The organism is Streptomyces sp. NPDC001222, assembly GCF_042896945.1.
Lineage (GTDB): Bacteria > Actinomycetota > Actinomycetes > Streptomycetales > Streptomycetaceae > Streptomyces > Streptomyces gibsoniae.
In genome coordinates, this window is sequence record NZ_JBIAXT010000005.1 from 1 (window position 1) to 114,320 (window position 114,320).

Consider the following 114,320-nt stretch of genomic DNA (forward strand, 5'->3'; position numbering starts at 1 on the left):
CGCTTACGGCCTTGGGCCACCGTCCGCACCTTGCGGATCTGGAACTCCATCGCACCCCTTGGGCTGGGGTGTTGCGACGACTCCTAGAACTCAAGGTCACCGCCGGCCAGGGGCCTCTTCTCGTCCTCGGGCCGGGCCCTCACCAGGAACCGGAGCGGTGGTTTCCGATGGTCGGCATCCCTGCCGTCGACGCGTCGCCGAGTGGCGGCGGCACACACCGCGTCCGACGATGCAGCCAGCGGGCTGTCTGCTCGCAACGGCCTTCGGGGCTGGCCCGCCGGGCTTGTGCGGGTCACCGCCGGGAAGGTTCACGGTTGAACTAACATGCCGAGCCGCAGTGTCGACCGTATGGATCAGGAAGTTGAGGTCATGACCGACAAGCTCACCGTGAGTGTCCTGGGCACCGGGATCATGGGGGCCGCGATGGCCCGCAACATCGCCCGCGCCGGACACACCGTCCGCGCCTGGAACCGGACCCGCGCCAAGGCCGAACCGCTGGCCGCCGACGGCACGCAGGTCGTCGACACGCCCGCCGAGGCCGTGCAGGGCGCGGATGTCGTCCTGACCATGCTCTACGACGGCCCCGCGGTCCTTCAGGTGATGCGCGAGGCCGCCCCCGCCCTGCGCCCCGGCGCCGTCTGGGCCCAGTCGACGACGGTGGGCCTCGACTCCGTCGGCGAGCTGGCCGGCTTCGCCCGGGAGCACGGACTGGTGTTCTACGACGCCCCGGTGCTCGGCACCCGCCAGCCCGCGGAGGCCGGACAGCTGACCGTGCTGGCCGCGGGCCCCGCCGAGGGCCGGGACACGGTCGCGCCCGTCTTCGAGGCGGTCGGCGCCCGCACGATGTGGATCGGCGAGAACGGTGCCGAGGCCGGTGCCACCCGTCTGAAGCTGGTGACCAACAGCTGGGTGCTCGCGGTGACCGCGGCGGGCGGTGAGGTGCTGGCGCTGGCCCGGGCCCTGGACGTGGACCCGGGGAACTTCTTCGATCTCGTCGGCGGCGGCCCGCTCGACATGGGCTATCTCCGCGCCAAGGCCGAGATGATCCTCGGTGGCAAGCTCACCCCGGCCAGTTTCGCGGTGACGACCGCGGAGAAGGACGCCCGCCTGATCGTGCGGGCCGGGGAGAGCAACGGCGTCCGCCTCGACGTGGCCGCCGCGACCGCCGAGCGGATGCGGCGCGCGGCCGAGCAGGGGCACGCGGACGAGGACATGGCCGCCGCCTACTTCGCCAGTTTCGACGACGCCCCCCGTTCCTGACCGCGGCCCCCTCCCCCGACCTCAGCCCCGTCCCTGTCCCCGAAGCCGAGGAGTCCCCATGTCCAAGCCGCCCCTTCCCGCCGAGGCCGTCGAACTGCTGCGACGCCCCAACCCCGGCGTCATCGCCACCCTGCGCTCGGACGGCGCGCCCGTCTCCACCCCCACCTGGTATCTGTGGGACGACGGCCGCGTGCTCGTCAACATGGACGAGGGGCGGGTCCGGCTGAGGCATCTGCGCCGGGACCCGCGCGTCAGCCTCACCGTCCTCGCCGAGCGCGACTGGTACACGCACGTCACCCTCGTCGGCCGGGTCACGGAGATGTACGACGACGAGGGCCTCACCGACATCGACCGCGTCTCCCGGCACTACATCGGCAAGCCCTACCCGAGGCGGGACCGAGGCCGCGTCAGTGCCTGGATCGAGGTCGACCGGTGGCACGGCTGGGGCGAGTTGAAGGACAACGATCAGGCGTGAGCCGGTGCCGGCGCGGTGCCGGACCCGCTCAGACCGTGCGTCCGAGGGCGAGGAGGAGCACTCTGGAATCAGCGGTTCCGGAGGTGATCGTCATGATGCACACCGCAGTCGGATGGCATGTGGAGCTGGAATTCGAGGAAGATGACGAGCGGACGCGGGCGGCGGCACTCGTGCGGCTTCCCGACGGGAACGAGGTACGGTCCCGCGGGTACGCCAGCCGCCACCACACCGACTCCAATCAGCCCCGGGTCGGGGAGGAGATCGCGGGGGCACGCGCGCTGAACGAGCTGGCGATGCAGCTTCTCACCAAGGCGCACGAGGAGATCGACGAGGCGTCGGGCAGGACCTCCCGCCCACTGACGCACTGAATCCCCGGGCGATGCCCGTACGCGACCACGCGTCCGGGCATCGCCGCACTCGGTCCCGCGCCCGCCCCGGCCCGCCGTCTACGCCGTCTGGGCCATCTACGCCAGCGACGTGCGCACCGCGCGGACCAGCGCCTGGGCCCTCGGGTCCGCCGTGACGCTCTTGCGGAAGCCGTTGGTGACGTAGCCGAAGGCGATGCCCGACTCCGGATCCGCGAAGCCGAGCGCCCCGCCGCGGCCCGGGTGGCCGAAGGAACCGGGTCCGAGCAACGGGGACGCGCTGCCGTGCAGCATGTAGCCGAGGCCGAAGCGGGTGGTGACCACCAGCACCCGGTCGGGGCCCGCCGACGCCTCCGCGCGGGCCCGTTCCCTCGTCTCGGGTGCGAACAACCGTGTCCCGTCGACCCCGCCGTTCAGCGCCGCGTAGAAGCGCGCGAGAGCGTCCGCCGTCGCCACGCCGTTCGACGCGGGCAGGACCGCCGCGCGATAGGCGGGGTCGTTCTCGTCGGGCTGCGGGGTGATGGCGGCGAAGGCACGGCAGGTGAGGCTGCCGGGGTCGGCGTACGCCTCGGCGACCGCGCGCTTGGGGCGGGCGCGCAGCGCGCCGTCCTGCGCCGGTGCCTCCACGGGACCCACCCGCCCCACCCGGTGCGCCTGCGCCTCGGGCAGGCCCACCCACAGGTCCAGGCCCAACGGCCCGGCGATCTCGGCGGCGATCCACTCGCCGATCGAACGGCCGGTGGTCCGCCGCACCAGCTCACCCGTCAGCCAGCTGTACGTCTGCGCGTGGTAGCCGTGGTCCGTGCCGGGCTCCCAGGCGGGCGCCTGCGCGGCCAGTACGGCGGCGGCGAGATCGGGGTCGGCGGCCTCGGCGGGCGTGAGCGTCCGGTCGAGCGCCGGTACCCCGGCGCGGTGCGCCAGCACATGCCGCACCAGCGCATGCTCCTTGCCCCGGGCCTTGAACTCCGGCCAGTAGGCGCCGATCGGCGCGTCCAGGTCCAGTTCCCCGCGTTCGGCCAGCATCAGCAGGACGGCCGCGGCGACGCCCTTGGTGGCCGAGCGCACGATCTGCGCGGTGCCCCGCTCCCAGGGCCGCGTCCCGTCGACGTCCCGGGTGCCGCCCCACAGGTCCACGACCTTGCGCCCGTCGCGGTACACGGCCACGGCCGCCCCGCGCTCCCCCAGCGTCTCGAAGTTCCGTACGAACGCGTCCCTGACCGGCTCGAAGCCCTCGGCCACCACGCCGTTCACGTCCACGCCCACGTCCGCACGCCCTTCACTGGTTCACTCGCCTGCGACAGTCAGTGAAACAAGGGCGTGCGGCCTTCGATTCCTCGCCCCCAGTTGTCAGCCCAGCACAATCGAGACGTCGATGTTGCCGCGGGTGGCGTTCGAGTACGGGCAGACCTCATGGGCCTCGTCCACGAGCCGCGCGGCGACCTCCTGGTCGAGTACGGGCAGCGAGACGCTGAGCGCGACCGCGAGCCCGTAGCCGCGCCGCTTGTTGGGGCCGATGCCGACCTTGGCGGCGACCGTCGAGCCGGACAGGTCGTAGCCCGCGCGGTTGCCGACGAGGATCAGCGCGTTGTGGAAGCAGGCGCTGTAGCCCGCCGCGAACAGCTGCTCGGGATTGGTGCCGTTGCCGTCGCCGCCCAGCTGCGGCGGCATCGCGACCCTCAGCTCGATCTGCCCGTCCTGGCTGGTGACATAGCCGTCCCGGCCGCCGTGCGCGGTGGCCTCCGCGACGTACATGATCTTCGTAGGGCGGGTGTCGACGGCGGCACCTTCGATCACGGCAGGACCTCCCCCAGAGCGGGAACAGCGATGGGCAACACAAGTGTGTGCAAGTACATCGTGCACAAGGTAACTCGTCGGTAGGCAGCCCGCGTACGCAGGGGGCGGGATACGTCACACGCCGCGGAACCGGGCGCGCCGAGGCCCGGGGCAGCCCGCGGGGAAAGCCCTGGCGAAAGCCCAGAACGCCGGGTCAGCGGGCGCGGCCCGCGGCGTTCTCCGCCCTCTCCGCCAGCCGCCACAGCTCCTCACGCAGCCGGACCACGTCACGGTCGCCGAGTCCGGACGCCCTCTGAAGCGCGCCGGGCACGGGCTGGGCGCGCTCCTTGAGCTGTTCGCCGCGCCCGGTGAGGGCGACGAGCACCGAGCGCTCGTCGCGTGCCGAGCGCTCACGCCGTACCAGACCCGCCGCCTGAAGCCGCTTGAGCAGCGGGGACACGGTGCCGTAGTCGAGCCGCAGGGCCCCGGCCAGCTCCTTGATCGTGGTCTGGCCGCGCTCCCAGAGCACCAGCAGCACCAGGTACTGGGGGTAGGTGAGTCCGAGTTCGTCGAGGAGCGGACGGTACGCGGCCGTGACCGCGCGCTGTGCCGCGTACAGCGCGAAGCACAGCTGTTCGTCCAGCAGCAACGAGCCCTCGCTCCGATCGCCCTCGTTCGTCATCCGCCCATTGTCACGGACGGCCCGCGCCCGTCGGGACGGTTCGGGGATCGAAACCGAAGGGCAGCTCCAGCCGGTGGGCGGCCATGAGCGCGTCGTCGGCGAGCAGCTCGCCCGTCCGGCCGTCCGCCGCGATCACGCCCTCGCTGAGGATCAGGGAGCGCGGGCACAGCTCCAGCGCGTACGGCAGGTCGTGCGTGACCATGAGGACCGTGACGTCCAACGCCCGCAGGATGTCGGCGAGTTCGCGCCGCGAGGCGGGGTCGAGGTTCGACGACGGCTCGTCCAGGACGAGGATCTCCGGCTCCATGGCGAGGACCGTCGCCACCGCCACCCGGCGGCGCTGGCCGAAGGAGAGGTGGTGCGGCGGGCGGTCCTTGAAGTCCGCCATGCCGACCCGCGCGAGGGCCCGGTCGACACGGGCGTCGAGCTCCGCGCCCTTCAGCCCGGCCGTCGCGGGCCCGAAGGCCACGTCCTCGCGGACCGTGGGCATGAAGAGCTGGTCGTCCGGGTCCTGGAAGACGATGCCGACCTTGCGGCGGATCTCGGCCATGTGCCGCTTGCCGACGGACAGCCCGGCGACCGTCACCGAGCCCGCGCCGGCGGTCAGGATGCCGTTGAGGTGCAGGACGAGCGTGGTCTTCCCGGCGCCGTTCGGCCCGAGCAGCGCGACCCGCTCGCCGCGCGCGATCGAGAAGTCGACGCCGAAGAGGGCCTGGTGCCCGTCGGGGTACGCGAAGGCCAGTCCGGCCACTTCCAGTGAAGGCGTCACAGGGTCCATCCCAGCAGGCAGACGACGAGGGCGGCGGAGGGCAGGGCGAGGGCGCGGGACCACTGGGCGCGGGACGCGGTCACCTCGTCGATGACCGGCATGGACCCGGCGTAGCCACGGCTGACCATCGCCAGATGCACACGTTCACCGCGCTCGTAGGAGCGGATGAACAGCGCCCCCGCGGACTTGGCGAGCACTCCCCAGTGCCGCACGCCCCTCGCCTCGAAGCCGCGCGACTCCCGGGCGATCCGCATCCGCCGCATCTCGTCGGTGATCACATCGCCGTAGCGGATCATGAAGGACGCGATCTGCACGAGGAGCGGCGGGAGTCTGAGCCGCTGCAGCCCGAGGAGCAGTTCGCGCAGTTCGGTGGTGGCGGCGAGCAGCACGGAGGCCGCGACGCCGAGGGTGCCCTTGGCCAGCACGTTCCAGGCGCCCCACAGACCGCTGACGCTCAGCGAGAGACCGAGGACATGCACGCGCTCACCCTCGGCCACGAACGGCATGAGCACGGCGAAGGCGACGAACGGGATCTCGATCAGCAGCCGCCGCAGCAGGAACCCGGCGGGGACCCGGGCCGCCCGGGCGACCAGGCCGAGCAGCACGGCGTACAGCGCGAACGCCCAGCCGGCCTCGCACGGCGTGGACACCACGACCACCACGAACGCGAAGACGGCGGCGAGCTTGGTGTGCGGCGGCAGCGCGTGCACGGGCGAGTGCGCGCGCAGGTAGAGCCGGTGAGTTCCCCCATCGGCCCCCATGTCAGCCGGCCTCGGCGGGTTCGCCGCGGCGGCGCCTGCGGACCACCCGGAAGACCGCGCTGCCCGCGACGGCGGTGACCCCGACACCGATCACGCCTGCGAGGCCGCCGGAGAGCCGGGCGTCGCCGACGTCCTTGACGGAGTAGTCGGCGAGCGGGGAGTCGGCGCTCGCGTGCCGCTCGGCCTTCTGGTCGATGCCGTGGTCGGCGGCCACCTTCTCCAGGCCGTCGGGGCTGGCGGAGGCGTAGAAGCTGACGAAGCCGGCGAGGACGAGGGAGACCACCAGACCGGAGATCCACAGGCCGCGGTGGCGGGGGTACCGCCAGGTCCGAGCGGAGCCGAGAGCCTGGGGGACGGCGGGTGCGGCGGCGGGCGCGTCGACCAGTTCGCCGCCGACCCGCAGCTTGAGGCGCCGCCCCAGGCCCCGGGCCCCGTGCACGAGGTCGGGCCGTACGGCGATTACCGCGCCGACCGTGAGGGCGGTGATGACGGCCTCGCCGATGCCGATGAGGACGTGGACCCCGATCATCGCGGTGGCGACCTTGCCGATCGAGACATCGGTGGAGCCGCCGACCGCGTAGATCAGCGTGAAGGCCACGGAGGCGGCCGGGACGGAGACGAGGGCCGCGACGAAGGAGGCGACGGTGACCGAGCGGCGGGTGCCGGGCAGGATCCGGACCAGCCCGCGGAAGACGGCGTAGGCGACCACCGTCGTCACGAGGGCCATGTCGGTGATGTTGACGCCCAGGGCGGTGAGGCCGCCGTCGGCGAACAGGACGCCCTGCATGAGCAGGACGACGGAGACACACAGGATGCCGGTGAACGGCCCCACCAGGATGGCCGCGAGCGCCCCGCCGAGCAGATGACCGCTGGTGCCGGCGGCGACCGGGAAGTTCAGCATCTGCACGGCGAAGATGAAGGCGGCCACCAGGCCGGCCAGGGGAGCGGTCCGTTCGTCGAGTTCGCGCCGGGCGCCCCTGAGGCTCACCGCGAGGGCACCTGCGGCGAGGACGCCGGTCGCGGCGGAAGTGGGCGCGTTGATGAATCCGTCGGGCACATGCACGCTCGGAGGATACCCACTTATTGCGAATATATTGCAAGAGCTTGGGTAGGGCTGAAGCCATTGACAGGCGACAAGTGCCGCTTTTGTCCCGTTATGCAACATTGGAGAGGAAGCGGATGCGCAGATTCTGCTCAGGTGACTCAGCGTGAGGAGCGGTCCGATGTCCGTGGTGGAACAGTACGCACGAGCCCATGTGGTCACCGACTCCCCGGAAGCGCCGGACGCGGTCCCCGTGATCCTCCGCTACGACCCGGACCAGGACCCCCGCTCCGTCCATGTCGGTCTCCCCGGCCCCCATGAGTGGGCCTTCTCCCGCGACCTCCTGGAGAAGGGCCTGCGCGCCCCGGCGGGCCGCGGCGACGTCCGCATCTGGCCGTGCGGCCGCGTCCAGGCGGTGATGGAGCTGCACTCGGCGCGAGGGGTCGAGGTGGTCCAGTTCGAGTCCAAGGAACTGGTGCACTTCCTGCAACGGACCTATCTGGCGGGCACCACCTCGGTCCGCTGAACAGACCCGTCACCGGCAGGGCTGAAGAGACCGGCGCCGAACGCCGCTTCGGCGTACGCGACAGGGCACCCCACCCGGCGGTGGGGCGCCCTGTTCGTGTCCGGAGGCCGGTGGCCCCTTCAGGATCGGATGCTCAGACCCGCACCAGCTCGCGGTCCTGGTCCGTGTCCGGGTCCCGGCGGTCGGCGTCGGCCCGGGTGCGCAGTCCCTCGCCCTCGACGTCCACGTTGGGCAGAACACGGTCCAGCCACTTCGGCAGCCACCAGGCCCTGCGGCCGAGGAGCGCCAGGACCGCCGGGACGAGCGCCATCCGGACCACGAACGCGTCGAAGAAGACCGCGATCGCGAGGCCGAAGCCGATCATCTTGATCATCGACTCGCTGGAGCCGATGAAACCGGAGAAGACGGCGATCATGATGACCGCGGCCGCGGTGACGACCCGGGCGCCGTACTTGAAGCCGGTCACGATCGCCTGCCCGGGAGTCTCCCCGTGGACGTAGGCCTCCCGCATCCGGGTCACCAGGAAGACCTCGTAGTCCATCGCCAGACCGAAGACCACGCCCACCATGAAGATCGGCATCATCGACATGATCGGGCCGGTCTCCTCGACGCCCATCAGGCTGGACAGCCAGCCCCACTGGAAGACCGCGACCACCGCGCCGACCGCCGCCGTCACCGAGAGCAGGAAGCCGAGCGCCGCCTTCAGCGGGACCAGGATCGAGCGGAAGACCACGATCAGGAGGAGGAAGGCGAGACCCACCACCAGCGCCAGATACGGCAGCAGGGCGTCGTTCAGCCTCTGCGAGACGTCGATGTTCATCGCCGTCGTGCCCGTGACCAGCAGCTTCGCGTCGGTGTCCGCCTTGATGCCGGCGCCCGCGTCCCGGATGCCGTGCACCAGGTCCTCCGTGGTGGTGGAGGACGGCTTCGAGCCGGGGATCACGGTGATCATCGCGGTGTCACCGGACTTGTTGAACGTCGCCGGCGCCACCGTGACGACGTCCTTCATGGCCTTGATGTCGTCGGTCACCTGGGTGACAGCCGACTTGGGGTGGTCGCTCGCCTTCGCGTCGACCACGACCATCAGCGGCCCGTTGAAGCCGGGGCCGAATCCCTCGGAGAGCAGGTCGTACGCCCGGCGCTGCGTGGTGGACGTCGGCTGCGAACCGTCGTCCGGCAGCCCCAGCTGGAGCTTGGACGCGGGCACGGCCGCGGCGCCGAGCGCCACGACACCCAGCAGCAGGACGGCGAGCGGACGGCGGACGACGAAGCTCGCCCAGCGTGTGCCCATGTTCGGGCGGTCCTGGCGGGCGGCGGCCCGGCCCCCGCCCAGCAGCTTGCTCTTCTCGCCCGCCGGCTTGACCTTGCGGCCCGCGTAGCCCAGCAGCGCCGGGATCATCGTCAGCGCGATCAGGACCGCGATGGCGACCGTGCCCGCCGCGGCGACACCCATCTTCGTCAGCATCGGGATGTTGACGACGGCCAGACCCACCAGGGCGATCACCACCGTCAGACCCGCGAAGACCACCGCCGAACCCGCCGTGCCGACCGCGCGGCCCGCCGCCTCCTCGCGCTCGCGGCCCTCGGCCAGCTCCGCGCGATAGCGGGAGACGATGAACAGCGCGTAGTCGATGCCGACCGCGAGGCCGATCATCATTGCCAGCGTGGAGGTCGTCGAACCCAGGTTCAGGGCGCTCGCCAGGGCGGTGATCGTGGAGACGCCGATGCCGACGCCGATCAGGGCGGTCAGCAGGGGCAGTCCGGCCGCGACCAGCGAGCCGAAGGTGATGACGAGGACGACCGCGGCGACCGCGATGCCGATGACCTCTGTCGCACCGGTCTCCGGTGCGGCCTGCAGCGCGTCACCGCCGACCTCGACGGTCAGGCCGCCGTTCCGCGCGCCCTGCGCGGCCTGCTTCAGGGCGTCCTTGGAGGCGTCCTTCAGCTCCATGCCGGAGACGTTGTACTTCACCTGGGCGTAGGCGATGGTGCCGTCCTTGCTGACGGCGTGTGCGACGAACGGGTCGGCTACGGAGACGACCTCGGAACCGTCGCGCAGGTCCCTGACGGCCTTCTCGACGACCGCCTTGTTGGCCTTCGCCGTCACCTTCTCGCCGCCCGGCGCCTTGAAGACGACGCGTGCGGTCGCCCCGTCGGCGCTCATCCCGGGGAAGCGCTGCTCCAGCAGGTCGAAGGCCTTCTGGGCCTCGGTGCCGGGGATGGAGAAGGAGGAGGAGCCCGCTACGGGGGCGCTGGCGGCGCCGACACCCGCCAGCGTCAGCAGCGCCACCCAGATCAGGGCGACGAAATGCCGACGCCGGAAGGCGAGTCGGCCTAGTCGATAGAGAAACGTGGCCACGAGGACGTACTCCCGGTCAGGTCGTGGGGTGTTCAGGGCAGGGGTGATCAGCCCGACGACGTGAGCGGTGACGTCAGTTGGGGGCTAACTGGGGGGACTGGTCAGGTGAGGTCCGGTCAGGTGGTGGGCACACCGAGGGCGGGGAGGACCACGGCGTCGAGGTACGACGTGAGGAAGGCCTTGGTCGGCGGCTGATTCTCGATCAGCGCGCGGGTGACGAAGCCACCGACGAGCATGTGCACCAGGAAGTCCAGCGCGGGGCAGTCCGGACGGATCTCACCCCGGTCGACGGCACGCCGCAGCACCTGCTGGAACGCCGTCATCTCGGGTTCGATCAACTGCTCCCGGAACGCCTGGCGCAGATCGTCGTTGTGGTGCATCGCCATGGCGACGCCCCGCATCAGGGCCGAGTTCTGCTCCATCGTGCAGTCGTCCTCCAGCGCCACCAGGGCGTGCAGGTCGCCGCGGAGCGAACCGGTGTCGATCTCGCCGAGGCGGCTCGGCTTGCCGTGCCGGAGGGCCTTGACGACCAGTTCGGCCTTTCCGCCCCACTGGCGGTAGAGAGTGGCCTTGCTGGACCGGGTGCGGGTGGCCACGGCGTCCATGGTCAGGGCGTCGTAGCCGACTTCCCGGAGCAGTTCGAGCACGGCCTCGTACAGCTCGGCCTCGCGCTCGGGGGTGATCCGACTGCGCCGCGCCGTCGCGATCTCAGTCATGCGGCTCACCTTCCTGCTCCGCGTCCGAAGCGGCAGCGCTTCGAACGACACGGTTTCGTACCACCACGAAGATACCCCGCCTCGCGAACGAAACGAAACCGTTTCGTACGTGTCCTGTATCACGGGCCCGCCGCTCAACCGATGCGCCGTCGGGGCGCGCGGTCAGGGGCGCGCGAGGAATCCGTGAGCGCTCGGCGTGAGAGGCGCGCAGGGGCCGTGGGCACTCGCAGGGCGCACGCCCGGGCATCGTCAGGGCGCGCGCCGCGACCACCTGAACGGCCCACAAGTTGCCGCAGCCCGTCGGCAGGAAAAACATGAGTAGGTGAGCGACACGAGCGACGTGCACGAGAACGCCCCCGGCTACCTGCGCTTCCCGCACCTGCACGGCGACCGGCTCTGCTTCGTCGCCGAGGACGACCTGTGGGTGGCCCCGCTGGAGGGGGCGGGCCGGGCCTGGCGGCTGACCGTCGACCGCACGAAGATCGGTCATCCCCGCTTCTCGCCCGACGGCCACCGCATCGCGTACACGAGCTGGCGCAGTCTGGTCCCGGAGATCCACCTGGCCCCGGTGGACGGCGGTCCCAGCCGCCGGCTCACCTACTGGGGCAACTCCGACACCCGGGTCTGCGGCTGGACACCCCCCGAGCCGGACGGCCACTCCGACATCCTCGCCGTCGCCTCGCACGGCGAGCCCTTCGCCCATTTCAGCTGGGCCTACAAGGTCCCCACCGACGGCGACCCGGGCGGCAAGCTCCCCTGGGGCCCGGTCTCCGACATCGCCGTCGCCGATGTGGCGGGCGAACACATGACCCTGCTGCTCACCGGCGCCGCACCCCATGAACCGGTGTCCTGGAAGCGCTACCGGGGCGGCGCGACGGGCCGGCTCTGGCTGCACGGGCGGCGGCTGCTCGCCGATCTCGACGGCCATCTCGACTCCCCGATGTTCGTGGGCGGACGGATCGCGTTCCTCTCCGACCACGAGGGCATCGGAAACCTGTACTCGTGTGCCTACGACGGCTCGGACCTGCGCCGCCACACCGACCACGACGCGTTCTACGCCCGGCACGCGTCCAGCGACGGTACGCGGGTGGTGTACCAGTGCGCGGGCGACCTGTGGATCGTCGACGACCTGTCCCCCGACTCGGTCCCCCACCGCCTGGAGATACGTCTGGGCGGGCCGCGCGCGGGGCGCCGCAAGTACCAGGTGCCGGCCACCCAGCACGTGGACGGCATCGCGGTCGACGAGACCGGGCGGGCCAGCGCGGTCGTCGTCCGCGGCAGCCTGTACTGGCTCACCCACCGCGACGGCCCCGCCCGTACGATCACGGACACCCCCGGCGTCCGGGTACGGCTGCCGGAGATGCTGGGCGACTCCGGGCAGGTCGCCTATGTCACCGACGCGGAGGGCGACGACGCGATCGAGATCGTGTATCTGCCGCGGGCCTCCGGCGACCGCGCACCGCGCCGGCTGGCCTGCGGACAACTGGGCCGGGTCCACGAGATGGTGGCGGACCCGCAGGGCGAGCGGCTCGCGATCTCCTCCAACGACGGCCGGCTGCTGCTCGTCGACACGGCGGATCCGGAGGCGGAGGCCGGCGGGACGACGGACGCCTCGGAAGCCCCGGAAGCCGGAAACACCGAAGACGCCGAAGACGCCGAGCAGACAGACGAGGCCCAGGGTGCCGAAGAGGCCGGGAAAGCCGAAGCAGCACAGGAAGCCGAAGAGGACGCCGCGCCGCAAGAGCCCGTAGCAGTCACGGGCGGCACGGTCACCGAGCTGGTCCGGTCGGTCAACGGCCCGGTGCGGGACCTGGCGTTCTCCCCGGACGGGGCCTGGCTGACCTGGTCGCACCCGTGGATCGGCCGGTCGCTGAGGCAGATCAAGCTGGCGCGGATCCAAGACCGGCTGGTCGTCGACGTCACCAACGGCCGCTTCGAGGACGAGAATCCGGTCTTCACCCGCGACGGCCGCTATCTGGCGTTCCTGTCCTGGCGCGGCTTCGACCCGGTGTACGACGTGCACACCGGGGACCTGTCGTTCCCGCTCGGCTGCCGCCCGTATCTGGTTCCGCTGTCCTCGGCGATCCCCTCCCCCTTCGCGCTGAACCCGGAGGGGCGTCCCGCGGCCGGCGGACTCGACCCGCTGGAGGAAGAGGAGGGCGACGGGGTGGTGACCGTCGAGGTCGAGGGCCTGGCGAGCCGGGTGACGCCGTTCCCGGTCCCGGCGTCGAAGTACTCCTCGCTGTACCCGGTCGCGGGCGGGGGCCTGGTCTGGATGCGCTGGCCGATCTCGGGCGCGCTCGGCGAGACGTTCCTGAACCCGGACGACACCTCCGGCCGACCCACCCTGGAGCACTTCACCATCAGCAAGGCGAAGAAGTCCGAACTCGTCGGACATCTGGACTGGTACGCGGTGAGCGGGGACGGGACGCGGCTGGTGGTCGTCGACGAGGGCGAACTGCGTGCGGTCCCCTCCACCGAGCCCGGCGACAGCGACACGACGGTCTGGATCGACGCACGCCGGATCATGCACGAGGTGGACCCCGGGGCGGAGTGGCGGCAGGCGTACGCGGAGGCGGGCCGGATCATCCGGGCGTACTTCTGGGAGCCGGACATGTGCGGGATCGACTGGGACGCGATCCTGCAGCAGTACCGTCCGCTGGTCGAAAGGGTCGCCTCCCCCGACGACTTCGCGGATCTGCTGCGCGAGGTACTGGGCGAGCTGGGCACGTCCCACGCCTATGTGTCACCGGCCCGGCGCAACGAGGGTCCGGCGCACTACCAGCGCTTCCAGGGGCTGCTCGGCGCCAACTTCGTGCGCCGTGACGGCCATTGGGTGGTGAAGAGGATCCTGCCGGGCGAGTCCTCGGACTCCAAGGCGCGCTCGCCGCTGGCGGGCATGGGGATCCGGGAGGGGGCCGTGCTGACCCATGTGGACGGGCGGCCGGTGGATCCGCTGACGGGACCGTATCCGCTGCTGGCGGGCGCGGGCGGCACGACGGTCGAGCTGACTTTCCGGCCGGCCGAGGGCGCGGGACGGCCGCGCAGGGTCGCCGTGATCCCGCTGATCGACGAACGGCCGTTGCGCTATCAGGACTGGGTGGCCAAACGCCGCAAGGTGGTGCGCGAGTTGAGCGGCGGCCGCTGCGGCTATCTGCACATCCCCGACATGGGCGGATCGGGCTGGGCGCAGTTCAACCGGGATCTGCGGATGGAGGTCTCGCTGCCGGCGCTGATCGTGGACGTACGGGGCAACGCGGGCGGCCACATCAGCGAACTGGTCATCGAGAAGCTGACGCGCAAGATCCTGGGGTGGGACCTGACCCGCAACGCCCAGCCGGTGTCGTACACCTCGAACGCGCCGCGCGGGCCGATCGTGGCGCTGGCCGACGAGGCCACGGCTTCCGACGGCGACATGATCACGGCCGCGATCAAGCAGCTGAAACTCGGCCCGGTCGTGGGCCAGCGCACCTGGGGCGGGGTGGTGGGCATGACGGGCCGCCACCGCCTGGGCGACGGCACGGTGATCACGGTCCCGATGAACGCGGCCTGGTTCAACGCGTACGGCTGGTCGGTCGAGAACCACGGTGTCGCCCCCGACCTGGAGATCCTGCGCACCCCGCTGGACTGGGCGGAGGGCCGGCACAGGCAGCTGAGCGACGCGGTGGAACTGGCCCTGGAGCTGCTGCACACCCAACCGGCGGCCGAACCGCCGGACTACAGCGACGTCCCGGACCGGACGCGCCCGAAACTGCCGCCACGGACGAAGGGTTAGCAGCGCGCCGACGTGGGGCGCCCTCCGGAGGGGACGCCCCACGTCGGTGCCAAGGCCGGGCGGCCGGCTACATGTCGTAGTCCTGGTTGAAGCGGTCCTCCGCCTCGTCCTGGAGCCGTCGCGTGTCCTCTTCGCGCTGCCGGCCGCGCTCCTGAGCCTGCTGGCCACGCTCCCGCGCCTGCTGGCCGCGCTCCTGAGCCTGCTGGCCACGCTGCTGCGCCTGCTGCTTGCCCTGCTGCGCCTTCTGCTTGGCCTGCTGCTTCATCTGCTCGGCCTTGTCCTGGAACTGGTCCTTCATGCCCATGAGGGTTCACTCCCGTGGTGGGTGAGGGGATCGGGCTCGACCAGACTGACACGCACCGACAACACACGCATTTCGATCAGTTACGCAGCGTACGGCGCTGCTGCTCATCGGCCTCCCCACCGGCCCCCACCAGCCCTGTGCGCACCGCCCTGAGCCGGGGCTCGAAGCGCCGCATCTCCCGCTGTCCCACCGTGGCGATGAGCCCCGGCAGATAACCGCGCACCGCCTGCATCCCGCGCAGCCAGGCCTGTCCGTAGACATGGCTGGAGCGCCGTTCGATCCCGGCCACGATCCGTTCCACCGCCGGGCCGAGCGGATAGGTCTTGCCGGCCGGCCACGGCAGCCGCTGCCGCAACTCCCGCATCGCGTCGTCCCGGTCGGCGCCCCGGACCATGTCCGTGTCGGTCCAGGACAGATACCCGACACCGACGCCCACACCGTGGTGCGCGACCTCGGCGCGCAGACTGTGTGCGTACGCCTCCACGCCCGACTTGGACGCGCAGTAGGCCGTCATCATCGGCGCGGGCGTGATCGCCGCGAGCGAGGCGATCTGGAGCAGATAGCCCCGGCTCTCGACCAGCGCCGGGAGAAACGCCCGGGCCGTCACCGCCGAGCCGATGAGATTGACCTCGATCACGCGCCGCCAGGACTCGGGGTCGGAGGCGGTGAACGGCCCGCCGTTCGCCACACCGGCGTTGGCCACCACGATGTCGATCTTCCCGAACCGCTCCTTGACCTCCCCCGCCACCCGTGTCATCGCCTCGTGGTCGGTGACATCGGCGTACCAGTGGTCGCTGTCCCCGTACAGCCGCTCCGAGACCTGCTTGAGCGCGTCCGCCTCAAGACCGACGAGCGCGACCCGCACCCCGCGGACCGACAGCTTCCGGGCCAGCAGCTCCCCGACGCCCCGCGCGGCGCCGGTGACGACGGCCACCCGGCCCTCCAGGCTCACCCTGCTCATGCGCCCTCCTTGACCTGTGCGTTGCCCGTGTACGTCGTGACGAGTGCTCGGATCTTCCCGGTCACCAGCTCCGGCGCCTCGACCGGAGTCATATGGCCGAGCCCCGGCAGTTCCGTGCTGCCCACGCAGTGGGGCAGGGCGGCGACCAGCGCCCGCGTGTGCACCGGCGGGGTGAGCCGGTCGGCGGTGCCGACCAGGACCTCCGTCGGGACGGTCAACTCCCCTGTGGCGCTTTCCAGGTTCAGCGCCGCAAGCACACGCGACCAGGCGTGGCGCGGCGCACTGGAGCAGCCGTGCACCACCCGTGCGCACGCCTCCACCATGGCGGGCGTCGAACCGGCGCCCATGGTGGCGTACTTGAGGATGCGCAGGGACACCGGCGTGACCGGTCCCAGCGGAGCGCGGGATCCCAGGACGCGCCCCGTGAGCCAGGTGCGCACACGCCCGGCACGCATCGGGAGCACCAGAGCCTCGGCGACCAGGCGCGTGCTCCCGGTGCTGCACAGCAGAACGGCCGCCGTGTGTGCCCGGAAGCGGGGGCGCGCGGCCGTGGCGAGCACTGTCATCCCGCCCATGGAGTGCCCCACGACCACGGCCTTCTCGTCCGGCGCGAGGGTGGCGGCGAGCACCGCCTCCAGATCGTCGGCGAGCGCCTCGGTGGTGCATACGGGGCTCGCGGGACTGCGCCCGTGCCCCCGCTGGTCGTAGGCGACCACCCGGTGGTCGGCGGACAGGTCCCGGATCTGTGCCGCCCAGAAGGCGGTCGAGCAGGTCCAGCCGTGGGCGAGGACCACGACGGGCGCGCCCTCGGGTCCATGGACCTCGACATGCAGCCGGGCGCCGTCGGCGGAGTGGACGGTGAGTTCCTGCGCGGGGGCGGGCGGCGCGTACGGCCCGCTCGTGACATACGCCGGCCGGCTCATGCGCGCGCCTCCGTCCGCGTCCCGATGGTGCTCTCGCCCGGTCCCGCCGTCGTCCCGGGGGCGCGGACCACCTCGTACTCCGCCAGGTCGACCCGCCGGGTCGCGGTGCGGAACTCCGTCGTCGTGCCGGGCCAGATGGTGGTGTTGCGGCCGCTCGCGTCGAGGTACCAGCTGGTGCAGCCGCCGGTGTTCCACACGGTGCGTTTCATGCGCTCCTGCACCTTGTGGTTCCAGGCGTCGACGGCACCCGGCCGGGCGTCGAGCGCGACCCGGCCGCCGAGCACGTCCAACTGCCGCAGATAGTCGGCCATGTAGTTCAGCTGGGACTCGATCATGAGGATCATCGAGGAGTTCCCGAGGCCGGTGTTGGGCCCGATGATCGACATCCAGTTGGGGAATCCGGCGGCGGTCGCGCCGCGCAGCGCCTTCATGCCGCCGCCCCAGGCCCGGGCGAGCGTCCGTCCCCCGGCACCGACAACCCGGTCGGCGATCGGCATGTCCGTGACGTGGAAGCCGGTACCGAAGACGATCACATCGGCCTCGGTCTCGGTGCCGTCCGCCGCGACCAGGGTCGAGCCGCGAACCTCGGTCAGACCGGAGGCGACGACCTCCACATTGGGGCGGGTGAGCGCCGGGTAGTACGTGTTGGAGAGCAGGATCCGCTTGCAGCCGATGCGGTAGTCCGGGGTCAGCCTGGCCCGCAGCGCCGGATCCTTGACCGCCCGCGCCATGTTGCGCCGGGCCATCCGCTCGACCAGGCCCAGTTCGTCGGGGTGCTTGGTGAACGCCTGCACCTGCAGCTCGCGGATGCCCCACAGGAATCCGCGGCGCAGCTGCGTGGTGAACGGCAGCGCACGGTGCAGCCGGCGTTCCAGAGGGCTGATCTCCCGGTCGACCCGGGGCATCACCCAGGGCGCGGTGCGCTGGAAGAGGGTGAGCCTGCCGACGACCGGCTGGATCTCGGGCACGATCTGGATCGCGGAGGCGCCCGTGCCGATCACGGCGACGCGCTTGCCGCGCAGGTCGTGGTCGTGGTCCCAGCGGGCGGAGTGGAAGACCCTGCCGGGGAAGCCGTCGAGGCCCGGGACTTCCGGGATCTTCGGGTCGGACAGCGGCCCGGTGGCGGAGACGACGACATCGGCGGTGAGCGGCCCGCTGCTGGTCTCGATCGCCCAGTGCAGCTTCGCGGGGTCCCAGGTCATCATCTTCACCTCGGAGTCGAGGCGGAGGTGGGGCCGCAGCCCGAAGACGTCCGTCACATGCTCCAGATAGGCGCGGATGTGCTCCTGTCCGGAGAAGGTGCGCGGCCATTCGGGGTTGGGCGCGAACGAGAACGAGTACAGGTGCGACGGAACGTCACAGGCACAGCCGGGGTAGCTGTTGTCGCGCCAGGTGCCGCCGACGCCGCTCGCCCGCTCCAGCACGACGAAGTCGGTGACGCCTTCCCGGCGCAGCCGCACGGCGGCCCCGAGCCCGCCGAACCCGGACCCGATCACCGCCACTCGCACATGAGGCACATGCTCGTTCTCGGCCATCCCGAAGCCTCCCGGTCCTTGCGGCCGGCTCGGCTGACATCTGGTCAGCGAGCCGGTGAGACTCTGCCAGTGAACACTGGCGCAATGGGGAGGGTAGGGCAGCGGCGTACCGATGGGTAGGGGTCGGCACGAGGAAAGTTACCGGTGGTACGACGTAGGGTTCGGGCGTGGCAGAGGACGGGGAGCGGCGCGAGTACCGCATGGAGGAGCTGGCCGAGGCGGCCGGCATCACGGTGCGCACCCTGCGCTTCTACCGCGAGCGCAAGCTGATCCAGCCACCGCGCCGCGAGGGCCGTATCGCCTGGTACGACGACACCCACCTGGCCCGGCTGCGCACGATCTCGGCGCTTCTGGAACGTGGCCACACCCTCAGCGGCATCGCGGAACTGGCCGAGGCGTTCGACCATGGTCGCGACGTCGGCGAGCTGCTGGGGCTCGGCGGCCCCACGGAGGAGACCCCGGTCCGCCTCACCCCGGAGGACCTGGCCGATGTGTTCGGCGCCGAGACGACCCCGGAGAACCTCGCCGCGGCCCTCGACCTCGGCTATCTCGGCACGGACGGCGGCGAGATCGTCCACATCAGCCGCCGGCTTCTCGACGTCTCGGCGGCCCTGGTGCGCGAGGGCATCCCGCTCGCGGACGTCCTGGCCGCCGCCCGCCGCGTCCGCGACCACGCGGAGGCCCTGGCGGACGTCTTCACGGATCTGATGTCCGCCCACCACCGCTCCCCCGAGGACGCCCGACGGCTGCGCCCGCTGGCCCAGAGCGTGGTGCAGGCGGAACTGTCCCTGGTCCTGGACCGCCGTCTGCGCGAGCCGTAGGTGCCGTGCGGGACTCAGATCACTCGAAGACCACCGTCACGGGAGCATGGTCGGACCAGCGCTCACCATGGGTGGCGGCCCGCTCCACCACGGCCTTGACGGCCCGACCCGCGAGCCCGGGGGTCGCCATCGCCAGATCGATGCGCCATCCCGAGTCGTTGTCGAAGGCGCGGCCCCGATAGGACCACCAGGTGTAGGGCCCCTCGACGTCCGGGTGCAGCGCCCGCACCACGTCGACGTACCCGCCGTCCTCGGGGTCGAGGACCCGGCCCAGCCACTGGCGCTCCTCGGGCAGGAAGCCGGAGTTCTTCTGGTTGCCGCGCCAGTTCTTCAGGTCGGCCTCGCGGTGGGCGATGTTCCAGTCGCCGCACACAAGGACCTCGCGTCCGCCGGCGGCAGCCCGCTCCCGCAGTTCCGTCAGATGACCGAGGAACTCGTCCATGAACCGGACCTTCTCGTCCTGCCGCTCGGTGCCGACCTCCCCGGAGGGCAGATAGAGGCTGGCGACGGTGACACCGGGCAGGTCGACCTCCACATACCGCCCACTGCCGTCGAACTCGGCCGACCCGAACCCGACGCGTACCCGGTCGGGCTCGCGGCGGGTGTAGAGCGACACCCCGGCGCGACCCTTCGCGGCGGCGGGCGCGTGCACGACATGCCAGCCGTCGGGTGTCCGCACATCCACGGGAATCTGTCCGGTCTCCGCCCGGACCTCCTGCAGACACAGCACATCGGCGGAGGTTCCGGCCAGCCACTGAACGAAGCCCTTCTTCGCGGCGGCGCGGATCCCGTTCACGTTCACGGAGGTCACAGTCAGCACCCGGGAACCCTACCGGCACACTGGACAGGACCCCGTTCACCATGATGCACAGTTATACGATTGGTAGCATGAATATTCGCCGTGTGTCCTTCGACCACCCCGACGCCGTCAAGCTCAGCGATGAGGTCCAGGCGGAGTACCACCTGCGCTACGGCGACGGCGGCGACGCCACCCATCTGGACCCGGCGATGTTCGTACCGCCCTCCGGTCTGTATCTGGTCGCCTACGACGAGCACGAGCGTCCCGTCGCCACGGGCGGCTGGCGCGGCCAGGAGCAGAACGACGAGGGGTATCTCGACGGGGACGCCGAGCTCAAGAGAATGTTCGTCATAGCGGAGATGCGGGGCCGCGGTCTGGCCCGCCGCATCCTGGCCGCACTGGAGGAGGACGCCCGCGCGGCCGGCCGCACCCGCATGGTCCTGGAGACGGGCAGCAAGCAGCCGGAGGCCGTGGCCCTCTACGCCTCCAGCGGCTACGAGCCGTGCGCCAAGTTCGGCTACTACCGCCACCACGAACTCAGCCTCTGCTTCGCGAAGCCGCTGTAGGGCCCCGGGGGCCCGTGCACCCGCGGGCCCCTTCTGTGGGCCCCCTCACATAGCACACCGGCGCCCGAACTCCGCGGCGCGCCGCTCGCGTTCGGAAGCACCGGAGCGAACTCGGAACAGGTCGACACAGCAAAAATCCCGCCCGATCTTCCGATCGGACGGGATTTCCCCAACTTCCTGAGCTTCAGGGAGTTGTTGCGGTGGACCTGAGGGGATTTGAACCCCTGGCCCCCTCGATGCGAACGAGGTGCGCTACCGGACTGCGCCACAGGCCCTTGCAACGAGTGAAACTCTAGCATCCTCATCGGCCGGTCTGGAAATCCGTTCCGCCCAGGTCAACCGGCGGAGTCCGACCGGGCCGCCGCCGGCACCTACTCGTTGGCGGCCCGCGGACGTTCCCCGTCCTCGTACTGGTCGAACAGCGGGGTGCGCCCCCGCTCCCGGGACCGTCGCGCCGAGGCCGCCCTGCGGGCGTCGCTCCGGCCGCCGTCGCCGGCTTCGGACGGCTCCTGGGCCCCGGCGCCGGGCTCCTCCTCCGGATCCGGCTCACCGCGGTCGGCCGCAGAGGCCCCGGGCACGGGCGCCGTCGCCTCCGCCGCGCTCGATCGGGCGGAACTCCAGGCGTCCGCAGCGCCGAGGTCCACGTTCGGCGTCGCCCGCGGCGCGACCGGCGCGGTCACATACGTCGGCAGCGGCACCGGTACGGGATCCCAGCTGTCCCCGTGGCCGGGCCTGCGCTGCCGCTCACGCTGCTGATCCACCCACTCGGCGTGGTCGGTCTGCTCGACCAGGGCCCGGCGGTCGGCGGCGAGCGCGGACAGTCCGGGGTCGGTCGCGGGTTCGGGTCCGTCCTCCGATTGCTGCTCGTCCGCCTCGGGGGCGACCGGAGGACGCCGCCGGGGCTGCCGCTCCCTCAGCCGCTGCGCCGCCACCTCGGCCTGGCGCCGGTCCATCGTGTAGATGAACCGCTTGCGCTCCTGCGACCGCAGATAGGCGATGTACGCGCTCAGCAGCACCGCGGGCACGCCGGGCGCCCACAGGAAGGCCAGCCCCCCGACGGCGGCGACGATCGCACCGAGCGTGAACGCGAGGAAGAGCATCACGGTCGTGCGTCTGCGCCGTGCGAGCACCTTCGAGCGCCGGGCGCGTGCCCTGGCCTCCGCCGAGGGCACCTTCCGGGCCCGGGCCGCGTCCTTGCCCGTCCGGGCGAGCTCCGGTCCGGGGCCGGCCTGGGGCTGTGCGCCGGACCTGGCCGCCTCCGGGGCCGCCGACTCCCGCGGAGCCGGGACCTCCGGCTCCACGCGCACCCGCTCCTGCCGTCCACTCGGTGGCATGGCGAAGGCCCGGACGTCCACCGAGCCGGTGACGCCGTCCGGGTGACCACTGGGCTCCCCCTCCTCGGCGGAGCGCGCCCGCAGGTCCTTGGCGTATCGACGCTCCATGCCCGCCCGTCCGGACAGCAGCCGGATGGCGGTGCTGAAGCGTTCCGTCGGACGAGACTCGTTCAGCTCGTCCTGCCTACGGAGCCACATCGGCACCAAGTAGGCGGCCCAGGCCCCGACAATGACTGCGTAGATGAGGCCGCTGCTGCTCACGCCTCACACGGTAGAGGGGTTTGCGTGAGGCCATCTGCCAATTGGGCCGGTGTGTCGCACGATCTGGCTGATATTTCGAACTTTTTTTGGGACCGATGCGATCAGCAGGCCGACGGGACCGCTATTGCATTGGCCTGAGCTGATCGCCACCCGATCAATTTCGAACACATTTCTTATTTTCCGGGGTGGGTCTGCTGAGCGCGTGACCGGCGCCAGCGTGCGAGCAGCCCCTCGGGCACCTCTTCGGCGGTGAGCGCGAAGACGAGGTGGTCCCGCCAGGCCCCGTCGATGTGCAGATAACGCGGCCGGAGCCCCTCCTCACGGAATCCGAGTTTCTCCACGACCCGGCGGCTCGGCCCGTTCTCGGGGCGAATGCAGACTTCGATGCGGTGGAGCCCCACGGTCCGGAAGCAGTGGTCGACGACGAGCGCCACGGCCGTCGGCATCACCCCGCGGCCCGCCACCGCCTGGTCCACCCAGTAGCCCACATGCCCGGAGCACATCGAGCCCCAGGTGATCCCGGCGACCGTCAACTGGCCCACGAGCCGCCCCTGGTACTCGATGACGAAGGGCAGCATCCGGCCCGCGCCCGCCTCCCTGCGCAGATGGCGGACCATCTGGCGGTAGGTCGGCCGGTGCGCTATGGGGCCGCTCGGGGTGGGCGGCGGAATGGTCGCCTCCCACGGCCGCAGCCAGTCCCGGTTGCGCCGGTTGACCTCGCGCCATACCCGCTGGTCGCGCAGCCTTATCGGCCGGAGGACGACATCGCCGTCCACCAGCTCGACGGGCCAGGATGGGCTGTTCAGCTCGCACCCCCACTCGGTCTGGGGCGGTCCGCGCCGGCCGCCGCGCCCGCGTCGGCCCTCGGGTGGTCACCACCGCGGATCTGGTCGACGGCGTGCATCACCAGGGGTTCCAGGACGGCCAGCCCGTCCCTGACCCCGCCGGTGGATCCCGGCAGATTGACGATCAGCGTCTGCTCGGCGACCCCGGCGGTTCCCCGGGAGAGGGCCGCCGTCGGCACCTTCTCCCTTCCGAACGCCCTGATGGCCTCGGGAATGCCCGGCACCTCGAAGTCGATCACCGCGCGGGTCGCCTCGGGGGTGCGGTCGGTGGGCGAGACGCCGGTGCCGCCGGTCGTCACGATCACGTCGTAGCCGGCCCGGACCCCGGTCCGCAGCGCCTGCTTCACCGGATGGCCGTCCGGGACGACCCACGGTCCGTCGACGGCGAAGCCGAACCGGGTCAGCGCCTCGACGATCAGCGGGCCGCCCTTGTCCTCGTACACGCCCGCGGCCGCGCGGTTCGACGCGGTCACCACCAGGGCCGCGTACGGCGCCCGCAGGGCGAAGCCGGACGGCTGCTCGGCCGGCGCCGTCATGCCCGGCTCCAGTCGCCCGACTTCCCGCCGGTCTTCTCCTCCACGCGCACGTCCGTGATCACCGCTCCCTTGTCGACGGCCTTGACCATGTCGATCACGGTCAGCGCCGCGACGCTGACCGCGGTGAGCGCCTCCATCTCGACACCCGTGCGGTCGGTGGTCCTCACGGTCGCCGTGATCTCCACCGCGTCGTCCGCGACCGACAGATCCAGCTTCACACCCGACACCGACAACGGGTGGCACAGCGGGATCAGGTCCGGGGTGCGCTTGGCGCCCATGATGCCCGCGATGCGCGCGGTGGCGAGCGCGTCGCCCTTGGGCACGCCCTCACCGCGCAGAAGCTCCACCACACGGGGCGAGACCAGCACACGGCCGCTGGCGCGGGCGGTGCGCTCGGTCACGTCCTTCCCGGAGACGTCGACCATACGGGCTGCCCCCGCGTCGTCGATGTGGGTCAGTCGGTCTGGCGTACTCATCTGTTGCGGCGCTCCATGTCCGGGCCCGGCGGTGCGGCGCACGGGCCTGTTGTGCGCGACACGGTACCTCCAAGCACGCGCGCCGGGCCGGGCAAGGTCCACTGACCGGACGCGGCGGTGGACACGCCCCTCCCGACGCCCGGACGAAGGCTCCCGACCCGGGCACCGCCCAGCGCCCTGAACAGGGTCGCCGGTCGTCGGATCACCGTTCATGAGGTCGTGAGGTCGCCGTTCACGGGGTCGCCGGTCGTCAGGTCATCCGTCGTCGTGGGGTCAGCCGAGGAGGACGACCTCGACCTCGGCGCCCGGCTCGACGGACGTGTCGTCCTCGGGGACCACGATCAGCGCGTCGGCCTGCGCGAGGGCCGCGATCAGATGGGATCCCGCCCCGCCGACCGGGGTCACAGTGCCGTCGGCGTATCTCCCGCGCAGGAACTGCCGGCGGCCCGCGGGGGAGGTCAGCGCCTTGTCCGCCTGGAGAACGGCCCTGGTCCTGGGCCGGTGCACGTCCTCCAGGCCCATCATGGTGCGGATCACGGGCCGTACGAACAGCTCGAAGGAGACGTACGACGACACCGGGTTGCCGGGGAGCGCGAGCAGCGGCGTGTGCGCGGGGCCGACGGAACCGAACCCCTGGGGCTTGCCGGGCTGCATGGCGAGTTTGCGGAACTCGACGCCGCCGCCCCCCTCGTCCGTGTCACTCACGGCGGTGAGAGCCTCCTTGACGACGTCGTACGCCCCCACGCTCACCCCTCCGGTGGTGACCATGAGGTCGGCGCGGACGAGTTGGTCCTCGATGGTGGAGCGGAGCGTGTCCGCGTCGTCGGCGACCGCGCCCACCCGGTAGCCGATCGCCCCGGCGTCCCGGGCGGCGGCGGTCAGGGCGAAGCTGTTGGAGTCGTAGATCTGGCCGTCCGCCAGCTCCTCGTCGGGCTGGACGAGTTCGCTGCCCGTGGACAGGACGACCACGCGCGGGCGCGGGCGTACCCGGACCGCGCCGCGGCCGATCGCGGCGAGCAGCGCGATCTGCGGCGGACCGAGGACGGTGCCCGCCGCGAGGGCGAGCTCGCCGGCCTGCACATCGCTGCCCTTCGCGCGCACATGGGCGCCCGCCTCGGCCGGGCGGTGCACCCGCACCTCCCCGGAGGCACCCTCGGGCGCGAGACTGCGGGCGCGCATCCCTGAGACCGGGCCGCCGCCCAGTCCGCCGTCGGTCCACTCCACGGGGACGACGGCCTCGGCGCCGGGCGGCAGCGGAGCACCGGTCATGATGCGCGCCGCCTGGCCGGGTCCCACCCGGAGCGGGTCGGCCGCCCCGGCCGCGACATCACCGATCACCGTGAGAACGGCCGGGAACTCCTCGCTCGCGCCCGCGACATCCGCGACCCGCACCGCATAGCCGTCCATCGAGCTGTTGTCGAAGGGCGGCAGGGAGACGGGCACCGTGACATCGTCGACCAGCACACAGCCCAGGGCGTCGAGCAGTTGCAGCTCGATCGGGTCCAGCGGGCGGACGGCGGCGAGGATGTCCTGAAGGTGCTCGTCCACCGACCAGAGGCGGTCCTGGCCGGTGGCGGGGGTCGCGGCGGCGCTCAAATCGCTACATCTCCTCGGATACGTAACTGCGAAGCCAGGCCCGGAAGTCCGGCCCCAGGTCTTCACGTTCGCACGCGAGTCTGACAATGGCACGCAGGTAGTCGCCACGGTCGCCGGTGTCATAGCGGCGGCCCGTGAAGACGACACCGTGCACCGGGCCGCCGACCTTCTCGTCCTCGGCGAGTTGCTGAAGGGCGTCGGTGAGCTGGATCTCGCCGCCCCGGCCCGGCTCGGTCTTGCGCAGTATGTCGAAGATGTGCGGGTCGAGGACATAGCGGCCGATGACCGCGTAGTTCGACGGCGCGTCCGCCGGATCCGGCTTCTCGACCAGCCCGGTCACCCGGACCACGTCGCCGTCCTCGGTGGCCTCTACGGCCGCACAGCCGTAGAGGTGGATCTGCTCCGGCGCGACCTCCATGAGCGCGATGACGCTGCCGCCGCGCCGCTCCTGAACCTCGACCATGCGGGCCAGCAGGGGGTCGCGCGGGTCGATGAGGTCGTCGCCGAGGAGGACGGCGAAGGGCTCGTGGCCGACGTGCGGGGCCGCGCACAGCACGGCGTGGCCGAGGCCCCGGGGGTCGCCCTGGCGGACGTAGTGCATGGTGGCGAGGTCGCTGGACTCCTGGACCTTCGCGAGCCGCTGGGCGTCGCCCTTCTTCTGCAGGGCCGACTCGAGCTCGTAGTTGCGGTCGAAGTGGTCCTCGAGGGGACGCTTGTTGCGGCCTGTGATCATGAGGACGTCGTCGAGCCCCGCGGCGACCGCTTCCTCGACCACGTACTGGATCGCCGGCTTGTCGACGACCGGCAGCATTTCCTTGGGGGTGGCCTTGGTGGCCGGGAGGAACCGGGTACCGAGGCCTGCCGCGGGAATGACAGCCTTGGTGATCCTGGGGGTGGACTCAGTCATGCCCGCCACCTTATCGGGTGGCTTTGTGCGCATCTGTGGCGCCGATTAATTTGCTCTCATATGAGCAGATCAAGGAAGGCAGGGCGGTGACCAGTGGTTCCCAGGGAACACGAGGCGGAGCCTGACAAACGAATGTTGCGGCGAGGGTTCCTCTCGATGAGAAGCAGGTTGACGGCGGGTGACGTCGGCCTGGCCGCGGACGCGCTCGCCGAGCGGGCCCTGGAGCTTCCCGAACTCGCGCACGCGCGCACGGTCGCGGCGTATGTCTCCGTGGGGGAGGAACCCGGCACCCTCGCCCTCCTGGACGCCCTGCGCGCGCGGGGCGTCCGCGTCCTGCTGCCGGTGCTCCTGCCGGACAACGACCTGGACTGGGGCGCGTACACAGGACCGGACTCCCTCGTTCCTGTCCGGCGCGGCTCCCGGATGGCCCTTCTGGAGCCCGTGGGCGAGCGTCTGGGCCCGGAGGCCGTGCGCCAGGCCGACGCGGTGCTGCTGCCCGGCCTGGCCGTGGACGCGCGCGGCATGCGCCTGGGGCGCGGCGGGGGCTCCTACGACCGTGTGCTGGCCCGTCTGGAGCGCGCGGGAGCCGACCCGGCTCTGGTGGTGCTCCTGTACGACACGGAGGTCGTCGAACGCGTCCCCGAAGAGCCCCACGACCGTCCCGTGCACGCGGTGGTGACGCCCTCGGGTGTGCGCCGCTTCCGCTGACCGCCGACGGGCCGCGGACGGCCGCTCCACAGGAAACAGGCCCTCCACGCACGCGTGGAGGGCCGTTCTCTCACCGGGTCTCACCCGGCACCCGGGATCAGGGCTTGAGCACCAGGGTGTCGGTCGTGGTCTTGTCGACCGCGTCCTTGGTGAAGTGCCACGGCAGCAGTTCGCCCTGGGCCCACTTGTCCGTCTGGTCGGTGTAGTGGGCGCTGTAGGCGTGGCCCGAGGCACCGGACAGGTTGATCCACTTGGACTTGTCGAGGTCGGCCAGGTTGACCACCATGCGCATCGACGGCACCCAGACCGCGCCGTAGCCACCCGCCGCGTTCCAGCCGGTGGCGTTCACGGTCGCCTCGCCCCCGTCGAGCTTCCAGGGCCCGCGGTTGAGCATGTACTGGAGGAGACCGGGGCCGTCGGTGCCCAGCGTCTGGTTCTTCAGGAACAGCCGGTGCAGCCGGCCCCAGCTCCAGGTGTCCAGGTCGTTCCCGAGCTTGGCGGTCAGCTCCCAGCGGGCGTCCTTCATGGCCCGTGCGAACAGCTGGTCACGCGTCGTGGCGGCCGGGTCGGTGCGCGTCTTGGGCGTCTGCCACCAGTCGTTCTTCTCGTCGTCGATGATGGTGCGCACCACCTCGAACCAGCGGTCGCCGCCGTCGGGCTGCGCCTGGTCCGCTTCGCGCTGGCCGCACTCGCGCACCTTCTGGTCCGCGTCCGCGGGGCCGGTGGAGTCGGCCGGCTCGACCCACAGGCACTGGCCCTTGACCCGCAGCTCCTTGGGCAGCTTGTTGCCGAACGCGAGCTTGAGGATGTTGCGCCAGACGGCGTTGAAGTAGGCGGCCGCCGCCGAGTCGGCGTCCTGGGTGTAGTCCCAGCCCTCCAGCAGCTTCTGCGTCTCACGGACATGCTTGTCCGCGACGTCGATCTTGAGCAGCTTGGGCACCAGGAGCTTGGCGATCTCGCTGCTGTTGTCGAGCTGCATCTGCCGCATGTCGTCGGTCGAGATCTTGCCGTTGCCCTTGATCTTCGACTCGATCAGGTCGGTGATCCGCTGACTGCGGGTGCCGTAGCCCCAGTCCGTGGTGAGGGTGTAGGGGTACTTGCCCTTGTCGATCACGGCCTGGTTGGCGGTGACGATGTAGCCGCGCTTCGGGTTGTACTCGTACGGCAGGGCGGCCTGCGGGATGTAGCCGGTCCACTGGTACTTGGCGTCCCAGCCGGGCGCCGGGACCGAACCGTCGTCGCCCGACGCGCGCGTGGGGATCTTGCCCGGCAGCTGATAGCCGATGTTGCCCTTGATGTCGGCGTAGATCAGGTTCTGCGAGGGCACGTCGAAGGAGCGGGCCGCCGCGCGGAACTCGTCCCAGTTCGACGCCTTGTCGAGCGCGAAGACGGCGTCCATGGAGGTGCCGGGGTCCAGGGCGGTCCAGCGCAGCGCGACCCCGTAGCCGTCGCCGCGGTCGGGCGCCGCGGTGTTCACGGTGGCCTTCTTGCCGACGTTGACCAACTCGTCGTCGCGGTCGGACAACAACGGCATGTTGTTCGCCTCGCGGACGACGATCTTCTTGGAGTCCCCTCCGGCGACCTTGATCGTCTCGGTGCGGCTGGTGAACGGCTTCACCTTGCCGTCGTAGAGGTAGCCGTCTCCGGACAGCTTCTCCAGGTAGAGGTCGGTGACGTCGACACCGGAGTTGGTCATGCCCCAGGCGATGTTCTCGTTGTGGCCGATGACCACCCCGGGCATACCGGCGAAGGTGTACCCGCTCACGTCGAAGTGGCAGGAACTGGAGAGCCGCGTGCAGTGCAGGCCCATCTGGTACCAGACCGAGGGCAGCGAGGCCGTCAGATGCGGGTCGTTGGCCAGCAGCGGCTTGCCGGTGATGGTGTGGCTGCCGGCGACGACCCAGGAGTTGGAGCCGATGCCGTTGCCGTTCACGCCCACGGCCGTCGGGAGGCTGTCGAGGGACGTGGACAGCCGCGCCAGCTGACCCTGCAGGCCGGTGCCGGCGGAGGTCGTACCTCCGGACTTCGTCGATCCGGCCGTGGACGTACCGGTCGAGGTCGTCCCTCCGGTCGAGGAAGTACCGGACGTGGACGTACCGGTCACGGAGGTCCCGGTCGTCGACTGACCGCCCGAGTTGCTGTCCTCGAAAGCCTTGGTGACGGCGTCGTACTGGCCGGTCTGGACGATCGGCTTGTTGCGGTCGTAGGGGTACTCCGGGTACAGATCCGCGATCTGCTTCGGACCGAGCCGGCTGGTCATCAGCGAGCGGTCGATCTCGTCCTTCATGTTGCCGCGCAGGTCCCAGGCCATCGCCTTGAGCCAGGAGACCGAGTCGACCGGCGTCCACGCCCGGGGACGGTAGTCGTTGGTCAGGGACAGCGCCGCGTACTCCAGGGAGATGGCCTTGCCGTCCTTGCCCTGCAGATAGGCGTTGACTCCCTTGGCGTACGCCTGGAGGTACTTCTTGGTGGCGGACGACAGCTTGGTGTCGTACTCCTGCTGCGCCACCCGGTCCCAGCCCAGGGTGCGCAGGAACTCGTCGTTATTGACCTGGCTCTTGCCGAACATCTCGGACAGCCGCCCGGATGTCATGTGGCGGCGCACGTCCATCTCGTAGAACCGGTCCTGCGCCTGGACGAATCCCTGCGCCATGAACAGGTCCTCGTCCGAGGAGGCGTAGATCTGCGGGATCCCGTAGCCGTCACGCTCGACCTGAACCGGACCCGACAGGCCCTGGAGCGTGATCGAACCCTTGGTCTGCGGGAACGAGGCACGGACGGTACTGACGGACCAGTAACCGCCGTAGCTGAAACCGCCCACAAGGGCCACAACCAGGACGATCATGAGCAGACGGGCTCTGCGCCCCTTCTTCCTGCCGGACTTGCCGGGCTTCTGGCCGGAAGAGGCGGTGGTGTTGGGGGGCATCGCTGTCCTTGCTGTCCTAACACGAGCGGCAGGGCGGGCTGTGCTTTCTACTGAGCGCTGGGAGCAACCATAGGCGCAGGGCCCGCACCGCCTTGACGCGGAGTCGGGAACGCGCCCCGGGCGGGAGTTCGATCATGCGCCTCGAAGCGTCAAGAAAGCGTCAAGACTTAGGTAAGGTAATGAAGTACCTGTCCTGAACATCCCGGCGGAACCCGATTCCTGCCGGGCCCGAGGCGCCCCCACGACGGCGCCGCGGATTGGCGAGAAGGGAACGGCCGCTGACTGTCCACCACCTCAACCAGCTCCTGCTCGTCTGTTCGCTCGTCCTGCTCATCGCGGTGGCGGCCGTCCGTGTCTCGTCGCGCAGCGGGCTCCCCAGCCTGCTCGTCTACCTGGGTATCGGCATCGCCATGGGGCAGGACGGGGTGGGCGGCATCCACTTCGACAACGCCGAGCTCACCCAGGTCATCGGCTACGCGGCCCTGGTCGTGATCCTGGCCGAGGGCGGCCTCGGCACGAAGTGGAAGGAGATCAGGCCGGCTCTCCCCGCGGCCTCTTCCATGGCCCTCCTCGGCGTCGCGGTGAGCGTCGGCGTCACGGCGGCCGGCGCTCACTACGCGAGCGGCCTGGAATGGCGGCAGGCGCTCATCATCGGAGCGGTGGTGTCGTCGACCGACGCGGCGGCGGTCTTCTCGGTCCTGCGGAAGATCCCGCTCCCCGCGCGCGTGACGGGCGTTCTGGAGGCCGAGTCCGGCTTCAACGACGCCCCGGTGGTCATCCTCGTCGTCGCCTTCTCCAGCGCGGGCCCGGTGGAGCACTGGTACCGGCTGGTGCTGGAGATATGCGCGGAGCTGGCCGTCGGCGCCGCCATCGGCCTCGCGGTGGGCTGGCTCGGCTCCTGGGGCCTGCGGCATGTGGCACTGCCCGCCTCCGGCCTCTACCCGATCGCCGTCATGGCCATCGCGGTCATGGCCTACGCGGGCGGCGCGCTCGCCCACGGCAGCGGCTTCCTCGCCGTGTACCTGACGTCGATGATGCTCGGCAACGCCAAACTGCCGCACTGGCCCGCGACGCGCGGCTTCGCGGAGGGGCTCGGCTGGATCGCCCAGATCGGCATGTTCGTCCTGCTCGGTCTGCTGGTCACCCCGCACGAGCTGGGCGCCGACGTGCTGCCCGCCCTCGTCATCGGGCTGGTGCTGACGATGGTGGCGCGCCCGCTGAGCGTGGTGCTGAGCCTGCTGCCGTTCCGGGTGCCGTGGCAGGAGCAGACACTGCTGTCATGGGCCGGGCTGCGCGGTGCGGTCCCCATCATCCTGGCGACGATCCCGATGGTGAACGGTGTCGCGGGCAGCCGCCGCATCTTCAACATCGTCTTCGTCCTCGTCGTCGTCTACACCCTGGTCCAGGGCCCGACCCTGCCGTGGCTGGCCCGCGTCCTGCGTCTGGGCCAGGGCCCCGAGGCCGCCGACCTCGGCATCGAGTCGGCGCCCCTGGAGCGGCTGCGCGGGCATCTGCTGTCCGTCGCGATCCCCGAGGGCTCCCGGATGCACGGCGTGGAGATCAGCGAGCTACGGCTGCCGCCGGGGGCCGCGGTCACCCTCGTGGTGCGGGACGGCACCTCGTTCGTGCCGCTGCCCTCGACGGTGCTGCGACGCGGGGACGAACTCCTCGTGGTCGCCACGGACGAGGTCCGTGACGCGGCGGAGCGGCGCCTGAGGGCTGTGGGCCAGGGCGGCAAGCTGGCCGGCTGGCTGGGGCTGGGGAACGGGGCGGCCGGGTCCTGACGGCGTCGGCGCACCGTCGGCAATCGCAGGTGAAGGGCCCGATGGTGCGCCTTTTCACAGGTGCACTCACCCCCCACCTCTGTACAATCAAGGCGACCTTGATCGAACCAACTCTGCCTGACGCAGAGCTGGCGCGACCGTATGGCGGCCGGACCCCCTGAGCAGTGGGCGCCGGTATCTACCGCAGTCCGCGCAAGAGGACAGCTCTCGGCGCGCCCTCGCACGGCGAACGGGCCCACAGAAGGGGCCGCGCTACCAGGCGGCAGAAAGGCACGGGCCGTGGTGTCCACGGTCACCTCGAAGTCGTCCCGTCCGGGCTACGGACAGCTGCTGCGCACCCGCGGCGCCTGGACGTTCCTGCTCCCCGGTTTCGCGGCGCGACAGCCGTTCGCGATGCTCACCCTGTCCATCGTGCTGCTGGTCCAGCACACGACCGGCTCCTACGGGGCCGCGGGCGCCGTCGCGGCGGCCACCGGCGTCTCCATGGCGCTCTTCGCGCCCTACAGCGGGCGGCTCGCCGACCGCCACGGCCAGCGGGCGGTGCTGCTTCCCGGCGTCCTGGCGCACGCCCTCGCGGCCACGTCCCTGACGGCGCTCGCGCTGGCCCACGCACCCCTGTGGGCGCTGTTCGCGGCGGCCGTCCCGACCGGTGCCTCGGTGCCCCAGGTCGGCCCCATGGTGCGGGCCCGCTGGGGCGTGAAGCTCAAGGACTCGCCCCTGATGCCGACGGCGGCGGCCTTCGAGTCCGTCACCGACGAGCTGACCTTCGTGCTCGGACCGCTGCTGGCGACGGCCCTGTGCACCGCCGTGGCCCCGGCCGCGGGCCTGCTGGCCGAGGCATCGCTCACGCTGGTCGGCGGCGTGCTGTTCGCCACGCAGAAGGGCACACAGCCGCCCGTCGCCGCCGAGACGCACGCGCGTGTGCAGCACGACTCCGCGCTGAGCGTCCCCGGGGTGCGGGTGCTGATCGTGACCTTCCTGGGCATCGGTTCCGTCTTCGGCGGCATGCAGGTCTCGCTCGCCGCGTTCAGCGAGTCGATCGGCTCCCCGGGGCTGAACGGCGTCCTGTACGGCGTCTTCGCCGCCGGCAACATGCTCTCCGGCGTCGTCTGCGGCGCCCTCGCCTGGAAGGTGTCACCGCGGCGCCGTCTCGTCGTCGGCTACACGGCCCTGGCGCTGGCCGCCTCCTCCCTGTGGACCGCGCACTCCGTGGTCCTCCTGGCGGGCCTCGGCCTGCTCGTGGGCATGTGCATCGCCCCCGCCCTGATCACCGGCTACACGCTCGTCGAGGGACTGGTCCCGACGGGCGCCCGCACCGAGGCCTTCACCTGGCTGACCGGGGCGGTCGCGCTCGGCCAGGCGGCCGCCGTCACCGTCGCCGGACAGCTGGAGGACCGTCTGTGGGGCGGCGCCGGATTCCTCGTCCCGATGGGGGGCACGGTGCTGGCTCTGGTGACCCTGGTGTCCCTGCGGTCACGCCTCGCGGGACGGCCGCGCGGACGCACCGTGGCACGTGGCGTGGGTCACCGCTCCCCTGCCACGGTGGACTGATCGCAAGGAATGCGTCACTATGGATGGTCGTTAGCACTCATCGAGTCAGAGTGCCAGGAGGAAGACTAGTGCCGACCTACCAGTACCAGTGCACCGAGTGCGGCGAGGGCCTCGAGGCGGTGCAGAAGTTCACCGACGACGCGCTGACCGAGTGCCCGAACTGCGGTGGCCGCCTGAAGAAGGTGTTCTCCGCCGTCGGCATCGTCTTCAAGGGCTCCGGCTTCTACCGCAACGACAGCCGCGGCTCGTCCTCGAGCAGCAGCCCGGCGTCGTCGTCGAAGTCGTCGAGTTCCTCCTCGACGTCGACCGGCTCCGGCTCGTCGTCGGGCAGTACGACGTCCAGCTCCGCCGCGTAAGGCACGTTCTGAGGCCCCGCTGTCGCACGACGGCGGGGCAGGCAGGCTTCCCCCCACTCCCCCCTTCCGTCCTGATCTCGTAAGGCGACGGGGGGATTCGTGCTGTCCGGGGCCCGCTACTGTGCTCGCCATGGCGAACGCAGAAAACGGGGTCAGGGCGGAGATCGGGGTCATCGGCGGTTCGGGTTTCTACTCGTTCCTCGACGACGTGACCGAGATACAGGTCGACACCCCCTACGGAGCACCCAGCGACTCCCTCTTCCTCGGTGAGATCGCCGGCCGAAAGGTCGCCTTCCTCCCCCGTCACGGTCGCGGCCACCACCTCCCGCCGCACCGGATCAACTACCGCGCCAATCTCTGGGCGCTGCGCTCCGTCGGCGTACGGCAGGTGCTCGGACCCTGCGCCGTGGGCGGGCTCCGCCCCGAGTACGGCCCCGGGACGCTGCTCGTCCCCGACCAGATGGTGGACCGTACGAAGGCCCGGACGCAGACGTACTTCGACGGGCTCCCGCTGCCCGACGGCACCGTCCCGAACGTGGTGCACGTCTCGCTCGCCGACCCCTACTGCCCCGTCGGACGGAAGGCCGCGCTGGAGGCGGCGCGCGGACGGGACTGGGAGCCGGTGGACGGCGGCACGCTGGTCGTGGTCGAGGGCCCGCGCTTCTCCACCCGTGCCGAATCGTTGTGGCACCAGGCGCAGGGCTGGTCCGTGGTCGGCATGACCGGCCACCCCGAGGCCGCGCTCGCCCGTGAACTGGAGCTGTGCTACACGTCGCTGACCCTCGTCACGGATCTGGACGCGGGGGCCGAGACCGGTGAGGGCGTCTCGCACGACGAGGTGCTGAAGGTGTTCGCGGCCAACGTGGACCGGCTGCGGGGCGTGCTGTTCGACGCGGTCGCGGGGCTGCCGGCGGCCGAGACGCGCGACTGCCTGTGCACGACCGCGCTGGGTGGGATGGATCCGGGTTTCGAGCTGCCGTGATGCCGTGACGTCGTGATGCTGTGCCGTCGGAATGTCGCGCGGGCGCCCGGAACGCCCCGTTCGGGTGGGCGAGTTGTCCACAATCGGCCGGTGGTCCACGGGGCTCGGCGAGCGGCGCCGCGAAGCCTCATCGTGGACGGCGTCCCGCTCCCACGACACAGGTGGTGATCACCATGGCTCGGCTCTCTCCGCCCTACCCCCACGCTCCCGTACGCCCGCCCCACCCCGGCACCGTCCACCCGCCCCACTCCAACACCGTCCACCCGCCGGACCTCGGCGGTCTCGGAGACCACTCGGGCGCGCCCCCGACCTGCGCGGTGCCGCACTTCGCGCCCCTGCGTGTGCGCGGCGGGCGGCATGGCCTGCACCGTCTGCTGCGGCACCGGAGGCGGGCCGTGGCCGTCGGCCTCGCGGTCACCGCGGCCGCGCTGGTCGCGGCGGGGCCCGGCGGCTCCGAGGGGGCGCGGGGACATCCGGGCACCGGCAGACACCCCAGGGCGGCCGAAGGGCCGGCGGGGGCACCACGCCCCGTGGAGATGGTCACGGCCCCCGTACGGATCGCGGACGGGGCGACGGTACGACTGTTACGGCCGGGCGACCGGGTCGATGTGATCGCGGCCGACGGCGCGGGCAGCGCGGCGGTGGTCGCGCCCGGGGCCCGGGTGATGCGGGTGCCTGACGTCGAGCCCACGGAGAGCGGCGCGCTGGTGGTGCTCTCCGTGCCGCGCGCCACGGCCGCGCGCCTGGCCGGTGCCGGCGCGACCTCACGGCTGGCGGTGACGCTGTGCTGAGCACGCCGTGGACACCCGTCGGCCGGGCGCCGAGCCCGGTTTACCGGCCCTCGGGCTGGACAGATGCGGGAGGGCCTGACGTAGGTTGCGGAGCTGTTTGTTCCGCAACATGTGCAGTCGAGGAGGGGCTCACCGGTGAGCGAGAAGAAGGCGCCGAGCGTCTTGCAGGGGTTCAAGGCGTTCCTGATGCGCGGGAACGTCGTCGATCTGGCGGTCGCGGTGGTCATCGGCGCCGCCTTCACCGGCATCGTGAACTCCGTGGTGAAAGGCGTCATCAACCCGGTCGTGGGTGCGCTCGGCACCCAGAGCCTGGACAACTACAGCTCCTGCCTCAAGGCACCCTGCACGGGTACCGGGGCGAACGCGACGGGGGTCCGGATCCTGTGGGGCTCGGTCCTCGGCTCCACGCTCAACTTCCTGATCACCGCGGCCGTCGTCTACTTCCTGATGGTCCTGCCCATGTCCAGGTTCCTGGCCCGGCAGGAGGCTCGGCGCAAGGCGAAGGAGGGCACGGACGAGGTGATGGAGGTCACCGAGCTGCAGGTGCTCAAGGAGATACGCGACGCTCTCGTGGCCCAGCACAGCTCGGGACGTACCGGGTCATAGCGGACCGAGGTGGAAGGGGCATCGCCCGGCCGACCGCCCCCTGCCCGGGAGCACTCACAGGTGGTGTGGCGGCTTCTCGTCGAGGAAACGCGCCAGGTCGGCCGCGCTGTCACCGCTCGTGGCGGGCCGCTCGCCCCACCCCTGGTCGGTGTCGTCCGAGGACGGCCGGCTCAGCGGGTCGTCGAAGACAAGGGCGTCCTTGGGGTCGGGCTTGGCGTCGCGCGGCGCACGGGCGGGGGTGGTGCTCATGCCCCCAGCGTACGTCCGCGACGCCGGGCCCCGGGGCCGGTCCTTCCGCCAGGCAGCGCCCCGGCGCTGATACCGACCGGCCGGCTGACAGGCACGGGCACCGGTACCGACCGGCCGGCCGACAGGCGCAGTCACCAGCCGGCCGGCGGCAATGGCCGATGACCGGCGCCGACGGGTCACCGGACACCCGGCATCGACGGATCATGGAGGCATGACAGTTGACGCTCTGACAGATGTCGCGGGCCTCCGGGTGGGCCATGCCACACGGACCGGGGAGGGCTGGCTGACCGGGACCACCGTCGTCCTGGCCCCGGAAGGCGGGGCCGTCGCGGCCGTGGACGTGCGCGGCGGCGGGCCCGGCACCAAGGAGACCGACGCGCTCGACCCCCGCAACCTGGTGCAGAAGGTCGAGGCGGTCGTCCTGACGGGAGGCAGCGCATACGGACTCGACTCGGCGTCGGGCGTGATGGCCTGGCTGGAGGAGCGCGGGCGCGGGGTGCGCGTCGGCCCCGATCCCGCGCACGTGGTGCCGGTCGTGCCCGCCGCCTGTGTCTTCGACCTGGGGCGCGGCGGCGACTTCAAGGCGCGTCCGGACGCGGCCGTCGGCCGGGCGGCGGTCGAGGCGGCCGCGGCGAGCGAGCCGGGCGCGCCGGTGGTGGAGGGCTGCGTCGGGGCCGGCACGGGTGCGACGGTCGGGCCCTTCAAGGGCGGGATCGGCACCGCGAGCACCGTGCTGGACTCGGGGATCACCGTGGGCGCACTGGTCGTGTGCAACGCGGTGGGCTCGGTGTCGGAGCCGTCGACGGGTGCCCTGTACGGGGAGTTGGCCCAGGGCCGGGTCGATCTGCCCGCGCCGGAGGTGCACGAGGCCGCTCGGCGCCGGCTCGCCGAGGCTGCGGCGAGGGGCGGCCGCCCTCCGCTGAACACGACGCTCGCGATCGTGGCGACCGACGCCGACCTCACCAAGGCACAGGCGCAGAAGCTCGCCGGGACGGCGCACGACGGCATCGCGCGTGCCGTACGGCCCGTGCATCTGCTCAACGACGGGGACACGGTGTTCGCGCTGGCCACCGGCGCGCGGCCGCTCGCCCCGGCGGGCCCCCTCGCGCTCAACGGGGTGCTCGCGGCGGGCGCGGACCTGGTGACGCGCGCCATCGTGCGGGCCGTGCGCGCCGCTGTGCCGGTCGACGGGCCGGGCGGATCGTGGCCGTCGTACGAGGAGTTGTACGGGGGGCGATAGGGGACACGGCGGGCGATTGTCCCGGTTCTGTCACGCGGCGGTCTTCACCCGGCATCCACGGGAACTCCGCACCGGGGCCTCGGCTCTTTCTCCACGTACTCAAGCGGATCACGCACATCAAGAGACCTGGAGAAGCCCGTGACAACGCCGAACATGCGAGCGCGGCGCGTACTGGGGGCCAGTGCCGCCCTGATGGTCGGCGCCCTGACCCTCACCGCCTGTGGTGGCAGCGCCAACGCGGACAACGCCAAGGGCGGAAAGGACTCGAAGGACTCCGCCAAGACCTCCACCGCGACGATCGCCATCAGCGCCAAGGACGGTTCCACCGACGCGTCGATCAACGCGACCGGGGTGAGGGTCAGCGACGGGAAGCTGACCGAGGTGAAGATGACGGTGGCGGGGACGGGCACCGCCGTCGCCGGGGAGATCTCCGCGGACGGGGCGTCCTGGAAGCCGAAGGAGCAGCTGGAGCGCGGGACGAAGTACGAGATCTCGGCGACCGCCAAGGACGCGAACAACCGGATCGCCGCCGCCAACTCCATCTTCACGACGGTCTCTTCGGCGAACAGCTTCATCGGCACGTACACGCCCGACGACGGCACGACGGTCGGTGTCGGGATGCCGGTGTCCTTCGACTTCAACAAGGCGATCACCGACAAGAAGGCCGTGCAGTCGCACATCACGGTGACCTCCAGCAGCGGGCAGCAGGTCGTGGGGCACTGGTTCGGCACCCAGCGGCTGGACTTCCGGCCCGAGGACTACTGGAAGGCCGGCTCCAAGGTCACGATGAAGATCGACCTGGACGGGGTCCAGGGCGCGAACGGCATCTACGGCGTGCAGAAGAAGACCGTGACGTTCACCATCGGCCGCTCCCAGGTCTCCACGGTGGACGCCCGGACGCAGACCATGACGGTGGTGCGGGACGGCCAGACCGTCAAGACGGTCCCGGTCTCGACCGGCAGTCCGCAACACACGACGTACAACGGGCAGATGGTGATCTCGGAGAAGTTCACCCAGACCCGTATGAACAGCCAGACGGTCGGGCTGGGCGGCGAGTACGACATAGCGGATGTGCCGCACGCCATGCGACTGACCACGTCCGGGACCTTCATCCACGGCAACTACTGGTACAACCAGGGCAACCCGCCGTTCGGCCGCGAGGGCACCAGCCACGGCTGCGTCGGAATGGCCGATGTGCAGGGCGCGCAGGGGGACACGACCGCGAAGTGGTTCTACGACAACTCGCTGGTCGGGGACGTCGTGGTCGTCAAGAACTCCCCGGACGCAACGGTCGCTCCGGACAACGGCCTCAACGGCTGGAACATGGCGTGGAGCGCATGGACCGCCGGGAGTGCCGTCTGACCAGGACGTTCTGACACCCTCTCGGGCCGCGCGGGAACCAGTCGCGCGGCCCGGGCGTTTTCCCACCGTACGTTTTCTCGGTTCCCGGACATGATGTCCGACCGAGGGGCTACGGTATGCACCCACAAGGTGACATGCAGCAACGCCGGGAGAAGCCTTGAGCGTTCCGTACCAGACGGCGGCGCACGAGCCAGCCGAGTCGCCCGAGTCTCCGGAGGAGCACCTCGCGCGGCTGCTGGGCCGCGCCCTGAACTCCTTCGAGCTCCCTGACGAGACGATAGCGACGCTCGACTGCGCGCTGGCCGACGACAGTTCGCTGCACTCGGCGCACCACAGCGCGGGCCTGCACCGGGAGACGTACCGGCACACCTGGCTGCTGGCGGACGGCTCGGCGGTCACCCTGTGGGAACTGGTCCACAACACAGGACCCGGCGGCCATCTGGAACACGAGGTGTACGTGGACGAGGAGGAACTGCGCACCGCCACGGCCCGGCTTCCACTGACGCCGGACGCCCCCGAGTTCGAGCTGCCGGTGCCGGTCCAGCTGTCCCCCGTCCCCGAGCCCCGTCACGCGTACCGGCCCGACGACTCGGCGGACCACGCCCGCCGGCTGCTGCGCCGCGCCGAGAACCCGGACCGCCCGGACACGGATCTGGAGTCGTTACTGCTGCGCTCGGCGTTCGCGCACGAGATCACACAGTCCTTCGGACGGCCGGGCCGGGCCGCCCGCGCGGGGCTGAGCTTCTCGCTCTACGAGCACGCGTTCCTGCTGCGCGACGGCCGGGAGCTGTCCTTGTGGGAGGTCGAGCACACGGCGACGCCGGACGGACGCCACATGTGCGAGGTGTACTCGACGGAGGAGAAGGCGCGGGAGGCGATGGACCGCCGGGCGGAGACACTCGACCGCTCCCGCTGACCGAAACCGCCGAGGCCCGTCAGGACCGCCCGTCGCGAAGCTGCCGCATCAGGCCGGCGAAGGCGTCCTGTTCGGCGGGTGTGAGTTCGACGCTCTCCAGCTCCGGGCCCGACTGCGGCTGGCGAGGCAGGCCTCGGAGCACCTCGTGGTGATACCGGGCTGCGTCCTCGGCGCGGACACGCCACCGGGCCGCCTCCTCGACGTCGCGGCGGCGCAGCGCGCGGCCCACGTAGACGATCCAGACGGCCGTCACCAGGGCGAGGGCGGGCACACCCAGCAACTGGAAGGTCGACATATGCACAGGCATGCATCCCAGTAGACACCACGAACCGGGCCTTTGACCCCGGACCGTGACGCATCTCGCAGGTGTGGATAGTAAGGACAAGAAGTGGCGAAGAGGCGGCCAAGGAGCCGGAGACGCCGTAACAGGGTCACCCGTCGCCGAACGGACACGTCGGGCATACACGTCGGCCGCAACACCCTCACCGGGGTTGCGGCCGATGCATGTCGTGCCGGCGCGGAGTCCGATCAGGCGGCGACCGGCTGCTTGGCCGCGGACGGAGCCGCTATGGCGCCGCCCGGCTCACCCGCCGCACCCTCGGAGTTCTGCTTGCGCAGGCCCTTCAGGAGCACCACCAGGGCCGTCGTCACACACACGCCGGCGGCGATGGCGACCAGGTAGAGGAACGGGTTGCCGATGAGCGGGACCACGAAGATGCCGCCGTGGGGGGCGCGCAGGGTGGCACCGAAGGCCATCGACAGAGCGCCGGTGATCGCGCCGCCGACCATCGACGAGGGGATGACGCGCAGCGGGTCGGCCGCCGCGAACGGGATCGCGCCCTCGGAGATGAAGGAGGCACCCAGCACCCAGGCGGCCTTGCCGTTCTCACGCTCGGTGTGCGTGAAGAGCTTGCCGCGGACCGTGGTCGCCAGGGCCATCGCCAGCGGCGGGACCATACCGGCGGCCATCACCGCGGCCATGATCTTCATCGCCGAGTCGCTCGGGGTGGAGACCGCGATACCGGCGGTGGCGAACGTGTAGGCGACCTTGTTGACCGGGCCACCGAGGTCGAAGCACATCATCAGGCCGAGCAGCGCGCCGAGCAGGACGGCGTTGGTGCCCGTGAGACCGTTCAGCCAGTCGGTCAGGCCCTTCTGCGCGGAGGCGATGGGCTTTCCGACGACGACGAACATCAGGAATCCGACGATCGCCGAGGAGATCAGCGGAATCACCACCACCGGCATGATGCCGCGCACCGCCGGCGGGATGTCGATCTTCTGGATCGCCATCACCACACCACCGGCGAGCAGACCGGCGACCAGACCGCCGAGGAAGCCCGCGTTGATGGTGAGGGCGATCGAGCCGCCGACGAAGCCGGGCACGAGACCGGGACGGTCGGCCATGCCGTAGGCGATGTAGCCGGCCAGGACCGGGACGAGGAAGCCGAAGGACACCACGCCGATCTGGAAGAGCAGCGCGGCCCAGCTGTCCGTCTGGGTCCACACGAAGTGGTCCATGACCGACGGCGCCTTGTTGATCTTGTAGCCGCCGATCGCGAAGCCGAGGGCGATGAGCAGACCGCCCGCGGCGACGAACGGAACCATGTAGCTCACACCGGACATGAGCCACTTGCGCAGCTTGGTGCCGTAGCCCTCGCCGGAGTCACCGGTCCGCTCGACCGGTGACGCCGGGGCGCCTGCCGCCGCGGTGACCTCGCCGCGCGCGGCCTTCTCGCGCACCTCGGCGATCAGCTCGGTGGGCCGGTTGATGCCCGCCTTCACGCCGACGTCGACGGTCGGCTTGCCGGCGAAGCGGTCCTTGTCCCGTACGGGCACGTCATGGGCGAAGATCACGCCGTCCGCCGCCTCGATGACCGCCGGGTCGAGCCGGGTGAAGCCGGCCGAACCCTGCGTCTCGACGACGACCTCGATGCCCGCCTCGCGGCCCGCGTTCTCCAGCGACTCGGCGGCCATATAGGTGTGCGCGATGCCGGTGGGGCAGGAGGTGACGGCGACGATACGGAACGGCTGCCCGGCCGGAGCACCGATGGCCTCCGCGTCGCGCGCACCCGGCACCGGGGCCGCATCGCCCGCGGCGGCGTCGGCGGACGCACCGGAACCGGCCCCGGACGCGGCCTCCGCGGCTTCCTCGGCACCGTCGGCCGGAGCCTCGTCACCGCGGATGAGCGCGGCGGCGGCAGCCGCGTCGTCCACGGCCCGCAGCGCGGTGGTGAACTCGGCGTTCATCAGCTGACGGGCGAGGGAGGACAGGATCGTCAGATGCGCGTCGTCCGCACCCGCGGGAGCCGCGATCAGGAAGATCAGGTCGGCCGGGCCGTCCGCGGCACCGAAGTCGATGCCCTGCGCGCTGCGCCCGAAGGCGAGCGTCGGCTCGGTGACGTGCTCGCTGCGGCAGTGCGGGATGCCGATGCCGCCGTCGAGGCCGGTGGGCATCTGCGCCTCGCGGGCTGCGACATCCGCGAGGAAGCCCTCCAGGTCGGTCACCCGGCCCCGGGCCACCATCCGTTCGGCGAGGGCATGTGCCGCCGCTTCCTTGGTGTCGGCGGACAGGTCGAGATCGACCAGGTCCGCGGTGATCATCTGGCTCATCGCGGGCTCCTTCGCACGCGTATCGCCCGGGGGGTGTGACGGGCGGGGGCGGGGGTGGGGATGGGGGTGCTGGGGGGTGGGTCCGGGAGGGCGGGGAGCCCAAGAGGGATGAGGAGGGAGGCGGGGCCGGGGAAAACCCGCCTCCCTCCGGCTTCGGCGGCGACAGCCGGGTGCCGTCGCGGGCGCGGCGACGGGCGGCGCGCGGTCATGACGCCGGCTCCGTCAGGACGCGGTCCAGGGGCACCTCCGACGTCACCGTCACGGCGGAGGGGTCCAGATGGGCCGGGGTCGGCATCACACTGCCGGGCAGCTGGACCGCCGCGGCTCCATGGGCGACGGCCGAGGCCAGGGCCTCGGGTCCGGTGCCGCCCGCAATCAGGAAACCGGCGAGGGAGGAGTCGCCGGCGCCGACGTTGCTGCGTACGGCGTCGACGCGGGCGCTGCCGAACCACACACCCGTGTCGGACACGAGCAGCTGCCCGTCCGCGCCGAGGCTCGCGAGCACGGCGCCCGCGCCCATCTCGCGCAGCTCCTCGGCGGCCTTGGCCGCGTCGCCGACGGTGAGGAGCGGGCGCCCGACGGCCGCCGCGAGTTCCTCGGCGTTCGGCTTCACCACGTCCGGGCGCTCGCGCAGGGCTTCGAGGAGCGCGGGCCCCGAGGTGTCGAGCGCGATCCTGGCGCCCGCGGCGTGGGCACGGGCGACCAGGTCGGCGTACCAGGACGGAGCGAGTCCGCGGGGCAGGCTGCCGCAGCAGGTGATCCACGTGGTCTCGGCCGCGCGGTATTGGTCGCGGACCGTCTCCAGCAGCAGTTCGGCCTCGGCGGGGGACAGCTCGGGGCCGGGCGCGTTGATCTTCGTGAGGGTGCCGTCGGGTTCGGCGACCGAGATGTTGGACCGGGTGGCTCCGGCGATCGGCACCGGCGCCACGGTGATGCCCTGGTCGTGGAGCAGCTCGGCGACGAGCGCACCGGGCGCCCCGCCCAGCGGGAGCACCGCGACCGTGCGCCGTCCGGCGGCCGCGACGGCGCGCGAGACGTTCACGCCCTTGCCGCCCGGGTCCATGCGTTCACCGGTGGCCCGGATGACCTCGCCGCGGTCGAGGGACGGAACCTCGTACGTACGGTCGAGAGAGGGGTTCGGGGTGACGGTGAGAATCATGCGCGCACTACTTCCGTGCCGCCGCGCTCGATCGCGGCGGCGTCCTCGGGGCTCAACCCGCTGTCGGTGATCAGCAGGTCCACATCACCGAGGTCGCCGAAGCGGGCGAAGTGCTCCTGGCCGTGCTTGGAGGAGTCGGCGAGCAGCACCACCCTGCGGGCGGCGCGGATCGCGGCACGCTTGACGGCGGCCTCGGCGAGGTCGGGGGTGGTCAGTCCGTGACCGGCGGAGAAGCCGTTGGCGGCGACGAACGCGATATCGGCCCGGATCTCGGCGTACGCGCTCAGCGCCCAGGCGTCCACGGCGGCGCGCGTACGGTGCCGTACGCGCCCCCCGACCAGATGGAGCTGGATGCCGGGGTGGTCCGCGAGGCGGGCCGCGGTGGGAAGGCTGTGGGTGACCACGGTGAGGGAGGCGTCCAGGGGGATGGCCCCGGCCAGCCGGGCGACGGTCGAGCCGGCGTCGAGGATCATCGTGCCCTCGCTCGGCAGCTCGGCGACGGCCGCCTGCGCGATCCGGTCCTTCTCGTCGGCCGCCGTGGACTCCCGCTCCGCGAGGTCGGGCTCGAAGTCCAGGCGTCCGGCGGGTATGGCGCCGCCGTGCACCCGGCGCACCAGGCCGGCGCGGTCCAGGGCCTTGAGGTCGCGGCGGATCGTCTCCGCCGTGACCTGGAACTCCTCGGCCAGCGACATGACGTCCACCCGGCCGCCGTCACGGGCAAGCCGGAGGATCTCCTGCTGCCGCTCCGGTGCGTACATGTCCGTTCGCCTCCGACTGATGCCCGAACGTGTGGTTTCAGGGGGAGGCTACGGCCGCATGTCCGAAAAGTAAACAGGTTCGGGCATCGGAACGGGCACAATCGGGAGGGGCGCCCCTGAAAGGTCCTGACACGTCCGACGCCCGGCGGGCGCGCACGGAACGCGCCCCGCCGGTCCCCAGGGGCCCCGCACTCATTCAGGAGACGAGCACCGGCTCCCCGACGGGCCCCGCGTCCGACTCCTCCTCCGCGCCCTCCACGTGCTGCGCCGGCCGCTTCGGCAGCGCGAACATCAGCAGGAAGATCACCACCAGGACCGCCACGACATAGCCCAGGGCGTGCTGGAAGGCATGCACAAAGGCCGGGCCCACCGCGGCCGGGGCCGGCCGGTCGTCGATCTCGCCGAAGAAGACCACCGACACCAGCCCGAGGCCCAGCGCGTTGCCCATCTGCTGCACCGTGTTGATCAGCCCCGACGCCGAACCGGAGTGCTCCCGCGGCACGTCGGAGAGGACCGCGTCCGTCAGCGGCGCCACGATCAGCCCCATGCCCGCGCCCATGACCACCAGCGGCAGCGCCATCTGCCAGGAGGCGATGGACAGGCCGTACCGACGGGCCTCGGCGATGTAGATGAGCACACCCGCCGCCATCAGCAGCGCGCCCGCCTGCAGCACCTTGCGGCCGAAGCGCGGGACCAGCTTCTGCACCGACATCCCGGCCGCCGTCGAGACCGCGAGCGAGAACGGCACACCCGTCAGACCGGCCCGCAGGGCGCTCCACCCCAGACCCACCTGCATGTACAGCGTCCAGACCAGGAAGAAGACGCCGAGGCCGATCCCGAACACCGTCTGCACCGCGATACCCGCGGCGAAGCTCTTCACCCGGAACAGCGACAGCTCGACGAGCGGGGAGCCGTCGCGGGCGGCCTTGTGCCGCTCGTACGCCACCAGCACCCCGAAGACCACCAGCGCGCCCGTCATCGACGCGTACCCCCACAGCGGCCAGCCCAGCTCCCGGCCGCGCGTGAGCGGGTAGAGGAGCATCAGCAGACCCAGCGTCACCAGGGCCACCCCGACGAGGTCGAGGCGCAGGGCCCGGGGGGCCTTCGACTCCGTGATGAAGCGCCGGCCGAGCAGATACGCCACGATGCCGACCGGCAGGTTGATCAGGAAGATGGGGCGCCATTCCAGCCCGAACAGGTTCCACTCGGTGAGCAGCGCGCCGAGCAGCGGCCCCGAGACGGCTCCCAGCCCCACGACGGCGCCGAAGAGGCCGAAGACCTTGCCCCGCTCGTGGGCCGGGAAGGTGGCGTGCACGATCGACAGCACCTGCGGGACCATCATCGCGGCCATCGCGCCCTGCAGAATCCGCGAGGCGACGAGCATCTCGGGGTTGGCCGCGAAGCCGCAGAGCGCGGACGCGAGCGTGAAGCCGCCGATGCCGATCAGGAAGAGGCGCTTGCGGCCGTGAATGTCGCCGAGCCGGCCACCGGTGATCAGTCCGGCGGCGAAGGCGAGCGCATATCCCGCGGTGATCCACTGGATCTGGCTGAAGGAGGCGCCCTCGTCGCGCTGGATGGAGGGGATCGCGATGTTGACGATCGTGACGTCGACCAGGTCCATGAAGGCCGCGGTCATCACGATCGCGAGCGCGAACCAGCGGCGCCGGTCGCTCGCGCCGGCCGGGAGCCCGTCGGCCGCGTCGGTACTGAGTGTGCTGTCGGTGGAGGTCATGCTCCGAAGGTAGAGGGCCAATAGGTCAGATCATGTCCTCATCCTCATGCATTCTCGACGTATGACGACCGACACCCCGGCCCGGCTCCTCCAGCTGCTGTCCCTGCTGCAGACCCCCCGTGAGTGGCCCGGCGGCGAGCTCGCCGAGCGGCTCGGGGTGTCCCGGCGCACCGTCCGACGCGACATCGACCGGCTGCGCGAGCTGGGCTACCCGGTCCAGGCCAGCAGAGGGGCCGACGGCGGGTACCGGCTGGTCGCCGGGAAGGCCATGCCGCCGCTGGTGCTCGACGACGAGGAGGCCGTGGCGATCGCGGTGGGGCTGCGCGCGGGTGCGGGGCACGCGGTGGAGGGTGTGGAGGAGGCGTCCGTGCGGGCCCTGGCCAAGCTGGAACAGGTGCTGCCGGGTCGGCTGCGTCATCGCGTCGCCACGCTCCAGGCCGCCACCACCGCGCTGACCAGCGGCGACGGGGCGAGCATCGCGCCGGAGACGCTGACCGTGATCGCCTCGACGATCGCGGGCGGGGAGCGGCTGCGGTTCGCCTACCGCGCCAAGGACGGCACGGGGTCACGGCGCCTGGCCGAGCCGTACCGGCTGGTGTCGACGGGACGCCGCTGGTACCTCGTCGCCTACGACCTCGAACGCGACGACTGGCGCACGTTCCGGGTCGACCGGGTCAGCGCGCCCTTCGCGACAGGCGTGCGGTTCACACCGCGCGAGCTGCCGGCGAAAAGCGCGGCGGAGTATCTGCGGCGGTCGATGTACCGGCGCCAGGAGACCTACGAGTTCGACGCGACCTTCGCCGCGCCCGCGGACTTCGTGGCGGCGCGCCTGCCCCGGTGGTTCGACGAACCCGAGCCCCTCGACGAGCACAGCTGCCGGCTGCGCGGTACGGCGAACGACTCGGTGGAGTGGCTGGCGATACGGCTGGCCCTGGTGGACTGCCCGTTCACCGTCCACGAACCCCCGGAACTGGTCGCTCGCACCCGGGAGTTGGGGGAACGGCTGAGCCGGGCGGCGGACGACAGGCCCTAGTGACCTGAGTCAGAGATTCGTCGTTGGTTTGGTGTGAACCGTCGTGGACCGAAGATCCCGCCGTTGTCGGTAACGGATGCCAAGCGGGCCGTGCTTGAGGGGTGGTTGCGTCGTCGGTCGACGGCTCAGGCTCTGGCCTTGCGGTCTCGGATTGTCCTGGAGTGCGCCGAGGGGCATTCGATCATGGAGGTGTCACGGCGGCTGAAGGTCGCTCCGGACACGGTCCGCACCTGGCGAAGGCGCTTCCTCGACCGCGGCCTGGACGGCCTGTCCGACGAGCCACGGCCCGGTGTCCCGAGGAAGATCACCGATGCCGATGTGGAGCGGGTCATCGTCAAGACGCTGGAGGAGAAACCGCCGAACGCCACGCACTGGTCGACCCGGTCCATGGCCGCCGCGACCGGAATGTCCCAGTCCGCCGTCTCCAGGATCTGGCGTGCCTTCGCCCTGGCCCCGCACCGCTCCGAGACGTTCAAGCTGTCCACGGACCCGCTGTTCATCGACAAGGTCCGCGACGTGGTCGGCCTCTACCTCGACCCGCCCGAAAAGGCCCTGGTGCTGTGTGTGGACGAGAAGTCGCAGATCCAGGCACTCGACCGGTCCCAGCCCGTCCTGCCGATGATGCCCGGCGTCCCCGAGCGCCGCAGCCACGACTACGTCCGCGCCGGCACCACCACTCTGTTCGCCGCCTTGGAGGTCGCCACCGGCAAGGTGATCGGCTCCCTGCACCGGCGCCACCGAGCCGTGGAGTTCAAGAAGTTCCTGGCCAGGCTCGACAAGGAAGTCCCCGCCGGTCTCGACGTTCACCTCATCCTCGACAACTACGTCACCCACAAGACACCCGCCATCAAGAAGTGGCTGCAGACACACCCACGGTTCCACCTGCACTTCACACCGACGAGTTCTTCCTGGCTCAACCTGGTGGAGCGGTGGTTCGCCGAGCTCACGCAGAAGAAGCTCAAGCGCGGCGTCCACCGCTCCGTCCAAGCCCTCGAACGAGACATCCGACCCTGGCTCACCGACTGGAACGAGCACCCCAGGCCTTTCGCCTGGACCAAGACCGCCGACGAGATTCTCGACAAAGTAGCCGCCTACTGCCGACGAATCTCTGACTCAGGTCACTAGGGGGTGTCTGACGATTCGCGTCACTAGGGGGTGTCTGACGATTCGCGCCGGATCAGCGCGCGGCGTCCGGCGCAGGGGGCACCTCCCGGCGGTAGCCGGGGGAGCATCGCAAGGCGGAGGAGCATCCGCGTACCGGACGCACTCGGGTGATCCGACAACGCGGCGAGGCGCCGTGCCTGGGGCATCTCCCAGCCGCCAGGCCGGGGGAGTCGCGCGCCCGCGGGAATTGTCAGGCACCCCCTAGGTGGAGGAGACGGTCCGACTCGAACCCGTCCGCCCCTTCAGCCGCTCCCCCACGCGAACTCCCCGAGGGCCTCCAGATTGCGTACGGCGTAGGCGGCGGGCCCGTCGGGGCCGTCGGCCGGGCGGTCGCCCGCGGCCCAGGTCTCCACGGCCACCCGGACGGCGGCACCGGCGATGGCGGCCGCGAAACGCAGGGCAGGCGTGACGGCCGCTGACGCCTCGTCACCCCCCTGTGTCCGCTCCGCGAGCGCGTCTGCCAGCTCCCGCTCCGTGGCCTGGCAGATCTCGGCCCAGACCTTGGTGAGCGCGGGGTTGGTGCCGATGAGGCACAGCAGGGCGCGGACCCATTCCAGGGAGGTCGCGGACACACCGACGCCCGGGGTCAGGGTGTGCACCGCCGCATGGCGCAGGGCCTCGGCGACGGTCAGCCCGGCCGGGGCCTCACGGACCGCTTGCACCCACCGGTGGGCGCCCTCGGAGAACAGCGGCGCGAGCGCCTCCTCCTTGGTCCCGAAGTAGCGGTAGAAGGTGCGCGGGGCCACTCCGGCGGCCCGGGCGATGTCCTCGGCACGGGTGGCGCGCAGTCCGTTCGCCATGAACAGCCCTGCGGCGGCCCGGGCGATCTCCATACGCGTCGCCGCCTTACGGCGCTCGATCAGCGACTCACCCTTGTCACGCTGCACAGGCTCGTCATGCAAGGGAGCAAGCCCGTCCGCGGACACGCCCCCGGGTTCTTGCGACGTACGGCGGGACGAGGCCCCGCTCGTACGGTTGGTACCGGTCACAACGGCAGGTTATGCCGCTGTGGCACAATCTGCCATCCGGGCCGCCCCGGGGTTCAGGTCCGGGGCGGCCCGGTCGGCCTGTCCCTGTCCCGGCAACAGGGGAGAGCCGGGCTCCGGCGCCAGGGGGGAGTGGCGCCGGAGCCCGGCTCCGGAGGAGTCCCGCCGCCGGGGGGAGTGCGTCGGGACTCGGCTCAGGGGGGCGCGGACCGCCAGGGCCTGTCGTCAAACTCCCGCCTGCCCCGCGACGCCATGCACGCACCTGACGCCGCAGGGCCGCCCTCGGGCGACGACGCGAGTTTGACGACACCCCCTAGGTCCGGCCCGTGCGCGGGAGGGCCCGGAGGTCTTGTGCCCCGGACCCGGCGGGTTGAAGCGATGCAACAGCGCCAAGTCGCACGACCCGGCGCGGCGGGACCGGTGTGCGCGCCGGTCCCGCGGACACCGTCACGCCGCGGCGTCGAACCCGGTGTCCCGGGCCAGCTTCTTCAGCTCCAGCAGCGCGTGCTTCTCGATCTGACGGATGCGCTCACGCGTCAGGCCGTGCTCCTTGCCGACCTCCGTCAGGGTGCGCTCCCGGCCGTCCTCGATGCCGTACCGCATCTTGATGATCGACGCCGTGCGGTCGTCGAGCCGGCCGATGAGGTCGTCCAGCTCCTCGCTGCGCAGCAGCGTGAGGACCGACTGCTCCGGCGACACCGCGGAGGTGTCCTCCAGCAGATCGCCGAACTGGGTCTCGCCCTCGTCGTCCACCGACATGTTCAGCGACACCGGGTCGCGGGCCCAGTCCAGGACGTCGCTGATGCGCTCCGCCGTCGTGTCCAGCTCGGTCGCGATCTCGGCGGGCTCGGGGTCCCGGCCGTGCTCACGGTTGAACTCGCGCTGCACCCGGCGGATCCGGCCGAGCTCCTCGACCAGGTGCACGGGCAGCCGGATGGTCCGGGACTGGTCGGCGATCGACCGGGTGATGGCCTGACGGATCCACCAGGTCGCGTACGTCGAGAACTTGAAGCCCTTGCGGTAGTCGAACTTCTCGACCGCGCGCACCAGACCGGCGTTGCCCTCCTGGATCAGGTCGAGCAGCGGCAGGCCACTGCGCGGATAACGTCGCGCGACGGCCACGACGAGGCGCAGGTTGGAGCGTATGAAGACGTCCTTGGCCCGCTCGCCCTCGGCGACCAGGGCCGCCAACTCCTCACGGGTGGCATCCGCCTTGGCCTCCTCCTCACCGTCGAGGATCTGCCGCGCGAAGACGCCGGCCTCGATGGTCTGGGACAGCTCGACCTCCTTGGCGGCGTCGAGCAGCGGTGTACGCGCGATCTCGTCGAGGTACATGCCGACCAGGTCGCGATCGGCGATCTCGCCGCCATGGGCGCGAACACTGTTTGCCGCGTCGACGGTCTCGCCTTCGGCGGACTTGCGACGGGCGACGGCACGGGTTGCCATGCGTGCTCCCTTGCGATGGTGGGCTGGCGGATGGTCCTGTTGGCGCTGAGGACACCCATTCGGGTGCCCGGCATCCGAAGGAAACAACGACTGCAATCCGGACAGAATTCCCAACCTGCCCCTCGATTTTTCTGATCATGCAGTACCCTGTGCCGCCACCAGGGAGGCAGGATGGCGTCGGAACGTACAGAGGTGCAGGTCAGGCCAGGAGTCGAGAACGACCTCGGGGCCCTCACGGACATCTACAACCACTACGTACACACGACACCGATCACCTTCGATACCGCGATCTTCACTCCGGAAGAGCGACGTCCTTGGCTGCTCTCCCACCCTGAAGACGGACCGCACCGCCTGATGGTTGCCGTGGACAGCGACTCACAGGAGATCCTGGGGTACGCCACATCCAGCGCCTTTCGCGCCAAGCCCGCGTATGCGACCTCGGTGGAGATGACGGTCTATCTCGCCGCCCACGCCACGGGCCGCGGCGTGGGCGCACGGCTGTACGAGGCCCTCTTCGCGGCGCTCGCCGGCGAGGACCTCCACCGCGCGTACGCGGGCATCGCACAGCCCAACGAAGCGTCCGTGCGTCTGCACGAACGCTTCGGCTTCCGGCATGTGGGCACCTACCGGGAGGTGGGCCGCAAGTTCGGCCGGTACTGGGACGTGGCCTGGTACGAGAAGGAGCTGTGACCGCGTGGCGGTCAGCCGAACTGCACCGACCTCTTCGCCAGCCCCATCCAGAACCCGTCGATCACCGACCGGTGCGCGTCCAGCTCCCCCGCGGCGTCCGCCGCGCCCAGCGTCACGAAGAGCGGGGCGAAGTGCTCCGTGCGCGGGTGGGCGAGCCGGCCCGCCGGCGACTTGCGGGTGAAGTCGAGAAGGGCGTCGACGTCACCGGCCTCCAGCGCACGGTGACCCCAGTCGTCGAACTCCGCCGACCAGCCGGGCACTCCCCCGCCCGCGTGGCGCAGGGCGGCCAGATTGTGGGTGAAGAAACCGGAACCGACGATCAGGACGCCCTCGTCGCGCAGCGGGGCCAGCTTGCGGCCGATGTCGAGGAGCTTCACCGGGTCGAGGGTCGGCAGGGAGACCTGCAGAACCGGGATGTCGGCCTCGGGGAACATCTCCACCAACGGCACATACGCGCCGTGGTCCAGGCCGCGGTCCGGGAAGTCCTGGACCGGGATGCCGGGGGCGCGCAGCAGTTTGCGTACGGAGTCGGCGAGCTTCGGGGCGCCCGGGGCGGCGTAGGTCACCCGGTAGTAGTGCTCGGGGAAGCCCCAGAAGTCGTAGACCAGCGGGATCGTCTCCACCGCGCCGAGGGCGAGCGGGGCCTCCTCCCAGTGGGCGGAGACCATGAGGATCGCACTCGGCCGGGGCAGGCCGGCGGACCAGGCGGCGAGCTGGCCCGGCCAGATCGGGTCGTCGGCCAGCGGAGGCGCGCCGTGACTGAGGTAGAGGGCGGGCATGCGCTCGGGCGTGGTGCGCTCCTCGGCGGCGACGGACATGGCGGCTCCCTCCGACATTTACTTGAAATCTCAACCTCTGAGAGCGTAGCGCGGACTTGTTTAAGTTTCAAGAAGACCCTCGTACAGTGGAGCCCATGAAGACGGCACCCGCTGAGGACACCCGCTGGCTCACCGACGAGGAGCAGCGCACATGGCGTGCGTACATGCACGCCGTCACCCTTCTCGAGGACCACCTGGACCGCCAGCTGCAGCGCGACGCGGGCATGCCGCACGTGTACTACGGACTGCTCGTCCAGCTCGCCGAGGCGCCGCGCCGGCGGATGCGGATGACCGAGCTGGCCATCGGGGCGAAGATCACCCGCTCCCGGCTGTCGCACGCCGTCGCCCGCCTGGAGAAGAACGGCTGGGTGCGCCGCGAGAACTGTCCCTCCGACAAGCGAGGACAGCTCGCGGTCCTCACGGACGAGGGCTATGGGGTGCTGGCCCGCACCGCCCCCGGACATGTGGCGGCCGTGCGCCAGGCCCTGTTCGACCGCCTCACCCCCGAGCAGCAGAAGTCCCTCGGCGAGATCATGTCGGTCATCTCGGAGGGACTTCAGCCCGAGGAGGCGGGGGCGGACCTGCCCTGGCTCCGCTGAGCCGGACTCGTCCGTACACACGGCCGCCCCGGCCCGCCGGAGTGGCGGAGCCGGGGCGGACCGGGGCGTACGGGTGAGGCGTACGGATGGGGCGTGAGGGTCGGCGGACGACGTCACGCGCCCGTGCGCACGGTCAGTGGGCGACCACCGGCACCTGCACCTCGTCCTCGACGCCCTCGCCCGCGCCGGAGGCCTGCCCGGCGCCCGGGCGTCCGGCATTGACGAAGGTCAGGGCGACCGTCGCGGCGAGCACGAGGATGCCGACGGCGACCCAGATGGCGCTCGAGTAGCCGTGCACCATGCCCTGGAGCTGGACCAGCTGCTGCTGCGGCTTGGAGGTCGCCGTGGCGATGTGGTCCTTGATGTAGGACGTGGTCGCCGAGGAGGCGATCGTGTTCAGGAGGGCCGTACCGATCGCGCCGCCCACCTGCTGGGAGGTGTTGACCATCGCGGAGGCGACACCGGCGTCCCGCGGCTGCACGCCGTGCGTGGCCAGGGACATGGCCGGCATGAACGCCGTACCCATGCCGAGGCCCAGCAGCAGCAGGGCCGGCAGCACGAGAGCCGCGTAGGAGGAACCGATCTCCAGCTGCGCGAAGAACAGCATGCCGACGGCGGCCACCAGGAACCCGGGGCCCATCAGCAGCCGCGCGGGCACGCGGGTCATGAGGCGGGTGCCGATCTGGGTCGATCCGGTGATCATGCCCGCCACCATCGGCAGGAACGCGAAACCGGTCTTCACCGGCGAGTAGCCCTTCACGACCTGCAGGTAGTAGGTCAGGAAGAGGAACGTGCCGAACATGGCGATGACCGCGAGGCCGAGGGAGAGGTAGACACCGCCACGGTTGCGGTCGGTGACCACGCGCAGCGGCAGCAGCGGGGCCTTGACCCGGGACTCGGTGAGCGCGAAGGCCACCAGCAGGACGGCCGCCGCGACGAAGAGGCCGACCGTCACGGAGTCGCCCCAGCCGTCGGACTCGGCGCGCGTGAAGCCGTAGACGAGGGAGACCAGGCCGAGGGTGGAGAGGATGACGCCCGGGATGTCGAGCGGCGAACGGTTGCGGCCGCCCTCCGGCTCCCGGATGACGAAGTAGGCACCGGCGGCCGCGACGATGGCGAACGGGATGTTGACGAAGAACGTCCAGCGCCAGTCCAGGTACTCGGTGAGGAAGCCGCCGAGGATCAGACCGACGGCGCCGCCGCCACCGGCGATCGCGCCGTAGATGCCGAACGCCTTGGCGCGCTCCTTGGCGTCGGTGAACATCACCGCGAGCAGGGACAGCGCGGCGGGGGCGAGCAGCGCACCGAAGACGCCCTGGAGGGCGCGGGCGCCGAACATCATCGCGCCGGACTGCGCGGCGCCGCCGAGGGCGGAGGCCGCGGCGAAGCCGGTCAGGCCGACGACGAACGCCCGCTTGCGGCCCCACAGGTCGGCGACACGGCCGCCGAAGAGCAGCAGACCGCCGAAGGCGAGGGCGTACGCGGTGACGACCCACTGGCGGTTGCCGTCGGATATCCCGAGATCCCGCTGGGCGGACGGCAGCGCGATGTTCACGATGGTGGCGTCGAGGACGACCATCAGCTGGGCGAGCGCGATGAAGACGAGCGCTCGCCAGCGATTGTTGTCGGGAGCGGAAGCGCCGGGAACGCTTCGTGCTGGTGCAGACATGGAGGTACCCACTTCGGGACTTCGTGACGGAAAGATCGGGACTCAGGAGACCTAGAAGGACGTGAAAGTCGGAACTAGGAGACCTGAAGGGGCCTAGAAGGGCAGGGAAGGACGGAGAAGGACGTAACGGAACGTAGAAAGGCGTCGAACGGCACGGCTCGTCGGCGGTGACGGCCGGGATGTCTGTCGTGGTCACGTCTGTCGGCGGTGCGGCCTGCTCGCCGCGGACGTCGTCGGTCGGTGCGGACGGTCGTGGGCCGGTGCGGACGTACGTCCTCACCGACGCCCGCCGGCACCGGCGTTCGTCGGTACGGCGTCCGTCGATGCAGACGTCTGCCGGTACAGACGGGTTGAGTTCGCTGAACTAATCGGTATCGGTCGCTGGTGATCGCTACAGGTCGCTCAGGGTCGGCGCAGATCCTCCATGGTCACGGCCGTACCCGGCAGCTCGGAGCGGGCCGGGGCCCGCAGTCCGTCCAGGAACAGCTGGAGATGACGGTGCATGAAGCGGTCGGCGCTCAGACACTCCGTCCCGGCCGGCGGCCTGCTGAGCTGGGCCACGGCGAACGTCAGATCACCGACGCCCACGTCGGGACGGAGCTGTCCGGCCGCCTTGGCCCGCTCCATGATCCCCTCGACGAGCCGCTCGATCCGTTCCAGTGCGGCTTCCAGGTCGGGGTGATTCTGGTCGAACGCGCTGGAGAGCATCGGGCACAGCGCGCTCAGCCGCTCGTCGGCCGCCGCGTGCGCGAAACGCTCCAGCGCCTCGAAGGCGTCGGCGCGCTCGGCGAGCGCCCGCTCGGCGACCTCTGACGTACGGTCGAGGACCGAGCAGACGACCTCCCGGGCGAGTGCGTCGCGATCCGGGAAGTTGCGGTACACCGTGGCATTGCCGACACCGGCCCGGCGGGCGATCTCGTCGAACGGCACATCGGCGCCGAACTCGACGAACATCTCCCGGGCGGCGGTGACGATCCGCTCCCGGTTGCGCAGGGCGTCGGCGCGCGGCCTGGGCGCTCGGCGCTGCACGGGGGTCGCGGTCGCGGTCTGCACGGCGTACTCCTCGGGCTGGTGGAAACGCGATCCGGGGATTCCTTCCCCGGTTCGCCTGGACACAGGGTTAAACGGGGATTCCGTCCCCGGTTATTTCCCCTACGGGCACAACTTCGTGTGATGCGCGCCACATCGCGGCCGGGGGTGGACAGCCGTTCGCCAGCCATTCGTCACAGGCCCGGACCGAGCCCTCCCCCCGCTTCACGCCTCCCCTCCCCCGGCTTCACCCCGTTCGCGCCCGAGAACCCCTCGTTCGGTCTTCTCCAGCGCGCGCCCCCGGGCGGGGCGCCGGAGACCGAGCCCTGCGCCCCGCTTCACGCCTCCCCTCCCCCGGCTTCACCCCGTTCGCGCCCGAGAACCCCTCGTTCGGTCTTCTCCAGCGCGCGCCCCCGGACGGGGGGCCGGAGGGTGATCGCAAGGGTGCAGCCGGAGACCGGCGGCTGCCGTGGGAGCGGAGGGCCACCACATGCAGCCGTCCCATCGCCGGGTACCCCCTCGCCGCGCCGCCTCCCTCGCCTCGGTCACCGCGCTGACCCTGCTGGTCGCCACCGCCGCCGGCACCGGGCAGCTGCTGGGGGGCTCCTCGACGGCGGGCCCCGTAGCCCCGTCCCGTTCCTCGGCGCTGCGCCCCTGCATGATCCACGGCCATCCGAACATCCAGATGCCCGAAGGCATCCCGACCTCCACCGGCTACGCCCACTCCACCGGGACCGTCCACGCCCTGACGCTGATGATCGACTTCTCCGACGCTCCCGGGCAGGGCAGCGCGCTCGACCGGTTCGCGGAGTTCTTCCCGCAGACCCAGCGGTGGTTCACCACCAGTTCCTACGGCCGTCTCGACTACCGTCCCGAGGCCCCCATACGGCGCTGGCTGCGGATGCCCAAGCCGTTCAAGGCGTACGGGCTGGAGCGCGGCGCCCCTTTCGACCCCGGCTACCGTCGGCTCGTCCAGGACATCGTCGCCGCCGCCGACGCCGAGGTGGACTTCCGCCGCTACGACCTGCTGAACGTGCTGGCCACCCCGAACGCCGGCCCCTCCGCCCTGGACACCGTCCTGTCCGTGACCTTCGCGGGCAACGCCGACGCACCCCTCGCGGACGGCGTCCCCGTCGCCAACGCGTCCTTCATCTACAGCCGCCAGGACGACGGCTCGGGCTCCTACTCGGTGACCGGCTACCGGGTCCTGCCCCACGAGAACAGCCACACCTTCGGCCTGCCCGACCTCTACACCCAGGAGGGCGGCACCGCGGTCGGGCACTGGGACATCATGAGCGAGGACTGGGGCGCCGACAACGACATGCTCGGCTGGCACAAGTGGAAACTCGGCTGGCTCGAAGACTCCCAGGTCGACTGCGCCACCACGCGCGGCACCGTCGCGTACACGCTGACCCCGCTGGCCCGGACCGGCGGGCACAAGCTGGTCTTCGTCCCGCTCAGCTCCCGGGCGGGATACGCCATCGAGGTGCGGACCCGAGAGGGCAACGATGCCGCGGTGTGCCGGCCCGGCGTCCTCATCTACCGCGTGGACGCGGACGTCGACACCGGCAACGGGCCCATCACGGTCTACGACTCCCGGCCCAACAGCGGCGGCTGTACCCGCAGCCCCAACGTGCAGGCCGAGTTGTCCGACGCGACGTTCATCCCCGGGCAGTCCTTCCAGGACCTGAGGGCGGGCGTCGTCATCACCGTGGCGGGGAAGGACCAGGGGGGCAACTACCGGGTCCATGTGTCACGCCGCTGACGGATTCCGGCCGGCGCGCTCCGGGCTTCACCGGGGGTCAGCTCGCCTCCGCCCGCCGTCCCGCCGCCACCACGCCCCGCAGGGCCGGAGCCGAGGCTATGCGCGGCAGCAGCAGCGACCAGAAGCGGGTGAGGGTGGTGTGGGAGAGCCAGCGCACATCGCCCTCCCCGAGGGCGGCGAAGCCGACCGTCGCGCCGACCACCGTGGCCACCAGATCGCGCGGCGGCACATCGGAGAGCAGCCCTTCGCGCGAGGCCCGTACGACGGCGTCCTCCACCCACACATGCCACCGCTCGTACAGGTCGCCGCCCCGGCGAACATCCCGCGCCCTGTCGCCCAGTTCGAACCCGGCGCGCAGGACGACGTCGTGGCGCAGGCCCTGCAACAGGGCGTGGCTCGTGTCGACGAGTGCCTGAAGGGAGCCGCCGAGCTGCGGCGGCGGCCGCTCGGCGGAGGCGATCCGGCCGAACCGCCGGGTCGCGGCGTCCCGTACCGCCGCCGCGAGCGCGGCCTTGCTGGGGAAGTGGAAGTGCAGCGCGCCGTTGCTGACCCCCGCCCGGGAGCTGATCGCCGAGAGCGAGACCGACTCGAAGCCGTCCTGGGTGAAGAGTTCGGCGGCGGACTGGATCAAGGCGTTGCGCGTTCGCACCGCACGTTCCTGCTTGGCCATCACACGCTCCGTTGAGGCTGGATCGGGAGCATAACAAACCGCACGTGCGGTTTTCAATTGCGCGAGCAAGCGCCCCGGGAGCATCCGCGCGGCGCACTCGGAAAGGCGGAATCCCATCGCCCGAAAGCACAGGATCCCGCCCGAACCGACAGAGAAAACGGATCAGTTCGGTCGCAGCACGACCGGAAGTGATCCATACCCATTGACGATGAAGGACCGCACCGATTCGACCCCCTCCACCGGAATTACAGACTCCATATCGGGGAAGCGGGCGAAGAGCGCCGACAGCGCGGTGGTGGCCTCAAGCCGGGCCAACGGGGCGCCCACACACCGGTGCACGCCGTACCCGAAGCCGAGGTCGTCCCGTCGGCCGGTCCTCAGCACATCGAAGACACCGACGTCGTCCCCGTACGCCTCCGGATCGGAGACCGCACCGGCGAAGGAGACCAGGATCGGGTCGCCCTTCTCGATCCGCACGCCGTCCAGGTCGATGTCCTCGACGGCGAAGCGCATCGGCGAGTAGGCGGCGGGGCTGCGCGTACGCAGCGTCTCCCCGACCACGTCGGCCCAGTCGGCGCGGCCCTCGCGCACATGCGCGCGCTGTTCCGGATGGGCCAGCAGCGCGGCGATCGTGTTGGTGATGAAGGTGCAGGTGGTCTCCTGACCGGCGGCGATCATCAGATAGAGCGTGCCGAGGAGTTCCTGCTCGGTCAGCCGGCCGTCGGCGCCGTCGCGTGCCTCGATGAGGGCAGTCGTCAGATCGTCACCGGGCTCGGCCCGCTTCCCGGCGACCATGTCGGCCAGCATCCCGAAGACCCGCACCTGTGCCGCGGCCATCTCGTCGCCCGGCACTGCCGTACCGAACACCAGGTCCAGATCCGCGCACAGGGGCTCACGAGCCTCCTCCGCGATGCCGAACAACTCGCAGATCACCCGCATGGGCAACGGATTGGCGAACCAGGCCCGCAGATCGACCGGTTCACCCGGCGGCACCGCGGCCAGCTCGTCGAGCAGTTCCTCGGTGATCTCCTCGACCCGGGGCCGCAGGGCCTGGGTGCGGCGTGCGGTGAAGGCCGCGGCGACCAGCCGGCGCAGCCGCCCGTGCCGCTCCCCGTAGGCGAAGAGCATGTTCTCGTTCGCCACCCACGGATAGAGCGGCCAGTCCGGGCCGATACGACCCTCGATGAAGTCGGGCCAGTGCTGCCGGGCGTCCTTCGACACCCGGGGATCCATGAGGAGTTGTTTGACGTACTTCTGCCGCACGACGGCCCAGGCGCGCACCCCACCGGGCAGCTCCACCTCGACGGCCGGCCCCTGCGCCCGCAACATGGCTGTCTCACCCACCAGGTCACGCCCCGTCACATCAAGGGCGTACGGGCATCGGGTCATCTCCATCCGTGCACTCCGTTCGATCGGTCGGCCCGTTCGACATTCGACGTGATACCGGTACTCGACGTGGTACCGGTACTCGACGTGGTACCGGTACTCGACGTGGTATCGGTACTCGACGTGGTACTGGCACTCGATGTGGCAACTGACACTCGACGCGGTGCCGGCATGCGACGTGGTGCCGCGCGCCGGCATTCGGCGTGGCACACCGCCCGGCGCACCACGGTGGAACTCACTGCACAGAAGAGACACTCACCCCCACATGGGAGCCGCCTGCCTGCGCCCTGCTCCCGGCCCGGCTCCCCCGTCCGAATCCGGCCGCCCTGCTCCCCCTTCGCCCCGCCCGGGCGCCCGACGGTCCGGGCCGACGGCCGGCACCAGGGCCCCCGCCCGGCGGTCACCTCCCGGCGTACTCACCGGACCGACCCGCCGGCCCGGCAGGGCAGTACGCCCCCGGCCACCCCCGTCACGGAGCCTCGCTCGCCGCCTCCGACTGGCGCTGTCTCATGGCGGCCTCGTACACCTTCGGCCCCCGGTCGGGGGAGAAGTCCAGACGGACCAGCACCCCCGGCACGGCGACCGCGGGCATCAGATGCCGGTAGAGATCGGCCACCCGCTCGGCCAGATCCACCCGCTCGGTCATGATCCGTGAAAGGACCTGCACGCCCGTGAAGGCCCCCACGAACAGTTTGGCCAAGGCCGCGACATCGGCGTGCGGGAGGATCTCACCCTGCAGCTTGGCCTCCTCGAAGAGGGACTGCGTGTGCTCGGTCCACGCCTGCATCGGCACCCGCCGGTTGAGGTTGTCCTTCGGCGAACCCTGGTCCACGGTCAGCCGCACACTGCCCTGGACGATCGGGTCACCGGTGTCCTTCCGGAGCAGATAAGCCAGCAGCAGAGCCTCGTCCAGCGACTCCTGAAGCTTCAGTTCCTGCTCCGGGACGCGCGGGAGGGAGGACACCTGCGCGGCCAGGACGGCCTGGGCCAGTTCCTCCTTCGAGGTGAAGTGGAAATAGAGGGCGCCCTTGGTCACCCCCGACCTCTGCAGCACGTCGGAGATCGTCGCCGCCTCGTACCCGACCGCGTCGAACACCTCGGCCGCGGCGAGCAGGATCGCCTGCCGTGTCCGAATGGCCCGCTCCTGCCGTGCCACAAGCACCCTCCGCACCAGCCCGCACCGCGGGGAAAGAGACCGGACGGTCCCTGTCGATGCTTCAGGACAATAAAACCAGCCATTCGGTTTTTCAACCCTGAAACTTCCAGTCCCTGATCAGGCCTATTTCGCCCATAAAATCCCACGCGGGATCGGCGATCTCCAGGAGTCGGCCAAGAAGGCTCTTGAAATAAAAACCGGATGGTACGTATCTTCTGTCCCGCGCTTCACACCTGACCGAACCCACCCAGGGGGAAGCCCGATGGCTGTCACGACCTTCGAAGCCTTGGCTGCGGAGACCACGGAAGACCCGGCGATACGCGAACACACGGCGTCCACCCATGACCTGGCGGTCCGCGAAGCATCGGCCGCCCCCGACGCGCAGGCGCTCCCCGAGGGCAGAAAGACCCCGTCGCACGCGGGCCCCGCCGGACGCCTGGTCGCCGACGAACTCGCGCGTCTCCTCTTCGAGGGCCCGCAACGCGAGCACCGGCACGGCATCTGGCGCAAAACAGTCTCCGGCCCCGCGTTCTCGTACCGGCCCGGACTTCCCCCGGCCGAGCGGGCCGCGCTCTCGTACGACCGGCTGCGCCTCCTCAACGAAGTCCTCGCCGACCCCGACCGGTTCGTGGCCGACCCGCACCGGCTGGCCGCCCTGCACGAGTGGATCGGGCCGGTGGACGGAGGGCTGACCACGCTCGCGAGCATCCACTACAACCTGTTCCTCGGCAGCCTCGTCGACCACGACCACGAGAGCCGCGACCTGTCCGCCTTCACCGCGCTGCACAGCACAGGAACGTTCCTGTGCACCGAGTTGGAGCACGGCAACGACGTGGCGGCGATGGAGACCGTCGCCGTCTACGACCGGGCGAACGACGGCTTCCGTCTGCACAGCCCGACGCCCGGCGCGGGCAAGTTCATGCCCAACACCAGCCTGACCGGCGGCCCCAAGACCGCGGTCGTCGCGGCCCGGCTCCTCGTCGACCACGAGGACCAGGGGGTCTTCCTCTTCCTCACCCCGCTCAGCGACGAGACAGGGCATCTGCCCGGGGTCACGGTCCGCCGGCTGCCGGACCGCACCGGAACGCCCGTCGACCACTGCCTCACCTCCTTCGACCAGGTGTGGCTGCCGCGCGAGGCGCTCCTGCAGGCCGAACACGGCCGGCTGGACCGCGACGGCACGCTCACCAGCAGTCTCGGCAACAAACGCAAGCGGCTCCTGCGTTCCATCAACCGCGTCACCATGGGCAAGCTCTGCATGAGCGCCGGCACCCTGGGCATGGCCCGCGCCGCGCTCACCATCGCGGTCCGCTACGCCCACAGCCGTCTCATCGCCGGACCCCGGGCCGGTGAGCGCATCCCGCTCGCCGCCCATCGCAGCCACCACGACCGGCTGCTCGACGGGCTGGCCACGGCGTATGCGATGACGTTCCTGCACCGTGCGGTGGTCGACCGGTTCGCCGCGCACACCGAGCAGGACCGCGAGGAGGCCCAACGGCTCACGGCCGTCGCCAAGGGCTGGATCACCTGGCAGGCACGGGAGATCGCCACCGAGTGCCGCGAACGCTGCGGCGCCCAGGGCCTGTTCCCCGCCAACGGCATAGCGGACCTGCCCGCGAACATCGAGGGCGGCATCACCGCCGAGGGCGACAACCTGGTGATCTGGGTGAAGGCCGCCTCCGAGATGGTCTTCGGCCACGAGTCCGCGAAGCCGGAGGCACTGCCGGCAGGAGACCTGACCGACCTCCCCTTCCTGCGCGGCCTGCTCGCCCAGGCGGAGGCCATCTGGCAGACCCGGGCCCGCACCGCCCTGCGCGAGGGCCCGTCCGGCGACCCGGTCGGCCGCTGGAACGTCACCTCGTCCGCCGCCCTGGAGATGGTCGCCGCCCATGCCTGCCTGCGGGCCGCGGACGCCCTCGCCGCGGCGGCCGACCAGGCGACGGACCCGAGGTCGGCCGCCCTGCTGCGCTCCCTGTGCCGCCTGTTCCTGCTCCGACGGCTCCGCGAGCACACCGGTGACCTGCTCGCCGAGGGCCATCTCACGCCGGACCAGGTCCGCGCGCTGCCGAAGACCGTGGACACGACGGTCGCCGAACTGGCGCCGCACATGATGACCCTGGTCGACGCGTTCGACTTCCCGTCGGAACTGCTCTCCGCGATCCCGATCGCAAGCGGGGAAACGATCGTACGAACCATGCCGGACGGCCTCCCGCCCTCCGCCTGACGGCGCCGGCCCCCGGGCCACCGACCGAAACCGGACGCAAGAGGCCGCGTCCACTGCCGCCCCGGCGGCCACGGAGCCGCTCATGCTCCGTGCGGACACAGCCTCTGCGACGGCGGCCCGGGCCCTGGCCCCTAAAGCCACCGAAAACAAATGATCAAGACAAGACCCCAGCCTGACCCCCACCGCCCCGCCCCGATCCGCTAACCTGTTGGAACCGCCTCCAGGGGCGGCCACACCTTGCAGAGGCCGAGACGAATACTCACCCAGAGTATTCACCCGGCTTCGCCAGGACCCCGCCTTCGTAGCTCAGGGGATAGAGCACCGCTCTCCTAAAGCGGGTGTCGCAGGTTCGAATCCTGCCGGGGGCACCAGCCAAGAGGCCCCGGACCGATCATGGTCCGGGGCCTTTGACATCTGTTTTTGACATCAACGAGGGTGGTCACTGACGACCGGGGCGCCTCCTGAGCAGGCGGTCCATGTGGCTCATGGCTTCGCGCTGCGTGTCCTGCACGACGTGGGTGTAGACGTCCATGGTGATGCTGTCTGAGAGTGGCCGAGGATCTCCATCACGACGCGTGGCGCGACTCCAGCCGCTGTGAGGAGGGTCGCGGTGCCGTGCCGGGCGTCGTGCAGCCGGATGACGCGGAGACCGGCGGCCTGGGCGATTCGGGTGAAGGAGCGGTAGACGTTCCGCGGCTCGACCGGGCGGCCGGTGCGGGTGGTAAAGACGTACGCGGACTCCTGCCACTTCTCCCCCGCCTTGGCCCGAGCAGCGGCCTGACGCATCCGGTGCCAACGCAGGGGCGCGATGCAGAGGGCGGGGAGCGGCACGGCACGGCGACGGCGGCTCTTCGGGTTCGTCGTACAGGACGCCACGGCGGCGCTTCGTCTGCTTCCGAACATAGAGGACGCGGTTGTCCAGGTCGAGGTCAGACCAGCGCAGGCCGACGCTCTCTCCCCGGCGTAGGCCCATGGCGATGGCGAGCACGAAGGCCGCATAGAGCGGGTCCTTTCGGGCGGCGGCGAGGAAGTCAAGGGTCTCGTCGAGGGTCCAGGGATTCAGCTCCCGGTTGTCGGTCCGGGCGGCTCGACGAGCTTGGCGATGTTGCGCGTGATCAGTTCCTCGCGACAGGCGGAGGACAGAGCCGACCGCAGAACTTGGTGCGACTCTTTGGCCGTTGCAGCCGATCGTGAGCCGACCAGCAACCTCGCGGATCTTCCCCTTGGACTCCGGGGAAGGGTGCGATTTTTCCATCACCCCACCTCATCTCTGGGGCTGCGTCTCGTCACGGTGTGCGACGAGGCGCCCCCCTCTCAGAGATGAGGCCCAGCAAGGTTAGCCCCCGTTTGCGATTGATCACCATCCCAGTTCTCACGGGACTCGGCGTACGAGTCGACCGGTTTCCTCTCGGGGATCACCCCAGCCTTGGCCAGTGCTCGTTTCCATATCTCCCCATGGGGGACGTACGCCATACGTGGCCGCCGCGCGGTCCGGTGAAGATCAGCCACTTGGTCATGGGAGGCCGGACTGCTCCTACTCGGGTGCCATAGACCGGAGCCGGCCACCAACCGTCCCCGCACTGCCCGGCCTCATGAGGGGCTGCCGGGGCGCACGGTGAGGTAGATCCACTGACTCCACACGCTGCCGGTCTGCGCGCCCTTGGCCGGCGGCGTGTAGTGGCCGCGGATTCGGTAGTGGTCGTTGCTGGCGAAGAGCTTCAGAGCCCGGCCGTAGCCGTACCAGTCGTCGGAGTACAAGGGCACGCAACTCTGCGAGGTGACCTGGTGCCAGGCCCCCGAGTGGTAGTGCTCGACGTACACCGACATACAGCCGCCGGACTGATGGGGAGTTACCTGCAGGTTGAAGCCCATGTTGACTTCGGACTTGTAGAAGACCTGGTAGGTGGTGGATCCGATGCGGCTGGTCGAGAGCGGCCACTGCATCTCCGTCCGGACCGTCGGCGTGAGGGTCGCACTGGTGGTCACCGTGCGCGGCGCGTGGCGGTAGTCCCCGGCGAAGGCCGCGCTGAAGACGGTGTTGCGGGTGATCTTGTAGTACGCGACGAGGTTCCCGTGCGCGTCGACCTTGCCGCTCTTGAGCTGCGTCCGCGACTTGCCCGCGGGCTGGTCGTACAGCGTCACGGAGCGGGAGTTGTACGTGGTCCCCAGATGCGCGGTGACCTTGACGGTCGCGCCGGAGTGGTACGACTTCGCGTCGGTCGCCACACTCAGGGTCGGATTGGCTCGGGACACCTGCACCTTCGCCGACTCCGTGACCGGGAGGTAGGAGGTGCCACCGTCGTAAGTGAAGGCGTACGTGTTCGCGCCGCCGACCTGCGGGGTGTCGTGCAAGGCGAAGCTGCCGTCGGCGGCGACGGGCACAGTGCCCAGCGAGTAGCCGGAGGGGTGCGCCAGGTCGGTCTTGACGATGTGGACCGCGCCGGTCGTCACATGCGCATGGGGCCAGGTGAGGTGACCGGTGACGGTCATCGGTGCGGCACGGTCGCCGGCGGAGGGAGCTGTCAGCGTCATGGTGGGCGCGTACTTCGCTACAGGGATGTCGAAGGTCTGGCCAGCCGGGCCGTAGTGGCCGCTTCCGGAGTAGTCGACGCGGAAGCTCAGTGGGCCGGTGAGGGGGACAGTGCCGGCGACGTGGTAGGCGCCGAACCAGTCGGCCGCATTCGCCGGGGTCGTCGTCGGGTCTGGAATGAGCACGCCGTCCGGATCGGCGTCGTCGTAGCGCGTGATCCGTACAGTGCCGGGAATCATGGATTCTCCGGCTCTGAGGCTGAGGGGCGAATCGAACCCCGCCCGGAACGAATAGGCCTCGCCGGGGGCGATCGGCTCTGTCGCGCTTCCGTAGAGCCCGACCGACGCGATTTCCGGGGTTCGAGCGACGTGGAGCGTCGGTGTTCCCCCGGAGGCGTCCACGGCCACGCCATAGAGCCGGCTCTCGTCCGGTGCCCAGGCAACGCCGTGTGCGGCCGGGCTCAGCGGATAGCCGAACTCGTAGTCGTTGTAGTAGCCCACGCCCGTCTCCGGAAACGCCTCGAGCCCGTCGTCGCCGCCCGCTACGGTGCCGTCCGGAGCCACAGCGACAGACCTGGCGGGCACCGCCGTGGCGAAGAATCCGTCAACCGCCAGATCCGAGGTGCGGTACCGGCCGATGCTCGCATTCTGCGATGACGACACCGCCAGGTGCAGCCCGTCCGCAGTGACCGCGAGGTCGCCCAAGTCGGGGAAGGGCAGCGCCCTCGCCGCCTGCCGGGTCAGGGCACCTCCCTCCGCCCGGTACGTGACGAAGGCGGACGTGTCGCCCGTCTGCACCGCGGCCGCGAGTACGCCGGAGGGCGTCGGGGTCGTCGCCAGCAGCGGCGGCCCTGCCCAACTGTCTGAATCTCCGGCCAAATTGACCGTACCGGCTCCGTCGACGGATCCGATGCCGCCAACGCCTGCTGTGCCGTACCCGAACCAGAGGGTGCCCCCGGCGACGGCCAGCGAGTCCGGATGGGTGCCCGCCCCCGTGCCGTAACGAGCCGACTCGGTCAGGTTCTCCGTGTTGATCGCTGCGATCGCGTCCTGGTCGGGAAGAGCCGCGTACAGCGCGGATCCGTCGTCGGAGAGGGCGAGACCGGTGGCACCCGGCTCACCACTGATCATCGTCGGGTTCCCGCCGTCGAGGTCGGTGACGAGAATGCCGTCGGTGCTGGCGCCGCCACTGATGAACAGGTGTCCGTGCGGAGCGTCCACGACCATGTGCGAGAAGTGCACGATCGGCAGCGGTATGTCCGACGCCGCGTACGAGTCGACCGCGCCGGGACCGATGACAGTCGTCAGTCCCACGAGCAACGCTGCGGCGGTCGGCGGCGAGAATCGCGCCAGCTTCATGAAAGGCCCCCACATAGCTTTCACGATCAAGGGGCGCAACCTAGCACAGGGAAGGTCGGGCCCCGAGAGCAGGTAGGGCGGAGGTCAGGAGCCGGTTCGCGGCACAAGTGCCGTCGCTTCCCCAGCTGATGGTGCCCTCGGCTGAGAGACCGTCCATTGCGCCTACCTTGCCTGTTCTACCGGCAATGCCAGCCTGTCAGTGCGGTGTGAGAGCCTCCGGGCATGAGCTAGGACTTGGCTGTGTGGGAGGGCGCGCGCCAAGCGGACGACAGGGCGGACGGGCACACTTTCACAGACCTCTATGACCGCTACCTGCCCTATGAACCCCTGCGAACGCCCCCGGACGGCCGCGCGGACAGTTGGAAAAGCGTGCACCTGTCCAGCATGCAGTGAAGATACGGCGCGGGCGACGGTCACGCACCGTGTCCACTGGCCACGACCCCAGCGGTATCTGCGTCTCGTCTCCCGATCCGTCATCTGTCATCTGCCTGTGGGAGGTTGGTGGCTTCTTCGAACTTTAACTAGGCGCGGGTGACGCTGACGCCGCCAACCAGGCCCCAGGCGTCGATCCGGACCGTCGGGCCACCCGGCTCACTCGGGCCATCGTCCTTCACTCCGCCCAGGCGCAGCCCGTGGACCTCCACCCGGACATCGCGGCGGACCTTGAGGCTGACGCCGCCGATCAGGCTCAACTTGGTGATGCGCAGCTCGGTGCCGTCCGGGATGTCCATGTCCGTCAGATCGACGTCGGCACCACCGATGAGGGAAGTGGTGACGGTCCTCTCGTGGAGGGTGGCTCCTGCCAGGCGATGACCGCCGATCAGGCTCATCTTGATGTCGGTCTTCTGTGGGCTTTCCCCGTTGCTCTTCGTCATGGGAAGTACCGTACGGACGTCCACCCGGGAGCCCCAGTACTCTGCGTCCGGTATTGCATATGACAGGTGTCATGCCTGAGCCGACACCGAACCTGAGTGGAACGCGGCGGGCGTTCCTGGCCGAAGCGGCAGCAACCGGCCCCTCCAGCAGCATGGGCCTGGGTGGGGGGAACGGTCACATCGCGAAAATGGCCCGAGCAGCTCCCACGTTCCCTCAAACGTCGGTGGCTACCCACTGACGCACACCGTGGTCGTTCGTGCCGTACCAGTAGTGGGGCAGGCCCTTGATGCTGCTGGTGCGGAACGGGTGGCCGTGGTCGTCGATGCGGACCGTGCCGGTGCGGCCCTGGGATGACCAGTCCAGTTCCAGGTACCACTTGCAGTCGTAGGCCTCGGTCGTCGCGGTGACCTGCAGCACCTCCGGGTCCTCGGCGGAGACGCGATAGGGGAACTGAACCGCGGGGACGGGCTTTCCGCTGTCGTTGCCGGGGCGCGCGTGGGCGATCGGGCGGTCGACGTCCAGGTTCACGGAGAAGTTGCGGGGCGGCAGATCACTGCCGCAGCCCTGGCCCATGGCGTACGCGTTGCCGGTGACCGGGGTGCCGCGGCTGACGATACGGACCCGGAGGGCCGCGAGGACCACGGCCGTGGACGACTTCCCCTGCACCGAGATCTGCACCATCGTCTGCCGCCCAGGTACCGCCTGCTGCGTCGCTGCCCACACTCCGGCGTCCTGCTCTACCGGCGGCGGGGGCACCTGGGCCGGCTCCTTGCCGATGACGTAGTCGTGTCCGCAACCGCCGTCCCAGATCTGCGAGTCGGCGGTCCACGCGAGCGGCACACCGGTTGGCACGGGGGCGTCGCTCTTCGTCTCCGCCGACGATCCGCCCTTCGACTCGGGGCTCCCTGAAGCCCGTGCTCCTGTGGAGGGCGAGGCCGAAGAACGGCTGCGGGAGGGGCTGGCCGCAGTGGCCGAGGGGTGGTGTGACGTACCGCTTCCTGTCGTACGGGACTGACCGGGGGCCTTGGCGGAGTTGTCGTGAGACCGGTCGGCCGACAGCGCCGACATACTGCCCAGCGTCACCAGCAGTACGGTCGCCGTGGCTGCGCTGACGACGGTACGGCGACGGCGGTACCAGGGCCGTCCAGTTGAGCGGACCGCATCCCACTGGGCCGTCGACTCGCAACTGCCCGGTCCGGGAGCGTCGGGAGTAGCCAGTGCGGCGTCGGGGGCGCCCGCATCGAGTCGCGGTGGTGAACCGCTCGTGCCGCCCCCGTCACCACCGATGCCGTCGGCGCCACCACCCACACTGCACGTGCTGCCACCCGCACGCCCCGCCGTCCGGCTGTCCGGACCCGAAGCCCGCTCGTCCCCTGTCGGCTTCAGTGCTCCTTCGGTCTTTGTCGGCTCCGCTGCCTCCTCACCCGCCCTCGGCCTCTGTCGTGCCGTCACCGCGAGCAGCCACAGGCGGTGCAGATCGAGGCGTTCCTCCGGTGTTGCTCCGCAGAAGGCAGCCAACCGCTCCACCGGGGCGTAGTCCTGCGGGACCGTCTCGCCCGCGCAGTAGCGGTGCAGCGTGGAGGTGTTCATGCCGAGACGGCGGGCCAGGGAGCCGTAGCTCCGGTCCGTGCGGTCCTTCAGCCGGCGCAGCAGCGCCGCGAACTGCTCGACGTCGTCCTCGGTCGACACCGCTCCCCCAATCTCCCACGTGTCCCCGTATCTCAGGCGGTCCATATACCTGCACGTCAGATGGGCTGGGATGGTTCCACCCTCGCCAGGCGGGCGTCCGGCGTTGCGCGGAGCCGTCGTGACGGCTGAAGCTCTTGGTGTCGCACCGACCAGGACCGGACCGACCAGTCGGCGGCGGGCGACAAACGACACTCATGCACTCATTCACGGGGGACACCCATGCACCAGCGCACCCGAGCAGGCCCGCCCCTCGCACTCGCCGTCACGGGCTCGCCCTCGGCACGACGCTCACCACACTGGCAAACGTCGCGGCCAAGGCGTCGGCTTCCTCACGGCAGCCCAACTCCCGTCGTATCCAATCTCGTCCCCGTCCTGAACGGTCGGCAAGGTCGCCGCCTGCGTACCGGAGGCGGTGGAACAGGACCGCTGTCTACGCATGGCGCCGGGCGGCGACAGCCCGGACCTGGTACCGGGAGCTCCGCATCGAACTCGACAGGAGCGACCGTCCGTCAGGTCAGGGTGCAGTTGTCCAGGACGGCTGTGACGAAGGGGCGCTTCTCGCGGCCGAGCAACGACATCAAGTCCTTGTGCGCACGCATCGAGAAGGCCGGCTCGGAGACCGAGGCCACGCTGAAGGACTACGGCACGCTGCCTGTCGAGGCGAGCGGGCACGGCTACGGCCTGCACACGGTGACCTCCTGGGGCCGTCTTTGACACCCGTCTGGCGACTTCGGGCATGGCGCCGGTGAGGGCCTTCAAACGGCCGTCACGGGCCGTGGACAAGCTCCGCTGACCGCATGACCGGGGCCGCCCTCCGCCACGGGGGTGGGGAGGGCGGCCAATCGACCGCTGACAGGGTCATTCGGCGCGATTCAGCAGGACTTGGTGTCGTCGATCGCGCCCCGAGCCGCGGTAGGGAGGAGGGGAATGGGTCCGCGCAGCAGCAGATGTTCATGACTCTGGGGCAGCGCTCGCCGACCCGAAAAGGCGATAGCCACACGACGGCCCCGGCACGAAGACACCGGGCCGTGAGCAACCACATATGGACCAGAAAAGGAAGATGCACATGAACAGGAAGTCCCCCGCACACCGCCGTCCGGGCCGCCGCGCGGCCGTCGCCGCCGGCCTCGTCCTGGCTGTCGGACTCGGTGTGTCGACACAGGTGTCGGCACAGGCATCCGTCCATGCCCCCGCAAAGTCGTCCGCCGCCGCACCGCAGTCGGTCAGCGGCACGAGCGGCCAAGTGGTGACCCGGGTCGCCGACTTCTACGGCGCGTACATCGACGCGATCGGCGACTACACGGACCCGGACGCCACGCTGGAAACGGTGCTCCGCAAGCACTACCTGACGCCCGACTTCGCCAAGCGACTGGCGGACTGGGAGAAGAAGCACGGGGCGGACGGTGTCCTGCGTGCCCAAAACGTCCCGCGGGAGTGGACGGTGACCGACAACGGCGCCGTGGGTAACGGCCATGAGGTCATCGTCACCCTGACCTTCGGCAGCGGGGAGACGACGCAGAAGATCAAGCTTTTCGTGCTGGTGGAGCGGTACAACCACATCGTCGACATCGGCACCACGAGCAACCGCTGACAGCGGATCCGCTCCGCCCGGTCTGTCATGGTCAATCTCACGACGGACGAGAACACACCCATCTGGCGAGTAACCTACTGGTATGTAGGGGACGATATCTTCACTTCAAACGCCTTCACCATCCTTGCCAGCGTGGGCGGCGTCCTGGCGATCACGTCAGGCATAGCGGCTGCGTTGCAACCACTGTTCGGTGGTTGGTGACAGAGCTAGCTGACATCCACGTCTGACATCAACGGCAGCAGACGTAGGCACCCCGTGGAGACCTTTCGTGGCCTGCCCCCACATGAGCCGCCAGTAACTCCCTACCTGGTGATCGAACTCCTAAAGCGGGCGTCGCAGGTTCGAATCCTGCCGGGGCACAGAGAGAAGGGCCAGCTCGGGAAGGGTTTCCTCCCGGGCTGGCCCTTCGGCGTTTCAGGCGTCGTGCCACACGCGTGCCACTACGGGTCCGCGGGGTCCTTCTCGGAGGGGCCCGGAGCCGCTCCCCCCACCACCCCTGATCACGGCGCCGAGCCGATCGGCGATGGCCCGGTCACGGTCGCTGGTCATGTGCTGGTAGATCAGCGCGGCCCGCGAGCTGCTGTGGCCCATCCGCGTCATCAGCTCCCGCGTGCTGGCCCCGGCCGTGGAGGCCAGCGTGTTTCCCGTGTGCCGCAGATCGTGAAAGTGCAGCTCGGCCGTGACGCCCGCGGTCGTGACATCAGCGGTGACGCCAACAGCCGCGAACACGTTCGGATTCCGGCGTACTTTAGCGGCCGGCGTCAAGCCGCTTCCTTAGCAAGATGCAGGGCCTGGAAGACACCGTGATCGATCTGATGAGGATGAGGCCAGACCGCAAAATGTGGAACTCCACGTAATTCCCCGTCGGCAGCGCCAGCATCCCTGCCCATACATTCGAGCCCGACGCCTTCGCAGTGCATCGGGCTCCATGCGGTTACGTCAGTCCCACCAGCCGTCGCCAGCGTGCCAGCGCTGCACCCACTCCAGGAAGCCGAGCGCTTCCGGCATCGGATACGGATAGGCGCCGACGTCCGTGACAAGCCATACCTTGCCTCGCTGGGGACCGGTCACGACGAGGACCCAGAAAGATGAGGGTCCGTCTTCGGTGCCGAGCACGATGGAGCCGTGGTTGTAGACATCGGCGACGCGCTCGTGGTGGTCTTCGGCCAGGGGCTCGCCTTCCCAGGCCCAAGTCTCCTGGAGCGGGAACAGAGCAGAGGGATTCCGATCCCCCTGGCAGGGATAGTCCGGTGGGAGCCAGCCCAAGGGCAGGAGGCCGCCGTCTTCCGGTGGCCCAAAGGATGACCCGTTGGCGATCTCGGCAACCAGGCTCCGGTACGGCTCCGGGAGGACGACCCCGTTCTCGGATTCCCACGCCGAGACGGCTTCGTATCCCAGTGCCGGCTCGCGCCACTCCGGCTCGAATGCGGAGCAGAGGAACTCCAGGGTGGCCTCGTCCGGGCGCTGATCGGGTGATGTGACTGTCACGGCAGCATGCTGGCAGAAGGCACTGACAGAGCCGCCACGAGGGCACCACGCTAAAAGGTCGACCAGTACGCCAAGGCAGGCATCGGCTTCCACTGGCGGATCGAGCAGGCCGCGACGGGCGTCCCCCCTTGTGTACACCTACGTTCTCGACCGCGCGACGAAGACCGGGACGGAGACCTGTTCACCGGCATCCTCAAGGTAGTGGCCCCCTTCCCGGTGAAGATCGACCTCGGCCAGATCTGACCCATGCGCCGCTCAGCAGCGGCAGCGCGTGAGCGATGCGTGAGCGGACAGCCCGATACAGGGCGGCATGAGCCGGATCAAGTGGCTCGCCGTGCGGTTCTGACCAGGAGAGACAGCACCGAGCGGCAGCGCCAGGCACCACCTGGCAGGGATTCGATCCCACTCCTCAAGCGAGTGCCACAGGTTCGAATCCTGCCGGAGGCACGATCCAATGACACTCTGACCCGCGTCGGAGCATCAGAAAGGCCCCTCGGAGCAGGTCTCCGAGGAGCCTTTCGGCCTTCCATGGAGACGGATGGGACCGCGCCGTCAGGCAGACCTCGTCAAACCCCGGCGGGTGATGTGCGGCCGGTAGTGCCGGGCATCACCCGCCGGGGTTCGGCTCAGCCCTTGGCGACCGCCGAGGCCCAGTCGAGGTTCACGCCCATCTGGGCGAACATGTCCGTGTACCCGACATAGCAGTTGAACTTCTCGACCTTGCCGTTGTGCAGGTACCAGAAGTCGGCGGTCGGCACGTCGACCCTCGCGCCGGTCGGCTTCACGGTGCCCGCCGGCGTCTGCAGCGGCCCCTCGAACGTGCCCTGGATCGACAGCTCGATGCTCACCACGTCGCCGTTCACAGTGATGCGCTTGAGCTCACGGTGGACATCGGGGAAGAGGCCGGCCATGTTGTTCAGAACGTCACCGAGCGCCTTGCCCTGATAGGTCTTGCCGGCGACGACGTCGTTGAAGACGCCGTCCTTGGCGAAGCCGTTGACGAACGCGTCGACGTCCAGGCTGTTGCCCTCCGCCACGTGGTACTCGCGCAGGACGACTGCGAGATTGGCTATCTCACGCTTGGTCAGGTGGCGGTTCGTGAGCGGCAGCGCCGCCAGCTCGCGCGGGCTCAGGTCCGCGCGGGCCTCCGAGCCGGCGACGGTGTGAACCCGCGTGCTGCCGGCGACGGGACTCGCGGCCTGTGTCGGCGCAGCGGCAATGGCGAGACTGCCCAGGCTCGCGACCGCGGCCGCGGCGATCATCGTCTTCCACTTGAGCGACTTCATGTCGTGTTCCTCCAGGCTGGTTCTCAGAGTCCGAGATCCGCCGCACAGATCTCTCGCCACGTGCGGCGGGTGGTGGGTGCCGTTGCCCGTCGGTGTGCGAGCCGGGCGGCCCTCCCTCACGTGGATGACTTTAACATTCAAGTCATGGTCTTACGCAAGGGGGCGGATGCATGCACTTAAATGTCCAGTCCTACGCTGTACCTAACTTGAATGATCAATTGAGGTGATGGTAGTGCGGTGGCTGCGATGCCCTCAACGGGCCCGTCGGGCCGAGCCGAGCGCGGACATGGGACACCGCTCAGCGGCCCCGCGCGGCGGTGGCCCGCCCCCGGGGAGTGAACGATCTCGGACCGTTTCTGCTGCCGCCTCGCGTCGGCGCCGACGCCGGCAAGAACGCACTCCGCTGATGTCACACGCCAAGGACCGGATGCCCGACCTGACCGGTCAGGCGCGGGAGCGGCGAGAGAACTCGCACCACCGGTTGTCGCTGGGGTCGCCGAGTACGGCGCGGAGGGCGATCGAGTCCCCCTTGCGGACCTGGTCCAGGTCGTAGAACTCCTCGCCGAACTTCAGGTCGAAAGTCTGCGGGGTGGCCCCCTTGGCCCCGGCGTAGAGGTACCCGTGGCCGGCTGCCAGGCGCTTCACCGCTCCGGAGCCCAGCGCGAAGCCGACTGGGAGATCCCGGACGGTGAAGGTACGGTCCGGCTCGACCGTGAGAGTCGATCCGCAGTCGCTTGTCCAGTGACCCAGGACGTCCGCCGCCGTCACGTGCGGCAGCGCCTTCGGAGCACCACCGCAGGCGCCCGCCGGCAGGGCGACCGCCACGGCACACAGGGCGCTCGCCGCTCGAACTCTCGCCGCATCCCACTTCCCGTACGGACACTGAGTGTCCAGGGCGCGACCGCTGCCGCCGTCAACAGCGGGTCAGTCGGACAAGCATGCACTTCCCACGCGAGGCTCTGTCAGCCTGCCGGCGATGATCAAGGTCACCGCACGCTCGACCCAACCATGCGGTGACGCCGCCGGGCTGCGCTCGGATCGAACTCCTGAAGCGGCTGTCGCAGGTTCGATCCTGCCGGGGGCACACGGACCGGCCCTCTCCTTCGCATGATTGCGGCGTGCCACGTGTGCGGGCGCTTCATGCAGAGCCGGTCAGCTCTCGGCGCTGTGGTAGTAGACCGTAAGGGACGGCCAGGGGCCGTCCCCGGTGAACTCCGTGTGCAGGACGAGGTCCTGCACCTCAACCGGGCCGAGGCTCTCGACGGAGTCCGCGACCCTGCGGAGAAGCGCGGGCACGTCGTTCTGTCCGGCTCCCGCCGGGTTGGCCTGAGAGAAGTGTTTGATCGTCCACGATTCCATGCGTCCATGATCGGGGCAGGGCCGGGCGGTGAGGCCGTGGGGCGGCGCCGTCGTCAGGTCCGTCCCACGGCCGTCAGGTCCACGTCCTTCGTCTCCCGGTACCGGACGAACGACACGGTGCTGAGCAGGCAGAGAGCCGCCACGTACCAGCGGTACCAGTCGGCGTGACCGTGTGTGGCGAGGTACTCGTTCAGGTAGGGCGCCGTTCCGCCGAACAGGGCCACCGTCAGCGCGTACGGCAGTCCGACGCCACTGGAGCGCAGGGCCGTGGGGAACATCTCGAGCGTCGCCGTCGGCGCGGCTGCGGCGTAGCAGCCGAACAGCAGCAGCGCCGCCGTCATCACCGCGAACAGCCGTACGGCCGAGCCCGACAGGACCCCCAGGAACAGCGGGGACAGGCAGGCGAACCCGCAGCCGAACACCAGCAGCAGCGGACGGCGGCCGAACCGATCGGCGGCCATGCCGAGCACGGGCAGCGCGAGCATGAACACCACCTGCGCGGCGACGGCGGCCCACAGCGCGGCGTTCGCCGGCATCCCGTAGCGGAGCTGCGCGTACAGGGGCAGGTAGGAGGCGAAGGTGTAGTAGACGACGGTCGCTCCCAGGGTGAAGCCGACCACGCGAACCGCGGCGCGCGGGTGGGTGCGGACCGCCTGCCAGGCAGGGTTGCGCGGTCGCTCGCGCACTGTGTCGAAGACGGGCGTCTCGTCCATCCGCCCGCGCAGGTACCAGCCGTACAGGGCCAGCAGCGCGCCGGCCGCGAAGGGAACGCGCCAGCCCCAGCTGCCCAGCTCCGCGGGGGTGAGCGTGCTGTGCAGCAGCAGTGCGATCAGCGTCGCCGCGAGCGTGCCGAGCGTGGTGCTGATGTAGATGGCGCTGGAGTACAGGGCGCGGCGCCCGGTCGGGGCCGTCTCGTTGACGTACGTGCTCATCGCCGCGCTCTCGCCGCCCGCTGACAGTCCCTGCAACGCCCGGGCCACCACCAGCAGCACCGGGGCCAGGACGCCGACCGTCCGGTGGGGCGGGATGAGCGCGATCAGGAGGCTGCCGCCCGCCATCATCAGCAGGGACAGCCGCAGGGCGGCGCTACGGCCGCGGCGGTCGCAGTACGCGCCGATCAGCGCCCCACCGAGGGGCCGGAACAGGAACCCGACGGCGAACACCGACAGCGTCCTCAGGACGTTCGTGGTGGCGTCGCCGGCCGGTTGGAGCTGGGCGCCGAGCAGCGCGGCGAACGTCACGAACGCGCCCCAGTCGAACCACTCCATGGCGTTGCCGATCGAGGCGACGGCGACCCGGCGCAGTCCGCCCTGCCTCGTCCTTGCCGAACTCGCTGTCATCACAAGGCTGTTCACGATGTCGTCCCGGCCTTCCCGGTCGTCCTGGTGTCCTGTGGTGACGCTGCCGGGTCGGCGTGGAGCCGGGCCCGTACGTCGTCCGCCTCCGCGGCGCAGATCTCGGTGAACGCCGTCAGGGCCCGGGTCCAGTACGCGCGCGCCGGCGCGTCGTCGCCGGCGAGCGCGGCCACGGTGCCCAGGACGTGTTCGGCCCTGGCGACGTTCAGGCGCTGCGCGGTCGGCTGGGACAGGGCGAGCGCCAGCTGCGCGCACTCCTCGGCACGGTCCGGATCTCCCAGGCTCACGTACAGCGGGGCCAGTTCCAGCAGGACCTTGCTGCGGGCGACACGGTTCGCGCTCGACTCGGCCAGGGAGCGGGCCGACTCGGCGTGTGCCGCGGCCCCCTCCCCGTCCATGAGCCGGTCGACGACGGCGAGGCGCGCCAGCGCGTACGCCTCACCGTCGACGTAACGGATCTGCCGGGCTCCGTCGAGCGCCATGCGCGCATAGCCGGCCGACTCCGGCAACGCGCCGAGCTTCGCGCTGATGGCCGACAGCAGGCACAACGTCTCCACCTCGTAGGTGCGGTCGCCGCACTCCTGGAACGAGCTCAGGGCGCGCTGTGCCGACTCCTGGGCACTCTCGTGCCGGCCGAGATCCAGGTCGACCAGGGCGAGCCCGTACAGCGAGATGCTCCTGTCGTAGGAGGAGTCGATGGACTCGGAGGCCTTCAGCGCGCGGGTGAAGCAGGACCGCGCCTCGGACAGCTCCCCGGTGGCCTGACGCACCAGGCCCAGGTTGCGCAGGCTGTAGGAACTGATGTGGTGCAGGCCGAGAGTGTCGGCGACGGCCAGCGACGCCGTGAGGAACTCGTCGGCACGCGTCATGTCGCCCTGCGTCCAGTGGATGAACCCCAGCAGGCCCTGGGTGGTGGCCTCCAGACGGGGCGACCGGATGCTGCGCGCGGTGTCGAGCGCTTGCCGCGCCGCCTTCTCGGCCTGCTCGCCCCGGCCCAGGCTGAGGTGGGCGAGGCTCATGTTGTTGAGCATGGCCGCGACCTCCTCGGCCATGCCGAGCCGGTCGTGCAGCGCGAGACTCTTCTCCTGGTGCGCGATGGCCCGTTCGTAGTCGCCCAGCGTGTTGTGCAGGTTGGCGAGGCTGCGGTGCATGGCCGCGATGCCGGGCTCGTCGCCCAGGGACTCGGCGGCGGACAGGCCGATGCGGGTCGTCTCGTCCCACTCGGTGCGGTACTTGCCCGTCCAGAAGAAGCCGCGCAGCGCGTCGGCCAGGTGCCAGGACAGATGGTGCGGGCCGTGCGTGCCGAAGTGGCGCACACAGGCCATCAGGTTGCGCCGCTCGGCCAGCAGCCAGGCCATCGCGTGGCTCTCGTCCCGGAACCGCGGCGAGTCGAACGTCGCGTGCGGCCGGGCCGGTTCGGCGAGCCGGACGAACTCCGAGTACAGCACATCGGCGGCGGCGCACGCGCCCGCGAGGTACCACCCGCCGAGCCTTTCCAGCGCCTCGGCCCGCGCCTGCGCGGAGTGCTCCTCGATCGCACGGTCCTGCGCGTACTCGCGCAACAGGTCGTGGAACTGGTAGCGGCCGGGCGCGATCTGATGCAGCAGGCTGGCGGTCTCCAGCCGGCTCAGTCCGGTCCGCGCCTGCGCCTCGCTGATGTCGGCGAGCACCGAGACGGCCGCCGGAGTGAAGTCGGAGCCGGGGAACAGCCCGGTGAGCCGGAAGACGGCGCGGTCGTCCGGCGTCATCGCGTCGTACGACAGGGCGATGGCCGTGGAGACGGCGGAGGTCGTGTCGCCGTCGACGGAGAGGGCGGCAAGGCGGTTGCCGCGCCGCAGACTCTCCAGATAGGCCTCGGTCTGCCCGCCCGGGGCGCTGATCAGGTTGGCCGCGGCGATCCGCAGGGCGAGCGGTAGGTACGAGCACAGCTCGGCCACTTCGCGCACCACCTCCGGGTCCATCGCCACCCCGGCCTGGCGCATCATGCCGGTGACCAGTTCGGCGGACTCCTGCGGGCTGAGTGTGCCGACGCCGATCACCTGGGCGCCGTGCGTGACCGCGAGGGAGCGCAACTGGTGCCTGCTGGTGATCAGTACGGAACATCCCGCGTCCCCCGGGACGAGCGGGAGCACCTGCTCGACGCTGGAGGCGTTGTCCAGCACCACCAGGACGTTCTTCCCGGTCAGCTTGGACCGGTAGAGGTTCGCCTGCTCCACCGGGTCGACCGGGATCTGGTCCGCCGGCACGCCGAGGCTGCGCAGGAACTGCGAGAGCACCTGGTCCGGCGGGAGCGGCGCATACGCCCCGCCCCGCTCGTAGCCGCGCAGGTTCACATAGAGCTGTCCGTCCGGGAACGCGGCGCGCATCCGTCTGCCGAGGCACACCGCCAGTGCCGTCTTGCCGACGCCGGGCGGTCCGGACAGGACCACGACGGGGACCCCGGTACGGCCTCGCACCGGAGGAAGGACCGCCTCGACCCGGCCGACGATGTCGTCGCGCCCGACGAACCCGAGCGCCAGCGGCGGGAGTTGGGCAGGTACCGTGACGACCCTGTCCACGCCGGGACGAGGCCCGTCCGGGGCCGCCAGTGCGGGGTCCGATTCGAGGATCCCGGTGTGCAGCGCGCGCAGCCGCTCGCCGGGCTCGATGCCGAGCTGCTCGACCAGTTCGCGGCGGGCCTGCTGGTAGACGTCCAGTGCCTCCGCCTGCCGCCCCGAGCGGTACAGGGCGAGCATCAGCAGGCTCCAGAAGTTCTCCCGCAGCGGATTGTCCATCGCGGCCGTGCGCAGTTCCTTGACCAGCTGCGCGTGCCTGCCGAGGTGGAGCTCGGTCTCGAAGTACGCCTCCAGCGCGCCGAGTCGCTCGTCCTCCAGTGCCGGGGACTCGTCGCGGCGCAACGAGTCGGACGGAACGTCCGCGAGCGGCGCCCCGCGCCAGACGCTCAGCGCCTCGGCCAGAAGCCGCGCGCGCTCCTCCGGCGTCTCCGTCCGCTGTGCGGTCAGGACCAGGCGGCGGAACCGCGTCAGGTCCAGCTCGTCCTCGTCCACGTCGATCCGGTAGCCGCCGGCGGCGGTCGCCACCAGGTCCGCGTCGCCGAGCAGGAGCCGCAGTCGGCGTACGTACGTGTGCAGCGTCCCGCGCGGGTTCGACGGCTGGCGCTCGTCCCACAACCAGTCCGCGAGACGGTCGTTTTCGACCACTGATCCGGCCCGCAGCAGCAGCGCGGCCAGGAGTACCCGGAGCTTTCCGGAATCTATGATCTTTTCATTACCGGAGATTGACGCAGAGAGTGTTCCCAAAATTCCGAAGTTGTTTCCGGCGCTGTGCGCGGCGGCACGCGGCGACGGGACGAATTCCGTTCGTACCATGCGGTTGTTGCCTTCCCCCGTAGGCGTGTGCACAGCCGCCCCCCGCTCAGCGCACCGCGCCATTGCCAGAATGCGCACACGGGGGTCTGTCGGGCCGTGCACTTGCCAGAATAGGGGACGAAAAATATCGATGCGGTGACGGCGCGTTGTTCGGTAGGTCACACGGCAAATCCCTTAAGATTTCAACGAGTTGAGGTGACTCGGATCAGCGACACGCCGGTCATGCCGTACCGGTGAACCAGCAGATCGCCGTCGTCACCGGGTCCGACGCAGCCGGGTCGTCGAGGGGGTGGAGGGGACGCGGGCTGCGCAGCGCTCGCAGGAAGTCCCTCCGCATGTCGCTCTGGGGTGCGGGCGCGTCCTCCGGCGGCGGGACGACACCGGACGCAGGCGGGTACGGGACACCGTCCCCCGGAGCGGGACCCGGACCGCGCGGCGGCGTTGTGTGTCTGCCCCTGCCGTACGGGAGGCAGCTGCCCGACGCCGCGCCCACCCGTGCTCTCGGCTGCGGGTGCGCGGAAGCGGTCCGGACCGTCAGGTGACGACGCATCACAGTCTCCTTCGTACGCGATTCAGGTCCGGCGCACGCGCCGGGTGGCGAGATCCGACGGGTGCGACCGGCGGAGGTGGTCGACGATCAGGTCCCGGATCGTCGACGACCAGTGCGGGGGAAAGATGTGCCCCATGCCGGCGATGCGCCACAGACGCGCGCGGGGAATCACCCGGCGCAGCTCCTCACCGTGATCCGGCGGGAAGACCGGATCCTGCTCGCCGTGCACGACGAGCGTCGGCACGTCGAGGGCGGGGAGCCGGTCGGTGAGCGGGGGCGTGCGGTCCAGGGCCGTCAGATGGCGCCCGGACGTGTCGGGCAGCACCCCGTGGGCCATCACCCGCCGGACCAGGTCCTCCCAGTAGGCCCGGTCGAACGGCACGAGGGGCCCTACGAGCACCCGCCAGCCGTCGACCGCGGCGGCGAGGGACTCCTCGGGACCGCACGGCGGCGACGCGGTGAGCCTGGCGACCCGCTCCAGCATCGGCGGGCGTGGACCGGACAGACCGGTGCGCGGCGGCTGCCACACGTCGCCGTTCGCGTCCGGGGAGCTGGACAACAGCACCAGCGACCGTACGAGTTCGGGCCGGTCGAGCGCGAGCAACTGGGCCACCATGCCGCCGAACGACTGGCCCACCACGTGCGCCCGGCCCAGCCCGAGCCCGACGATCACCTCGGCGGCGTCCGAGGCCGGCACCGACAGGTCGTACTCGTCGTCGGACTTCCCCGACCTGCCGGTGTCCCGGTGGTCGTAACGCACCACGAAGTAGCCGTCCGCGGCGAGCAGTCGGCACAGTTCGTCCGGCCACACGAGGCCGGGCACCGAACCGCCCATCACCAGCAGCAGCGCCGGGTCACGGCGGCTGCCGAACGTCTCCGTCCACAGCCGCAGTCCGTCCCGCGTCGTGATTGGCCTCTCCACTGGGCTGTTTGTCCCCTTGGTAGTGTGCCGACGACCGCCGATCATCCGTCCCTGGGGGAACACATGACCCGCGCCCGCACGGCACTTGTCCTGATTGATCTGCAGCGGTGGATCGTCGACATGCCGTGGCAGCCGGTCAGCGGCGACGCCGTCGTCGACGCATGCGGAAGGCTGCGCGAGCACTTCGCGCACACCGGCTCCTCGACCGTCGTTCTCGTCCGGTACGTACGCGCCGACGGCGCCGACGGCGGCATCGGCGCCGCGCCCAACCAGCTGGTCCCCGCGTGCGCACCGCGCGCCGGCGACCACCTGGTGACCAAGAACGGTCTCGACGCCTTCGAGGGCACCGAGCTGCACGACGTCCTGCGCCGCGAGCAGGTCACCGAGCTGGTGGTCGCCGGACTGTCGACCGCACACGGCGTCGCGGCCACGGCCACGACGGCGGTGCGCCTGGGCTACGACGTGGTGGTCGTCTCCGACGCCACCGCGAGCGTGGACGAGGCGCAGCACCGCGAGGCGCTCGACCGGCTCACCGCGCTCGGCGCGCGCACCGCACCGGTCGCGGACCTCCTGCCCGCTCAGACCGCCGGGAACTGACCCGGCGGCCTGCGGCCGGGCGGCTACTGGTAGCTGACCGACGTGGGCTTGACGACGTACACGATCCGGTGCTCGGCGTCCGGCGGCGGACCGTCCAGCTTCATGCCGTACCGCTCGGCGAGCTGCGCGAAGAACTCGGCGGAGGAGTCGTCGTCGATGCGGACCACCTCGCCGCGGATCTCCAGATAGCGGTAGGGCTGCTCCGGGTCGTTGACCGACACCGCGACCTGGGGGTTCGCCGTGATGTTCTTGTACTTGTAGCGGATCGTCGTGTTGGTGAAGCGGATGTACTCGCCGTCCCAGGAGAACCACATCGGGTTCACCTGGGGTCCGCCCGCCCGGCGGATCGTGGCCAGGTGGCCGAAGAGCGGCCGCTCCAGCAGATCCCGGTGGCTGTCCGGAATAAGACTCATGCCGTGTGTGCCTTCGCTTTCTCTTGTTCCTCCTGCCGGGCCCCGAGCAGGGGCCGGAACAGGTCGGTCAGTCGTGCCCGCATCTCGGGGGCGTCCCTGCTGATCCCGTCCACGTGGCCGTCCGGCCGGGCGAGCACCAGCGTCGATCGGCCGCGGCGTGCCACGGTACGGACATCGAGTACCACGCCGAGCCGTTCCGCGCACCACCGCCTCAGCTCCCGCACCTCCTCGTCCGGCCGCCCGACGAGGATCAACGTGTGCCGCAGGTCGTCGAGTTGACCGCGCAGCGGCTGCGGCACCAGCGCGCCGGCCACGAAGCCCGCGACCCTGCCGCCGGCCGGCGCATCGGTCCGGTACCTGGTCCGCAGGCCTGCGAGCCAGGGAATGTAGGCGACGTCGAACAGGCGCAGGCCGGAGGCGACCCGCAGGGCGTTGTCCCGCAGGACGACCTGGTGCCGCTTGCCCAGCAGCCACAGCCTGGTCTGCACGTCGGCCTGGCGCACCACCGCGCGCGCCACCTCCCCGCGCTCGCCGGCATACGTGTCCAGCAGCCGTTCCGCGCTGCGCCCGTGCCAGACGAGGGCGAGCTTCCACGCCAGGTTGTGGGCGTCGTTGACCCCGGTGTTGAGGCCCTGACCGCCCGCCGGGCTGTGGATGTGCGCGGCGTCCCCGATCAGGAAGACCCGGCCGACCCGGGTCGACTCGGCGTGCCGTGCGTGCACGTTGAAGACGCTGATCCAGTCGGGGTCGCGCAGCCGGATGCCGCCCGGTCCGCGCTCGTCGACCAGGCGCTGCACCGCCGCCAGGTCGATGTCCTCCTGGGTGACCCCGGGAGGTGCCGAGGTGAACACGCGCCAGCGCCCGTCCGGCAGGCCGCAGGCCACCAGAATGCCCCGCGGCGAGCAGAAGTAGTGCGTCATGCGGTGGTCGAAACGCGTGTCGACCATCACGTCGGCCACCACGAACCGCAGTTCGTACGTGGAGCCCTCGAAGCCGACGCCCAGGTGTCCACGGACGGTGCTGCTCGCCCCGTCGGCCCCCACCAGGTACGCGAACTCCTCCTCGTGCTCGGTGCCGTCCGGGCCGCGCAGCCTGGCCCGCACCCGGTCGCCGAGCTGCTCGAAGCCGAGCAGCTCGGTCGCCCACTCCACGGCACCCCCGACGGTGGCGAGGTTGGCCCGCAGGACCTCCTCGATGTCCGGCTGCGGACAGATCAGCGGCCGCGTCGCGGGGCGGTAGCGGAGGTTGGCGATGACCTTCCCGTCGGAGTAGTACCGCATCTGGGACTGGGGCAGCGCGCGGGTGGCGAGGAGGTCCCGCCCGCCGACCCGGTGGATCAGCTCGACGGTCCGCGGCCACAGGCCCAGCGCCTTGGACAGGGTGCTGGGGCCCTCGGCCCTGTCCACGCAGCGGACCGGTACGCCACGCCGGACGAGTTCGGTCGCCGCGGTCAGCCCGGCCGGTCCCGCGCCCGTGACGAGGACGGGCAGCACGCTCGCGGGGGTGCTCATACGGCGGCCTTCTCGGCGGCGGGCGCGGCCTGCTGGGCGGGCTCGCGGAGCATCACGCCCACCAGCACGGCGCTCGCGGCGCAGATCGCGACGACCACCCACAGCACGAGGTGCAGACCGTCGGTGTAGCTGCCGGTCAGCAGGTCGTGGAAGGCGGAGCGGGCGGAGCCTGCGACGGTACCGGCCGCTCCGGCCAGATCGCCGCTGATCACGCGGTCGGCCAGGGCGCCCGCGTCGGCACCCTTCGTCCCCGGTACGCCGGCCAGACCGTCGGTGATGTGCGCGCGCGTCGAGTTGAGCAGCACGGCGCTCATCACGGCGATGGCGAACGCCTCACCGGCCAGACGCATCGTGTTGAACATGCCCGCGGCGGCACCCGCCTGGGCGGGCTCCACGGAGGTGATCGCCACGCCGTCGACCAGACCGGCCGTCATGCCCATGGAGATGCCGAGCAGCAGCAGCGGGCCGGCCAGCGCGGCCACCGACACGTCCGGTGCGATCAGGGTGAGCCAGCCGGCGCCCACCGCGGCGACCACGAGGCTCAGGGTGAGCACGAGCCGGGTGGAGACCCCGTTCTTGACCAGCTTGCTGACGACCAGCGGCACCACCAGGACGGGCAGGGTGAGCAGCATCATCGTGGCGCCCGAGGCGTTGATGCTCATCCCCGCCACCGAGGTGAAGTACGTGGGCAGGAGCACCAGCAGGCACACGAAGCTGAAGGACAGCGCGACGGGGATCAGTGAAACCGCCATGAAGCGGCCCTGCCCCAGCAGCGAGAGCTGGAACATGGGCTGCCGCTGGCGCAGTTCGGCGACGACGAACAGTGCCATCAGCACGGCCGCGGAGGCGAACAGCAGCAGCGTCGTACCACTGGCCCAGCCCTGCTGCGGGCCCTGGACGACGGCGAACATCAGGCAGAACAGCGACAGCGTGAAGGTCGTGGTGCCGGCCCAGTCGACCTTGGTCGCGGCGGGGTTCCTCGACTCCGGCATCTTCGGCACCGCGGCCAGTACGATCACCGCGACGACCAGGTGCGACAGGAACACCGCACGCCAGCCGAAGGCGTTGACGAGCACACCCGCGGTCGACGGACCGAGCGCCAGACCGGCACCGGCCGACGAGCCGAGAATCGCGAAGGCGCGGGCCTGCGCGGCACCCTCGAACGTCGTGGCGAGCGTCGCGGCACCCGCCGTCATCACCGCGGCGGCCCCGAGTCCGGCGAGCGCACGGGCCACGTCGAGCACGGCGATGCTCGACGTCACCGCACTGGCCAGGCTGGACAGGGCGAACAGCACGGTGCCGGCGGCGAACATCCGCCGCCGCCCCAGGATGTCCGCGAGCGAGCCGCAGCCCAGCATGAAGCAGGCGAAGGCGAGGTTGTAGGCGTTGACCACCCACTGCAGCGGGGCAAGCCCCACGTGGAGCGTGGAGCTGATGTCCGGCAGCGCGACGGAGGTACCGGTCAGCGAGGCGGGCAGAACCAGGACGGCGAGGCACACCGCGGCGAGAGTCAGCGTCGGATTGCCGCGTGCGGTGTCCGGACGGACCGTACTCATGAAACGTTCCCTTTCAGGGGGTGATGGGGGGGTGTGGGGAGAGAGGTGGGTCAGCGGACGGGCCGGGCGACGACCGCGCAGGTGAAGCCGAAACCGCCGCCCGCGGAGATCGCGACGGCGATCTCGCCCGGCGCGAGCAGCTCCTGCTCCCGGACGGCCGTCAGGTTCGCCGCCATGTCGCCGGCGCCCAAGTGCCCGGTACGGTCGCCCAGTTCGACGATGCGCGCCTTGGTCAGGCCCTCGACCGCCGGGTGGTAGGTCTCGCGGCGGACCTTGATGCCCACCCGGGGCAGGGCGAGGACGCGGATGCGCGGGTCGTCCGGATCGATGCCGGCCTCTGCCAGCGCCGTCGTGACGATGGTGCGCAGCGCGGTGTGCACCCCGCTGTAGAAGCCGTCGAGGCCGACGTCGGTGATGTACGCCTTCTTCGTGCGCCTGACGTCGACCCGGTCGCTGATCCACCGGCTCACCGGGGAGAACTCGTCCCGGCCGCGATGCAGCCCCTCGGCCGCCGAGACCGCGGCACTGGACAGTCCCAGCAGCGTGAACTCGTCGACGGTGTCGTCGCGTTCGTGCAGCAGCAGAGCCGTGGCGCCGTCGCCGTAGAAGACGCCGTAGTCGCCCGCCCAGCGGTCGAACCCCTCGTCGGGGAACCGGTCGCCGGTGGTGACGAGTGCGGAGCCCGTGGCGGGGTCGGCCAGCAGCCGGGACGCGGCCGCCTCCAGGGCGGTTCCGCCGCCGTTGCACATCACCTGGATGCCCAGCGGCACCCCGCGCACCGCGCCGACGCGGTGCGCCACATAATGCGCGGGCGACCAGAAGTCATGCCCCTGGTGGTGGATCCAGGCGTGTGTGGTGAAGCCGAGGCCGGACCCGTCCCAGCCCGCGGCGGCGAGCGCGTCGCGGGCCGCCGCCACCGCCATGTCCGGCGCCGAGACCGTGTCCGCCACGGGGACCTCGGTGACGCCGGTGTTCCTCAGGTCCTCGTCGCTGATCCTGCCGCGTGCGAGGGCGTCCTGGGCGGTTTCGACGGCCCGCGGCAGCCAGGTCGTGACGGCCCGGACACCCAGCCCGTTACCGAGTCGCATCTGAGACTTCCTCCGTGCTCGACGTGGATGGAGCGGATGGGGTTGGCGGGGTGGAGGGCGCCCGCGAGGCAGGCGGGGCGAGGGCCGGGTCCGCAGCGGCGGTCCCCTGTGCTGTCGCTGCGGACCCGACGGCTGAGGGGAGCCTCGTCCAGCCGAGACGGTCGGCGTGCTCCACGAGGACCGGGTCGTCGCCGACGACCCCCGCCCGGCCCACGCAGGCCAGGAGCGGCAGGTCGGAGGCGTGGTCGCCGTAGGCCACGCACGCCTCGGGGCGGGCTCCCGACCGGTCCATCAGGGCCCGGGCGGCCGCGGCCTTTCCTTCGCCGATCACGGTGCTGAGCACCTCGCCCGTGTAACGGCCCGCGACCACCTCGGGCTCGCTGCACAGCACGTGGTCCGCACCGAGGTGCTCCGCGATCGGGTCGAGGCAGGCCCGGAACGACCCGGAGACCAGGGCGACGCGGTGTCCCTCGGCCTGGAGCCGGCGCAGCTCGCCCACGGCTTCCCGGTGGAAGAACCCGGCGCGCCGACGCTCTCCGGCGAACCAGCGCCGCCCGCTCTCGGCGACCGCCGCCCGCTCCATCCCCGCGTAGTTGCGGTAGTAGGCGCGGTTGGTCTCCTCGCGGGGCACGCCGGCCCGAGCCGCGCGGGTCAGCGCGTCCGCGGCCGCCCGGTAGCGATCGGGATCGGCGAGGTGGAACTCCAGGAAGGAGAACATGCTCTTGACGTCGATGAGCGTCTCGTCGACGTCGAAGAAGGCGATCCGGACCGGTCGCACGCCGCCGCTCGTCTGCTCGCTGCCGGTGTGTCGGGTGTGGCCGCTCATGCGCTCAGTACCTGTGTCCCTGGGCCGCGGGCAGCGCGTCCAGATCGGCCAGGTCCTCCTGGCTGAGGTGGACCTCCGCCGCGGCCAGGTTCTCCCGCAGATAGCGGGAGTTCTTCGTGCCGGGGATCGGCACCACCCGTTCGCCCTGCGCGAGCGTCCAGGCGATGGCGACCTGGGCGGGCGTGACCGCACGGCGGTCGGCCACCTCCCGGATCACATCCACGATGCGCTGGTTGGCCTCCATCGCGGCGCGGTGGAAACGCGGGTTGGCGGCGCGGAAGTCGCTGTCCTCGAACTGGCCGGCGTGCAGCGTGCCGGTGAGGAAGCCGCGGCCCAGCGGAGCGAACGGGACGAAGCTCGCCCCCACGCTCTCGCACCAGCCGACCATCCCGCCCGGCTCGCCCTCCAGGGCATCGCGCGTCCACAGCGACAGCTCGGACTGGACGGCGGTCACCGGGTGGATCGCGTGCGCCTCCCGGGCCTGTGCGACGGTCGCCTCGGACAGGCCGAGCCAGCGCACCTTGCCCTGTTCGACGAGTTCGGCCATCGCGCCCCACGTCTCCGCCAGCGGCACCGCCGGGTCGATGCGGTGGACGTAGTACAGGTCGATGACGTCGATGTCCAGCCGCCGCAGGCTGCCCTCGACCGCCGTGCGCAGATAGGCCGGCGAGTTGTCGCGATGGGCCGCCCGCTGCTTCAGGTCGTCCAGGACGATGCCGAACTTCGTCGCCACGACGGCCTCCTCACGGCGGCCCGCGATGGCTCTGCCCAGCAGCGTCTCGTTGTGGCCCGCCCCGTAGAGGTCGGCCGTGTCCAGCAGGTTCCCGCCCAGGTCGAGTGCTTCGTTGACGACCCGGACGGACCGTTCGTCGTCGCGGGCGGACTCCTGGTACAGCCAGCTCATGCCCATGCACCCGAGGCCGACGCTGCCGATCTTGATTCCCGTGTTGCCCAGATTCCTCAGGCGCACTTTTCCTCCCTTTCCTCTCAGGCGGCCGCGAGTACGAGCGCGGCGTTGTGGCCGCCGAAACCGAGTGATGTGCTCACCGCGACCTCCACATCCGCCTTGGCCGCCGTGCCCGTCGGAATGTCGAGGTCGATCTCGGGATCGAGCTCGGTGAGGTTGGCCGTCGGCGGGACCACCCGGTGGTGCAGTGCCAGCGCGGTGAAGGCGGCCTCGATGGCGCCGGCTGCCGCCAGCGCGTGCCCGGTGACGCCCTTGGTCGACGTGACCAGCGGGCGCTCGCCCAGGACCCGGCGCAGCACGCGTCCCTCGGTGACGTCGTTGAGCGGAGTGGACGTGCCGTGCGCGTTCACGTGGTCCACCTCGCCCTCGCCGACCCCCGCGTCGGCGAGGGCGGCGCGCAGGGCACGTTCCATGCCCGCGCCGCTCGGGTCGGGGGCGGTGGCGTGGTGTGCGTCGGACGACCAGCCGAAGCCCACGACATCGGCGTAGACCGGGACACCGCGCGCCCGCGCGTCCTCGGGCCGCTCCAGGACGAGGATCCCCGCGCCCTCCGCGGCGACGAAGCCGTCGCGCGCCACGTCGAACGGCCGGGACGCGGCGGCCGGGTCCTCGCGCCGCCTCGACAGTCCGCCCATCCGCGTCAGGCCGGTGACGGTCGCGGGCGTCAGCGCGGACTCGGCCCCTCCGGCGAGCACCACGTCGCAGGTGCCGGACCGCAGCAGATCCCGGGCCAGGCCGATCGCGTTGCTCCCGGACGCGCAGGCAGTGGCCGTGACCATGCTCGGCCCGTACGCCTTGACGTCGATGGCCAGATGGCCCGCGACCATGTTCGGCATCCCCATGGGAATCAACAGCGGGGAGACGCTCTTCGGCCCGTCCTGGAGGAACCGGCGGTGCTGCTCCTCCCAGGTCGCCGTGCCACCCAGGGAGTTGCCGACGATGACACCGACCCGGGTGCCGTCCCAGCTCTGCGGGTCGAGGCCCGCGTCGGCCACCGCCTGGCGGGCGGCGACGATCGCCAGCTGGGTGAAACGGTCCAGCCGCCAGGCGCTGCCCGGCCCGAGCAGGGCCCCTGCGTCGAAGCCGGGCACGCGGCAGGAGAAGTCGACCGGGAGACCGGCGAGTTCGGGATCGGGGGCGGCCGTCGGCCGGCCGGAGCACACCCGCTCCCAGCTCGTCCGCGCGTCCAGGCCGGCCGCGGTCACGAGTCCCAGACCCGTGATCGCCACGGCCCCCTTCGACGGGATGTTCACGCCCGCACGCCCTGGGACTCGATGAGTTCGACGGTGTCGGCGATGGTCGTCTCGCCCTGCAGGAGGTCGTCGTCGAGCTCGATCCCCAGTTCCTTGTTGAGAAGCATGGTGAGCTCGATCAGTGCGAGCGAGTCGAGGGCGAGGTCCTTGTAGGAGATGTCCGCTTCGATCTTCCCGGCGGGCACGCCGAGCTGGGTGACGAGCAGACCGGTCAGCTTTTCCTGTATCGCGCTCATGGTTTCGCCTTCTTCTCAGTGCGTTGTCTCTACGTGGGTGGATCGCCCGGCGTACGCGGGCCCTCGGCCCGGGTCTGCTACCTCGCGCGGGCGGGCTCGAGCTCGGCCGGCGCCGCGGGACACGGCAGCGGCTCGACGGACAGTTCGGGGAACTCCAGGGCCGCGGCCCCCCAGGTGAGGCCGCCGCCGAAGCCGCACAGCAGCACCCGGTGGCCGGGGGCGATGGAGCCCGTGTGCACGGCGTCCGTCAGTGCCAGCGGGATGGAGGCGGCGACGGTGTTGCCGACCCGGTCGAGGTTGACGATCACCTTCTCCTCGGGCAGCCCGAGGTCCGCGCCGACGGCCGTCAGGATGCGGATGTTCGCCTGGTGGGCGACGAGCCGGTCGATCGAGTCGAGCGGCCAGTCGAGGCGTTTCGCCAGCCGCCGCGACGACTCGCTCATCCGCGTCACGGCGTTGCGGAACACCGAACGGCCCTGCATGGCGAAGAACGAGTCGCCCGGCTCGGCGAGCCCCTTCGAGCGGTACTCGGAACCGCCTCCGGGCACGGTGATCAGGTCGGCCTGTGAACCGTCACTGGCCAGGTCGAACCCGAGCAGCACACCGCGTTCCCACGGGTGACCGGCGCGCAGGACCACGGCCCCCGCGCCGTCCCCGAAAATCGCCCTGGTCGTACGGTCCTCGGGGGCGAGGATCGTGGAGAAGGTGTCGGCGCCGATCACCAGCGCGCTGTCGGCCACCCCCGCACTGATCATGCTCGACGCGGTGGCCAGCGCGTACACGAACCCCGTGCACACGGCGGCCACGTCGAACGCGGGGATCTCGCCGAGCCCGAGCCGGCCGGCCACCTCCGGCGCGGTGGCCGGGCACGGGTGATCCGGGGTGCTGGTGGCGAGGACGAGGAGGTCCACCCGGTCCGTGCCCGCCGAGGCCAGCGCCCGCGCGCCCGCCTCGACCGCCACCCCGGAGGTGGACAGGCCCGGCGGGACGACGAACCGCTGCCGGATGCCGGTCCGCGTGGTGATCCACTCGTCGCTGGTGTCGAGTTCCCGGGCGAGGTCGTCGTTGGTGATCCGCGTCGGCGGCAGCCAGCCGCCGAGCCCGGCCAGCACCGCCGCCCGTGCGTTCATCGGGTCCTCCGGTGCGAGGCGGGCACGGCCGCGGTGTCCACGGTGCCGGACGCGATCTCCTCACCGTCCTGCCGGAAGACGACCCGGAAGGTCCGGATCCCGTCGCTCTCGCCGTCGGGGACCGCGCTGACCGTGGTCGGCGCGTCGAGTTCGGCGAACCTGGTGAACCCGAGGTCGAAGCCGACCAACGTGGTTCCGTCCGCCGGCTGCCCGAGGAGCCGGGCGCCGGAGAGCAGGGCTGCCTGCCGTGCGGCCTCCGTGAGCACCATGCCCGGCAGGTGGTCCTGCGCGTGGTCGAACATGCTCGGGTTGTCACTGGGGATCCGTACGCCGGCGGTGATGCCCTCGCCGTCCCGCACCGGGTCGACCAGCAGGGCGTTCACCGGGTCGGCGCGCCCGACGTCCCGCGCGTCGACCGTCGCCGGGACGGCCGCGACATCGTCGGACGACACGGGCGGGCTGCCGCGTCGCTTCGACCGGATGAAGGAGTACGTAGTCGACGACAGGTAGCCGACCGCCATGCGCACCTCGCCGACCTCCTGGCCGGAGAGCAGGAAGCGCATGGCGTACGTGACCGAACGCGCGGCTGCGCCCGCCGCGGCGGGACGGTCCGTGGTGACCTCCATGACCAGCTCCGCCGGGTCGCCGGAACAGCCGGCGAACAGGCCGGGCAGCCGCATCGACCACGACTGGAGCACGAACTTCGTCTCGTCGTCGACGCCGAGGTGGCGGTGGGCGCCGCAGGTCTCGGCCTGACGGGCGCACTCCAGGAGGAGGATCGGGTCGACGACCGTGTGGCCGACATGGTCGGTGAAGTAGGCGTGGGAGGAAGGGAGTTGTGCGCCCGCGAGGAAGCGCTGATCGTCCACCGCCGAGGTGTCGGTCAGGAACACTTCCGACAGGGCCCGGCGGTGGAGCAGGCGCCGGTCGACGGACCGGACGAACTCGAGCTCTCGAAGACCGGGGGCGAAGGCACTTGTGGACACCGTCATCGGCGGGTAACCCCTCTCTCAAGAACGCGGCGTTCCCCTCACCGGCGCTCTCGGAATCTCGTGGTGGTGCACCGGTGGACGAACGCGTCCGCGGCTGATGCAGAGGAAACTAGCCACGGCCTCTTTCGCCCCACTGTCGGAGCGTGTAAGGGCCCTGACGCCCCAGGTCGGACCGCCCGTGCGGAGCCTGAACACGGCGCTGCGCGCCGGAGACCGGGATCGGCCGCTTCGACGACGGTCGCCAACTTGGCTGGTGAAACGCGCCCCGATCACCTTTCCCGGCGGGCCGGCACCATCCGGCACGGCGGCCCAGCAGATCGATGGTGAGGGTCCGGTGATGGCGACGTGTCTCCCGTGCGCTACGGTGGCTCGCTTTTGTCGCGCACCTATGGGGGGTTTGATGCGGCGAACCACCGCAGTCGCGAGTGCCGTCACCGTGCTCGTGCCGCTTCTTCTGACCGGCGCCTCGACGGCGTCGGCCACGGCCAAGGGGTCTCTCACCGTCACGACGTTGGACCGGAGCGGCAAGCCCGTCCACGCCCAGGTGGCGGTCTACAACACCAGAACCAACGACTTCCGCTACATCGACAGCAACAAGGCGACGTCACTGCCCAACGGCAGCTACGAACTCGCCACATCCTTCGACGACGCCCGGGGCGACGGTGCCACCGTCGGCGGCCACAGTGTGACGGTGTCCGGGTCCACGAAGACCACGTTCGACGCCCGGAAGGGACGCCCGGTCAATGTCTCGCTCAGCCCGAGCCCGGGCAGCGGATACGACCACATGGTCAGCGCGTATGTCTGCGCCGCCGACAACGGCCCTGCCCAGATGGGGATTTCGGCCGAGGCGGGTGATCTGTATGTCATCCCGTCGAGCAGCAAGGCGTACGAGCTGTCCTACGGCACCACGTACCAGCCGCGAGCGGCGGCAGGCGGGGACTTCTGGCAGGCGACCGCCACGCACCGGGGCGGCCTGCCGTCCGGGTTGTCCGCGAAGCTCAAGCGGTCCGGGCTGACGTCCGTCAAGGTGTCCGCCCGTTCAGGCCCCGACAGCGGACTGGCGCAGTTCTCGTTCGGCTACCAGTCGACGGGCGGCGACGGCTGCTCGATGTCCACGAACTCGCTCCAGTTCCAGCGTGAGCTGCCCGACTCCTTCGCCGTCCACCTTCCGCCCGGCCAGTGGAACGTGAGCCAGCAGAGCAACGACCTCATCTACGCCGGGGCACACAACTACGCGGCCGGCAAGACGGCCTCGCTGACTCTCGGTCACGCGGTCTGGGGGCCCGGCGGGCGGCTGCCCAACACCTGGTACCACCAGCTGTACTTCGGGTCCGTCAACCCGTTCGCCGACCCGACCCTCCCGGACGGCGGGACGCTGGCGGACGGGAGCGTGAAGCTGACCCACGCGGGCAAGACGCTCTACTCGCACAACTACAGCCCCTCGGCCGAGATCGACGCGCATCCACGGATCCCCGAGGCGGGCTGGTACACGTTCACTGAAACCGGCCGACGCAGCGCACTGCCGTCGGGGTCGCTGTCGACGTCCTCCAGCCTCTCCCTGCACTTCTACGCCAACCCCGGCAAGAACGAGCAGATCCGGGACTACATCACCCGGTTCTGGCCAGACGCGCTGAACGCCAGGAACCAGGCGGCCCCCGGGTCGACCACGACCATCGCCCTGGGTATGCAGCGCAACGGCACGGACGACAGCTCGGTGCGCCAGCTGTCGGACAGTGTGAAGTCCGTGCGGGCCTGGTACACCACCGACAACGGCACCACCTGGCACACCGCCACCGCGAAGCTGTCCGGCGGCAAGTGGACCATGGCCGTCCACAATCCGGCCTCCGGCCGAGTCGGCCTGCGCTCGACGGTCACCGACACCCACGGCGACAGCTCGACCACCACGGTGTACAACGCGTATGCCGTGAGCTGAGGTCGACCGGACAGGGCGAGCTCGAACTCCTGAAGCGGGAGTCGCGGGTTCGAATCCCGTCGGGGGAACAGGGAGAAGGGCCGGCTCGGGAGGGTTTTCCTCCTGAGCCGGCCCTTGGCCGATTCGGGTGCCGTGCGCCTCAGCGGTTGGTCCGGCCGAGGGCGGAAGGGGTGCCCTTCCCCGACAGCGGAAGGGCACCCCGAGGGCGGTCAGCGGTGGCCGTAGTAGCCCTGGCCCCCGTGGTGGCGGTTGCCCCAGCCGTGGTTGCCCCAGCCGTGGTTACCCCAGCCGTGGTTGCCCCAGCCGTTGCCCCAGCCGTGGTTGTGCCGGTGGTGGTTGCCCCAGCGGTGGTTGCCCCAGAAGCCGTCGTGGTCACCACGCCCGTAGCCGGCGTGGTCACCACGCCCGTAGCCGTCGTGGTCACCACGCCCGTAGCCGTCGTGGTCACCACGGTCGTGCGTGGCGTGGGAGGCCGCCGAGGGTGCAGACGTTGCAGCGCTGGCACCTGTGGCGCCGCCCAGCAGGACGGCGGCCGCGACGCCCAGCGCAGCGGCAGAACGGAAAGCCCGCATTCCGTGCTCCTTTCATGGCAGGTGCCTGATGCGCCTGCCTGGTCGGACGCATCAATGTTTACAGCCGGAATGTCCGATGGAGTCGCTATTCCAATCAAAGACACCTTTTGTGATGGTCTACGTTGGGTCAGGAACCGGCGCCAGGCGTGTCGGCGTCACGCGCGCGCGTGCGCGTGCGCGAAAATGCGGCCACTCCCCTGTCCAACGGGGTGAATTCGCTCGAGGTCGCCCTGTGCGGTCGCCGGGCGGAGAAGAACCGAGCCCCTCCGATTCACCCCTGGGTGCCGGGCGTGAAGGTGGCTGTGACGATGCCGAAGACGTACGGGGCCTCGGCGCCCTCCAGGCCCGTGGGGTTGATCGAGTACACCACCCGGCGGGCGAGATCACGTGTGGCGAACACACCGCTGGTGTAGCCGGGGCGCGAGCCGGTCTTGCCCCAGATCTCGGTGCCGTCCTCGGAGACGTAGCGCATCAGCCCCATGCTGAAGCAGGCGTGCCCGGCGGTGGGGCCCAGTTCGCAGTTCTTGTTGTGGTGATTGGGCACGTCCGGAACGGTGAAAAGCAGCCGCTGCTGGGCGGGCGGCAGCAGCCGGCCACGGAACAGTGCGGTGAAGAAGCGGTCCAGATCGGTGGCGCTGGAGACCATCCCGCCCTCGGCCCAGGGCCAGGCGGCCTGCTCGGTCACGTCGGCCGGCCGTGTGGTGCCGCTCGCATCGGTGACCGTCAGATAGCCGTGGGAGTGCGGACCGGGCAGCCGGGGGTCGTCCACCGCGGGAACGGAGGTGGCGTGCAGGCCGAGCGGCCGGATGATGCAGTCGCGCACCTCCTGGGCGAAGGAACGGCCGCTGACCTGCTCGACGATCAGTCCTGCGACAAAGGTGTTGAGGCCGTTGTACTCCTGCGCGCTACCGGGCGCGAAGTCCATCGACTGGCCCGCGACCAGGCCCTCCACCACCTGGCGGGGCGTCCAGCTGTCGAAGCGGTGGTCGACGAACCACTGGTTGGTGCCGTCGCCCCAGAAGTCGGCTCCGCCACCGCCGGGCAGCCCGCTGGTGTGGTCGAGCAGCTCTCCCACCGTGACCGGCGGGTAGTCGGCGGGCAGCAGCCCGGGCAGGTACTGCTGGACGGTGCCGTTCAGATCGAGTCGGTGCTCGGCGGCCAGTTGCAGCACGACTGCGGCGGTGAAGACCTTGGAGATGCTGCCGATGCGGAAGCGGGCATCCGCCGGCACCGGCCGTCCGGTGGTGAGGTCGGCCGTGCCGGAGGTACCCGACCAACGGCCCGCGCTGCCGGTCACCCGGACCAGCGCGCCGGTGACATCCGCGTTGGGCAGCCCGGCGACGGCCTTCCGCAGGGCGGCCGGACTCAGCGGAGGCAGGGGCGTGGGCACGGCGCTCGGCATGGTCACGGCGGTCGGCGTGGGCGCGGTTGTCATCGGGACCGCGGCGGACGCCGGGACGGCCGTGCCCGCCGCGAAGGCGGCGAGCAGTGCGGTGGTGGCGGCCACGGTGGTCCAGCGGGCTCGGCGCGGGGTGGTGGGCACAGTCGGTCTCCCTAGCGATGTGGCGTCATATCCCGTGTCTCCGGGGCGACTTCGACTCTGCCCTCACCGTGATGCGCGGTCATCGGGGACGATCCCTCAAGATCCCCTGAGGCGTGCGTCAGGGTTTCCCCCGAGACCGGACCGGCGCCCCGGTAGCCGATGTCCTCCGCATGGCTGCGGCGCGGCTCGGCTCAGTCGTGTGGTGCGCTGGTTAGCTAAGGACTGGTCAGGTCTTCGGCGGAGCGAGGCGGACATGAACGACGTGAATGAGGTCAACAAGAAGGTCATCAGTCAGTTCAGGGCGCAGGGCGGAGTCGTGGGGGGCCTCTTCGAGGGCAAGCATCTGCTGCTTCTGCACACGGTCGGCCGCCGTACCGGCCAGGCGCGCATCAACCCCCTGGTGTATGCGGCCGACGGGGACAATCTGCTGGTCTGCGGCTCCGCGCGGGGCGCGGAGAAGGATCCGGTGTGGGTGGGCAACGTCGCCGTCATGCCCGAGGTGACCGTCGAGGTGGGCAGTCGGATCCTGAGGGCCACGCCGACCGTCGTGACGCCCGGGTCACCCGAGTGGGAGCGCCTCTACGGGATCTGGTCGGCGTACTGGCCCGCCAGCATGGAGTACGAGACGAAGACGGCCCGCAGGTTCCCCATCGTGAAACTGGAGCCCGTCACCTCGGAGACGGCTTCCGTCGGTGAGCCCGCGGCGGCCGAGGCCGCCGGCCGCCAGAGCGACTGAGGCCGGCGCGCCGAAGGTCGGACGGGGAGCGCGAGGTGGACGCGCACCGGATCTGGGTTCTCGGGGCCACCGGCCGGACCGGTCGGGCGATCGCCGCTCGGCTGGCGGCCGATCGGGTGCCGCCGGTCCTGGTGGGACGCGATCCCGGGCGGCTGCGCACGCTGGCCGGGACGCTCGGCGATGACGTGCGGATCGTGGTGGCCGGGTCGGTCGATGCCGTCGTGACGCAGATCGGCCGACAGGCGCCGGCGGTGGTGGTCAATACGATCGGCCCCTTCACCGAGACCGCGGCGCCGATCGCCCGCGGGGGGCCGCCCGGCACACACTACGTCGATCTCGCCAACGAGCTGACCGCCGTCACCGGGCTGCTGGGACTGTGTGACGAGGCGGTAGCGACCGGGCGGTGTCTGGTGACCGGCGCCGGATTCGGCGTGCTCGCGACCGAGAGTGTCGTACTGAGGCTGTGCGCGGACCGGCCCCCGGCGACGCGTGTGCGGGTCGACGCGGTGCCGAGGGCCGGGGCCGGGGCGGAGCCGGCCGGCCCGGTCCTGGCGGCGAGCATCGTCGAGGGCCTCGCGCTCGGCGGACGGCGCTATGAGCACGGCCGGCTGGTGCGCACCCGGCTCGGGGCCGACGTCGAACGCCTCGCCCTGCCCGACGGGACGACGGTGCACACCGTCGGTGGTCCGAGCGGTGAGCTGGAGGCGGCCCGGCGGGCCGGCGGCGCACCCTTCGTGGTCGCCGCGTCGAGCATGGTGCCGGCCGGGTGGGCGGCGCGGCCCGCCCTGCCGGTGGCGGCGGTGCTGCTGGCGCGTCCGCTGCTCGGCCGCGCCGCCAAGCGATGGCTCGCCGGTGTCCGGATCACGCAGGGCGAGCGGGGCGGGGAGTTCTCCTGGGCGCGGGCCCGCGTTCAGGACGCCGACGGCACTATCCGGGTGGGCTGGCTGCGCGCGGGCCGGTCCGGGGAGTTCACCGCGGCGGTGGCGGCCGAGGTCGCCCGCCGTCTCGCCCGAGGCGAGGGCCGGCCGGGCGCCCACACACCCGGCTCGCTCTTCGGCCCGGAGCTCGCCGTGAAGGCGGGCGGGCGCTTCCTCCTCGACGGAGACGGAACGATGGCCTGATCACAACGCCCGCGACGGCTCGTGCCGGATTCGGCGGCGGACCCACGCCCTGGATCCGCGACGGCCCCATGGCTTGCGGCAGGCTCATGGCCTGCGGCGAACCCGCGGTCGACGGCGGGACCGTGATCGACGACGGCAGACCTGTACTGCCCGGCCGACGGCGGCTCGAACGGCGCCGACGAGGGGTGCTCACCGGCCATCGGCCGCGGGAGCGGCGGCGGGCCCTCGGCGTCCTGGCCGCGGCGCCTGCTGCGGGGTGTGCGCTGCGGCCACCACAGGACGTAGGCGGCGGAGCCGACCGCGAACGCCAGCCGGATCAGCCCCCGGGCGGAGTCGGAGGGAACCACCAGCGCACTGCCGTACAGCGAGATCAACGCGATCCAGCTCACCCAGGGCACCAGCCGCCGCTGTCCGATCGAGTCCCAGATCAGCGTGCCGAGCAGGACCGAGGCGTTGTAGTACGTGTACACGCTCGGGTCCAGCACGATACGCGCGTCGGCGGCGAGCAGGACCACCGCCGCCCAGCGGTGCCGGAGCACCGCCACTACGCCCAGGCCGATACCGAGGGCCATCTGCGCGGGCCGGTCCCACCAGGGGGTGGCCGGGTCGGTCACGCCGAACCAGCGCAGCGACGACGCCGATTGGTTGGGGATGGTGAAGCGGGCGGCGGCCAGGGTCTCCATATGGGTGAGGTAGAACGGCAGCCAGGCGGCGGCCACCAGGCCGACGACCCAGGCGGCGGAGCGCAGCCGCGCGGGCCGGGGCAGCACCAGCAGCAGCGGCAGAAAGCCCACCGCCCACGGTTTGGAGTCCACGGCCAGCGCCAGGAAGAGACCGACGGCGAAGGCGTTGCCGCGCACCAGCGCGCGTACCGCGAAGGTGGTGAAGAACAGCGCCAGTACGTCGTCGAGATGCGCGAACCGTACCGAGACCTCCACCCACATGGGGATGAAGGCGGCTCCGGCCACCAGCACCCGCTGCTGGAGGCGCCGGTGGTTCAGCCCGGTGCCCAGGTTGTGCTCGGCGGCCGCACGGCCGACGAGGACCAGCATGTACAGGCCCAGCCCCGACATGAACGCCTCGGCCAGGTTCTCGCCCACCGGGGCGGGGAGCGGTGCGAACAGCCCGGCGACCAGGAAGCTGACCGGTCCTATCTGGAGTTCGGGATGGTTGGCGTAGAGGGCGAGACCGCCGCCGGGTACCTGACTGAACAGCAGCTCCTCACCGGTCTTCAGATAGTGCCATGACACGGCTCCATGGCGTTCGGCGATGAAGAACCAGACCATCGTCCACAGGGTGAGCAGCGCGTGGTGCCACCGCAGCGGATAGGGGCCGATCCGGCCGATCCGCGTCCTGTCCCTGGACACGGCATCCGCCGTCTCCGCGTTCCGCACGTTCCGTCCTTCCCCTCTGCCCGCCTCCGGCGCGGGAACGGCCGTGGACGCGGCCGCCGTGCGTCGCCGTAGCTCGGCAGGGAGTGGGCCCGCCCGCGTCCGTGACGACCGCCCGATCCGCAGGAGTGGTGATGCCGTACGGCACCCTCCCTTATAAGGACGGTCCGTTGGGCCTTCCCGTGCCGGGAATCGATCGCCGGAGCATCGGGGTGCCGTGGCGGATCGTCGGAAGCATACCGAGACGCTTGCTGGTTTGCGCAACTATAGGGTGAACTCTGGTCGCGGACGAACCGCGTACTGACCGGACATGTCAAAACGCGCCACGCCGCGGCCACGCCCACCGCCCGGAGCAGGACCGTTGGACGATAATCCGGGGCATGCCCGCACCGCCCCCGCTCCCCGTCGTCGCACCGTACCGGGACGGGCGCCCCACGACCGCCGTCCGGGTCGCGCAACACCGGAACCGAACCGTCCATGGCCTCACGGCGCACCCCGTGAGCCTCCCCCTGCCCCGCCCAATGAACCTGCCCGAACCGCACCGGCGCCTGCTCGCCGACGTCCTCGCCGTGGGCGCCCCGTACCCGCTGGCCGTCGCCGGTGGCTACGCGCTGCTGGGGCACGGCTTGGTGGACCGGCCCAGCCGGGGCGTGGACGTCGCCACCCAGAGCCCGGAGCGGATGGCGGACATCGCCGCCGCCGTCCGCGCGGGCCTGACGGAACGGGGCTGGCTCGTCCGGTCCCTGGAGGCGGACCCGCTCTCGGCCCGGCTGATCGTCGGCGACCCCGCCGGGGACGAGGAGACGGAGCCGACGGAACTGAACGTCCTGAAGGAAGTGCTGTGGCGTCCACCGGTTCCCACCGAGCTGGGCCTCACCGTCTCCCTCGAGGACGCCGTGGGGACCAAGGTGCGGGCCCTGGCCGACCGCGGCTTCGCCCGGGACCTCGTCGACGTGCACGCCGCCTCGGACCGCTGGAGCCGCGCGGAGTTGGAGGAACTCGGCCGCCGTCACGCCCGCGACGTCTTCGATCTGACGGATCTGCAGGCCCGGCTGACGGGTGTGGAGTGGGTCGACGACAGGGAGTTCGCGGCCTACGGGGTCGGCGCGGACACCCTCGCCGAACTCCGGCGGTGGGCGCAGGAATGGGCGGACGACATCGCGGAGCGGCTCGCGGAGGAGGAACCTCCCGAGGAGTGACATACGTCCGTTCCGATTCTTGACGAACTCCTGACGCGACGACCGCATCCGGTGATCCGGCCCGTGGTGTCACCTTGGGTGTCACTCATCAACACCCTGTGAGGGAAGTGAAGTGCCATGGAAGGCACCGTCGTCGCCGTCGTGCTGGTGGCCGTGCTGGCTCTGCTCGTGCTGCGCAGTGGGATGCGGGTGGTCAACCAGGTCGAGCGTGGAGTCGTGTTCCGCTGGGGGAAGGCACTGCCGCACCACCGGCAGCCTGGCGTCACGTTCCTGATCCCGTTCGCCGACCGGATGCGAAAGGTGAACGTGCAGATCGTGACCATGCCGGTGCCGACGCAGGAGGGCATCACCAAGGACAACGTCTCCGTCAAGGTCGACGCTGTCGTCTACTTCCGGGTGACCGACCCGCTGCGGGCCGCGATCGAGGTCCAGGACTACGTCTTCGCGGTCGGCCAGGTCGCCCAGTCCTCGCTGCGGTCCATCATCGGCAAGAGCGACCTGGACGATCTACTGTCCGACCGTGAGCGGCTGCACGAGGGGCTCGCCCTGATGATCGACAGCCCGGCCGCCGGGTGGGGCGTCCACATCGACCGGGTCGAGATCAAGGACGTACAGCTGCCGGAGTCCCTGAAGCGGTCCATGTCCCGGCAGGCCGAGGCGGAGCGTGAGCGGCGCGCCCGTGTCATCACCGCGGACGGCGAGTTCCAGGCGGCCCAGCAGCTCGCCAACGCCTCCCGGATCATGTCCGACACTCCCGAGGCCATGCAGCTGCGACTGCTCCAGACGGTCGTGGAGGTCGCGGCCGAGAAGAACTCGACCCTTGTGATGCCCTTCCCGGTGGAACTGCTGCGGTACTTCGACCGGGCGGCTCGTCAGTTCGGTGACGAGAGCGGCCCCACGAGCGGGGCCAAGGAGGCCGTGGACGCACAGCCGGCCACGAACGGACAGCCGGCCTTCGACGTACCGCCGACCGGCGACGGCCTGCCCACCGGTGACGGCCTGCCGACCGGCGACGGTCAGCCGGCGGGTCATGGGCACTCGGCCGGGAGCAAGAGCCCCCAGCCCGTCGATCCGCGCCTGCCGACGGCCGTCCCCGCCCCCGCCCCGACGAACGAGACGCACGGCACCGGCGCCTGAACCCAGGCCGGACCTCGGCCGAACCCCTCGTGGTCCCGGACCTGCGCGGCCCGGGACCACGAGAAGCGTCTCAGTCCTGCCGGGCGGCCCGGCCGGGCTCCCGGACAGGCCGCGCAATCGACCCGGCGGCCGTCCGCGCCGTGTCCGCCGCCCCTCCCCCCACCGTCAAGGCCAAGGTCGCCAGCAGCGACGCCGCGGCCATCGACGTCATCGCCGGGCCGGGCGAGGTGAATTGGGCCAGTGACCCCGCCAGGGCCGCGCTCACGCCCTGCATCGTGAGCATGCCCGCCGAGTGCAGACCGAGGGCGTGACCGCTCAGCTCCTGCGGGGTCAGACTCATCAGACGCTCCTGCTGGACGAGACTCGCGGCGAAGCCCACCGAGGCGAGGCCCGCGCAGACGGCCGCCACGGGCACCGCGGGGCGCAGCACGAAGAACAGGTACGGCGTCGCCAGAAGCACCAGGAACGGGATGCCCATGCGGCGGCGCAGACTCGGCGGCAGAAGACGGCCCGTGGTGACGTCCCCGACGAACATGCCGAGCGCGGCGCACGCGAACAGCGCGCCCGCGCGGTCGGGCGCGTAGGAGACGTAGAGCGACTCACAGCCGACGACCAGGCCGTTCGGGACCCACAGCAGAAGATAGGTCGTCCGGCGTGGTCGGGACGACCACAGCAGCGCGTTGGTGCGCCAGGTCTGCGCGATCGACGGACGGCCGGCCGCACGCGGGGCGCGGCGGGTCAGACCGAGCCCGGCGGCCACGGCCGCCGCCAGGTACAGCGCGGACGCGATCAGCAGGGCCGTACGCGGGGACAGGACCGTCACCAGGACGCCGCCCGTCGCGTAGCCGCCGATCTGCATGATGCCGCTCATCATGTTGAAGGTCGAACGGCCCAGCAGATAGCCGTCCTTGGACAGGATGTCGTTGAGCAGCCCCCAGCGGACCCCGCCGCCGACGGACTGCACCAGCCCCAGCAACAGGATCAACGCGAAGACCGCGCCCAGCGGCAGGCCGGGCGTCGCCATCGCCGCCGTACCCGCCGCGAACACACAGGCGATGCCCGTCGTCGTGGCGCGCGGCGGCAGTCGATCCGCCGCCGACAGCAGCGTCGTGGCGCCCACGACCTGCGCAAGCTGCGGCCCGAACATGCTCACCGCGGAGAGCAGGGGCGAGTCGGTGGCCCGGTACACGAGGGTGCCGAGCGCCAGGCCGCCGAGCGTGGCGGCGGCCGTCTGGAGAGCGGAGGTCAGAAAGAGCGGGGTGAACTCCCGGGTGCGGAAGAGGTCGGTGTAGCTGCGCATGGCCGGAGTCTGAGCGGATTCCGCGGGCCGTCGTTAATCTTTCGCGTACGCGCGAAAGGTCACCGCAGGTACGCACGAATCGTCACCGCAGGCCCGCACAAGGGGGGAGGGCATACGCGTCATGGGTCTCTGGTACGTCAACGCCGACACCCTCGCCCGCAGCCGGTTCGTGCTCTCGCCGCTCGCGGAGACCTTCGCGAGCCTCAAGGTGCTGCACGCGGGCACGCCCACCCACCCCGGCGAACGCGCCTGGCTGGAGACCCATCTGCCCGGCTACCGCCGGCGGCTGGCCGCCGATCCCGTCACCGCGCTGCTCGTTCGCAGCGGCCTCGGCATGGAGTGGATCGCCGACTTCCTCACCCCGACCCCGAGGGACGGCGAGACCTTCGAGGAAGGTGTCGCCCGGGTCCGTGCCGTGCCATCGGCCGACGCTCGCGCCCACCTCACCGTCTCTCTTCGGGGCCCGCTCCCCGCCCTCCTGGACCGCGACGACCTGCCCGAACGCGCCGCCGAGCTGCTGGCCTACGTATGGACGCAGGCCGTGCTGCCCTCCTGGGACCGGCGGCGCCACGTCCTGGAGGCGGATGTGGTGGCCCGGACGGCGCGGCTCGGCCGGGACGGCTGGGCGGCCGCGGTGGACACCCTGCGGCCGGGCCGGACCCGCTGGCTCGGCGGGAACCGGCTCCAGATCAACCTCCACGCGTACCCGCCCCGGGAGATCTCCGGCGCACAGCTGGTGTTCGTCCCCGTCACCCCGCAGACCGGCTGGGTCTCCTGGGAGGACCCCGACCGGTACGCCGTCGTCTACCCGTGCGCGGGCGTGCTGGCCGGGGGACCGCCCCCGGCGGTGCCGACGAGCCTCGCCGCGCTGCTCGGTCCGGCCCGGGCCCGGGTCCTCGTGCTCCTCGACTCGCCCATGAGCACCAGCCAGCTGGTCGCCGTGACCGGGCAGGGGCTCGGCTCGGTCGGGCGGCATCTCAAGGTGCTGCTGGACGCGCGGCTGGTGGAGCGGCGGCCCGCGGGGCGGTCGGTGCTGTACTCACGGACGGCAGCGGGTGAGGTGCTGGTCACAACGCAGCGCGGCTGACGGGGATGTCATGGGACGGAGTTAGCATCCGCAGCATGACGACTACTGACAACACCGCCGGATCCGTCCTCGACGTGGAGATCGACGCGCTGCAGGGCGGCTCCGCGCAGCTGTCCCAGTACGCGGGCAAGGCCGTGCTCGTGGTGAACGTGGCCTCCAAGTGCGGACTGACCCCGCAGTACGCGGGCCTGGAGCGGCTGCAGGAGCGGTACGCGCCGCTGGGCTTCACCGTGCTCGGCGTGCCCTGCAACCAGTTCCTCGGGCAGGAGCCGGGCAGCGCCGACGAGATCGCGGAGTTCTGCTCGGCGACGTACGGCGTGACCTTCCCGATGACCGAGAAGATCGAGGTGAACGGCGAGGGGCGGCACACGCTGTACGACCGGCTGGTGGGCTTCGCGGACGGCGAGGGACACACCGGGGACATCCGCTGGAACTTCGAGAAGTTCCTGATCGGCAGGGACGGCCGGATCGCCGCCCGGTTCTCCCCGCAGACCGAGCCGGAGTCGGCGGAGGTGCTGACGGCCGTGGAGAAGGCCCTCGCCTGAGCCACCCGCGCGAGGCCGGCCACCTCGCTTGACCTTGCCCCCGGGGCAGACACGAACGTCCTCGTCACCGGGCGGACAGCGCCCGGTGACGGAGGGCGACGGGATGACGGGGTGCCAGGGTGACCGACGATCTGCTCGCCATCGGCGCGTTCGCCGCGCGCTCGCGGCTGTCGCCGAAGGCACTGCGGCTGTACGACCGGCTGGGGCTGCTCGCGCCCGCGTACGTCGACGAGACGACCGGCTACCGCTACTAACGCGCCGACCAGGTCGAGCGCGCCCGCACGGTGGCCCTGCTGCGCCGGCTCGACATGCCGCTCACCCGGATCGCCGAGGTGGTGGCGGCGGGCGAGGGTACGGGCCTCCGTCGGGGCCGAGGCCGGGGCGTAGGGCCGAGCGCGGGCCGGGGTCGCGCCCCGGCCCGCCGTCAGCGCAGCTCCGGCGGGCACGGCGTCCCTCGCGGCAGCTGGTACGGCGCCGCCAGACGGTAGGTGCCCGCGCGCGGGGCCACGAGTTCCGTCCACTTGTCGCCCGAGGCGTCCTCGGCCGTCTCCATCAGACAGCCGTTGACGTTGTCGTACGCCTTCGGCATGCCGTCCGGGCGGTGCTTGGACTCCTCCGTCTCCTGCGGGGGCTTGACCCCCTTGCCCTCCGTGTCGACCAGGCCCAGCCACGGCGAGTACGGGATCCGGATGAGCACCCGGCCCGCGTTCTTCACCTCGATCGTGAGCTCGCCCTGGTCCGCGCGGTCGACCACCGCCGGGGGGTCCGCCAGCGGGACGGGATCGGTCACCGCGAACAGCTGCCAGTTGGCGTCGCCCCAGATCTGCCGCAGATACGGCATGCCCCGCTGGACGAGCTGCCGTTCGCGTTCGCCGCCGTTCCCGTCGGGTTCGTCCTTCGGCAGGACCACGTAGTGCACCGCCCAGCGCTGGAGCCAGGCGTGATAGTTCGCGGAGTTCAGCGTGGCGTCGTAGAAGAGCGGGTTGCGCTCCATGTCGGCCTGCCGGTTCCAGCCGCGGGCCAGGTTCACATAGGGCGCCAGCGCCGACGCCTCCCGGTGCGAGCGCGCCGGGACCACCTCCACACGGCCCTTCTCCGCACCCACCACCTGGAGCTGGTTCACCAGCGGGGCCAGCTCGTGCGCCCAGGACGCCGCCGGGGTGGTGTGGATGATGTCGTCGACCGTCTTGACGCCGATCCAGGTGGTGAAGCCGGCGAAGGCGACGACGATGACGTACCACTTGCGGCTGCGCGGCACCGTGAACGGCAGCGCCGCGACCAGCGCCACCCCGGCGAACAGCATCGCCAGCCGGGTGATGTTCGAGCCGATCTGGGAGCTGATCACCCACACGAGAACCACGGACAGCCCGTACACCGCCGCCGTGATCCGTACGGTGTGCCAGTCCTTCGGGACGAGCACGAAGACCAGGACCGCGCAGACGAACGGCAGGAGCATCGACGCCCACGTCATCGGCTGCGTACCGGAGAAAGGGAACAGCCAGGCCGACAGGGCCACCACCACGGTCGGGGCGAGGCCGAGGGCCCAGGCGCCCGGGCGGCGCTTCTGCAGGAACAGCGCCGCGGCGACCAGGCCGACGAACAGGCCCGCCACCGGGGACGCCATCGTGGCCAGAGCGGCCAGCGGGGCGGCGCACAGGGCCTTCGCCCAGCGTTTGTAGCGCCAGCGGTACGGCCAGCAGAAGACGCACGCCGTCGCGCCCAGGGCGAACATCGTGCCGAGACCGAAGGTCACCCGGCCCGAGATGGCGTTGCACAGCAGCGCGAACACCCCGGCCAGGGCGGGCCACCACGGCTCGCGGACCGCACGGCTGCGGATGAGGATCAGCGTCAGCAGCCCCGCCGAGATCGTGCCCGCGATCATCATCGTCGTACGGACGCCGAGCACCGACATCAGATACGGCGACACCACGCTGTACGACACCGGGTGCATGCCGCCGTACCAGGCGAGGTTGTACGCCGAGTCGGGGTGCCGCCCCACGAACTCCGCCCAGGCGTCCTGCGCGGCGAGGTCGCCGCCACTGTTCGCGAAAGTGAAGAACCACACGAGGTGCAGCAGCCCGGCGAGGGCCGTGACCACGAGCACGGGGTGCCTGCGGGCCAGGTCCGCGCCGTGCGAGGACCGGAGCCGGGTGAGCAGGGTGCGCGGCCGGGAAGCGGCGTTCCCGGGAACTGCGCCGGGGCCGTCCTCGGGGGGTGCGGGTGTGTCGGGGTGCATGGTCGTGTCAGCGGCGGGCCCGGCCGGTGGTATTCGCGGGCCCGAGGGCCGGTCCGGCCGACGGCTCGGATCGGCGTCGTCGGCGTGTGTCCGCTCCACTGTGGCCACCTGAAGGCACTCCCCGTGTCCCGTTTCTGTTCTCGCCCCGTATCCGGTTCCGTTCCCGCCCCGCGCCCGGACATCCCAAGAGTTCCGCCACCGTTCCATGGAGGTTCCCTCAGGGGCCCGCCCCGGGCCAGGTTGTGCGGCTCGCGGGTCCGCCCCCGCCTCGCGACGCTAGCACGCACCCCGCCGGCGGGCTCCCGGGTGGGGCCGCCGACGGGGTGCGCCGTGTCGTGTCCGTCTCAGAGGCGGAAGGGCGGATCAGCCCAGTCGGGTGAACCTCGCGCCGTATCCCGGCTCGCCGAGGTCCTTCTGCAGGGCGACCGGAATCATCACGGCGTGGCTGGAGCCGTCGCCGACGGTCAGCCTGCCGACGACCGTGCCGGCCTTCGCCTCGTGCGGGACCGCCTTGCCGTCGCCACCGATGGAGAGCTTCGTCCGCAGGCCCGGCCAGCCGACCGCCGTCATGTTCCGGGTGGCGACCAGCGGCGTCCGGCCGCCCATCTGGTCGTCCACGTACCCGACGACCTCACCCTTCTTCACCACGGTGGCGGAGGTCAGGCCGTGCTGGATCTTGTCGATCAGCTTCTGGCTGTTGGTGATCGCCAGCTGGAGGCTGTCCCAGACGCGGCCCGTGTGCGCGTCCTGGTTGAGGACCGCACCGTAGATCGTCTGCGTCCTGCCGTCGACGACCTTCGTGGCCGCCCACACCAGGTTGCCGCCGGCCGGGGTCGACGAGCCCGTCTTCAGGCCGATCACGCCGACCTGCTTCACCAGCAGGTCGTTGTTGTTGTAGATCGTCCCGGTAGGTGCGGGGAGGTCCGCCTTGGCCATGCCGACGATGCTGCGGAACACCGGGTTCTGCATGACCGTCTTCGCCAGCTTCAGCTGGTCGACGGCGGTGCTCACCGTCGACTTCTCCAGGCCGCTCGGATCGGTGTACGTGGTGTTCGTCATGCCGAGCTGCTTGGCGGCGGCGTTCATCTTGCCGACGAAGGTCTTGCTGTCCGAGTCCCAGCGGGCCAGCAGCCGCGCCGCGTTGTTCCCGGACGGGATCATCAGCATCTGGAGCATCTGCCGCTCGGTGAACACCTGGCCCTTCTTCATGGACGCCGTCGACTCGTCCCCGATCTTGGACTCGTCCTCGGCCTGCTGGTCCGCCGTGATCTTCGGGCCGTCGTCGTTCCCCTTGAGCGGGTGCTCCTGAAGGGTGACGTACGCCGTCATGATCTTGGTGACGCTCGCGATCGGCTGCGGGGCCTGCTTGCCCTCGACACCGACCATGCCGACGCCCTCGACCTCGATCGCCGACTGCCCCTGCCCCGGCCAGGGCAGGGCGAGATTGCCGCCGCCGAACGTGTAGGTCTCGTCGGCGGACAGCCCGAGGGTCGGGTCCGGCAGCGGACGCACCGCCTGCACGATCGCAAAGATGATCACGAGCAGTACGGCGAGCGGGGTCCAGATCTTGATCCGCCGCAGCGCGGTGCGCACCGGGGTCTCCGGCGGCGGCGGCGTGTTCGTCAGCTCGGCGAGCAGGTCCAGCGGAGGCTTCGGCGGCAGCGGCTGCTGCGCGGTGCGCTCGGGACCGACCCGGGGCAGCGCGGCGGTGGCGTCGGCGGGCGCGGACCGCACCGGCTTGGGCTGCGCGGTCTTCGGCTGCGTGGACCTGGGCTCGTCGAGCGGCTTCAGCGCTATGAACGTACTGGTGCGCTCGGAGTCGCCCTCGGGCTTGGAGTCGGAGTCGGCCTCGGGCTTGGGCTCGGCGGACGTCGACGCGGAGGACTTGGCCGCCCAGGAGGGGGCGGACTTCTCGTCCTTACCGGACTTCTCGGACGAGTCCGATGTCTTGGACGCCTCGGACGCCTTGGCCGCCTTGGCGCCACCGCCGAGCTTGAGCATGGTCGTCGGCTGGTCGACGGCGGGCTTGTCCGTGGACTCGTCGGAGCTGTCGGACTTACCAGACTTCTCAGACTTCTCGGACGGCTTGGTGCTGCCGCCGAGCTTGAGCATGGTCGTCGGCTGATCGACGGCGGGCTTGTCCGTGGACTCGTCGGAGCTGTCGGACTTACCAGACTTCTCAGACTTCTCAGACTTCTCGGACGGCTTGGTGCTGCCGCCGAGCTTGAGCATCGTCGTGGGCTGGTCCACGGGGGGCCGGCGCGGGGTCTTGAAGACGGCGGTGGGCTGATCCACGGCCGGCTTGTCCCCGGCGTCGTCCGCGCCGTTCTCCGAGCCCTCGGCGTCCGCATCGGCGCCGGCGGACGCCGCGGCCTCCGCAACGTCGTCCGATGGCTCGTCAGCCGCCACCTCCTCCTCGGAGGTTGCCGCGCTCGCGGGCGCGCCCTCGGAGGCGTCGGCGGCCCCCTTCGGCTCCTCCTCCGAGACGTCCTCGCCCTTCACCTTCGAGACGCCCTCGGGCTCTTCCTCGACCTCGCCCTCGGACCCCTCGCCCGACGAGCCGGCCGCCTCCCCGGCACCCGCGTCCCCCGCGTCATCGGACTCGGCGCCGCCGGACTCGGCGCCACCCGACCCCGAATCGCCGGACTCGGCCTCATCGGGCGCCGAACCCCCGGCCTCCTCGCCGCCGGAACGGTCCCGCTCCGTTGTCGACTCGGCCGCGGCACCCCCGGCCCCGGACTCCGCCTCCGAAGCGGCCTCAGCGTCAGCCTCAGCCCCCGACGCGCCCTCGCCCTCAGCCTCGCCCTCAGCCTCGCCCTCAGTCTCGCCCTCGGCCCCGGCCTCCGTCTCGACCTCGTCCGCGCTCCGCACCCAGGACGCCAGCGAAGCCTCCTGCCGCGCACCGCCCTTGGCGTCCTTGCCGCCCTTGGTGTCCTCGCCGCCCTTGGCGTCCTCGGCGGCCGTGGAGGACCCCTCGGTCCCCGGAGCGGCCTCGTCCGCCGCCGCGCCGGAGGAGTCCCGCAACTCGCGCGTGGACAAGACCGTCGTCGCCTGATCGACCCTCGCCGTCTTGCCGGCCATCGCCAGCCGGGGGTCGCGGTCGCCCGCGGCCGGCCCCGGAACCGGATCCCCGCTCCCCGACGTCGTTTCCGTCGACGACTCGTGCTGCCTCGACCTGTCGGGGGACTCGCCCGCCACCGATGCCTCCTCCTTGCGCCACGCACCCGCTCGCGCGCCTTGCCGAACCGTGAACCGCCACCCGGACATCACTGCCCGAACCATGTACCAGTGTCCTGTGTGAGGACTTGACCCCTGGGCTAGACGAGAACGACATACCTATCGGTTCCACTACATTCCGGTCACGCACCCTCGACAGACCAATGTGAGAGGGGTCACCCTGTCATTCATCCACGCGGGGAGGCATGGATGGGCAGGAGCCGCAGAACAATTCCGGAGGAGCTTCTGCTGCTGGCACTGGACCCGACCACGGGTACCACTGCACAGCCGCAGTCGCTCGACCTCGGTCTGGCCGGAGCACAGCTAGTGGAGCTGGCGCTGGCCGGACGGATAGCCCCAGACGGGGATCGTATCGCCGTGGTGGTACCACGGCCGACTGGAGATCCAACTCTGGACTGTGCGTTGGAGTTGCTGCGCAGGCGCGGCGCTCCGGTACGGGCCGTCCACTGGATCGGCGGGCCACGTCTCGGACTGCGCCAGATCTATCTGTCACATCTGGAGCGGTGCGGCATGGTCCATGCCGTGCCGGGCCAGATGTGCGGGGTGCTGCCGACGACGCGCTACCAGGCGACGGACACGGCCATCAGCCGGGAGATCAGGGCCCGGCTGGACACAGCGATCCGCACCGGCGTTCCGCCGGACCCGCGGACCGCTGCGCTTGCCGCGCTGGCCCATGCGGTCGGTCTCGGCAAGCACCTGTATCCGGGCAACGAGGGACGCTCGTCCCGCTCCCGGCTGCGGGATCTGATCAGGCACGACCCCATGGGCGGCCTCGTGGCGCACGCCGTGATGGACGTCCAGAACGGCGCGGCCGCACAGCCACGCCGTGCCCCGGCCCCGGCCGGCCGCCAGGCCGCCGCGGGCAGGACAGCACCGGAACCCGCCCGCGGTGTTCCGATGCAGCCGCGTCGCGGATCCATGGCGCGCGTCGTGGCCCACTGAGCCGTCGGCCCGCGCGGGGCGAGGGGACCGTACGTCCGTCGGGACGGCACGGTCTCCTCGCCCCGCGCGGCCGTGTGTCGACGCCGGCCCGGGCCGGCGTCGGCACACATATACGGCCACTACAACCGACTCACGGCCGAGGAAGGCCCAAAGAGGGCCCAAGTCGCGCGTACGCAGCGCATATCCGCTGTTTCCCAGCGGTAGTAAGCACCTTGGTGGCAATCTGCTCAGCAGCAGATACGCAAAGTAGAGGCAGTAGCCGGAGGTGCACGTCCGTGGCGTCGAATGTCAATCCCACCGTCCGGCGGCGCCGACTGGGTCAGGAGCTTCGCAAGCTCCGTGAACTCAAGGGCATGACCGCCGAAGAGGTCGCCGAGCGCCTGCTCGTCTCCCAGTCGAAGATCAGCCGACTGGAGAACGGCCGCCGCAGCATCAGCCAGCGCGACGTACGCGACCTCTGCGGCGTGTACGAGGTGGAGGACCAGCGCGTCGTCGACTCGCTGATGGAGATGGCGCGCGATTCGCGGCAGCAAGGCTGGTGGCACGCGTTCGGGGACATCCCCTACAGCGTCTACATCGGCCTGGAGACGGACGCGGAGTCGCTGCGGGTCTACGAGCCCCAGGTCATCACCGGTCTGTTGCAGACCCGCTCCTACGCCGAGGCGCTCATCCAGGGCGCGCTGCCGGAGACGTCGGCCACGGACATCGAGAAGCGGGTACAGGTGCGGATGCGACGCCAGGACCGCATCGCCGCCGAGAACAACCCGCTGCGTCTGTGGGTCGTGCTGGACGAGGCCTCGCTGCGCCGGGTCGTCGGCAACAACCATGTGATGCGGGAGCAGTTGGAGCACCTCGGCGAGCTGTCCCACCTTCCGCATGTGACCGTTCAGGTGCTGCCGTTCGAGGCCGGCGCGCATCCCGGCCTGAACGGGCAGTACGCGATCCTGGAGTTCTCCGACGCGGCCGACTCCAGCGTCGTGTACCTGGAGGGCGTCACCAGTGACCTGTATCTGGAAAAGGCCAACGACGTGCAGAAGTACGCCGTGATGTACGAGCATCTGCGGGCGCAGGCGCTCAGTGTGGAAAAGTCCCGCCAGTTCATCGCGGATGTGGCCAAGAGGTACGCGGATTCCACGTGAGAGCCCGTCCCGGGCCTCCGTACGAGCGGGCGGCGGACTTTACACCAGTGAAACCTTCAAGCGGAAGGCCCCACTGGAATATGCCATCCGGTCGAGTGAATGGCCGCTCCGGGCAGAGATGTTGCCGAGTAGCTTCGATCACGCCATCAGCCAAACAAGTTGGCGTGATTCGGGTCGCGCGCACCGACAGAGCACGCGACCCGATGACAGCACCACTGCAACTCAGCAACTCAGCAACTCGCTACGGAGTGAACATGGCCGTTCTTCAGGGGGCCACGGAAACGTGGACCAAGTCGTCGTATTCGACGGGCAACGGCGCCTGCGTCGAGGTCAAATCTCCCATCGTGGCGGCGCTCGCCGTGCGCGACTCCAAGGTTCCCGAGGGGCCCGTCCTGGCTTTCCCGGCCGACGCCTGGAACGCCTTCGTGACGTCGATCAAGTAGCACCGACCGCCACAATTCCATAGCAGGCAGCAGCGACAGAGCCCTCTCGACTGGCCCGCCGTCCCGGCCGAGGGGGCACGTCCGTCTCGTGGGGTGAGTGAGCCGGGACGCCGCAGGCCTCAGCGGAGGTCGCTCACATACCGATCCGTCCCCGGCAGCGTGGGAAGAAACGGCGCCACCAGTTCCACCCTCCCCAGGCCCGTTTCCGTCACCGCGGTGCCCAGGGTCGTGAAGTGTGGCTCCCAGCACCGCCTCGGATCCGTCTCCAGGAACCACAGCAGGGTGAGGCGGGTGTCCACCCCCTCCACCTGTTTCACATACGTCATCCGGTCGCCGGGCAGCGGGGTCGGGCGGAAGACCGTGACCATGGCGGCGGGGGAGCCCGTGAGGCGGTTGGGGAGATGGCGGGCACGGAGCCACTTGAGCAGTTCGGCCCGCTGCTCCGGCCCTTCCGCGTCGACGACCTCCAGGACCAGGCCCGCGTACGGGTGGTCCAGCGCGTGCACGTCCCGGGGGCCCGCCGCGCCGTCCCGGTACACCGTGGTCTCGTGGTCCTGGAAGGCCGTGAAGACATGGGTGCGGTCCCGGTAGACGCGGGCGTCGCGGTTGAGGCGCTTGTTGATGGCGACCGTCCAGCGCATGTGGTCGTCGTAGCGGCCGTCCGTGATCCAGTACGTGGAGAGATAGCAGCCCGCCGTGACCGGCTGCGCCACCGCCGACTTCGCCGGGTAGCGCAGGAGTTGCAGATCCCGGGTGGCGACCCAGCGGCGGCCCGCGAACATCCACGGCATGGCCATGGCGCCGGCGTAGTAGTGGTCGTCCTCGTACCAGCGGTTGTACGCGTACTCGTGCCCCGGGTGCGGTTCCACCATGGTGATCAGGGCATGGCCCGGGCGGACGCCGTAGGGCCCCACGGCGGCCAGTTCCGCGTACACCGCGCTGCGCGTGTCCTCACCCATCGCCGTTCCCCTTTCCCTTCCCTCCTCCGCCGGAGCCACCTACTCTGACGGTCCGTCAGGAAATCCGCCATATCCGGGAGGACCGATGTCACTGCTCCGGAGCAAGACGGTCGTGGTGTCGGGGGTCGGCGCCGGGCTCGGTCACCAGGTCGCGGCGGCCGTGGTGCGGGACGGCGGCAACGCGGTGCTCGGCGCCCGTACGGAGGAGAACCTCGCCAAGTCCGCCGCGACCCTCGATCCGGAGGGCACGCACACGGCCTACCGGGCGACGGACATCACCGACGAGGCGCAGTGCGAGGCGCTCGCGGCGCTGGCGCTGGAACGGTTCGGGGGGATCGACGCGGTGGTCCATGTCGCCGCGTGGGACAGCCACTTCGGCGGCCTCCAGGACGCGGATTTCGCCACCTGGCACGCGGTCATCGACGTGAACCTGATGGGCACCCTGCGGATGACACGGGCCTGCCTGCCGGGGCTCAAGGAGGGCGGCGGCTCGGTGGTCCTCATCGGCACCCAGTCCTCGGTGGCCGCGCCGTCCCAGGTGCGGCAGGCGGCCTACGCGGCGTCGAAGGGGGCGCTCACCAGCGCCATGTACTCGCTCGCCCGAGAGCTCGGCCCCTCGCGGATCCGGGTCAACACCGTGCTGCCCGGCTGGATGTGGGGCCCGCCCGTCCAGGCCTACGTCCGGTTCACCGCCCACACCGAGGGCGTACCGGAGGGGGAGGTGATCCGGCGCCTGACGGACCGGATGGCGCTGCCGGAGCCGGCCACCGATGGCGACGTGGCGGACGCGGTCGTCTTCCTGGCCTCCGACCGGGCACGGGCGATCACGGGTCAGTCCCTGCTCGTGAACGCAGGCGAACTGATGCGCTGACGACCCCCGACCCGTCACATCGGCAGTTCCTCGCCTCGGCGTGACGCCGTCGAATGCCTCGCGCCTCCCTTCCGGGCCGTACGGGACCCGCATCCCGTGCGCCCTGTCCGTCGCGCCTGATCCATCCGATCCACCCGGTCCATCGGGTGTCTGTCGACTGACGAAGTGCCCGCTCATGGTGTGGTCCGCGTCACGCGCGCGACAACCGGCGAACAGGTCAAGAGAACGTAAAATCGTTCGACTTACTGACTTCCGT

97 protein-coding genes, 2 tRNA genes and 5 pseudogenes are annotated in these 114,320 nt (G+C 70.9%); 40 read left to right on the forward strand and 64 right to left on the reverse strand.

What is annotated here, in order from left to right:
* The first annotated feature begins 369 nt into the window (after window positions 1-369).
* The 3 genes from ACFY2Z_RS09185 (at window position 370) to ACFY2Z_RS09195 (ending at window position 2,103) form a co-directional block, all read left to right on the forward strand.
* Window positions 370-1,260, forward strand: a complete 891-nt coding sequence (locus ACFY2Z_RS09185; protein ID WP_390743797.1) for an NAD(P)-dependent oxidoreductase — start codon at window positions 370-372, stop codon at window positions 1,258-1,260.
* A gap of 58 nt (window positions 1,261-1,318) precedes the next feature.
* Window positions 1,319-1,735, forward strand: a complete 417-nt coding sequence (locus tag ACFY2Z_RS09190) for a PPOX class F420-dependent oxidoreductase (protein WP_390743544.1) — start codon at window positions 1,319-1,321, stop codon at window positions 1,733-1,735.
* 92 nt (window positions 1,736-1,827) lie between these two features.
* The gene (locus ACFY2Z_RS09195) at window positions 1,828-2,103 is read left to right on the forward strand and encodes a DUF1876 domain-containing protein (RefSeq protein ID WP_355917258.1); all 276 of its coding nucleotides are present in this window, start codon (window positions 1,828-1,830) and stop codon (window positions 2,101-2,103) included.
* 96 nt (window positions 2,104-2,199) lie between these two features.
* Here the strand turns inward: ACFY2Z_RS09195 and ACFY2Z_RS09200 are convergent, their stop codons facing one another.
* The 6 genes from ACFY2Z_RS09200 to ACFY2Z_RS09225 form a co-directional block, all read right to left on the reverse strand.
* A complete protein-coding gene (locus ACFY2Z_RS09200) occupies window positions 2,200-3,357 on the reverse strand; it encodes a serine hydrolase domain-containing protein (protein ID WP_390743798.1) in 1,158 nt (385 codons plus the stop codon).
* Between the two features lie 90 nt (window positions 3,358-3,447).
* A complete protein-coding gene (locus ACFY2Z_RS09205; RefSeq protein ID WP_390743545.1) occupies window positions 3,448-3,894 on the reverse strand; it encodes an organic hydroperoxide resistance protein in 447 nt (148 codons plus the stop codon).
* A 193-nt stretch (window positions 3,895-4,087) separates the two neighbouring features.
* A complete protein-coding gene (locus ACFY2Z_RS09210; protein ID WP_390743546.1) occupies window positions 4,088-4,555 on the reverse strand; it encodes a MarR family winged helix-turn-helix transcriptional regulator in 468 nt (155 codons plus the stop codon).
* 10 nt (window positions 4,556-4,565) lie between these two features.
* Window positions 4,566-5,333, reverse strand: coding sequence for an energy-coupling factor ABC transporter ATP-binding protein (locus ACFY2Z_RS09215; RefSeq protein ID WP_390743547.1), 768 nt, complete (start codon window positions 5,331-5,333; stop codon window positions 4,566-4,568).
* Window positions 5,321-6,085, reverse strand: a complete 765-nt coding sequence (gene cbiQ / locus ACFY2Z_RS09220) for a cobalt ECF transporter T component CbiQ (RefSeq protein ID WP_390743548.1) — start codon at window positions 6,083-6,085, stop codon at window positions 5,321-5,323. Before cbiQ ends, ACFY2Z_RS09215 begins: the two co-directional genes overlap by 13 nt.
* A gap of 1 nt (window position 6,086) precedes the next feature.
* Entirely contained in the window at window positions 6,087-7,148 is a 1,062-nt protein-coding gene (locus ACFY2Z_RS09225) for an energy-coupling factor ABC transporter permease (protein WP_390743549.1), read from the reverse strand.
* A 160-nt stretch (window positions 7,149-7,308) separates the two neighbouring features.
* Between ACFY2Z_RS09225 and ACFY2Z_RS09230 the strand changes: the two genes are divergently transcribed.
* Window positions 7,309-7,653, forward strand: a complete 345-nt coding sequence (locus ACFY2Z_RS09230) for an SsgA family sporulation/cell division regulator (protein ID WP_311695550.1) — start codon at window positions 7,309-7,311, stop codon at window positions 7,651-7,653.
* A gap of 133 nt (window positions 7,654-7,786) precedes the next feature.
* Here ACFY2Z_RS09230 and ACFY2Z_RS09235 read toward each other — a convergent pair whose 3' ends face one another.
* Both ACFY2Z_RS09235 and ACFY2Z_RS09240 read right to left on the reverse strand, forming a co-directional pair.
* Window positions 7,787-10,012 (reverse strand): MMPL family transporter, encoded by a 2,226-nt coding sequence (locus ACFY2Z_RS09235; protein ID WP_390743550.1) that lies wholly within the window; start codon window positions 10,010-10,012, stop codon window positions 7,787-7,789.
* Between the two features lie 116 nt (window positions 10,013-10,128).
* Window positions 10,129-10,728, reverse strand: coding sequence for a TetR/AcrR family transcriptional regulator (locus ACFY2Z_RS09240; RefSeq protein WP_390743551.1), 600 nt, complete (start codon window positions 10,726-10,728; stop codon window positions 10,129-10,131).
* A 322-nt stretch (window positions 10,729-11,050) separates the two neighbouring features.
* On the opposite strand from ACFY2Z_RS09240, the gene ACFY2Z_RS09245 reads away from it, so the two are divergent.
* Entirely contained in the window at window positions 11,051-14,503 is a 3,453-nt protein-coding gene (locus tag ACFY2Z_RS09245) for a S41 family peptidase (RefSeq protein ID WP_390743552.1), read from the forward strand.
* A gap of 67 nt (window positions 14,504-14,570) precedes the next feature.
* Here the strand turns inward: ACFY2Z_RS09245 and ACFY2Z_RS09250 are convergent, their stop codons facing one another.
* From ACFY2Z_RS09250 to ACFY2Z_RS09265, 4 genes are all read right to left on the reverse strand, one after another.
* The gene (locus ACFY2Z_RS09250) at window positions 14,571-14,801 is read right to left on the reverse strand and encodes a hypothetical protein (RefSeq protein ID WP_390743553.1); all 231 of its coding nucleotides are present in this window, start codon (window positions 14,799-14,801) and stop codon (window positions 14,571-14,573) included.
* 82 nt (window positions 14,802-14,883) lie between these two features.
* Entirely contained in the window at window positions 14,884-15,768 is an 885-nt protein-coding gene (locus tag ACFY2Z_RS09255; RefSeq protein WP_390743554.1) for an SDR family oxidoreductase, read from the reverse strand.
* A complete protein-coding gene (locus ACFY2Z_RS09260) occupies window positions 15,765-16,691 on the reverse strand; it encodes an alpha/beta fold hydrolase (protein ID WP_390743555.1) in 927 nt (308 codons plus the stop codon). Before ACFY2Z_RS09260 ends, ACFY2Z_RS09255 begins: the two co-directional genes overlap by 4 nt.
* Window positions 16,688-18,226, reverse strand: a complete 1,539-nt coding sequence (locus ACFY2Z_RS09265; protein ID WP_390743556.1) for a flavin-containing monooxygenase — start codon at window positions 18,224-18,226, stop codon at window positions 16,688-16,690. Before ACFY2Z_RS09265 ends, ACFY2Z_RS09260 begins: the two co-directional genes overlap by 4 nt.
* A 167-nt stretch (window positions 18,227-18,393) precedes the next feature.
* Between ACFY2Z_RS09265 and ACFY2Z_RS09270 the strand changes: the two genes are divergently transcribed.
* On the forward strand, window positions 18,394-19,047 hold the full coding sequence (locus ACFY2Z_RS09270; protein ID WP_355917302.1) for a MerR family transcriptional regulator: 654 nt from the start codon (window positions 18,394-18,396) through the stop codon (window positions 19,045-19,047).
* Between the two features lie 19 nt (window positions 19,048-19,066).
* Here ACFY2Z_RS09270 and ACFY2Z_RS09275 read toward each other — a convergent pair whose 3' ends face one another.
* A complete protein-coding gene (locus ACFY2Z_RS09275) occupies window positions 19,067-19,867 on the reverse strand; it encodes an exodeoxyribonuclease III (RefSeq protein ID WP_390743557.1) in 801 nt (266 codons plus the stop codon).
* 68 nt (window positions 19,868-19,935) lie between these two features.
* Between ACFY2Z_RS09275 and ACFY2Z_RS09280 the strand changes: the two genes are divergently transcribed.
* The gene (locus ACFY2Z_RS09280) at window positions 19,936-20,412 is read left to right on the forward strand and encodes a GNAT family N-acetyltransferase (RefSeq protein WP_390743558.1); all 477 of its coding nucleotides are present in this window, start codon (window positions 19,936-19,938) and stop codon (window positions 20,410-20,412) included.
* A 201-nt stretch (window positions 20,413-20,613) separates the two neighbouring features.
* Here the strand turns inward: ACFY2Z_RS09280 and ACFY2Z_RS09285 are convergent.
* The 7 genes from ACFY2Z_RS09285 to galU all read right to left on the reverse strand — a co-directional run bounded on the left by ACFY2Z_RS09285 (window position 20,614) and on the right by galU (window position 26,367).
* Window positions 20,614-20,687, reverse strand: a tRNA-Ala gene (locus ACFY2Z_RS09285).
* Window positions 20,688-20,783: 96 nt separating this feature from the next.
* Complete coding sequence (glpR, locus tag ACFY2Z_RS09290) at window positions 20,784-22,007, reverse strand: gephyrin-like molybdotransferase receptor GlpR (protein ID WP_390743559.1); 1,224 nt, start codon at window positions 22,005-22,007, stop codon at window positions 20,784-20,786.
* Window positions 22,008-22,180: 173 nt separating this feature from the next.
* On the reverse strand, window positions 22,181-22,783 hold the full coding sequence (locus tag ACFY2Z_RS09295; RefSeq protein WP_390743560.1) for a GNAT family N-acetyltransferase: 603 nt from the start codon (window positions 22,781-22,783) through the stop codon (window positions 22,181-22,183).
* Between the two features lie 26 nt (window positions 22,784-22,809).
* Window positions 22,810-23,388 (reverse strand): molybdenum cofactor biosynthesis protein B, encoded by a 579-nt coding sequence (locus ACFY2Z_RS09300; protein WP_390743561.1) that lies wholly within the window; start codon window positions 23,386-23,388, stop codon window positions 22,810-22,812.
* Window positions 23,385-23,864, reverse strand: a complete 480-nt coding sequence (moaC, locus tag ACFY2Z_RS09305) for a cyclic pyranopterin monophosphate synthase MoaC (RefSeq protein ID WP_390743562.1) — start codon at window positions 23,862-23,864, stop codon at window positions 23,385-23,387. The genes ACFY2Z_RS09300 and moaC overlap by 4 nt, the downstream gene beginning before the upstream one ends.
* A gap of 273 nt (window positions 23,865-24,137) precedes the next feature.
* Window positions 24,138-25,460 carry a gephyrin-like molybdotransferase Glp gene (gene glp, locus ACFY2Z_RS09310; RefSeq protein WP_390743563.1) on the reverse strand — a complete coding sequence of 441 codons (1,323 nt, stop codon included), beginning with the start codon at window positions 25,458-25,460 and terminating at the stop codon, window positions 24,138-24,140.
* A gap of 4 nt (window positions 25,461-25,464) precedes the next feature.
* Complete coding sequence (gene galU, locus ACFY2Z_RS09315) at window positions 25,465-26,367, reverse strand: UTP--glucose-1-phosphate uridylyltransferase GalU (RefSeq protein ID WP_390743564.1); 903 nt, start codon at window positions 26,365-26,367, stop codon at window positions 25,465-25,467.
* A gap of 156 nt (window positions 26,368-26,523) precedes the next feature.
* On the opposite strand from galU, the gene ACFY2Z_RS09320 reads away from it, so the two are divergent.
* On the forward strand, window positions 26,524-27,075 hold the full coding sequence (locus tag ACFY2Z_RS09320) for a 5-formyltetrahydrofolate cyclo-ligase (protein WP_390743565.1): 552 nt from the start codon (window positions 26,524-26,526) through the stop codon (window positions 27,073-27,075).
* Between the two features lie 97 nt (window positions 27,076-27,172).
* On the opposite strand, the gene ACFY2Z_RS09325 is transcribed toward ACFY2Z_RS09320, so the two are convergent.
* Window positions 27,173-30,001, reverse strand: a complete 2,829-nt coding sequence (locus ACFY2Z_RS09325; RefSeq protein WP_390743566.1) for a penicillin acylase family protein — start codon at window positions 29,999-30,001, stop codon at window positions 27,173-27,175.
* 257 nt (window positions 30,002-30,258) lie between these two features.
* Between ACFY2Z_RS09325 and ACFY2Z_RS09330 the strand changes: the two genes are divergently transcribed.
* From ACFY2Z_RS09330 to mscL, 6 genes are all read left to right on the forward strand, one after another.
* Entirely contained in the window at window positions 30,259-31,785 is a 1,527-nt protein-coding gene (locus ACFY2Z_RS09330) for a potassium/proton antiporter (RefSeq protein ID WP_390743567.1), read from the forward strand.
* 279 nt (window positions 31,786-32,064) lie between these two features.
* Entirely contained in the window at window positions 32,065-33,336 is a 1,272-nt protein-coding gene (locus tag ACFY2Z_RS09335; protein ID WP_390743568.1) for an MFS transporter, read from the forward strand.
* Window positions 33,337-33,404: 68 nt separating this feature from the next.
* Window positions 33,405-33,692 (forward strand): FmdB family zinc ribbon protein, encoded by a 288-nt coding sequence (locus ACFY2Z_RS09340; RefSeq protein ID WP_390743569.1) that lies wholly within the window; start codon window positions 33,405-33,407, stop codon window positions 33,690-33,692.
* A 130-nt stretch (window positions 33,693-33,822) separates the two neighbouring features.
* Entirely contained in the window at window positions 33,823-34,674 is an 852-nt protein-coding gene (locus tag ACFY2Z_RS09345) for an S-methyl-5'-thioadenosine phosphorylase (protein WP_390743570.1), read from the forward strand.
* A 173-nt stretch (window positions 34,675-34,847) separates the two neighbouring features.
* Window positions 34,848-35,465, forward strand: coding sequence for a hypothetical protein (locus tag ACFY2Z_RS09350; protein ID WP_390743571.1), 618 nt, complete (start codon window positions 34,848-34,850; stop codon window positions 35,463-35,465).
* Window positions 35,466-35,600: 135 nt separating this feature from the next.
* Window positions 35,601-36,071 carry a large conductance mechanosensitive channel protein MscL gene (gene mscL, locus ACFY2Z_RS09355; RefSeq protein WP_390743572.1) on the forward strand — a complete coding sequence of 157 codons (471 nt, stop codon included), beginning with the start codon at window positions 35,601-35,603 and terminating at the stop codon, window positions 36,069-36,071.
* A gap of 54 nt (window positions 36,072-36,125) precedes the next feature.
* Here mscL and ACFY2Z_RS09360 read toward each other — a convergent pair whose 3' ends face one another.
* Window positions 36,126-36,320, reverse strand: a complete 195-nt coding sequence (locus tag ACFY2Z_RS09360; RefSeq protein ID WP_390743573.1) for a hypothetical protein — start codon at window positions 36,318-36,320, stop codon at window positions 36,126-36,128.
* A gap of 211 nt (window positions 36,321-36,531) precedes the next feature.
* Here ACFY2Z_RS09360 and ACFY2Z_RS09365 point away from each other — a divergent pair, with 211 nt between their 5' ends.
* The 3 genes from ACFY2Z_RS09365 to ACFY2Z_RS09375 all read left to right on the forward strand — a co-directional run bounded on the left by ACFY2Z_RS09365 (window position 36,532) and on the right by ACFY2Z_RS09375 (window position 39,838).
* Window positions 36,532-37,560: a P1 family peptidase gene (locus tag ACFY2Z_RS09365; protein ID WP_390743574.1), complete on the forward strand. Its 1,029-nt coding sequence runs from the start codon at window positions 36,532-36,534 to the stop codon at window positions 37,558-37,560.
* Between the two features lie 138 nt (window positions 37,561-37,698).
* The gene (locus ACFY2Z_RS09370) at window positions 37,699-38,922 is read left to right on the forward strand and encodes an Ig-like domain-containing protein (RefSeq protein ID WP_390743575.1); all 1,224 of its coding nucleotides are present in this window, start codon (window positions 37,699-37,701) and stop codon (window positions 38,920-38,922) included.
* A 157-nt stretch (window positions 38,923-39,079) separates the two neighbouring features.
* Window positions 39,080-39,838: a DUF6227 family protein gene (locus ACFY2Z_RS09375; RefSeq protein ID WP_390743576.1), complete on the forward strand. Its 759-nt coding sequence runs from the start codon at window positions 39,080-39,082 to the stop codon at window positions 39,836-39,838.
* Window positions 39,839-39,857: 19 nt separating this feature from the next.
* Here ACFY2Z_RS09375 and ACFY2Z_RS09380 read toward each other — a convergent pair whose 3' ends face one another.
* From ACFY2Z_RS09380 to ACFY2Z_RS09400, 5 genes are all read right to left on the reverse strand, one after another.
* Window positions 39,858-40,145 (reverse strand): hypothetical protein, encoded by a 288-nt coding sequence (locus ACFY2Z_RS09380; protein WP_390743577.1) that lies wholly within the window; start codon window positions 40,143-40,145, stop codon window positions 39,858-39,860.
* 221 nt (window positions 40,146-40,366) lie between these two features.
* Window positions 40,367-42,448, reverse strand: coding sequence for a fructose-specific PTS transporter subunit EIIC (locus ACFY2Z_RS09385; protein WP_390743578.1), 2,082 nt, complete (start codon window positions 42,446-42,448; stop codon window positions 40,367-40,369).
* A 205-nt stretch (window positions 42,449-42,653) separates the two neighbouring features.
* Entirely contained in the window at window positions 42,654-43,607 is a 954-nt protein-coding gene (gene pfkB / locus ACFY2Z_RS09390; protein ID WP_390743579.1) for a 1-phosphofructokinase, read from the reverse strand.
* Window positions 43,604-44,365: a DeoR/GlpR family DNA-binding transcription regulator gene (locus ACFY2Z_RS09395; protein WP_311695507.1), complete on the reverse strand. Its 762-nt coding sequence runs from the start codon at window positions 44,363-44,365 to the stop codon at window positions 43,604-43,606. The genes pfkB and ACFY2Z_RS09395 overlap by 4 nt, the downstream gene beginning before the upstream one ends.
* A 196-nt stretch (window positions 44,366-44,561) precedes the next feature.
* Window positions 44,562-46,097 (reverse strand): MFS transporter, encoded by a 1,536-nt coding sequence (locus ACFY2Z_RS09400; protein ID WP_390743580.1) that lies wholly within the window; start codon window positions 46,095-46,097, stop codon window positions 44,562-44,564.
* A gap of 61 nt (window positions 46,098-46,158) precedes the next feature.
* Here ACFY2Z_RS09400 and ACFY2Z_RS09405 point away from each other — a divergent pair, with 61 nt between their 5' ends.
* Window positions 46,159-47,130, forward strand: coding sequence for a helix-turn-helix transcriptional regulator (locus tag ACFY2Z_RS09405; protein WP_390743581.1), 972 nt, complete (start codon window positions 46,159-46,161; stop codon window positions 47,128-47,130).
* A 33-nt stretch (window positions 47,131-47,163) separates the two neighbouring features.
* Window positions 47,164-48,255: an IS630 family transposase gene (locus ACFY2Z_RS09410; RefSeq protein WP_390743582.1), complete on the forward strand. Its 1,092-nt coding sequence runs from the start codon at window positions 47,164-47,166 to the stop codon at window positions 48,253-48,255.
* A gap of 281 nt (window positions 48,256-48,536) precedes the next feature.
* On the opposite strand, the gene ACFY2Z_RS09415 is transcribed toward ACFY2Z_RS09410, so the two are convergent.
* Both ACFY2Z_RS09415 and ACFY2Z_RS09420 read right to left on the reverse strand, forming a co-directional pair.
* Entirely contained in the window at window positions 48,537-49,127 is a 591-nt protein-coding gene (locus tag ACFY2Z_RS09415) for a TetR/AcrR family transcriptional regulator (protein WP_390743799.1), read from the reverse strand.
* Between the two features lie 600 nt (window positions 49,128-49,727).
* The gene (locus ACFY2Z_RS09420) at window positions 49,728-50,726 is read right to left on the reverse strand and encodes an RNA polymerase sigma factor RpoD/SigA (protein ID WP_388968829.1); all 999 of its coding nucleotides are present in this window, start codon (window positions 50,724-50,726) and stop codon (window positions 49,728-49,730) included.
* 171 nt (window positions 50,727-50,897) lie between these two features.
* Between ACFY2Z_RS09420 and ACFY2Z_RS09425 the strand changes: the two genes are divergently transcribed.
* Window positions 50,898-51,416, forward strand: coding sequence for a GNAT family N-acetyltransferase (locus ACFY2Z_RS09425; protein WP_390743583.1), 519 nt, complete (start codon window positions 50,898-50,900; stop codon window positions 51,414-51,416).
* A gap of 11 nt (window positions 51,417-51,427) precedes the next feature.
* On the opposite strand, the gene ACFY2Z_RS09430 is transcribed toward ACFY2Z_RS09425, so the two are convergent.
* A complete protein-coding gene (locus ACFY2Z_RS09430) occupies window positions 51,428-52,195 on the reverse strand; it encodes a dioxygenase (protein ID WP_390743800.1) in 768 nt (255 codons plus the stop codon).
* Between the two features lie 134 nt (window positions 52,196-52,329).
* Here ACFY2Z_RS09430 and ACFY2Z_RS09435 point away from each other — a divergent pair, with 134 nt between their 5' ends.
* Window positions 52,330-52,833 (forward strand): MarR family winged helix-turn-helix transcriptional regulator, encoded by a 504-nt coding sequence (locus ACFY2Z_RS09435; protein ID WP_390743584.1) that lies wholly within the window; start codon window positions 52,330-52,332, stop codon window positions 52,831-52,833.
* 133 nt (window positions 52,834-52,966) lie between these two features.
* On the opposite strand, the gene ACFY2Z_RS09440 is transcribed toward ACFY2Z_RS09435, so the two are convergent.
* Together ACFY2Z_RS09440 and ACFY2Z_RS09445 are read right to left on the reverse strand one after the other, a co-directional pair.
* Window positions 52,967-54,502, reverse strand: a complete 1,536-nt coding sequence (locus ACFY2Z_RS09440) for an MFS transporter (RefSeq protein ID WP_390743585.1) — start codon at window positions 54,500-54,502, stop codon at window positions 52,967-52,969.
* Window positions 54,503-54,904: 402 nt separating this feature from the next.
* Window positions 54,905-55,555: a TetR/AcrR family transcriptional regulator gene (locus tag ACFY2Z_RS09445; protein WP_390743586.1), complete on the reverse strand. Its 651-nt coding sequence runs from the start codon at window positions 55,553-55,555 to the stop codon at window positions 54,905-54,907.
* A gap of 466 nt (window positions 55,556-56,021) precedes the next feature.
* On the opposite strand from ACFY2Z_RS09445, the gene ACFY2Z_RS09450 reads away from it, so the two are divergent.
* Window positions 56,022-57,296, forward strand: a complete 1,275-nt coding sequence (locus tag ACFY2Z_RS09450; RefSeq protein WP_390743587.1) for a M6 family metalloprotease domain-containing protein — start codon at window positions 56,022-56,024, stop codon at window positions 57,294-57,296.
* 37 nt (window positions 57,297-57,333) lie between these two features.
* Here ACFY2Z_RS09450 and ACFY2Z_RS09455 read toward each other — a convergent pair whose 3' ends face one another.
* The 3 genes from ACFY2Z_RS09455 to ACFY2Z_RS09465 form a co-directional block, all read right to left on the reverse strand.
* Window positions 57,334-57,966: a ScbR family autoregulator-binding transcription factor gene (locus ACFY2Z_RS09455; RefSeq protein WP_390743588.1), complete on the reverse strand. Its 633-nt coding sequence runs from the start codon at window positions 57,964-57,966 to the stop codon at window positions 57,334-57,336.
* Between the two features lie 162 nt (window positions 57,967-58,128).
* A complete protein-coding gene (locus tag ACFY2Z_RS09460) occupies window positions 58,129-59,361 on the reverse strand; it encodes a cytochrome P450 (RefSeq protein WP_390743589.1) in 1,233 nt (410 codons plus the stop codon).
* A gap of 460 nt (window positions 59,362-59,821) precedes the next feature.
* Window positions 59,822-60,508, reverse strand: a complete 687-nt coding sequence (locus tag ACFY2Z_RS09465) for a ScbR family autoregulator-binding transcription factor (RefSeq protein ID WP_390743590.1) — start codon at window positions 60,506-60,508, stop codon at window positions 59,822-59,824.
* Window positions 60,509-60,770: 262 nt separating this feature from the next.
* Here ACFY2Z_RS09465 and ACFY2Z_RS09470 point away from each other — a divergent pair, with 262 nt between their 5' ends.
* Window positions 60,771-62,732 carry an acyl-CoA dehydrogenase gene (locus tag ACFY2Z_RS09470; protein WP_390743591.1) on the forward strand — a complete coding sequence of 654 codons (1,962 nt, stop codon included), beginning with the start codon at window positions 60,771-60,773 and terminating at the stop codon, window positions 62,730-62,732.
* Window positions 62,733-63,027: 295 nt separating this feature from the next.
* Window positions 63,028-63,103: transfer RNA gene (locus ACFY2Z_RS09475), tRNA-Arg, on the forward strand.
* Window positions 63,104-63,171: 68 nt separating this feature from the next.
* Here ACFY2Z_RS09475 and ACFY2Z_RS09480 read toward each other — a convergent pair.
* The 5 genes and pseudogenes from ACFY2Z_RS09480 to ACFY2Z_RS09500 all read right to left on the reverse strand — a co-directional run.
* Window positions 63,172-63,920 (reverse strand): annotated as a pseudogene (locus ACFY2Z_RS09480) (tyrosine-type recombinase/integrase); the annotation flags it as partial.
* Between the two features lie 180 nt (window positions 63,921-64,100).
* Window positions 64,101-64,255: pseudogene (locus ACFY2Z_RS09485) on the reverse strand (site-specific integrase); the annotation flags it as partial.
* A gap of 67 nt (window positions 64,256-64,322) precedes the next feature.
* A complete protein-coding gene (locus tag ACFY2Z_RS09490) occupies window positions 64,323-66,620 on the reverse strand; it encodes a hypothetical protein (protein WP_390743592.1) in 2,298 nt (765 codons plus the stop codon).
* 521 nt (window positions 66,621-67,141) lie between these two features.
* Window positions 67,142-67,495, reverse strand: a complete 354-nt coding sequence (locus ACFY2Z_RS09495) for a hypothetical protein (RefSeq protein WP_390743593.1) — start codon at window positions 67,493-67,495, stop codon at window positions 67,142-67,144.
* A 214-nt stretch (window positions 67,496-67,709) separates the two neighbouring features.
* The gene (locus ACFY2Z_RS09500; RefSeq protein ID WP_390743594.1) at window positions 67,710-69,230 is read right to left on the reverse strand and encodes a helix-turn-helix domain-containing protein; all 1,521 of its coding nucleotides are present in this window, start codon (window positions 69,228-69,230) and stop codon (window positions 67,710-67,712) included.
* A gap of 495 nt (window positions 69,231-69,725) precedes the next feature.
* Here ACFY2Z_RS09500 and ACFY2Z_RS09505 point away from each other — a divergent pair, with 495 nt between their 5' ends.
* Together ACFY2Z_RS09505 and ACFY2Z_RS09510 are read left to right on the forward strand one after the other, a co-directional pair.
* The gene (locus tag ACFY2Z_RS09505; protein ID WP_390743595.1) at window positions 69,726-69,899 is read left to right on the forward strand and encodes a hypothetical protein; all 174 of its coding nucleotides are present in this window, start codon (window positions 69,726-69,728) and stop codon (window positions 69,897-69,899) included.
* A gap of 352 nt (window positions 69,900-70,251) precedes the next feature.
* Window positions 70,252-70,776, forward strand: coding sequence for a hypothetical protein (locus tag ACFY2Z_RS09510; RefSeq protein ID WP_390743596.1), 525 nt, complete (start codon window positions 70,252-70,254; stop codon window positions 70,774-70,776).
* Window positions 70,777-71,190: 414 nt separating this feature from the next.
* Here the strand turns inward: ACFY2Z_RS09510 and ACFY2Z_RS09515 are convergent.
* A pseudogene (locus tag ACFY2Z_RS09515) lies at window positions 71,191-71,466 on the reverse strand (tyrosine-type recombinase/integrase); the annotation flags it as partial.
* Window positions 71,467-71,715: 249 nt separating this feature from the next.
* A complete protein-coding gene (locus tag ACFY2Z_RS09520) occupies window positions 71,716-72,264 on the reverse strand; it encodes an SMI1/KNR4 family protein (RefSeq protein ID WP_390743597.1) in 549 nt (182 codons plus the stop codon).
* 54 nt (window positions 72,265-72,318) lie between these two features.
* Between ACFY2Z_RS09520 and ACFY2Z_RS09525 the strand changes: the two are divergent.
* Window positions 72,319-72,507, forward strand: a pseudogene (locus ACFY2Z_RS09525) (Uma2 family endonuclease); the annotation flags it as partial.
* A 383-nt stretch (window positions 72,508-72,890) separates the two neighbouring features.
* Here the strand turns inward: ACFY2Z_RS09525 and ACFY2Z_RS09530 are convergent.
* From ACFY2Z_RS09530 to ACFY2Z_RS09555, 6 genes are all read right to left on the reverse strand, one after another.
* Complete coding sequence (locus ACFY2Z_RS09530) at window positions 72,891-73,550, reverse strand: nuclear transport factor 2 family protein (RefSeq protein ID WP_390743598.1); 660 nt, start codon at window positions 73,548-73,550, stop codon at window positions 72,891-72,893.
* Window positions 73,551-73,994: 444 nt separating this feature from the next.
* On the reverse strand, window positions 73,995-74,375 hold the full coding sequence (locus ACFY2Z_RS09535) for a hypothetical protein (protein WP_390743599.1): 381 nt from the start codon (window positions 74,373-74,375) through the stop codon (window positions 73,995-73,997).
* A 327-nt stretch (window positions 74,376-74,702) separates the two neighbouring features.
* Complete coding sequence (locus ACFY2Z_RS09540) at window positions 74,703-74,909, reverse strand: hypothetical protein (RefSeq protein WP_390743600.1); 207 nt, start codon at window positions 74,907-74,909, stop codon at window positions 74,703-74,705.
* Window positions 74,910-74,962: 53 nt separating this feature from the next.
* Entirely contained in the window at window positions 74,963-76,249 is a 1,287-nt protein-coding gene (locus ACFY2Z_RS09545) for an MFS transporter (RefSeq protein ID WP_390743601.1), read from the reverse strand.
* 11 nt (window positions 76,250-76,260) lie between these two features.
* Window positions 76,261-79,695, reverse strand: a complete 3,435-nt coding sequence (locus ACFY2Z_RS09550; RefSeq protein WP_390743801.1) for a BTAD domain-containing putative transcriptional regulator — start codon at window positions 79,693-79,695, stop codon at window positions 76,261-76,263.
* Between the two features lie 509 nt (window positions 79,696-80,204).
* Window positions 80,205-81,104: an alpha/beta fold hydrolase gene (locus ACFY2Z_RS09555; protein WP_390743602.1), complete on the reverse strand. Its 900-nt coding sequence runs from the start codon at window positions 81,102-81,104 to the stop codon at window positions 80,205-80,207.
* A gap of 63 nt (window positions 81,105-81,167) precedes the next feature.
* On the opposite strand from ACFY2Z_RS09555, the gene ACFY2Z_RS09560 reads away from it, so the two are divergent.
* Window positions 81,168-81,701, forward strand: coding sequence for a cysteine hydrolase family protein (locus ACFY2Z_RS09560; RefSeq protein WP_390743603.1), 534 nt, complete (start codon window positions 81,168-81,170; stop codon window positions 81,699-81,701).
* Window positions 81,702-81,724: 23 nt separating this feature from the next.
* Here ACFY2Z_RS09560 and ACFY2Z_RS09565 read toward each other — a convergent pair whose 3' ends face one another.
* From ACFY2Z_RS09565 to ACFY2Z_RS09610, 10 genes are all read right to left on the reverse strand, one after another.
* The gene (locus ACFY2Z_RS09565) at window positions 81,725-82,114 is read right to left on the reverse strand and encodes a PPOX class F420-dependent oxidoreductase (RefSeq protein WP_390743604.1); all 390 of its coding nucleotides are present in this window, start codon (window positions 82,112-82,114) and stop codon (window positions 81,725-81,727) included.
* Window positions 82,111-83,625 carry an FAD-dependent monooxygenase gene (locus ACFY2Z_RS09570; RefSeq protein WP_390743605.1) on the reverse strand — a complete coding sequence of 505 codons (1,515 nt, stop codon included), beginning with the start codon at window positions 83,623-83,625 and terminating at the stop codon, window positions 82,111-82,113. The genes ACFY2Z_RS09565 and ACFY2Z_RS09570 overlap by 4 nt, the downstream gene beginning before the upstream one ends.
* Complete coding sequence (locus tag ACFY2Z_RS09575) at window positions 83,622-85,181, reverse strand: MFS transporter (protein ID WP_390743606.1); 1,560 nt, start codon at window positions 85,179-85,181, stop codon at window positions 83,622-83,624. Before ACFY2Z_RS09575 ends, ACFY2Z_RS09570 begins: the two co-directional genes overlap by 4 nt.
* A gap of 50 nt (window positions 85,182-85,231) precedes the next feature.
* Window positions 85,232-86,269, reverse strand: coding sequence for a 3-oxoacyl-ACP synthase (locus ACFY2Z_RS09580; RefSeq protein WP_390743607.1), 1,038 nt, complete (start codon window positions 86,267-86,269; stop codon window positions 85,232-85,234).
* On the reverse strand, window positions 86,256-87,095 hold the full coding sequence (locus ACFY2Z_RS09585) for an HAD family hydrolase (protein WP_390743608.1): 840 nt from the start codon (window positions 87,093-87,095) through the stop codon (window positions 86,256-86,258). Before ACFY2Z_RS09585 ends, ACFY2Z_RS09580 begins: the two co-directional genes overlap by 14 nt.
* Window positions 87,096-87,099: 4 nt before the next feature.
* Window positions 87,100-88,065 (reverse strand): aldo/keto reductase, encoded by a 966-nt coding sequence (locus tag ACFY2Z_RS09590; RefSeq protein WP_390743609.1) that lies wholly within the window; start codon window positions 88,063-88,065, stop codon window positions 87,100-87,102.
* A gap of 17 nt (window positions 88,066-88,082) precedes the next feature.
* Window positions 88,083-89,309, reverse strand: coding sequence for a beta-ketoacyl-[acyl-carrier-protein] synthase family protein (locus ACFY2Z_RS09595; protein ID WP_390743802.1), 1,227 nt, complete (start codon window positions 89,307-89,309; stop codon window positions 88,083-88,085).
* Between the two features lie 2 nt (window positions 89,310-89,311).
* A complete protein-coding gene (locus ACFY2Z_RS09600) occupies window positions 89,312-89,551 on the reverse strand; it encodes an acyl carrier protein (protein ID WP_390743610.1) in 240 nt (79 codons plus the stop codon).
* Window positions 89,552-89,628: 77 nt separating this feature from the next.
* Entirely contained in the window at window positions 89,629-90,681 is a 1,053-nt protein-coding gene (locus ACFY2Z_RS09605) for a beta-ketoacyl-ACP synthase III (RefSeq protein WP_390743611.1), read from the reverse strand.
* Window positions 90,678-91,673, reverse strand: a complete 996-nt coding sequence (locus ACFY2Z_RS09610) for an AfsA-related hotdog domain-containing protein (RefSeq protein WP_390743612.1) — start codon at window positions 91,671-91,673, stop codon at window positions 90,678-90,680. The genes ACFY2Z_RS09605 and ACFY2Z_RS09610 overlap by 4 nt, the downstream gene beginning before the upstream one ends.
* Window positions 91,674-92,073: 400 nt before the next feature.
* Between ACFY2Z_RS09610 and ACFY2Z_RS09615 the strand changes: the two genes are divergently transcribed.
* On the forward strand, window positions 92,074-93,606 hold the full coding sequence (locus tag ACFY2Z_RS09615) for a hypothetical protein (RefSeq protein WP_390743613.1): 1,533 nt from the start codon (window positions 92,074-92,076) through the stop codon (window positions 93,604-93,606).
* 209 nt (window positions 93,607-93,815) lie between these two features.
* Here the strand turns inward: ACFY2Z_RS09615 and ACFY2Z_RS09620 are convergent, their stop codons facing one another.
* Both ACFY2Z_RS09620 and ACFY2Z_RS09625 read right to left on the reverse strand, forming a co-directional pair.
* Window positions 93,816-94,178 carry a hypothetical protein gene (locus tag ACFY2Z_RS09620; protein ID WP_390743614.1) on the reverse strand — a complete coding sequence of 121 codons (363 nt, stop codon included), beginning with the start codon at window positions 94,176-94,178 and terminating at the stop codon, window positions 93,816-93,818.
* A 271-nt stretch (window positions 94,179-94,449) separates the two neighbouring features.
* Window positions 94,450-95,721, reverse strand: coding sequence for a serine hydrolase domain-containing protein (locus ACFY2Z_RS09625; protein WP_390743615.1), 1,272 nt, complete (start codon window positions 95,719-95,721; stop codon window positions 94,450-94,452).
* Between the two features lie 253 nt (window positions 95,722-95,974).
* Between ACFY2Z_RS09625 and ACFY2Z_RS09630 the strand changes: the two genes are divergently transcribed.
* The 4 genes from ACFY2Z_RS09630 to ACFY2Z_RS09645 all read left to right on the forward strand — a co-directional run bounded on the left by ACFY2Z_RS09630 (window position 95,975) and on the right by ACFY2Z_RS09645 (window position 101,305).
* On the forward strand, window positions 95,975-96,457 hold the full coding sequence (locus ACFY2Z_RS09630) for a nitroreductase/quinone reductase family protein (RefSeq protein ID WP_390743616.1): 483 nt from the start codon (window positions 95,975-95,977) through the stop codon (window positions 96,455-96,457).
* 35 nt (window positions 96,458-96,492) lie between these two features.
* A complete protein-coding gene (locus ACFY2Z_RS09635) occupies window positions 96,493-97,578 on the forward strand; it encodes a hypothetical protein (RefSeq protein ID WP_390743617.1) in 1,086 nt (361 codons plus the stop codon).
* 1,912 nt (window positions 97,579-99,490) lie between these two features.
* On the forward strand, window positions 99,491-100,168 hold the full coding sequence (locus tag ACFY2Z_RS09640; protein WP_390743618.1) for a nucleotidyl transferase AbiEii/AbiGii toxin family protein: 678 nt from the start codon (window positions 99,491-99,493) through the stop codon (window positions 100,166-100,168).
* Window positions 100,169-100,285: 117 nt separating this feature from the next.
* Window positions 100,286-101,305, forward strand: coding sequence for a slipin family protein (locus tag ACFY2Z_RS09645; protein ID WP_390743619.1), 1,020 nt, complete (start codon window positions 100,286-100,288; stop codon window positions 101,303-101,305).
* A gap of 70 nt (window positions 101,306-101,375) precedes the next feature.
* On the opposite strand, the gene ACFY2Z_RS09650 is transcribed toward ACFY2Z_RS09645, so the two are convergent.
* On the reverse strand, window positions 101,376-102,605 hold the full coding sequence (locus ACFY2Z_RS09650; RefSeq protein WP_390743620.1) for an MFS transporter: 1,230 nt from the start codon (window positions 102,603-102,605) through the stop codon (window positions 101,376-101,378).
* Between the two features lie 121 nt (window positions 102,606-102,726).
* Between ACFY2Z_RS09650 and ACFY2Z_RS09655 the strand changes: the two genes are divergently transcribed.
* From ACFY2Z_RS09655 to ACFY2Z_RS09665, 3 genes and pseudogenes are all read left to right on the forward strand, one after another.
* Window positions 102,727-103,692 carry an ArsR/SmtB family transcription factor gene (locus tag ACFY2Z_RS09655; RefSeq protein WP_390743621.1) on the forward strand — a complete coding sequence of 322 codons (966 nt, stop codon included), beginning with the start codon at window positions 102,727-102,729 and terminating at the stop codon, window positions 103,690-103,692.
* A 35-nt stretch (window positions 103,693-103,727) separates the two neighbouring features.
* Window positions 103,728-104,237 carry a glutathione peroxidase gene (locus ACFY2Z_RS09660; RefSeq protein WP_390743622.1) on the forward strand — a complete coding sequence of 170 codons (510 nt, stop codon included), beginning with the start codon at window positions 103,728-103,730 and terminating at the stop codon, window positions 104,235-104,237.
* A 119-nt stretch (window positions 104,238-104,356) separates the two neighbouring features.
* Window positions 104,357-104,590: pseudogene (locus ACFY2Z_RS09665) on the forward strand (MerR family transcriptional regulator); the annotation flags it as partial.
* A gap of 71 nt (window positions 104,591-104,661) precedes the next feature.
* Here ACFY2Z_RS09665 and ACFY2Z_RS09670 read toward each other — a convergent pair.
* Window positions 104,662-106,581, reverse strand: coding sequence for an MFS transporter (locus ACFY2Z_RS09670; protein ID WP_390743623.1), 1,920 nt, complete (start codon window positions 106,579-106,581; stop codon window positions 104,662-104,664).
* Between the two features lie 255 nt (window positions 106,582-106,836).
* Window positions 106,837-109,671, reverse strand: coding sequence for a D-alanyl-D-alanine carboxypeptidase family protein (locus ACFY2Z_RS09675; RefSeq protein WP_390743624.1), 2,835 nt, complete (start codon window positions 109,669-109,671; stop codon window positions 106,837-106,839).
* A gap of 228 nt (window positions 109,672-109,899) precedes the next feature.
* On the opposite strand from ACFY2Z_RS09675, the gene ACFY2Z_RS09680 reads away from it, so the two are divergent.
* The 3 genes from ACFY2Z_RS09680 (at window position 109,900) to ACFY2Z_RS09690 (ending at window position 112,234) form a co-directional block, all read left to right on the forward strand.
* Window positions 109,900-110,652, forward strand: a complete 753-nt coding sequence (locus tag ACFY2Z_RS09680) for a GPP34 family phosphoprotein (protein WP_390743625.1) — start codon at window positions 109,900-109,902, stop codon at window positions 110,650-110,652.
* Between the two features lie 275 nt (window positions 110,653-110,927).
* Window positions 110,928-111,791, forward strand: coding sequence for a helix-turn-helix domain-containing protein (locus ACFY2Z_RS09685; protein WP_390743626.1), 864 nt, complete (start codon window positions 110,928-110,930; stop codon window positions 111,789-111,791).
* Between the two features lie 254 nt (window positions 111,792-112,045).
* Window positions 112,046-112,234 carry a DUF397 domain-containing protein gene (locus ACFY2Z_RS09690; RefSeq protein ID WP_388976901.1) on the forward strand — a complete coding sequence of 63 codons (189 nt, stop codon included), beginning with the start codon at window positions 112,046-112,048 and terminating at the stop codon, window positions 112,232-112,234.
* Between the two features lie 119 nt (window positions 112,235-112,353).
* Here the strand turns inward: ACFY2Z_RS09690 and ACFY2Z_RS09695 are convergent, their stop codons facing one another.
* Window positions 112,354-113,193, reverse strand: a complete 840-nt coding sequence (locus ACFY2Z_RS09695; RefSeq protein WP_390743627.1) for a hypothetical protein — start codon at window positions 113,191-113,193, stop codon at window positions 112,354-112,356.
* Between the two features lie 85 nt (window positions 113,194-113,278).
* Between ACFY2Z_RS09695 and ACFY2Z_RS09700 the strand changes: the two genes are divergently transcribed.
* A complete protein-coding gene (locus ACFY2Z_RS09700) occupies window positions 113,279-114,064 on the forward strand; it encodes an SDR family oxidoreductase (RefSeq protein WP_390743628.1) in 786 nt (261 codons plus the stop codon).
* The last annotated feature ends 256 nt before the right edge of the window (window positions 114,065-114,320 follow it).

Coding starts and splice junctions, on each gene's coding strand:
- ACFY2Z_RS09680 (WP_390743625.1), top strand. CDS start 109,900: ATGGGCAGGAGCCGCAGAACAATTCCGGAGGAGCTTCTGCTGCTGGCA.
- ACFY2Z_RS09400 (WP_390743580.1), bottom strand. CDS start 46,097: ATGACCTCCACCGACAGCACACTCAGTACCGACGCGGCCGACGGGCTC.
- pfkB (WP_390743579.1), bottom strand. CDS start 43,607: ATGATTCTCACCGTCACCCCGAACCCCTCTCTCGACCGTACGTACGAG.
- ACFY2Z_RS09440 (WP_390743585.1), bottom strand. CDS start 54,502: ATGTCTGCACCAGCACGAAGCGTTCCCGGCGCTTCCGCTCCCGACAAC.
- ACFY2Z_RS09360 (WP_390743573.1), bottom strand. CDS start 36,320: ATGAGCACCACCCCCGCCCGTGCGCCGCGCGACGCCAAGCCCGACCCC.
- ACFY2Z_RS09640 (WP_390743618.1), top strand. CDS start 99,491: ATGAACCTGCCCGAACCGCACCGGCGCCTGCTCGCCGACGTCCTCGCC.
- ACFY2Z_RS09350 (WP_390743571.1), top strand. CDS start 34,848: ATGGCTCGGCTCTCTCCGCCCTACCCCCACGCTCCCGTACGCCCGCCC.
- ACFY2Z_RS09650 (WP_390743620.1), bottom strand. CDS start 102,605: ATGCGCAGCTACACCGACCTCTTCCGCACCCGGGAGTTCACCCCGCTC.
- ACFY2Z_RS09405 (WP_390743581.1), top strand. CDS start 46,159: ATGACGACCGACACCCCGGCCCGGCTCCTCCAGCTGCTGTCCCTGCTG.
- ACFY2Z_RS09630 (WP_390743616.1), top strand. CDS start 95,975: ATGAACGACGTGAATGAGGTCAACAAGAAGGTCATCAGTCAGTTCAGG.
- ACFY2Z_RS09610 (WP_390743612.1), bottom strand. CDS start 91,673: ATGACGGTGTCCACAAGTGCCTTCGCCCCCGGTCTTCGAGAGCTCGAG.
- moaC (WP_390743562.1), bottom strand. CDS start 23,864: ATGAGTACGCCAGACCGACTGACCCACATCGACGACGCGGGGGCAGCC.
- ACFY2Z_RS09185 (WP_390743797.1), top strand. CDS start 370: ATGACCGACAAGCTCACCGTGAGTGTCCTGGGCACCGGGATCATGGGG.
- ACFY2Z_RS09495 (WP_390743593.1), bottom strand. CDS start 67,495: ATGACGAAGAGCAACGGGGAAAGCCCACAGAAGACCGACATCAAGATG.
- ACFY2Z_RS09655 (WP_390743621.1), top strand. CDS start 102,727: ATGGGTCTCTGGTACGTCAACGCCGACACCCTCGCCCGCAGCCGGTTC.
- ACFY2Z_RS09460 (WP_390743589.1), bottom strand. CDS start 59,361: ATGGAGATGACCCGATGCCCGTACGCCCTTGATGTGACGGGGCGTGAC.
- ACFY2Z_RS09195 (WP_355917258.1), top strand. CDS start 1,828: ATGATGCACACCGCAGTCGGATGGCATGTGGAGCTGGAATTCGAGGAA.
- ACFY2Z_RS09450 (WP_390743587.1), top strand. CDS start 56,022: ATGCAGCCGTCCCATCGCCGGGTACCCCCTCGCCGCGCCGCCTCCCTC.
- ACFY2Z_RS09425 (WP_390743583.1), top strand. CDS start 50,898: ATGGCGTCGGAACGTACAGAGGTGCAGGTCAGGCCAGGAGTCGAGAAC.
- ACFY2Z_RS09565 (WP_390743604.1), bottom strand. CDS start 82,114: ATGAGTCTTATTCCGGACAGCCACCGGGATCTGCTGGAGCGGCCGCTC.
- ACFY2Z_RS09700 (WP_390743628.1), top strand. CDS start 113,279: ATGTCACTGCTCCGGAGCAAGACGGTCGTGGTGTCGGGGGTCGGCGCC.
- ACFY2Z_RS09320 (WP_390743565.1), top strand. CDS start 26,524: ATGAGAAGCAGGTTGACGGCGGGTGACGTCGGCCTGGCCGCGGACGCG.
- ACFY2Z_RS09190 (WP_390743544.1), top strand. CDS start 1,319: ATGTCCAAGCCGCCCCTTCCCGCCGAGGCCGTCGAACTGCTGCGACGC.
- ACFY2Z_RS09540 (WP_390743600.1), bottom strand. CDS start 74,909: ATGGAATCGTGGACGATCAAACACTTCTCTCAGGCCAACCCGGCGGGA.
- ACFY2Z_RS09415 (WP_390743799.1), bottom strand. CDS start 49,127: ATGGAGATCGCCCGGGCCGCCGCAGGGCTGTTCATGGCGAACGGACTG.
- ACFY2Z_RS09395 (WP_311695507.1), bottom strand. CDS start 44,365: ATGTACGCACCGGAGCGGCAGCAGGAGATCCTCCGGCTTGCCCGTGAC.
- ACFY2Z_RS09435 (WP_390743584.1), top strand. CDS start 52,330: ATGAAGACGGCACCCGCTGAGGACACCCGCTGGCTCACCGACGAGGAG.
- ACFY2Z_RS09510 (WP_390743596.1), top strand. CDS start 70,252: ATGAACAGGAAGTCCCCCGCACACCGCCGTCCGGGCCGCCGCGCGGCC.
- ACFY2Z_RS09570 (WP_390743605.1), bottom strand. CDS start 83,625: ATGAGCACCCCCGCGAGCGTGCTGCCCGTCCTCGTCACGGGCGCGGGA.
- ACFY2Z_RS09210 (WP_390743546.1), bottom strand. CDS start 4,555: ATGACGAACGAGGGCGATCGGAGCGAGGGCTCGTTGCTGCTGGACGAA.
- ACFY2Z_RS09545 (WP_390743601.1), bottom strand. CDS start 76,249: ATGACAGCGAGTTCGGCAAGGACGAGGCAGGGCGGACTGCGCCGGGTC.
- ACFY2Z_RS09260 (WP_390743555.1), bottom strand. CDS start 16,691: ATGAGCCGGCCGGCGTATGTCACGAGCGGGCCGTACGCGCCGCCCGCC.
- ACFY2Z_RS09600 (WP_390743610.1), bottom strand. CDS start 89,551: ATGAGCGCGATACAGGAAAAGCTGACCGGTCTGCTCGTCACCCAGCTC.
- ACFY2Z_RS09325 (WP_390743566.1), bottom strand. CDS start 30,001: ATGCCCCCCAACACCACCGCCTCTTCCGGCCAGAAGCCCGGCAAGTCC.
- ACFY2Z_RS09605 (WP_390743611.1), bottom strand. CDS start 90,681: ATGAACGCACGGGCGGCGGTGCTGGCCGGGCTCGGCGGCTGGCTGCCG.
- ACFY2Z_RS09575 (WP_390743606.1), bottom strand. CDS start 85,181: ATGAGTACGGTCCGTCCGGACACCGCACGCGGCAATCCGACGCTGACT.
- ACFY2Z_RS09385 (WP_390743578.1), bottom strand. CDS start 42,448: ATGAGCCAGATGATCACCGCGGACCTGGTCGATCTCGACCTGTCCGCC.
- ACFY2Z_RS09280 (WP_390743558.1), top strand. CDS start 19,936: ATGAATATTCGCCGTGTGTCCTTCGACCACCCCGACGCCGTCAAGCTC.
- ACFY2Z_RS09645 (WP_390743619.1), top strand. CDS start 100,286: ATGGAAGGCACCGTCGTCGCCGTCGTGCTGGTGGCCGTGCTGGCTCTG.
- ACFY2Z_RS09255 (WP_390743554.1), bottom strand. CDS start 15,768: ATGAGCAGGGTGAGCCTGGAGGGCCGGGTGGCCGTCGTCACCGGCGCC.
- ACFY2Z_RS09250 (WP_390743553.1), bottom strand. CDS start 14,801: ATGAAGGACCAGTTCCAGGACAAGGCCGAGCAGATGAAGCAGCAGGCC.
- ACFY2Z_RS09550 (WP_390743801.1), bottom strand. CDS start 79,695: ATGGCGCGGTGCGCTGAGCGGGGGGCGGCTGTGCACACGCCTACGGGG.
- ACFY2Z_RS09345 (WP_390743570.1), top strand. CDS start 33,823: ATGGCGAACGCAGAAAACGGGGTCAGGGCGGAGATCGGGGTCATCGGC.
- ACFY2Z_RS09470 (WP_390743591.1), top strand. CDS start 60,771: ATGGCTGTCACGACCTTCGAAGCCTTGGCTGCGGAGACCACGGAAGAC.
- ACFY2Z_RS09660 (WP_390743622.1), top strand. CDS start 103,728: ATGACGACTACTGACAACACCGCCGGATCCGTCCTCGACGTGGAGATC.
- ACFY2Z_RS09500 (WP_390743594.1), bottom strand. CDS start 69,230: ATGGACCGCCTGAGATACGGGGACACGTGGGAGATTGGGGGAGCGGTG.
- ACFY2Z_RS09265 (WP_390743556.1), bottom strand. CDS start 18,226: ATGGCCGAGAACGAGCATGTGCCTCATGTGCGAGTGGCGGTGATCGGG.
- ACFY2Z_RS09585 (WP_390743608.1), bottom strand. CDS start 87,095: ATGAGCGGCCACACCCGACACACCGGCAGCGAGCAGACGAGCGGCGGC.
- ACFY2Z_RS09430 (WP_390743800.1), bottom strand. CDS start 52,195: ATGCCCGCCCTCTACCTCAGTCACGGCGCGCCTCCGCTGGCCGACGAC.
- ACFY2Z_RS09380 (WP_390743577.1), bottom strand. CDS start 40,145: ATGCCTGTGCATATGTCGACCTTCCAGTTGCTGGGTGTGCCCGCCCTC.
- ACFY2Z_RS09365 (WP_390743574.1), top strand. CDS start 36,532: ATGACAGTTGACGCTCTGACAGATGTCGCGGGCCTCCGGGTGGGCCAT.
- ACFY2Z_RS09490 (WP_390743592.1), bottom strand. CDS start 66,620: ATGAAGCTGGCGCGATTCTCGCCGCCGACCGCCGCAGCGTTGCTCGTG.
- galU (WP_390743564.1), bottom strand. CDS start 26,367: ATGACTGAGTCCACCCCCAGGATCACCAAGGCTGTCATTCCCGCGGCA.
- ACFY2Z_RS09240 (WP_390743551.1), bottom strand. CDS start 10,728: ATGACTGAGATCGCGACGGCGCGGCGCAGTCGGATCACCCCCGAGCGC.
- ACFY2Z_RS09215 (WP_390743547.1), bottom strand. CDS start 5,333: ATGGACCCTGTGACGCCTTCACTGGAAGTGGCCGGACTGGCCTTCGCG.
- ACFY2Z_RS09560 (WP_390743603.1), top strand. CDS start 81,168: ATGACCCGCGCCCGCACGGCACTTGTCCTGATTGATCTGCAGCGGTGG.
- ACFY2Z_RS09620 (WP_390743614.1), bottom strand. CDS start 94,178: ATGCGGGCTTTCCGTTCTGCCGCTGCGCTGGGCGTCGCGGCCGCCGTC.
- ACFY2Z_RS09300 (WP_390743561.1), bottom strand. CDS start 23,388: ATGACGGCGCCGGCCGAGCAGCCGTCCGGCTTCGCCCTGCGGGCGCCG.
- ACFY2Z_RS09615 (WP_390743613.1), top strand. CDS start 92,074: ATGCGGCGAACCACCGCAGTCGCGAGTGCCGTCACCGTGCTCGTGCCG.
- ACFY2Z_RS09455 (WP_390743588.1), bottom strand. CDS start 57,966: ATGGCCAAGCAGGAACGTGCGGTGCGAACGCGCAACGCCTTGATCCAG.
- ACFY2Z_RS09230 (WP_311695550.1), top strand. CDS start 7,309: ATGTCCGTGGTGGAACAGTACGCACGAGCCCATGTGGTCACCGACTCC.
- cbiQ (WP_390743548.1), bottom strand. CDS start 6,085: ATGGGGGCCGATGGGGGAACTCACCGGCTCTACCTGCGCGCGCACTCG.
- ACFY2Z_RS09530 (WP_390743598.1), bottom strand. CDS start 73,550: ATGAAGTCGCTCAAGTGGAAGACGATGATCGCCGCGGCCGCGGTCGCG.
- ACFY2Z_RS09580 (WP_390743607.1), bottom strand. CDS start 86,269: ATGCGACTCGGTAACGGGCTGGGTGTCCGGGCCGTCACGACCTGGCTG.
- ACFY2Z_RS09420 (WP_388968829.1), bottom strand. CDS start 50,726: ATGGCAACCCGTGCCGTCGCCCGTCGCAAGTCCGCCGAAGGCGAGACC.
- ACFY2Z_RS09690 (WP_388976901.1), top strand. CDS start 112,046: ATGGCCGTTCTTCAGGGGGCCACGGAAACGTGGACCAAGTCGTCGTAT.
- ACFY2Z_RS09695 (WP_390743627.1), bottom strand. CDS start 113,193: ATGGGTGAGGACACGCGCAGCGCGGTGTACGCGGAACTGGCCGCCGTG.